Here is a 115,343-nt window from a genome sequence, read left to right as displayed (position 1 = left end):
ATAAAGTGAGTGAAGGCCGCCCTGACATTCAGGATTCCATCCGAAATAGACAGGTACAAATGGTAATCAACACGACATCTGGTGCCAAAGCGATTTCACACTCAAAATCTTTGAGACTTGCAACTCTGACTAATAAAATTCCTTATTTTACGACAATGGCAGGCGCAGCTTCTGCTGCTGATGCGATCGAAGCTTTAAATGCAGGAAACCTTGAAGTTAGACCTCTTCAAGACTATTTCAGTTAGAGTGAGTGGCTTCCATACATTCATAAAACAGCAATGATTTGCTAAAATTCGGGTTTATTGTATAGAATTCGATGTCGTCTCAGTTGAGAATCAATAATGTTATTTATGACTGACGTAAATTTACGCAGTCCAAGTTAGTTAGGGGCAATACCATGGTCGAAAAAGTACCCATGACCCAAGAAGGATATACCACTCTTCAGGAAGAGCTTCGCATGCGAACTCAAACTGAACGTGGGCGCATTATTGATGCTATTTCAGAAGCTCGTGCCCATGGTGATCTTTCCGAAAACGCCGAATATCACGCGGCAAAAGAAGCTCAAAGCCATAATGAAGGTCGCATCATGGAGCTTGAAGACTTAACCTCGCGCGCTGAAGTTATTGATCTGAGCAACATGTCTGGTGACACTGTTAAATTTGGTGCTGTTGTAAAATTGGTTGACGAAGATACTGATGAAGAAAAAACTTATCAGATTGTCGGCGATCAGGAAGCAGATGTTAAACTTGGTAAAATTTCTATTTCCTCACCAATAGCCCGTGCTTTGATTGGTAAGACTGTTGGCGATTCCATAGAGTTTAATGCGCCCGGTGGCTCTAGAGGCTATGAGATTCTTGCTGTAAGCTGGGGCAACTAGCAACAGAATTACTTTATTTTTGTCGGTAAGCTCTAATGACCAATTACATTAATTTAGACGATGTTGAGGTCATTGCACCCAATTTCAAAAAACGCTTGTCTGGTGTTACGTCTACAATTATTCAACTGGTACCACGACAGCGAAAACTTGGCTTAAATATTGCGGTCTGCGGCGCTGGTTTGCCTGCTGAACTACCTCATGTCAGAATACGAGACTTTTGGAAATTGTGGTTCACGACAAAAAGCGGTGACCATCGTATCTGGCATGCACGTCGTAATATCGAGATGCTGCCAGCGATCATCATGCGCGATTTACTACGAATGAAATTAAAAATCGTATTCACTTCGGCATCACAGCGCCAACATAAAAAATATACAAAATGGCTCATTTCCAAAATGGATTCGGTCATCGCAACCAGTCATAAAACGGCAAAATATCTTGAAGTACCCAACACCGTGATTATGCATGGAATTGATTTAGAGAGGTTTAGCCCGGCCAAAAACAAGCAAGATACCAAGCGACAACTTGGGCTGGATCCTACAAAAAAAATTGCCGGTTGCTTTGGCAGAATTCGCAAACAAAAAGGCACCGATATTTTCGTAGATACAATGATTGAGGTTTTACCCCAACACGAAAATTGGATTGCAATAATCGCAGGCCGCACAACAGCAGAACATATCGACTTCGAAAGGGGCCTTAAATCCAAAATCGACAATGCAAATTTGGCAGATCGCATACTATTTGTCGGTGAACATACCAATATTGAAAACTGGTATCAGGCGCTTGACCTGTTCATCGCACCGCAAAGATGGGAAGGCTTTGGCCTTACTCCGCTAGAAGCCGGCGCTTGCGGGGTTCCAACAATTGCTGCAGATGTTGGCGCCTTTTCTGAGATCATTATTGAAAACAAAACAGGTGCAATGACCCCAATCAATGATCCTGAACGCATGATCGAGCTTACTAAGTTCTACATCGAAGATGAAGCTCTTCTGAGCAAACACGGGAAACATGTCAGACATCATATGGAGACAGAATTCTCATTACAGAAAGAAGCCACGGCAATAAATAACACCTATCAAGAAACCTCGGATTCTTTCAAAGGTTAAAAATGAAAGCGCTCGTAATAAATCTCAAAACGGCTCCAGAACGCAGAAAGTTCCAGCTATACCAACTTAAAGAGTTAGGCATTGAATTTGAGTTTTTGGATGCGGAGACAGCAAGTAAAGCACCAACACTTCGATCCGAAGAATATTGGATGACAGGCGTTCGACCACTCAAAGATACAGAGAAAGCATGCCTTATCAGCCATTGGAACTGTTGGAATAAGATAGTAAAAGCCAATGAACCAATGTTAGTCTTGGAGGATGATGCGTTTTTATCAATCAAAACGCCTCAACTCTTAAGCGCTATCAAAAACCTTACCGGAATAGATATACTTAATCTTGAAACCAGACATAGACGAGTGTTATTGAAAAAGAGCCCTGAACAATTATCGGGTTTGTACCAACTACTTTTGAATAGAGATGGTGCTGCTGCATACATTTTGTGGCCGAGCGGGGCACAGAAAATGATTGAAAAAGCGAATAGGAAGGCCGGCATCGCTGATGCGATGCTCTGGACAAGCTTTGAACTTCATGCTTACCAGATGAACCCGGCGTTAGCATTACAATCGGACAAATGTAAGAATTATGGAATTTCAAACCCATTGGAAACACGATCATCCATTGCGACCGATGAAATTCACCCGCGCGACAAGCCAAGCGGCCGCTCTGAATACTTCAAGTTCCGTTTCCGGCGTTTCCTAGAACAATTGCATTTAGCACAGCCCATGGTCTTCAACTATTTCAGCTCTGAGAAGAAATATCTTGAAATTGTCAAAGATGATTTTGACTATCTTGCAAAATATAAAGGCTAATCACCACCAACTTGTTCGATCGCGATGGTGAGCCTCCCGCAACCGCTTAAACGCGGTATCTTCGTCCTGTAATCTTAAAAAGATCTCTTCCAAGATTCGGCCTACTATTGGCGTTTTAAACATTTTATTTAACCGCCAGCGCAAATTTCGCAAAGTATCATCGGTACCAACAGCAAAACACGACATACCTCCAAATAACGGCATCAAATTATCGTGCAATTGAGAAATCTTCGCCTCATCATACACCAGGTTTTTCGCATTACTAAGCGTACGTTCGGTCTCATAAACCTTTACAATATTGGCAAGCAATGAACCTTGTATAGCTACAGCCTGTACCGTCGAATCTTCATCATGATCTGCAAATGTTTCGCAAGCCGATACAAGCCATCGCAAATTTAGCTCATTAATCAAAAAAGCACCTTCCTGCTGCCAAAGCTCTACATAAGATGCGTATGTCTTCTGGATTTGAAATTCACGCCTTAGAAGCACAATTAATTTGGCATGGTAGAATAAAAGTTCTGACTGCCCGGAAAACTCGAGACGAAGGTTCTTTAAATGCGCTTCCAAGGATTTATCCGAACCATATGTTTGTTCTGGTTCACCCTCGTCAATAACTTGCTTCTTTAACATCATTAGATCGACATTGTCGGATGTACTTCTTACTGCGCCCAAGCGTTTCCTATGCTGATTAATTGAAAAAAATTTTTCAAATCGCGTCTTTTGTCGACGTGCCATATCTTTGGACCCTCATAGATGGGAAGTCTAAACATTCAAACCACAGAAAACTTTGTAAATCACGATCACCGTAAATGCACTTAAAATATGCGCAACACATCATTCTCTCGATAGTTTGATCGTCAAAACCATGATGAACTGTGAGTAAGCAAGATCACCCCCTTGAAACAAAGACCCGGCAGTCACTAAGTATCACAAGCATAAATCATTCTTATTTTCGAAGGAAACCCAATGTCTGACCGTCACGTCCCTGTGTTAATTATTGGATCAGGCCCTGCAGGCTACACAGCTGCAATTTACGCAGCGCGCGCCATGTTAAAGCCTGTCATGATCACAGGCCTTGAACAAGGTGGTCAATTGATGATTACCTCCGAGGTCGAGAACTATCCCGGCTATGCAGATGCCGTACAAGGCCCTTGGATGATGGACCAGATGTTGCAACAAGCCAAAAATGTTGGCTCAGAGATCATAATTGACACAGTTACAGACGTAGACGTCAGTGAAAGACCTTTCAAAGTTTCAACAGATTCGGGCAATAATTTCACCGCAGATGCCCTTATCATTGCGACAGGTGCGCAAGCTAAATGGCTGGGGCTTCCATCAGAGCAAACCTTTATGGGTGGCGGTGTATCTGCTTGCGCGACCTGTGATGGCTTTTTCTATCGCAATAAACATGTCGCCGTTGTTGGCGGGGGAAATACGGCTGTTGAAGAAGCGCTTTACCTCTCCAACCTTGCCAATAAAGTTACAGTTATTCACCGCAGAGATGAGTTTCGCGCCGAAAAGATATTGCAAGAACGTCTATTTGCAAAAGACAATGTTGAAATCATTTGGGATACTGAAGTTTCTGAAATCACAGGCGATACATCCAAAGCGCCTTTGCCTCCATCAGTAACTGGTGTGAATTTGCACAACAGAAAAACAAATGAAGATAGCTCTATAGAAATAGATGGAATTTTCATTGCCATTGGGCATGCCCCTGCGGTTTCTCTATTTGAAGGCAAGTTAAAGCAAAAGCCAAACAAATATCTCTGGACTGCACCAGATTCAACCGCAACGGATGTTGAAGGTGTATTTGCTGCCGGCGATGTGACGGACGATATCTATCGACAAGCAGTTACAGCTGCTGGCATGGGATGTATGGCAGCATTAGAAGCAGAACGTTTCTTGGGTTAAGTAAACTCTCCTCCTTGTTTACATTGATGTTTTTAATTCCTTGTTTATGCTAGCAGAAGATATTGAATTCGTCGGAATCGGGAGGAGCTAACGGACATGTCGTTAGATTGGGATAAATTGCGGATTTTTCATGCCGCAGCAGAAGCTGGTTCATTTACCCATGCCGCAGATAAACTTCATTTATCTCAATCCGCAATTAGTCGTCAGGTGAGCGCCCTCGAATATGAGGTAGGTTCTAAACTTTTTCATAGGCATGCCCGTGGATTGATTCTGACCGAACAAGGAGAGTTATTATTTCGAACTGCCGATGATGTGCTGCATCAACTTGAAACAGCACGGATGCGCCTTAAAGAAACCAACGACAGACCAAGCGGCAGTCTGCGTGTCACTACAACAGTGGGTTTAGGACAAGGCTGGCTAACAGGGAACATTCATGAATTCCTATCTGTTTATGAAGATATCCAACTGCAATTATTGCTCGATAATGATGAGATAAATGTAGGCATGCGCAAGGCTGACTGCGCCATTAGACTTCGCCAGCCTCAAGAATCCGACCTTATCCAGCGCAAACTCTTTACCGTGCATTTTCACATCTACGCCTCTCCTCATTACCTCAATAAATATGGCGAGTTAAAATCACTGGAAGATTTAGACAACCATAGAATTATTACGTTTGGTGAACCCGCACCACATTACTTGCTTGAAATGAATTGGCTGGAATCAATTGGGCGCAGCGCTGATAATCCGAGAATTCCCCAACTTCAAATCAATAGCCTGCCAGCTGTCCGCAGAGCCTGCATGCATGGGATAGGATTATCTCTTTTACCCGACTATATGGTTAGCAAATCAGATGGTTTGGTACAGCTTCAAATCAATGCCGATATTCCATCCTTTGATACCTATTTTTGCTATGCAGAAGAGATGAAAAATGTAGCAAAACTCCAAGTCTTCCGTGATTTTCTGGTTGCCAAGGCAAGAAAATGGGAATTCTAAGCATGGTTTTGTGGAAAAAAATCGTACACAAGGTGATATAAATCACTCAAAAGATTAGATTTTATGCAAGTTACTGCACAGTTATGCGTCAGATGCATGACAGATATGCAATTCTACTTGTTGATATTTTGTTAAGAAAGCCTCATATCACAGTCAGCGAATGCATAAAGATGGTTTCCTCCCAATCCATCGCATGAGCTGTTCCCTCCGAAGGTTCAAACCTTCAATTTTATAAGCCGTGGCGCATGCTACGGCTTTTTTTTGCCTAGAGATAAGGCGTCAGCTTCTTTAAACGGCGATCAATGGCATTAATTTAGGCAACAAAAACGCGCAACACATTGAATGCGCCGCGCGTTATTTGAAATTTAGATATTGCTACTAAGTCAAAGAACCGCAAAAACGTTGAATACGTTTACAGGCTTCTTCCAGCAGTTCATCTGATGTTGCATATGAAATTCTAAAGTTTGGACCAAGGCCGAATGCAGAACCATGAACAACGGCTACACCTTCAGCTTCCAACAATTCAGTCACAAAATCTTCGTCAGTTTCAATAATCTTTCCACTTGGTGTTTTCTTGCCAATCAATTCCGCGCATGAAGGATAAACATAAAATGCACCCTCAGGGCTCGGACAATTAATTCCATTTGCTTGATTAAGCATCGATACAACAAGATCTCGGCGACCTTTGAAGATAGCTTTATTCTTCTCAATGAAATCCTGAGGGCCATTTAATGCTTCAACAGCAGCCCATTGCGCGATAGAACACGCACCTGATGTCTGTTGACCCTGGATCATATCCATCGCTTTCACCAACTCAAGCGGACCACCTGCATAACCGATGCGCCAGCCCGTCATAGCATAGGCTTTTGATACACCGTTCATGGTCAGTGTTCGTTCATATAGCGAAGGCTCAACTTGCGCAGGCGTTACAAATTCGAAATCATCATAAACAAGATGTTCATACATATCATCCGTCAGGATCCAGACCTGCGGATGACGAACAAGAACATCCGTCAACGCCTTCAACTCATCATGTGAATAAGCACCACCTGATGGGTTACTTGGTGAGTTAAAAATCAGCCACTTAGTTTTAGGTGTAATCGCCGCTTCCAGCGCATCAGCTGTTAACTTAAATTGATTTTCTATTTTTGTTTCAATGGGAACGGGTGTACCACCACAAATCGCCACCATTTCAGGATAGCTAACCCAATAGGGTGCAGGAATAACAACCTCATCGCCCTCATTTAAAGTCGCCATAAATGCGTTAAACAATATCTGCTTACCGCCCGTGCCAACGATAACTTGATTAGGCTCATAGTTGAGACCATTTTCTCGCTTGAATTTCTCGGAAATCGCCTTGCGAAGTTCAGGTATACCGGAGACTGGCGTATATTTCGTCTCGCCTCGGTCGATTGCATCTTTAGCCGCATTCTTAATATTTTCAGGCGTATCGAAATCAGGTTCACCAGCGCCAAGACCGATAACATCGCGTCCAGCAGCTTTTAGTTCGCGTGCTTTTTGCGCCACAGCTATGGTCGCAGAAGGTTTTACTCTAGAGAGGGCATCAGCAAGAAAGGCCATTTTTAGCTCCATATTAAAGTTACGAAGGAGGTATGTCGCACCGTGAAAATTCATGCAAGTTCAAAATCCAATTTGCCGTGAAAATTATTGGAAAATGGCCATTGATTATCCCACGCCACGAAAAGACCACCAAACAACACGCAAAAACCACATTTACGTCGAATTGCTGTCTTTGTTTTGCAAGAAAAGGAAGGTGAAATAAGGAATGGAATAATGGATCAGTTTGTTAAATCTAGTCGCCGGACACAACCTAAACATCAAGCTCGAAAAACAATCGCTTTATCGGCATTTTTTCTTATCGCCATGGCTCTCCTTATGAGCATTGGGAAAACAGATTATCAGGGCGTGAACGAGATTAGTTACCCTAATAATTTTGCACAGGCATCATCAGACATTGGTTTGAGCTGATCTGGACGATTAATCCCTACGACACAAATCGCTTTGCCAGATTTGGCAAACCAACCAGCAAACCAAAGCCATAATATTGGTAAGAGCTGGCAAAACTGACCGATAATATTGGGTTCAAAATGAGTCATTTAAGCTCACTTCTCCTGTCCTTGCCCCTATAATCCAGTTCATCACTTTACATTATTTATCGAATATTCTCTGGTAGCCAATTGCTTCTTGCATTTTGGTTTAGTAGAGCAAGGACTAGTTTATGCGTCAAACTTTGCAAGTGAAGCATCTACCTAGAAAAAATTAAAGAGAAGAATATTTCGACTGGATTATTCTTGCGAACTAACATCTCATTTTTGGAAAGCCTTCTCAATGACACGTCGTAATGCAAACCTCCTTCTCTTGCTTGCAGGTGCCGTATGGGGCATGGGCTTTATTGCGCAATCCACCGCAATGGATGATATCGGACCATACACATTCGTTGGTGCGCGATTTGTAATTGCAAGTATCGTATTACTTCCGCTCGCAATTTATGAAAGTAAACGCGCGACACGAAAACTTCCTGTAATAGCCTACCTGCAATTCATTGTAATCGGTGCAGTGCTTTTTGCAGCTATGGCATTGCAACAGGTTGGACTTTTAACCACCACTGTTACCAATTCAGGGGTTCTGACCGGTCTTTATGTGGTTATTGTTCCAATTCTAGCATTACTCATCTTTAGAGAGATTCCCCACTATATTATATGGCCCAGTGTTGTTTTAACATTCTCCGGTATTTTCCTGCTCTCCGGAGGGCATTTATCCGCACTCACAAAAGGAGATATACTCACAATCATGTGCGCTGTTGGAAATGCATTGCAGGTAATATTGATTACAAGATACGTAATCAAATATGCCCGTCCACTGACCTTCAGCTTTATGCAATTTGCAACAATTGCCATACTGGGAAGCATCTCTGGGCTTGGGTTTGAAACCACCGAAATGACATCCCTGCTCCCAGCTTTGCCCGAAATTCTCTATGCAGGGATTTTTTCAAGTGCCCTGGCCTTTACAATTCAGGCAGTTGCGCAGAGATATACAACCGCCCCTCAAACAGCCATATTCATGTCATCAGAGGTCTTGTTTGCAGCATTATTTGGCGCGATACTTCTTGGTGAACGCATTCCGGCAATCGGATATTTAGGTGGGCTGTTGATTTTCACAGCCATGATATTAACGGAAACTATTCCACACATAAAACGCAAAGTATTGACCAGCTAAATTCGTTCATCTTTCATTCAGGTTGGATTTTGTAATGTGACACCATGTTTAAAAATAAGATGCAGCAATGCATTAACTAAGGTGTCAATCATGAAGAAACTTATCAATTCATTTGTTATCGCAGCCAGTATTGCAGCCATCAGCGTTACATCGGTTTCAACTGCACAAGCACACGATATATATGTGCAACATCATCATCATAAACATGTTCAAAGAAATAATAATTCTGATGATGCCATTGTTTGGGGTATTCTTGGGCTTGCTGCCGGCGCCATTATTGCAGGCTCTGTGAACAACCAGCAGTCACATCGCCGTGTAGTTACGCCTCAGCGCCATTATCCTGGTGCAAATCATTATCCTCAGGCCCCGCGCCATTCTTATAGACAAAAGCGTAGGTATCAACATAGCCGACACACAGGAGGATATGAGCCTTGGACAAAAGGATGGTACAATTATTGCGACAATAGATATCGCTCATTTAACCCACGTACAGGTACTTTCCGCGGTTATGATGGTCGTGATCACTTCTGTGTGGCAAGATAAACTGAATTACAGACCGGTTAGGAATGGATTACTCTTCCGTTCCTGACCAATTTGACCGCCAGGTCCATGGCCACATATAAAACCAACGCCATCGCCAAGAGGAAACAATTTTTCCTTTATTGATTTTAAAAGTTGCTCATGATTTCCACCAGGCAGATCTGTCCTGCCAATGGATCCAGCAAATAATACATCACCAACATGCGCAAATTGCTGCGCTCTATTAAAGAAAATCACATGCCCAGGCGCATGGCCAGGGCAATGATAAACTTCAAACTCATGCCCTGCAAAAGAAACTCTATCACCTTCATTGAGCCATTGGTTCCGCGTTACATTTCTAACAGCCATGTCGACGCCAAACATTTTAGCTTGCTCTTCTAATCCTGATAACAAAGGTACATCATCTTTATGTGGCCCAATAATCTCTACATCGAGAATATCTTTGAGCTCCTCCGCTCCCCCAGCATGATCGATGTGACCATGTGTTAACCAGATCTCGGTTATAGACAGTCCTTTGTTTTCAATAGCTTCGATAATGGCCGACACATCTCCACCAGGGTCAATCACAACGCCTTTCTTCTGATCTTCATCAAATAAGATAGTACAATTCTGCTGAAAAGGAGTAACGGGAACAATGATGGCTTGGAGACTTGTCATGATTTCTTTCAATCTTACGAGATGGATGCTTCATTGCCTGAAGCAAATACGTCTTTGCCTTACTTACTATTCATGTACAATATGAACAAGCAATAGGGATTAATACATAGGGGAAAAATATGGAATCATTATTACCTATCATTATACAATTTGTAACAGGTGTAATCGCCGGAAATTCGGTAAGCTCGATCCTAAAACAAACTGCACTTGGCCCTATTGGTCGAACTTTAGCAGGAGCAATCGGCGGTGTTGGCGGCACGTTTATTCTCGGCTTGCTTGGAGGCGGAGATCTTACAAGTGCTATGGGTGCTTTGGCGGGCAGTGCCGTCAGCGGTGCAGCAGGTGGCGCGATTATGTCCGGTGGTCTAGGCGCGATACTTGGAATGCTCAAAAAATAAAAAAGGCAGCTAATGCCGCCTTTTCGATTGAATAGCAATCTTCCACTACTTAGCTAGGTGTGACTTCTTTCGTGTAGTCTTCCATCAAAGTTTTGATGATGTCACCAACAACAAATTTATAAGGCCCAATCTCAGATACTGGTGTCACTTCCGCAGCGGTTCCTGTTAGGAAACAACCTTCGAATCCCTCCATTTCTTCTGGAAGAATGGCGCGTTCGGTAACCTTGATGCCACGCTTTTTTGCCAAATCAATAATCGTTTGGCGTGTAATACCGTTTAAGAAACAATCAGGATCAGGTGTTATGATCTCTCCATCTTTGATGAAGAAGACATTTGCACCTGTTGCTTCCGCAACACGTCCACGCCAATCAAGCATCAATGCATCAGTATAACCTTCCGATTCTGCCTTATGTTTTGACAATGTGCAGATCATATAAAGGCCCGCAGCTTTCGCAAAACTTGGTATCGTTCTCGGGTCAGGACGACAATATTCGGCCATTCCGAGACGCAAACCCTTTAATCGTTCTTCCGGGTCAAAATAACTCGGCCATGCCCAAACAGCGATCGCCAAATTAATTTTGTTAGATTGGGCTGAAATACCCATCATTTCAGAGCCACGCCATGCAATTGGGCGGATATATGCATCAGTTAAACCCTGGCGTTTCAATGTCGCAATGCAAGCCTCATCGATCTCGTCAGCCGTGTAAGGGATTTCAAAACCAAGATACTCAGCTGATTTAATCAAACGGTCCGTATGTTGGCGAAGTTTAAAAATCTCACCACCATATGCGCGCTCACCTTCAAAGACGGAACTCGCATAGTGAAGACCATGTGTCAGCACATGCACTTTCGCATCCCGCCAATCAACAAATTCACCATTATACCAAATTTCGCCATCAAGTTGATCAAACGATTTGGAAGCCATGACATTCTCTCCGGCACGTAGCCATAATATAAATCCGATCCAAATTGGACCGGATAATTTCATTTCCTAAGACATATTCTGAGATTTAGCACAAAAAACAGTCTCAATTGCTGAGTTGAGATTAACAATCATGCAAAATTGTGTCAATAAGGCTGACATATTTAAACGCATCCGGAGTCCGCTGATGTCTGATATGCCCGATCAGGACCTTAAAATAGATTATGAAGTAATTGAAGGTTTGTTTTTTGCCTATCAAAGTTTTGTCTCTGATCCTGATATACTTCTAAAACAATTCAAATTTGGCCGTGCTCATCATAGGGTCATCCATTTTGTACATCGCAAACCCGGACTAACCGTTGCCGAACTGCTTGAAATTCTGCAAATAACCAAGCAAAGCCTCGCTAAAGTTTTAAAGCAGTTGATCGAAACGGGTTATATCAGCCAAGAAACCAATTCTGATGATCGCAGGCAACGGCACCTGTATGTAACACAAAATGGACAAAAACTTGCTCTAACCCTCTCGCAGCAACAATCAAAACGAATCTCACTTGCTTTGAAAGATATGAAACCAGAAGATAGACAGGCAGTCCTGAAATTTCTGAACGGCATGATCGATAAGTAAATGGGAGTTACCGAGGTGGCGACAATGGATGCAGAGCTCATAGAAGACAGCGCAAAACATATTCTGGTAGTGGATGATGACACAAGAATTCGCGACCTACTACGCCGTTATCTCAGCACGAGTGGCTTTCGTGTAACAACGGCCTCAGATGCCGAACAAGCGCGTGGCAAGTTACGCGGAATGGATTTTGATCTTCTTGTCGTGGACATCATGATGCCCGGAGAAAGTGGATTATCTCTTACTAAATCTCTCAACCATATCAAAGATGTACCCATCTTAATGCTCACAGCACTTTCAGAAGTTGAATCAAGAATTGAAGGACTTGAGGCAGGCGCAGACGATTATTTGGGCAAGCCATTTGATCCAAAAGAGCTCGTCTTACGCATCAACTCGATACTGAAAAGACAGACATCTACAAATGAACCGGCAATTCAACAAATCATGTTTGGTCCATATACATTTGTTATTGAAACACGTGAGTTGAAAAAGGAAGGTGATCCTATACACCTTACAGATCGCGAAAAAGAATTGATGACAATATTCTCCAAAAAACCAGGAGAAACCGTCGAGAGAACAGATCTTTCCGGCGACGGGGAGACAATTGGCGATAGGACAATTGATGTTCAAATCAATCGTCTTAGACGGCGAATTGAAACCAATCCTGCAGAACCGGTCTGGTTACAAACAGTGCGCGGCGTGGGTTATCGATTGTGCGTTGAATAGAATAGCCTGTTTTCCTCACGCCAAAGTCAGGTTATAGCTATCTTGGTCTATAATTTTGGCGAGAGATAAATGGCAAGTGTTGAGTCCATAAGGCGTGAATATGAAAGATATCCCCCAACAGGTATCCGAAAATATACCCGCTGGTTCCGTAAACGCGTACCAACAGGCCTTTACGCCAGATCACTGCTCATCATCATTGTTCCTATGGTTCTGCTTCAATCGGTGATAGCTTTTGTTTTTATGGAACGCCACTGGCAAACCGTAACCCAACGTCTCTCGACTGCTGTTACACGTGATATTGCTGGCATTGTAGATATTCTGGAAACCTACCCACAAGATGAAGGTTATGAGAGCATCATTCGGATCGCGCGTGATCGCCTGGATCTAAATATATCCATTGAAACAGGAGGTACCCTTCCTCCACCACGTCCAAAACCTTTTTTCTCCATTCTCGACGAGATTTTAAGTGAAGAAATAACCAAGCAAGTCCAACTTCCCTTTTGGATAGATACGGTTGGAAATTCAAATCTAGTGGAGATCAGAGTTCAACTCGACGGGAAAGTGCTTCAAATTTTTGCACGGCGCAGTCAGGCCTATGCGTCAAATACGCATATCTTCTTATTATGGATGGTCGGTACATCGCTGGTGATGTTATTGATATCCATTCTGTTCCTGCGGGGGCAAATACGCCCCATCTTAAGGCTTGCCGATGCAGCGGAAAGATTTGGTAAAGGCCAACCAACGCCCGAAGGTTTTAAACCACGAGGTGCGGACGAGGTTCGGCGCGCGGGCCTTGCATTCATTCGTATGCGCGAGCGTATCGAACGCCAGATCGAACAAAGAACAGCAATGCTTTCAGGTGTCAGCCATGACTTGCGAACTATTCTAACAAGATTTCGCCTCCAACTCGCACTATTGGGTGATGATCCCGAGGTTAAGAACCTAGATCAAGACGTCAATGATATGCAGTCTATGCTTGAGGGTTATCTTGCTTTTGCCAAAGGTGAGGCTGAAGAGGATGTTGGCGAAATTGATCTAAATGAATTACTCGAAAAACTAAAACACGATGGCCAACTATTAAGCAGAGATGTGAAAATTAATCTCTCTGGAGTTAAGAAGGCGGAAATGCGACCCAACGCATTTGGTCGTGTAATCAACAACCTCTTCTCAAATGCCTGTCGTTACGGAAAACATATCGAAGTTTCAATTCACTGTGATGACAATTGGCTAGTCGCCACGTTTGATGATGATGGTCCCGGTATTCCGGAGGAAGCGCGTGAAGATGTATTCCGCCCCTTTTTCAGGTTAGATGAGGCACGAAACCAGGATGAGCAAGGCACTGGTCTTGGTCTATCGATTGCGCGAGACATTGCACGGGGACATGGCGGTGATATATTATTAGCAAACAGCCAATTAGGCGGCTTAAAAGCAACACTACGATTGCCTGTCTAGCTGACTATAATAACCGCTCGCCATTTGGAACAGGTTTATCCGTATTGGCTAGCACAATGGCACCGCTATCATCGGCAAAACCAAGTGTCAGTACTTCTGACATGAAGGGCCCAATCTGACGTGGCGGAAAGTTCACCACACCCAACACCTGCCGACCAACAAGTTGCTCTGGACTATAATGAACGGTGATTTGTGCAGATGTTTTCTTTATGCCGATTTCATCGCCAAAATCGATTTTCATCTTGATGGCAGGTTTGCGCGCTTCGGGAAATGGCGTGGCTTCAATCACCGTCCCGATACGAATATCTACTTTTTCAAAATCAGACCATGAAATTTCGTTACTCATTGTTTAGCAAGTTCCTCAGATCTTAATTTCGCAGCTGCAATCGCAGCATCAAACAACTTCTGCATACCTTCATCTGCCATCAATACAGATAATGCGGCTGCCGTTGTTCCGCCAGGTGAGGTCACATTTTCGCGCAAAACATTTGCGGCATCTTCTGATTGACGCATCAACTCACCAGCGCCAGACACGGTCTCACGCGCCAATCGCATTGCAATTTCACGATCCAAACCAGCCTTACAACCAGCTTCTGCCATACATTCTGCGAGCAAAAAGACGTATGCAGGACCGCTACCTGATACTGCCGTCACCGCATCAATTTGCTCTTCATTGTCTAGCCAGGCAACCGGGCCACAAACTTCAAGTAACTTTGTAATTTCTTCACGTGAATTCGTAGAAACACCATCTTCCGCTGCAATTCCCGTGATGCCGCGCCCAACCATTGCCGGTGTATTTGGCATTGCCCTGACGATTTTTCCGGATGGCAGAAATGATTTCATTTTGGAAATAGTCGTACCTGCGGCAATACTTACGATCAACGTATCATCATCCACACCGGAAACAAAGTTTGGAAGCACATTCTCCATCATCTGGGGTTTTATAGCGACCATCAAAATAGAAGCGATCATATCGTCAGGCATTGCAGCACCGTGTCGGATAGAATGCTTATCGAGATATTGCTGAAGCTCTGACGACAATCCTGGGTCGGACACATAGATAGTGGCAGGATCTATATCGCTCTTAATCCATCCTCGCAAAATAGCGCCACCCATATTACCTGCGCCAACAAGAACAAGTGGTCTATCTGGCAACATTAGGCTTGCCCTTGCGTCTCAAACATCACGAGATCCAAAGCTTGTCTCGGCGCCATCCCAGACCACACAACGAACTGAAATGCTTGAAAATAAGATTCACACGCTTCCACAGCACCCGAAAGCAAAACTTCAACTTGCTGGTTCGTAGGTTCGGCACCACCCGAAAGTAGAAGCGACTGACGAAAAATTACAACGCCATCTTTTGCCCAAATATCAAAGTGGCCCATTAGAATTTGCCCATTGATTAGAGATAGCAACTTTAGCAACTCATCTGAACGATGTTCGGGGACATTAAAGTCAAATGCGCAAGCCAAATGAACAGCTTCCAGGTCTTCCATCCAAGAGAATGAAACCTGATAATTCGCCCAGTCACCTTCGACAATCATGGCTATTTCATCATCGCCTGAACGTTCAAACGACCAATCATTATTGGCAGCTACAAATTCGATCATGTCGACCGGATTTGAATGACGTTCGATATCTATTTCGACCAGCTCCATGCCAATGCCCCGTACTTTCTAAAGCCCTTCAAAACCTGCAAGGACTATAAATTCAACTAATTCTCATCATGTTCATTTGAATTCTGAACCAGTAAACATTTGTGAAGCTTACCGAACAGCATTCCGAATCATCCATATGAATCAGTGTATAAGAGCGGATTCACGATGCCATCCCCTTACATTGATTTTTCTGGTGATAGAATTTTTGAGGGTTGTGAATTAGATTCCACAAGGGCTGATAACCGACTCTGGAATAAGGGTTTTTTGCCGGTATGATTCCACTCACAGTCTGTGGAAAAAAATTATGTATAAATTAGAAATGATATCTGCTTGACGATTAGTCAGCAGTTTTAGATGCCTTAGCAGAAGATCGTGTTGTTGTTTTTTTGGCCAGTTGCTTTTCCAAAATCTCAATACGCGAGTTCAAAGCATCATTTTCATCTCGAGCTTTAATTGCCATTTCGCGAACAACTTCAAACTCTTCGCGTTTGACTAGATCAGCACTGTTAATAAAACGTTCGAACTGACTTTGAAAAGCAGTTTCCATTTCTCGCCGAACGCCTTGTGCGGCACCAGCAGCATCCGTCATAAGTTTAGCAAACTCATCAAATACTCGATTAGGACCTTGTGTCATGTTCAATACCTCACAGATGATTGGATCTAACTTACCATTAACTCATGTAAATTAAGTAGGCTTTAGCCTGCTTTTTTTCAAGTCCCACCCAATGGACAAATAGGCGCAAGCAATACAGTCTTCACCTTCACCGCGCCACAATGTATAGACATTATCCAAGCACGCAGATAATGCGGCATTTTATTACAACAACCATCCCAAGGTAACTTAATTTGGACCAGTACTTGCAGCTATTTTCGATCCTTACATTCCCGGATATAGATCCGATCATTTTTTCCATCGGCCCATTTGATGTACGTTGGTATGGGCTTGCTTATGTTTGCGGAATTTTGCTTGGCTGGATCTATGCAAAGGCACTGGCGTCCAAAGCTGACCTATGGCCAAACAATAAAGCACCGATGACAATTATAGATTTGGATGATTTTATTCTGTGGGCAGCCATAGGCATCGTCGCGGGCGGCCGCATCGGCTACATTTTATTCTATGATCTATCGGCTGTCATGCAATCACCTACCAGAGCCTTTCAGGTCTGGAATGGCGGGATGTCTTTTCATGGCGGGTTACTGGGAACACTGGCAGCTATGATTTTGTTCGCAAAGTTGCGAAAAATAAACATGTGGCACCTGTTTGATGTCGTATGTGCGGCAGCACCGATAGGAATTTTCTTCGGGCGTATATCAAATTTTATCAATGGTGAATTATGGGGCAGATTGTCTGGCGCACCTTGGGCATTTGTATTTCCTGATGGTGGTCCCTTCGCACGCCACCCCTCCCAACTTTATGAAGCGATTTTAGAAGGCATCATATTGTTTGTGGTATTGGCCATACTAGCATGGAATATGAAAATGCTCCGCAAACCTGGATTTATTGCTGGGACATTTTTAGCCCTTTATGCTTGCTCCCGCATATTTGTAGAATTTTTCAGAGAACCCGATGCGCATATCGGTTTTTTACTGGGCCAATGGCTGACCATGGGAATGCTTCTTTCGCTGCCATTACTTGCAGTTGGTATGTGGAGTATGATAACTGCCAGCAAACGTGCAAAATTTATTGAATAACGGGAAACTGAATGCCTGCACCTTTGGAAAAGAAAATTCGAGATCTAATTACCCAAACAGGCCCTATCAGCGTTGCTGATTATTTCGCAATATGTTTGGCAGACCCTGAATTCGGTTATTATATGACCAAAGATCCTTTTGGCGTTGCAGGCGACTTCACAACAGCCCCTGAAATCAGTCAATTATTTGGCGAAATGATTGGCGTATATCTCGTTCAATCTTGGCAAACTCAAGCGCCAGTGGGTCCTATTCGAATTATTGAAATTGGGCCTGGTCGTGGCACACTGATGGCCGATGCTCTTCGAGTTATCGCAAAGCTTGCGCCTTCTTTGCTGGAACAGGCAACTGTTCATATGGTAGAAACAAGCCCTAAACTGCGTAAAATCCAGAAAGAAACCTTAGCTAATTATGAAGATAAGCTTTCATGGCACAACTCATTTGAAGACGTACCAGGTGGATTCTTTCTGCTCTTAGCGAATGAATTGTTCGATGCTATTCCGTTAAGGCAATTTATCAAAACGGATGTAGGCTTTAGAGAACGAACAGTCACGGTTAATGCGTCAGATGAGTTGGCCTTTTCTGTAGGCGTTGCAGGAATTGATAGTGACCTTTTGCCGTCCAATCACAAAGACCAACCTGCGGGTACGGTGTTCGAAATAGCCCCTGCCCGTGTAAATGTTATGACCGCCATCGCAACCCGCCTTGTAAAAGAAGGTGGCAGTGCTTTGGTCATAGATTACGGTTATTTGGCAACAGGGTTTGGAGATACGCTACAAGCAATCCACAAACATGAATTCGACCCACCTCTTGCGAACCCGGGTCAGGCCGACCTTACAAGCCATGTCGACTTTGAAATGCTTATGCGCACAGCTCATGCCGCAGGCGCCCATATTCATGGCGTGATGTATCAAGGTGATTTTCTTGTAGGTCTGGGATTGCTCCAGCGAGCAGGAATGCTTGGTCAGGATAAAGATCATGAAACACAGCAGGAAATACGGAGCGCCGTTGAGCGGCTTGTTGGTGAAGGTAGCGGCAACATGGGCGAATTGTTCAAAGTCTTGGCAATGAGCGGGCAAGAGGTAAAGCTCGCACCATTTGTTGCTCAAATGGATGATCCGGAATCAGCGAATAATCTTAACTAGAATTCTTGATAGAAAAGCAAATCAATGAGCCAGAGTTCGCCTCAATTTATTACCAGCAAACTTATTACAGAACAGGGTATCAAGCACGGTTTTTTTACCCGCAGAGGCGGTCATTCAGACGGAATATTCAGTTCCTTAAACGCTGGCCTAGGATCTGGAGATGATCGGGATTGCGTTGAGCAAAACCGCAAAGATATCTGTTCGACGTTAGATATCAATATTCAAAACCTTGCAACATTGCACCAGATTCACTCAAATCGTGTTCACACAGCAAACAGCGGAATATCTTCAGATCGTCCGCAAGCAGATGGCATAGTTAGTAACACAAGCGGAGTTGCCATTGGTGTTGTAACCGCTGATTGTGGGCCTGTTTTATTTTCTGATCACAAAAACGCAGTTATTGGTGCCGCCCACGCCGGTTGGCGTGGCGCACTTGATGGCGTTCTTGAAAATACAATCATAGAGATGGAAAAACTTGGAGCCGAGCGCAGCTCTATTACAGCCTGTCTTGGCCCTACAATTTCACAACAAAATTATGAAGTCGGACCGGAATTTTACTCCCGCTTCATTGAAAAGAACAAACAGTTGTCTGTATATTTCAAACAAGCAGATAAACCAGGTCATTTTTTATACGACCTACACGCCTTTATTGTGAACTGTTTGGAGCAATCAAACGTACATGCTGAAGATCTAGGTATCTGCACTTATGAAGAAGACGAAAACTATTTTTCATATCGCCGGACCACGCATAGAAACGAAAAAGACTATGGGCGACAGCTATCTTTGATAAAACTTGATTAGATTTTGATACTAAACGCTGGCTAATCGATTTAAATATCAGTTGATTACGCCTTACTCGCATTCTTTTGTAAAAAACTTATCGAATCTGCAATTAGGTTCTTGAAATCGTCACAAAGGCCGTTACAAGCACCCTATCAGTTGTCGGCGTCCGTCGCTTCCATCTGATAAACCGCAGCAAACGATAATGTTTGCTGTCAAACCCAATTTTTCTGGCGATATGGGTACATAAGATGAAGATTTTTGCAGGCAATTCCAACCAGCAACTTGCAGAAGACATCTGCAGCTACTTAAACCTTCATCTGGGTAAGTCCAGTGTTCGGCGATTCGCTGATGAAGAGATTTTCGTAGAAATTCAAGAAAACGTTCGCGGCGAAGATATTTTTGTTGTCCAATCAACATCCTACCCAGCAAATGACAATTTGATGGAACTCCTGATAATGATCGACGCATTCCGTCGGTCATCTGCTCGACGCATCACAGCAGTAATACCATATTTTGGCTATGCGCGACAGGATAGAAAAGTTGGTTCTCGTGCTCCAATTTCTGCAAAATTAGTTGCAAACCTTATAACGGAAGCTGGGGCGGACCGCGTTTTAACCATGGATCTCCATGCTGGTCAAATTCAAGGTTTCTTCGACATTCCGACAGATAACCTTTTCTCAATTCCAGTTTTCTCTCGTGATATCAAAGAGCGCTATGAGAAAGGCAGTCTTATGATTGTCTCACCCGATGTTGGCGGTGTTGTGCGGGCTCGTGCTCTGGCCAAACGCCATGATGCACTTCTTGCCATTGTTGATAAACGTCGTGATCGTCCTGGCGAGTCAGAAGTCATGAACATTATCGGCGATGTTAGTGGTAAGGACTGTCTATTGACGGATGATATTGTGGATTCTGGCGGTACATTATGCAACGCTGCAGAAGCTCTTCTAGAAAACGGAGCTAAATCCGTTACAGCTTATATCACACACGGCGTATTATCTGGCGGCGCGATTGCTCGGATTAAAGCATCCAAGCTAAAAGAACTGGTGATCACAGATTCTATTCAAGCAACACCCGAAGTACATAGCGCAAACAATATTCGTGTTATTGAAACATCATCACTTATCGGCGAAGCCATTAACAGAACAGCATCCGAGAAATCGGTTTCCAGTCTGTTTGACTAGCCCGGTTTGTTCGATTAGCAATGAATATATTTCAGCAACATAGTAGAAAACTGTTGCTGGCATTTCTTTTAATGCTGCTAACTCTGGGTTTGTTACAGCAGACTAGTTATGCGAAAACCTCTTTCTCCAAGTCATATAAATATTATGAAATTGGCGGAACAACCATTGAAGACTTTTGGAGAAATGTCGCCTTATATGGACCCAGAGCAAATCGGAAATTTGGAGTTGTTGGCCTTACAACATTCAAACTGGACATACCGTATCGATATTCTAACAAAAACGGCAAGTGTCAGCTCACATCAGTCGAGATAAAACTTAGAAGCACAATTAGCCTTCCAAAGTGGGTGGATAAGTCTCGATCTGACAAAGATATGCGGATTTTCTGGAAAGCTTTATCTGGCGATGTCAAACGCCACGAAGAAAAGCACGTGTCGATAGCGGAGAGCTCATTTAAAGCGTTAGAAATGGCAATTTTAAATATTAAGCCTCAACGCAATTGTAAGGCACTGAAAAAGAAGATTAATGCTCTATCAAAGCAAAGCGAAAGAGCACGAAATCGAGCACAGAATAATTTCGAACGAGATGAAATTCGTGGACAGAAGAAACGGTTAAGTGGGCTAATCGAATTATTACGGTCCAACTAGGCATTAAATAGGCTCTAAACAGCACATAGACTTGCAACAATCATCACAATGGTTTAATAGCGCGCTATCCATGTAGACACCCTTGGAGGCACCATGGATTCAGGCGTCAAATACCTGATGTTGAAATATTCGTTTAACGAGCATTTCTTCAACTCCATTTTATGCAAAGGACATGCTATGAGCAATTCAGAAAATCTCAAAGCTGTTGCGCGCGAACGGGTTGGTAAGGGGTCCGCCCGGGCACTTCGTCGTAATGGTCAAATTCCAGCAAGTATCTATGGTGATAAACAGTCCCCTGTTTCTATCGCTATCGAAAGAAAAGAAGCAACCAAGCGTATTCACTCAGGTGGCTTTATGACAAACCTTATCACAATTGACGTTGATGGCGACAAAATCACTGTTCTGCCAAAAGACTATCAATTGGACCCTGTGCGCGACTTCGTCATGCATGTGGACTTCCTTCGTGTTTCTAAAAACACACAAGTTGTCGTGGAAGTTCCTGTTCAGTTTGAAAACGAAGACACATGCGTCGGTATTAAACGCGGCGGCGTATTGAACGTTGTTCGTCACACTGTTGAAGTGAATTGCCCTGCAAACTCAATTCCTGAGGCCTTTACTGCTGATCTGGCTGAATTGGACATGGGTGATGGTATCCATATTTCCAACATCACACTTCCTGAAGGTGTGACGCCAACGATTACTGATCGTGACTTTACAATTGCAACAATCGCCTCACCGGGCGGCAAGCAAGATGAAGCTGATGATGCGGCTGAAGCAGAAGCTGCAGCAGACGCAGCACCTAGCGAAGAAGCTGAAGAATAGTACTATTGAGGTTTAGGACCCATGTTGCTCATTGTAGGACTTGGAAACCCTGGACCAAAGTATGAAAAAAACCGACATAATGTCGGGTTTATGGCGGTCGATAGAATTATCGATCGCCATAATTTTACAAAAAGCCAAAAAAAATTCAAAGCAAATGTATTTGAAGGCAAACTAGCTGGCGAAAAAACACTTATCCTAAAACCCGACACTTTTATGAACCTGTCTGGCGAATCCGTCGGCGAGGCTATGCGGTTTTATAAGCTTGGCCCTGAAGATATCTTTGTCATCCACGACGAACTAGATTTGGCAGCTGGAAAAGTACGCATCAAACAAGGCGGCAGCCCGGGTGGCCACAATGGACTAAAATCCATTGATGCACATTGTGGTAAAGAATATTACAGATTTCGTCTTGGTATCGGTCATCCGGGAAATAAGGCCCGTGTCAATTCTCATGTATTGGGCGATTTCGCAAAATCCGACGCTGACTGGCTTTTGCCGCTACTGACTGCGTTGGCCGAAAATGCTGAATTAATTGCCAAACGTGACAATGCCGGATTGATGAATAAAATTTCACTGGCCATTAAACCGCAACAAAAGCAAATACCTGAACCTAAGAAAGATCAGAGTAAAAAAGCAAAATCTCATATCCACCAGGCACAACCGAAGACAAAGAAACCTGAACCAAGTGGCCCGATGGCCGAAATGCTTAAAAAATTGCTTGGTAAAGAAGAAGACTGAATTTCTAACTTTTTAGTGACTTAAGTTACTACGCCTACTGCAAGCGAACTTGCACATCTACAGATATTATTTCCTGAATATGCATTTTTTTATTTTATTTTGAAACTAATAGCGTCTTAGTCTCGTTATCTCCCACATAGCTAAACTTAATTGTGGAGATACAAATGAAATTATTGATAAAAAAAACTCTTGCAGCCTCTCTTATCGCCTTATCAGCAACTGCCGCAAACGCTGCGTCTATTGTCGATATAGCAGCAAATGACGATCGTTTCACAACACTCGTTGCTGCTGTTAAAGCCGCAGGCCTTGCAGAGACGCTCGCAGGCAAAGGTCATTTCACGGTCTTCGCTCCCGTAAATGCCGCGTTTGATGCACTGCCAGCAGGCACCGTAGCAACATTGCTTAAACCAGAGAACAAGGGAAAATTGACAGACATTCTTCTCTATCATGTAGATGATCGAAAATTAACATCAGGTATGCTTCCGCACGCATCAATTTACATTAAACCAATTTTAGCAAGCAATCGGCTTTGCATAACCAAGGACAAATCAGGCGTTACAATCGGTGACAGCACCGGAGATCTAGCAAACGTCGTTATTGCTGACATCAAAGCTGATAATGGCGTCATCCATGTAGTTGATAAAGTTCTTCTACCCGGCAGCCGTCCTTCTTGTCACTAATCGATAGAACCAGCGGTGGGGGTAAAGCACCCCTACCTCCTGGAGAATAGGTTTTCTGACTTTTGATTATCTGGTTTTTGCCCAAATTAACTTGACCCAACAGATAGATTACCGCATACGCATTTGAATAAGTTTCCTTCTACAGAAAGTGCATCAAATGGGTTTTAAATGCGGAATTGTCGGTCTACCAAATGTGGGCAAATCTACACTCTTCAATGCTTTAACCCGCACGGCAGCAGCGCAAGCTGCCAATTACCCGTTTTGCACGATTGAACCAAACACTGGTGAAGTACCTGTTCCTGATAAACGCCTTGATCAACTGGCAAACATTGCTGGTTCGAAAGAAATCATACCCACTCGCATTTCATTTGTTGATATTGCAGGCCTCGTCAGAGGCGCCTCCAAAGGCGAAGGACTTGGTAATCAGTTCTTGGCAAACATCCGAGAAGTCGACGCAATCGTCCATGTACTACGCTGTTTTGAAGATGAGGACATCACGCATGTCGAAGGCAAAATCGATCCGGTAGCCGATGCAGAGACAATCGAAACAGAATTAATGTTGTCTGATCTTGAAAGCCTTGAACGCCGTACAGAACAAATGCGCAAACGAGCGTCGAGTAAAGATAAAGAAGCCCTAACACTATTGCCTGTCATGGATCAGGCCCTTGCGCTACTTAATGATGGCAAGCCCGTCCGGCATATGCTTGACGGTATTGATGCTGAAGATCATCGCATCCTAATGGGTCTTAATCTTTTGACATCAAAACCAGTACTATATGTTTGCAATGTTGCTGAAAGCGATGCTGGTACTGGAAATGACTACTCAAATGCTGTGAAGGCAATGGCGGAAACACAAGGTGCGCATAGTGTAGTTATCTCTGCCGCCATTGAGGCCGAAGTTGCCCAGTTGGAAGATGAGGAAGCAGCTATGTTCCTTGAGGAACTTGGGCTTGATGAAGCTGGTCTCGATCGCCTGATACGTTCAGGCTATGACTTGCTTAACTTGATAACGTTCTTCACCGTCGGACCGAAAGAAGCGCGTGCGTGGACGGTCAAGCAGGGTACGAAAGCACCTGCATCCGCTGGCGTTATCCATACAGACTTTGAGCGAGGCTTCATCCGTGCGCAAACAATTGCCTTTGATGATTATATTTCTCTCGGTGGAGAAGTGCCTGCAAAAGAAGCAGGTAAAGCGCGTGATGAAGGCAAAGAATATGTCACACAGGATGGCGATGTGATGTTATTTAAATTCAACACATAGAAACACGTAAGTTACAGCGACATGAAGTTCAACCAAGATGATACAGAGGCTCTATTGCAGTTATTATCTTGGCGTCGGGATGTAAGGCACTTTGAACAGACTCCCCTGACGGCACAGCAGATTGCAAAATTGTTGGACGCTATTGATCTGGCACCTTCTGTTGGAAACAGTCGGCCATGGAAGTTCGTTAGAGTTCAAAGTGATACATTACGTGACAGAATTTACCAAAATTTCTTGAAGTCAAACTCTGACGCTGCAGGTGCATACTCTGGCGAAGATGCCGAAAAATATGACAAACTGAAGCTTGCAGGACTAAAGGAAGCACCGCTTCAATTAGCTGTTTTCACTGATACCGAGCCAAGCGCAGGTAAAGGCCTTGGACGCCAAACCATGCCGGAAACACTAACTTACTCCACAGTTATTGCTATCCATAATCTTTGGTTAGTAGCACGCACCATGAATATTGGCGTCGGATGGGTATCAATTCTTGAGCAAAGTAAGCTCAACAAAATACTTGATGTACCGGAAGAATGGCAGTTCACAGCCTATCTATGTATCGGGCATCCTTCTTTTAACTCAAAGACGCCAGAATTACATGAAAAGGACTGGCAACTAAACGCCAAGACAGAGTGGATCGAGCGATAAAGAGCTTTTGTACCACATAGTGGCCTAGGGTTTACTCGCCGTCAAACTCCACCAGTGTACGTACTTCGACACCAAGCTCTTCAATCTTTTTTCGCCCACCCAAATCGGGTAAATCAATGACAAAGCAGGCTGCTACGATTTCGGCACCTTGGTCCTGTAGAAGTTTGATTGCAGCCTCTGCGGTGCCGCCTGTTGCCAACAAGTCATCTACGAGAATAATCTTTTCACCCTTTTGAACAGCATCAGCGTGTATCTCTAGCTCTGCTTCTCCATATTCAAGATTGTACGTGATGGAGTATGTCTCAAATGGCAGTTTACCTTTCTTGCGTAGTGCAAGAAATCCCGCAGACAACTGATGAGCCATCGCCCCACCAAAAATAAATCCTCGGGCATCAATACCAGCAACTTGCGAAATCCCCATTCCCACATAGGGATGCACCAACTCGTCAACCGCGCGGCGGTAGGCTTTGGGGTCTGAAAGTAATGTCGTAATGTCACGAAACATAATTCCCTCATGAGGATAATCAGGAATTGTGCGAATCGAAGCTTTTAGTTGGCGTTGTAGATCGTTCATGAAAGTTCCCAGCTCATTTTATTACCAGCGACAAACAAAAACGCCGACTAGATCCAAAAATCAAGTCGGCGTTTCAAAATTACATAGAATAAAGCTTAGTGCTTAATACGAGAGTAAACTGACTTCTTAGTCAAATACACCAATATTGTAAGAAGAAGCATGAAACTGATGACCATGAAGCCAATGCGTTTACGCTCGCCTAAATGAGGTTCAGCAGCCCACATCAAGAATGCAGATACATCCTTAGAATATTGATCAAGCGTTTCAGGCGAGCCATCATCATATGACACTTGCTCATCTGAAATTGGCGCCGCCATCGCTAAAGATGATCCACTCATGAAGTATGGATTGTAGTGAGTTCCCTCAGCAACCCCTACATCAGCAGGCGCATCTTCATAACCTGTTAGCAATGAATAGATGTAGTTCGGTCCCGCTTCATTATAGCCAGTGAAAATATCAAAGACGAACTGCGGAAAGCCTCGTTCAACATAACGAGCTTTCGCGATCAATGAGAAGTCCGGCGGAGCTGCACCATTGTTGGCAGCAGCTGCTTGCTCGACATTCTCATAAGGAGAACCGAAGAAATCTGTCGGTTTAGCAGGACGGTCTTCAACATCACCATCAGCATTCGGCTCACCTGGAACTTCTTTATACTCAGCAGCAAAAGACTTAACTTGCTCCTTTGAATAACCAAGATCTTCAAGAGAGCGGAAAGCAACGAGATCCATGGAGTGGCATGCTGCACAAACCTCAACATACACCTTCAATCCACGCTGCAATTGACCTTGATCATAATGGCCAAATGGGCCTGCAAACGACCAATCAAGTTCTTTAGGATGCTCAATCGGGAATTCACTTGCTGCAGAAGCTGCACCAACACCAACCATACCGACCAAAGTCAACGGCAGAAGGATGCTTGAAAGTATTTTTTTCATATCTAATTTCCTTTCTGTCGCCAGTTAGCCGCGGCTCTCAGGTGAAGCAGCTGCATCTGCAGGCTTTCCTGAACCGTTTTTATCAAGCACAGCTTCAGTGATCGAATTTGGCAATCTCTTTGGTGTTTCAATCAAGCCCAGAACTGGCAAGATAACCAAGAAGAATGCAAAGTAGAAGAGTGTTCCAGCTTGCGCCATTGCGGTGTAAACACCTTCGGCAGGCTTTGCACCCAACCAACCAAGCAAGACACAATCGATAACAAATAGCCAGAAAAACAGCTTGTACCAAGGACGGTAAACAGCGGAGCGAACTTTGGATGTATCAAGCCATGGTAGGAAGAAGAGCAAGATGATTGAACCAAACATCACCAAAACGCCACCTAGTTTTGAATCGATAAACCAAACATCAAAAGTAATCGCACGAAGCATCGCATAAAATGGTAGGTAATACCATTCAGGAACAATATGCGCTGGCGTTTTCAATGAGTCTGCAGGAATATAGTTATCTGCATGGCCCAAGAAGTTTGGCATATAAAACACGAAATATGCAAAAATCAGAAGGAATACCACCATGCCAAGTGCATCTTTAATTGTTGCATATGGCGTGAATGGAAGCGTATCTGATTTGCTCTTCACTTCAACGCCTGTTGGGTTTGTTTGCCCAGTAACGTGCAATGCCCAAACGTGAAGAATAACAACACCTGCAATCATAAACGGAAGCAGATAATGAAGAGAGAAGAAACGATTAAGAGTTGGATTATCAACCGCAAAGCCACCTAAAAGCAGCTGTTGAATTGGCTCACCAATTATTGGAAATGCTGTAAAGAACCCTGTGATAACCGTCGCACCCCAGAAAGACATTTGCCCCCAAGGAAGAACATAACCCATAAAGCCTGTCGCCATCATCAAGAGATAGATAACAACACCCAAAATCCAAAGAATCTCACGTGGGGCTTTATATGAGCCGTAATACAAGCCACGGCCAATATGCAGATAAACAGCAATGAAGAAGAATGATGCCCCATTGGCATGCATATAACGCAAAAGCCAACCAAAGTTCACATCACGCATGATATGCTCAACAGAATTAAACGCCAACGATGTTGAGGCTGTATAATGCATTGCCAGAATGATGCCTGTAATAATCTGCAAAACCAACATAATGGAAAGAATTCCACCAAATGTATATGCATAGTTCAGATTACGCGGAACCGGATATGATACAAAACTATCATGAACCAAACGGGGAAGCGGCAAGCGCTGATCTACCCATTTTCCCAAGCCCGAAGAAGGCTCATATGTTGAATGATCTCCACTCATAAAATATCCCCTTATGCTTGGTCTGTGCCGATAACAAGTGTTGTTTCACTTGCAAATACGAATGGTGGTTTAGGAAGGTTAATCGGTGCAGGCCCGCGAATAATCCGACCAGTCGTATCAAAGACTGAACCATGACATGGGCAGAACCAACCTTCAGGTTTTGAATCAACAACTTTTGGAACACAACCAAGGTGCGTACAGTTCGCAGACACAATGACCCATTTACTATCGGCATCTGCAGGACCACCAATGCGATCTACAAGTGGCGTGTAATCCTTCAAATCATCATCTGTGAGAACATCTGCTGTATCGATCTCATCCTGTGTCAGATGACGAATAAAATATGGTTTACCGCGCCATTTAGCGATAATTGCAGCACCTGGCTCAATTGACGAAACATCAATTTCAACAGGTTCACCGGCAGCAAGAGTTGCCGCATCAGGGTTCATTTGATGAACAAGCGGAACTGCGACACCTACGGCACCAACAGCAGCAGCTATCCCTGTACTTAAGTAAAGAAAATCGCGGCGAGTCGGCTCGCTTTGACCTTTATTTTCGTTGTCTTGTTCGCTCACGGCTCAACGTCTCCTTATAAGCTCCCCAATGACCACGTTAAAATGGTCAAGACATGAATCAGCACAACTTAGAAGCTGGGCTACCAATTGTGCGGGTTCTAAGCCCGTTGAGACAATAAGTCTAGTCCCAACTCCCAAAGGATGGCACATTGTCGCGGTAAAACAACATCAAGCTTATGCAAGACTGCCCTAAGCAGTGGAAAACTTATTTTTGCTGGCAAAACAGATGAAAATTGAGCAACTCAATCAAGATCAATGGAATCACAAAAACAAATACTAAAGTGTTTCTGAAGCTAAAAAGCCGCCTGATTGGCGTTCCCAAAGACGCGTATAAAGCCCTTTATTCAAAAGCAGCTCATCATGTGAGCCCTGCTCGACAATACACCCACCATCCAAGACGACCAATCGGTCGAGTTTTGCGATCGTTGAAAGACGGTGAGCAATCGCTATCACTGTCTTTCCGGACATCAGTTTTTCCAAGTGAGTTTGAATAATTGCCTCCACTTCAGAATCAAGCGCAGAAGTTGCCTCATCCAAGATCAATATAGGCGCATTTTTTAGCACAACTCGGGCAATCGCGATTCTTTGACGTTGACCACCGGACAACTTTACCCCGCGCTCTCCAGCAAACGCATCCAAACCTTTTCGTCCCTTGAAATCTTCTAATTCCGAAATAAATTCGCTCGCCTGAGAGCGCTCAATCGCGTGCTGAAGCTCATCAGGTGATGCGTTTGTATTACCAAACAATATATTATCACGAATAGACCGATGAAGCAGAGCCGTATCCTGTGTCACGACACCTATCTGCGAACGCAAGGAGCTTTGTGTAACATCTCTTAAATCTTGCCCATCAATTTTGATTGTGCCGCTGTCGACATCATAAAAACGAAGAAGTAGATTGACCAAAGTCGATTTACCAGCGCCAGATGGACCGACTAAACCAACTTTTTCACCTGGTTTTATATCTAACGAAAGATCATGAATAACAGACTTGCTCTTCTGATAATTGAAGCAAACATCTTCAAAATTGATGTGAGCATCTGTTATGCTTAACTCACTTGCATCATCTTTATCCGCGAGGCCAATTGGCCTTGATATCAGTTCAGCGCTATTTTGTATTGTTCCATAATTTCGCATCAATGCATTTAGTTGTGTCATCAATCGGCCTAACAGAAGACTTAAGCGCAACACGAGAGCCAGGCTGAACGCGACTTCTCCTATTGTAATTGAGCCGGAAAGCCAAAGATCAATTGACATTGCTCCTATCATTGAAATCATAATTCCGGAGAGGAGTGAAAGTGAAAATCTGACTGCCGTGATATTTCGAGTAAACTTAATAAGACTGGCAATGAACGTTTTTATCCCATCTTTTAGAAAATGGTCATTTTGTTCATCAGTCGCAAAAAGCTTAAGCGTTTGAATATTTGCATAACTATCGGTGAAACGGCCATTAAGCATGGAACCCATCTCTGCCATTTCCCGCGCAGATCTTCGAACTCTGGGAACAAAATATCGGGCAAGACAGCCAAACACAACAATCCATAAACCCACAAGTGCCGATAATTGCCAATCCAAGCTCGCCACCATGGACATTGTTGTGATGGCATAAATTACAATAAACAAGACAACTTGTAGCGCGGTGATCATGAGATCTCCCGTCGCCTGCCCCGATTGCATTACTTTGGTCGCTATTCGCCCTGCAAAATCATCTTGAAAAAACGGTAAATTCTGGCGAGAAATGTGCCTGTGCGCCTGCCAGCGTACGCGATTAAAAAACCCGGGAATAATAATTTGCTCTTCTAGGATCGCCCCGCCAGTTGTCACAACAACTCTGAGAAAAAGAGTTACGAACAACATTAAAGACAATTCAAACCCATGTGCTTCGATCAATCCCCGCCAACCAGCCGAAGGTTCAAGACCGCTCAACAGATCAACGATAAGGCCAATGAAGTAAAATGTAGCAGCCTCTAGAAGGGCGACCAGTCCGCCAAAAACGACCATCCCTGCAAACACCCATTTAGCCTGGCGCACATAATGCCAAACAAAAGCGGAAGCGTTAGAAGGCGGCAAACCATTATCCACATTTTTAAATGGCTCAATAATCGCTTCAAACTTTTGGAAAATGTATTTTGGAATCATAAAATCATACTATCGTAGATATCGCCTCACAGAAACGATTTACGCCTATAAAAGAAAAATTAACCATAAAATGAAATAACACTTGCAATTGAATTTTATTTGTATGGTGTTTTTATGCGTAGTGTTGTCGTCCTGAGTTTATTGAGTGTTATCTTATTGGCGGGATGTGCCAGCAAGAGAGTTAAAGAAGACCAGAACATTAGGGGTCTCACAAGTTATGCACCGATCAAGCAATCTCCTCATGTTGTTCGTCGAGACAAATCAAAGATTGAATTTCCCGAAACACCTAAATCATCACCATTGGCCAGAGGTAAACTCGTTGTTCCAACTGGTAATCTAGCTGGCCGCACTATCCACGCAAAATCTATCTCAGATATACGCCTGCGTCCTGGTGAGGTTGTACTGACATTCGATGACGGTCCAGTTCCAGGCAAAACCAAAGCAATTTTAAATACCTTAGATAACTTTGGTGTCAAAGCGACCTTCCTGATGGTTGGAAGCATGGTCAATTCCTACCCGAAAGAAGTCAAAGCCGTCGTAAATCGTGGACATTCTATTGGCTCCCATACTGTTGACCATGCGAACCTTGCAAAAGTGTCATTTGAATCTGCACGGGCAAAAATCAGAGCCGGAGAGAAGACTATTAAAAGTAAAACTGGCTTTTCTTCGGTTCCTTTCTTCCGTTTTCCCTACTTAGCAAGCACACCAAAACTGAGAAATTGGCTTGAACAGCGTGGCGTCGTTGTTCTTGATGTCGACATTGATTCAAAAGACTATTTTAAAGACTCTCCGACCACAGTCGCAAATCGCACGATCGACCGCGTCAAACGTAACGGCAGTGGCATTATCTTATTTCATGACATTCATGCACGCACTGTTGCAGCTCTTCCAGGCTTCCTGCAAGACTTAAAGGCAGCTGGCTTCAAGGTCGTCCATCTTAAAGGCGACACGAATAAAGGCGAGCGCCAGCTTTTGGTCAGTAACAGCAGCTAAAAATTAGCCGCATTATGAAGTTTTCAAGAGGCAGGGAATTACTCCCCTGCCTCCTTCTGTTCATTGTCGACATTGATGAAGCCACCTGATTGCCTTGACCAAAGCTTGGCATAGATACCACCTTTAGCAACAAGCTGATCATGAGTGCCCTCCTCAGAAATAGAACCAGCATCAAGAACAATCAGTCGATCCATTGCTGAAATTGTCGATAGTCTATGCGCAATTGCGATCACTGTTTTCCCTTGCATTAGGTCAAACAAGTTATCCTGAATAGCTGCTTCCACTTCGGAGTCCAATGCGGACGTCGCTTCATCTAAAACGAGAATTGGCGCATCTTTTAAGAACACTCTGGCAATAGCGATACGCTGACGCTGGCCGCCAGAGAGCTTCACACCGCGCTCCCCAACATGGGCATCCAGCCCCTTTCGTCCGCTTAAATCCTCAAGATCGTGAATGAACTCAAGTACATTGGCTCGTTCAGCTGCCTTTAAGATTTCTTCATCCGAGGCATCTGGCTTGCCGTAAGCTATATTCTCACGAACAGAACGGTGGAGCAGAGAGGTGTCTTGCGACACCACACCAACCTGCGATCTTAGCGAATCCTGAGTAACTTGCGATATATCAACGCCATCTACGACAACACGTCCCTTCTCAAGATCATAGTAACGAAGAAGCAGATTAATCAACGTCGTTTTGCCAGCACCCGAGCGTCCAACGAGGCCAATTTTCTCACCAGCATTAATATGGAGCGAAAGATCATCAATTACGCCAGCATCTTTGCCGTAATGGAAGCGGATATTTTCAAAACTAATCGCGCCTTTGTCGGCAGAAAGTGCGACAGCTTTATCTACATCTTCAATATCGATAGGCTTCGTCAGCATATTAATACCATCCTGAACAACGCCTATTTGCTCAAAGAAGCCTGCCAATTCCCACATAACCCAGTGGGACAGACCATTCATGCGAACTGCCATAGCAAATCCAACCGCAATCGCCCCTATGCTCAACGTACCTTGTGACCAAAGCCAGATAGACAGAGAACCAACGGCAAAAACCAAGAGGTTATTATTATATGTAACCCCAAGATCAAGTTTCGTAACCAAACGCATTTGCTTGAAAACAGTTACCAGAAACGGGTCCATGCTTTCTCGTGCATAAGACTCTTCCCGTTGAGCATGTGAGAACAACTTCACCGTGCCAATATTTGTATAACTATCAACAATTCGTCCCGTCATAATCGAACGTGCATCGGCTTGCGCCTGTGAAACAACACGTAACTTCGGAACAAAACTCTTTAAAAGCCATACATAAATAACCAGCCAAACAGCAAAGAGAATGGCAATCCGCCAATCAATTGCGACAAGCAAGACCATCATAGATAAAAGTTGCACGACAACATACACAAATGTATCAAGCATCTTCATCACAGATTCACGAACAGCGAGCGATGTTTGCATGACCTTTGTCGCAACACGACCAGCAAACTCATCTGCAAAAAAGCTCATAGAATGTTGTAATATCCGGCGGTGCATCAACCATCTAATCGACATTGGATAATTACCGAGCAATGTTTGATGCGTTACAAGTGAATGTACCGTGGAAATTATAGGTAGAATAAGAATCACAACCACGGCCATAAACCATAGATAGTTCGCATTTTCCTCAAAGAAGTTCTGAGGATCTGTGCCTGTCATGAGGTCAACAACCTGGCCCATAAAGCCAAACAAAACCACTTCACCTATTGCTATAAACGCAACAAGGATAGTTCCGACAAGTAGCCACGGCGAAGCATGCCGCGAATAATGCCAGCAAAACGCGAACAGACCTTCCGGCGGCAGAACAGGCTCCCGCGAAGGATACGGATCAAGGCGTGTTTCAAACCAAGAAAACATTTTCATATTACCTTTAGAAATGCATTACGGCCTCCATTGGAAACGGAGCACGCATAACGCTTATAAAAATATTCGCATACAAGATGCGAAAAGATTATTTTAAAGAAGACGACTGTAATAAACGAAATTCAGCCGTTGGCGCCTAAAGCGCAGAAGACTTACCCAACCAATGCCGGTCGCGATGTGCCAAATAGTGAGCGAACAATTGGAGAGCTGGTCATCATAATGTAGTCCATTTTAGTTTCTCCTTTTGTTGTCTAGAATCATACTTCGTGTTTACAAAGCTAACATATAAAATTCTGCTGGCCAGTAATTGTTGTAAAATCCTTGACCATAATCAAACCAACTGTTGCGCAATTGCATCAATCGACATATGTCCAGATCATGATCGAAATTGCACTTTACCAACCAGACATTCCTGGCAATACCGGCACCATCATGCGCATGGCCGCATGCCTTGGTGTTCGTTTTAACATTATTGAGCCTGCAGGGTTTGATTTATCAGCGAAATCACTAAGACGAGCAGGTATGGATTATCTTGAAACCGCTAATCTCACGCGCCACTTGTCTTGGGATGCATTTGAAAAATGGCGAGAACAAAATGGTAAACGCTTGGTTCTTGCCTCCACTAAAGCCGCCTCCCCATATACTCAGTTCGAGTTCGGCCAGAATGATATACTTTTATTTGGACGAGAAAGTTCTGGCGTTCCAGATCATGTACACGAAAAATCTGATGAGCGCATTATCATCGAAATGCAGCCAGAGATGAGATCTCTCAATTTGGCTATGTCTGTTGCAATGATAACCGGTGAGGCTTTGCGACAAATCAAACTGGACATCTAACAAACAAATATGGCGTTGCGTCTACTATCCTGATATCTTCGCGCCAAATAAATATGGACATGAACATGCGACAACGCCCAGAATTACCAAAAGAACTCCCGCACGACATCGAGGCAAAAAAAGATCAAGCACGTCTTTGGTTTGAAAACTTGCGGGATGTAATATGTGCTTCATTTGAAGCGCTTGAAGAATCTGTTCAAAATCCACAAAATGATGGCAAAGCCGGTAAATTCAAACAAACCCCTTGGCAACGCGACGAAGGCAATGGCGGCGGTGGCCTCATGTCAGTTATGAAGGGTCGGGTATTTGAGAAAGTCGGCGTACATACCTCCACTGTTCACGGTGAATTTTCAGAAGAGTTTCGCAAACAAATCCCAGGTGCAGAAGAAGACCCTCGCTTCTGGGCATCTGGCATTTCACTAATCTGCCATCCCAAAAACCCTAACATTCCAGCCGTACATATGAACACGCGAATGGTGGTAACGACAAGTCAGTGGTTTGGCGGCGGCGCTGATCTTACGCCTGTTCTTGATAATCGCAGAACACAAGAAGATCCCGACACACAGCTCTTCCACAAAGCTATGGAAATTGCCTGCAATCGACATAAAGTAGCGGATTACGAGAATTACAAAGCATGGTGTGATGAATACTTCTACCTCCCCCACCGCAAAGAAGCTCGTGGCGTTGGTGGCATTTTCTATGACTGGCTTCATTCCAGCGAAGACAATGGTGGATGGAATGCAGACTTTGAATTCACACAAGATGTAGGCCGCGCATTCTCAGTTGTTTATCCAAAAGTGGTCAATGCAAATGCAGAAAAAAGCTGGAGCGAAGAACAACGCAAAGAACAAATGGTTCGACGCGGGCGTTATGTGGAGTTCAATTTGCTTTACGATAGAGGCACGATTTTTGGTTTGAAAACCGGAGGCAATGTTGAATCGATACTTTCATCGCTTCCACCAATTGTTGAATTTCCATAACCTAAAGCATTAAATTTGTTTGAGTAAATCTTCTCGTTCAATCAGAAAATTACTCTCAATCCATTTATCTTCCAGCTCACGCAACTTACCGCCAAGTTGTGTGCCCGCCTCATATCCTTTTTCCATAAGGTCTTTTCCTGAGATAGGAAAATTCGGCTTCTTCCAGACATCCAGCCTTTTTAACAACTTGGAATATCCGGCCGCCTCCAGCATAGCATCGTCATTTACTCCAGCCTTAGAACGAGCTGTTATCAACGACAACTGGAGAACATCTTTATACCCCTGTACCGACCCGCGATAAAGAGCTCGATCCAACGCTGTTTCAGCCAGATCATGCGCAACCTTCGGAGTTTTAGTCCAATCTAAAAGCCGACCGGCCTCAGCACGAGACATTCTCAACCGTTTGGTTAATTCAGCGACACGATCTCCATCAGGGGGAATCATTCCTTCCAAGAGAAGCATTGGATCACTCTCCCAGCCCAACGCCTCACGAGTTTCCACAAATGGACCAACAAGATCGATACCCCATTTTTCCGTCTCAGGAAAAATCTCAGTTAATACACCTGTAGTTCGCATCCATAAAAGCGCTCGTGACGGATCCTTCGCCTCGAGTAAGCGGCGCATTTCTTTCCAAACCCGTTCAGCTGATAAAGAGGATAAATGATCACGAGCTTTGGCACAAGCTTTCAAACCTTCTGCATCTGGCCTGCCTTCTCCATAGAAAGCGAAGAAACGAAAGAACCGTAGAACACGCAAATAATCCTCTTCAATCCGTGTCTGCGCATCTCCAATAAAGCGAATGACTTTACTTTCAATGTCAGTAACGCCACCGACAAGATCGATAACATCCCCTTCGGAATTCACATACATCCCGTTAACTGTTAGATCGCGACGTTCAGCATCCTTTTGCCAGTCTTTGCCAAATTTCACCTCTGCATGTCGTCCATTGGTAGAAATATCCTCACGCAATGTCGTAATTTCAAAAACACCACCGTCTTTAACAAGCGTCAATGTTCCATGTTCGATACCAGTCGGAACAACTTTAAAGCCCGCACCTTCGGCAAGTCGTTTTACATCTTCAGGCAGCCATGTTGTTGCAAGGTCGATATCGCCAATATCTAAATTCATCAAAGCATCACGTACAGCGCCGCCAGCAATCCGTACTTCTTCACCGTCATGGTTCAAGATTTTGAACAGCTCATGCAAACCATCATCTTTAAACCATGATTGATCTTTTACGGACAGACGTAAACTCATACATATAGCCTTTCATAAAGCGTGCGAATTATGCCCGCCGTCACACCCCAAATTCTGTGCGTATCATGTTTGATCGTATAGTAGTATCTGGTTTTTTCTTGCCAGATTAAACTGTCCTGAACATGGTTCTGTGGATTCATAAGTTCAGACAATTTAACGGAAAAGATCTCACTAACTTCATGAGGGTTCGCTTGAAGAGAGTACCCATCTTTTACAACAGCAAGAATGGGCGTTACTGAAAATCCCGTTAGGGTATGATAAATTGGTAATCGACCAACTGTTTCAATGTAATGCTCTTCAAGACCTATTTCTTCGTGGGCTTCGCGCATTGCTGCGGCTTCGGCAGATACATCAGTTTCATCTATGCCACCACCTGCAAAGGCCACTTGTCCGGAATGCTTACGTAAAGCCTCTGTTCGCTTGGTAAGAATAACGTCGGACCCATCTTCTGTCACTGCAATCAATACAGCAGCTGCGCGTGCATCAGATAATTTGAATTCGTGAACCAGGTCTGGGTTGAGCCTATGATCCCCATAAGCCATCGCCAGTTGATCTTGATCATGCGATTGTAGGTCAAGCAAATCTTGCTTCGCAAGTTGAGCGAATTCTTTTGAGCTAAAATTAAAACCTACATTATCCATCATATCTGTGCATTCAACTCAGCTACAGACATTATTGGGAAAATTGATCCACCAGATTTAACAGCAAACATGAGCGTACCGTCAATTTCGATCTCTTCACCCAGCTCAATCAATTCATACATTGTAGCGCGATTAACGAGAGCTTCTAAACGCCCTCTTACATGAAAATAGGGTTTCAATTCATCATGCTCACCGGCGACTTCAAACCATAATGTATGCTCTTCGCCAACCTCAACAGTTTCGCCAACATTAGTCTGAAAACTCAAAACCTGTTGTCCATCCCTTTCAGATACGATTAAATCGATACCTAGGAAGTGCGCATCAATGACCCTGATTCTAACCTTCTCAACTGGTGTAACCAAGTATGTATGACCATCCTCATCCTTTCGAAGAACCGAGGAAAATAAATTAACAAGCGTCTGACGCCCTATTGGGGTTCCCAAGTAAAACCAGGTTCCATCAGCTCTGATCTCCATGTCCAAATCACCGCAAAACGGTGGATTCCACAGATGTACAGGCGGCAAACCGCGCTTCTTACCGCCCTCATCGCCTGCTGCCTTGCGTATAAGATCTTCAAGACCACTTGTATCTTTTATTTCGCTTATTTGTCGAGATGTCACGTTTCTGTCCATAAGTTGGTGATAACGAAATAGTGCATTCTCTACCACTTGTCAGCAGTGGAGAAGAGAATAAGCTATAAATAGGAAATTCAGCGCGACATCCAAGGCCTGATTGAGGAGTTTAACAAATGGGAAAAACCGAGAAACCATCATCAGAGTTGAATGACAAGCAAATTATTGAGCGCGCAGATAAAGCACTTGTCAAACTCGCGCAAGCCCGTCGCGAGGTTGGCGAAGTCATTTTTGGTCAGGAATCTGTGGTTGAGCGAACCATTGTTTCTGTTCTTTCGGGAGGCCACGTTCTGCTTGTTGGCGCGCCTGGCCTAGCTAAAACCAAGTTGGTTGAAACTCTTGGCACAGTCTTAGGCCTTTCGTCGAACCGAATTCAGTTTACACCTGATCTCATGCCAGCAGATATTCTGGGATCCGAAGTTATGGACTCTGATAAAGATGGAAAGCGCAAATTTCGCTTTATATCTGGTCCGATTTTCACCCAACTCTTAATGGCGGATGAAATCAACCGTGCCTCCCCACGTACACAATCCGCGCTCTTGCAAGCTATGCAAGAGCACCATGTTACAATCGCGGGGCAACGACATGACATGCCAAAGCCGTTTCATGTTTTAGCAACACAAAACCCCTTAGAGCAAGAAGGCACCTATCCTCTGCCTGAAGCCCAGCTCGACCGCTTTTTGATGCAAGTTGATGTACCTTACCCTTCCGTTGAAGCCGAGCAACGCATCCTTATGGAAACGACAGGTGGTAACGAAAAAGAACCTAAGACTATTTTATCAACTCAATCATTGTCTGAAATTCAAGAACTTGTCCGCGCAATGCCTATCAGCGAAAATGTCGTCAAAGCGATATTGGAACTGGTCAGATCAGCACGCCCCGGGCATGGCGACAAAAAAATAGATAATGCCGTTTCCTGGGGTCCAGGGCCACGTGCTGGGCAGGCATTGATGTTATGTGCCCGTGCTCGGGCACTATATGATGGCAGGTTAGCGCCATCCATTGATGATATTGCTGAACTGGCGCACCCTGTTCTTCAACACCGCATGGCCTTGAGCTTTACAGCCCGCGCTGAAGGCACTCATATCGATGATATCATCACGTCATTAGTTGAACGGATCAGGTAATGTAATGCCAGCAATCGGTCATCTCACGAAACCTGCTTTGGCAAACGACACACTTGCGCGCGGGCGGCTGCGAGCGGCATTGATACCCGATTGTCTGATTGAAGCACAACGTGTTGCAAATATCGTGACTGCCGGCTGGCATGGTAGGCGTAAACGCGGCATAGGTGACAATTTCTGGCAGTTGCGTCAATTTACCGAAGGTGAAAGCGTATCTCAAATTGACTGGCGCAGATCCGCCCGAGACGACAATCTTTATATACGAGATAACGAATGGGAAACATCGCACACCGTTTGGCTTTGGGCTGATCTATCGCCTTCGATGTTCTTCCAGTCAGATATGAGCGATGTATCGAAGGATAGCCGAGCTTTGGTAATTTTGTTCGCACTAGCCGAGATATTATCACGATCCGGCGAACGCATAGCCATGCCCGGCGTAATGGAACCAACGCTAGCAAGAAACGGTGCTGAAAGATTGGCGCAAGCGCTCATGGCACGTAAGCTAGTTAAGGCTGATAATGAATTACCAGACCTCTCAAAAATTACGAATATTGCGGATATTATTCTCATCAGTGATTTTTTAGGTGATGCCGAAAAGCTCTTCGAGCGTATTGCTCCAGCAACAAAGCATCATATTCGTGGTCATCTGGTTGAAATTAATGACCCTGCTGAAGAGGTCTTTCCCTATTCCGGACGGGTGGAATTTTCAGAACCAGAAACCAATTCTCGCATCGTTGCAGGTAAAGCCGGCATGCTAGCAGATGATTATAAACAGGCATTTGCAAACAGACGAGCTGCGCTGCGCGAACAAATCAGGAGAATTGGCTGGAGCTATAACACGCACCGCACCGACCGCCCCGCATCGGAGATATTAGTTACAGTTCATCGCTTCTTAGCTGGTCAAATCGAAGCCAAGAACAAATTACACTTTGAGACTGGCACAATATGAGCTTATTCTCTATCACATTCGCTTCGCCATTGATATTAGCAGCGCTTGCTCTACTTCCTGTCATATGGTGGCTCAATCGTTTAACGCCACCTAAACCTACACGAGAACCATTCCCGCCATTTGCGGTTCTGTTAAGCGTTCTAAAAAAGGAAGATACACCCGCAAAAAGCCCGTGGTGGCTCACCCTCATCCGCGTCTTACTTTGTGCTGTAATCATTTTAGCATTAGCTGAACCAATCTATAATCCTGATCAACAAAGACAACTTGCTTCTGGCCCTCTCGTCATAGTTATTGATGATGGTTGGTCGACCGCACCTGATTGGCAAAAACGGGTCAATTCTGCAAGCATACTCATAGATCAAGCTGAACAGCAAAACCTGCCTGTTCTTATAGCAAAATCAAGTACACTCGCTGCTGATCTTACACTCGGCTCAGCGGTTGAATCTCGAAAATTACTAGCTGCCCTAGCACCGCTTCCATCAAAAAATGTTCAACTAGAACTAAGCTCCTTTATTCGAACAGCAATTGGTGAACAAGACATTGGCACTTTAGCCGTTATCCTTTCACCTTCTGCATCAGATAATAAGTCGACCTCATTAGAATCATTAACCAAACTCGATGCCAAAGACATTCGATTTGTTCAATCATCTCCAACACAACTGGCAGCGATAAATTCAGCAACAAACAATTCCAACTATTTATCTGCGAACATTATAAGGCTTCCATCGGAACAGACGGCGAAATTTGAGATAACTGGGTATGATTTACAATCACGACCGCTTGTTTCAAATAATATAACATTTGAAGGCAATCAAAATAACGCAGAAGTTCGATTGGAAGCTCCATTTGAACTCCTCAATGAAGTCGTCCGAATTTCAATTGAAGGACAAAATACTGCGGGCGCCACCTACTTGTTAGATGATAGTTTTAGACGCCGTCGTGTGGCACTTTTTACGGGTAACGTAAATGACGTTGTTAATCCATTGCTTACCCCATCGCACTTTATTACGCGCGCAATTTCACCGTTCGCAGATTTCATCGACCTGACTAATATCAATCTAACATCAGGGTTTGAAACTCTGCTTTTGCGTAAGCCATCGGCGATTATTATGTCAGACATAGGAAAATTCGAAGGTGCGGTTGCTCAAGATCTTCAAAAATGGGTAGAAGGCGGTGGTCTGCTCATCCAATTTGCAGGACCAAAAATTGCAAGTGCAAGCGAACATTCTCTTCTGCCAGTCAAGCTCAGAGCTGGAGAACGGCAACTTGGCGGCGCATTATCTTGGAGCGAGCCCCAGCCTTTAGCATCATTTCCGAAAAACTCACCTTATTCAGATATAAAAATCTCAGATGAAATAAAAATTCAACGGCAGGTACTTGCAGAGCCAAGTCTGGATTTATCCGATAGAACATGGGCCAGCCTAACTGACGGTACACCTATTGTAACAACCCAGACATTGGGTGCTGGCCGTATCGTATTTTTCCACACAAGTGCAGAAACAAGTTGGTCAAATCTACCTCTATCAGGCCAGTTTTCAGAAATGTTGAGACGCACAATAAATCTTGCACGGTCTAGTACCGGAGCAATCACAACTGACTCTACGCTCAAAACAAAAACAAGCTTTCTGCCGCCTTACAAATTACTTACATCTAACGGAAAACTCACGAATGCTTCGGGCGACGCTAACCCTATGGAAATTGCAAACAATGGTGAAGTGTTAAAGCAAAACACCATCACTCCCGGGTTTTATGGCACAGAAGATGGATGGCAAGCTATCAATCTTTTTAACCAACGCGATAAACTTTCCCACCCTGAAATTCCAATTACCAGCGATAATATTACTGTCACACAGCTTGAGAATTCAGATATTTTTAAGTTCAAACCGTGGCTTCTGCTAGCGGGACTTTGTATACTATTTGTTGATGCGGTGATCATATTATGGATGTCGGGTGCTTTTTCAAAACGGCGGCTCATAAACGTCGCCAACAACGGTGCAATACAGGTTTTGCTGATTGCAGCAACTGTGAGCGTCCTAACTCCACCGCCTGTGAAAGCGCAGGACACCAAGCCAAATGATGCCTTCATCATCGAACAACTTGAAAGCACGACACTCGCCTACGCAATTACAGGCGATCAACAAGTGGATCGAATAAGTCGGTTAGGACTAAATGGTCTTGGCTTCTACTTAAGAACGCGGACCGCACTAGAACCTAGCGAGCCTGTCGGTGTCGATGTTGAAAGTGATGATCTTTCATTCTATCCGCTCATTTACTGGCCAATAAGTGATAGCGCAATTGCCCCATCAAAAAAGGCTGTCGAAAATATCGATAAGTTCATGAAACAAGGCGGCACAATCTTGTTTGACACACGAGATCAAAATTCAAATTTCGGAGCTTCGTCCAGCAGCTCCAGCCGCACGCTTAAGCTCCGCGAAATATTATTTGATCTTGACATACCCCCGTTAGAACCGGTTCCTCTAGATCACGTACTAACCAAATCTTTCTATTTGCTTGATCAATTCCCTGGACGGTTTTCAGGCAGCCCCCTATGGGTAGAGGCTCTTTCACCCGATAGGGATAATGGCGACCGGCCCGTTCACTCAGGAGACGGTGTTTCCCCTATCCTCATCACAAGCAATGATTTTGCTGGCGCTTGGGCATTAAATGAAAACAGGCAATCTGTATTGCCAATTATACCGCAAAATGAACGACAGCGAACCTTAGCATTTCGCACAGGCATCAACATCATGATGTATATGCTGACGGGAAATTATAAAGCTGATCAGGTTCATATCCCTGCCCTTTTAGAAAGATTGGGGCAATAAATGAGCATTACTTTTGCACCTCTTTTCCCAATTTATGTGCTCGCAACTGCGTTCGCGCTTACATCATTGTTAGTCATATATAGTGCAATTTCGTCGCAACGAGGGTGGGGATTGCGTGCGACGGCATTTTCACTTTTGCTGCTATCTCTCACCAATCCGATTTGGACAGATGAGGAGCGAGAACCAGTTAAGAACATCGTCTCTGTGCTTGTTGATAAGAGCCAAAGTCAATTGTTACAAGACAGAGAAAACCAAACTGATTCCACTTTATCAAAACTAGAAGACCAATTGGAAAAGTTTGATAATATTGAAGTTAAGGTACGCGAATTTAAGAATGAAAAAGCAGGTTCGCCTTCAAGTGACCTGTTCTCTTTACTCAACGATGAAATCTCAGATATTCCATCAAACCGGCTTGCCGGAACCATTGTGATCACAGACGGTCAAGTTCATGATATTCCACAAGACATTCAGACCCTGGGATTAAAATCACCCCTACATGCTCTCGTTACAGGTAACGAGAATGAATTTGATATCAGAATTGAAATCAAGCAAGCACCCCGATTTGCAATCGTCGATGAAACCCAAGAACTAACATATCAAATCTACGTTGACGGAAAACCAATTTCGGAAGTTGAACGGGAGTTTGAGGTCGAGATGAAACTTAACGGCGAATTCGTTTCCACTGAATTTGCCAATGCTGATCAATCAGCAAGTGCCTTTATTGATATTCCACGCCGTGGAAAAAACCTTGTTGAATTATCAGTCAAACCAATTGAGGGCGAAGTTAGCACGACCAATAATATCGCATTTGCAGACATTGAGGGCATTCGCCAAAACCTGAAAGTTCTACTTGTCTCCGGTGCCCCTCATTCGGGGGAACGCGCTTGGCGAAATCTACTCAAATCGGATACATCCATAGATCTGGTTCACTTTACGATTTTACGTCCACCGGACAGAAATGACGGCACACCAATTGACGAATTATCGCTGATTGCTTTTCCGACACGGGAATTATTTATAGAGAAAATTGATGAGTTTGATCTCATCATTTTCGACCGCTATCAACGCTTGGGTGTTCTGTCAATTCTCTATTACGATAATATCGCACGTTACGTGGAAGAAGGTGGCGCTCTGCTCGTGGCAGCAGGTCCAGAGTTTGCCGGCATTCAGTCAATAGCAACAACTCCATTGGCTCCAGTGCTTCCTGCGTTTCCGACGGGGAATGTGGAGCAAGTTGGTTTCTACCCACGAATTTCTGAAACTGGACAACGACATCCTGTTAGTCGTGATCTACAAGGGGGCAATGTGGAGCCACCTGCATGGGGGCGCTGGTTCAGGTCAATCGAAGTTTCAGATGTTCGAGGCAACAATGTCTTAAACGGGCCTAACGGGAATCCACTGTTACTACTAAACCGTGAAGGCGAAGGCCGCGTAGCTATGTTGCTATCTGATCATGGTTGGCTTTGGTCGAGAGGTTTTGAGGGTGGCGGGCCGCATGTTTCGCTCTACAGACGCATTGCTCACTGGCTCATGAAGGAACCTTTACTGGAAGAAGAAGCCCTCTTTGCCGAAACAAATGGCAATGAAATCCAGATAACCCGCCAAACGATGGAAGAAAACACCCCAACGGTTACAATTGTTTCTCCTTCCGGCAAGCAAGAAATCCTTGAAATGGTACCATCGCAAACAGGCCGTTTTGAACTTAATCGGGAATTTGCAGAAAATGGTCTCTATCAGATTTCTGATGGAGATTTTACAGCACTCGCGCATGTCGGAGCACTCAATGCACCAGAGTTTAAAGCAAGTGTCTCGACAACTGATCTACTGTTGCCAACAGTCGAAGAAACCAAAGGAATTGTTGCACGCGTTATGAAAAATAGTGCCGTTGTACTGCCGCAAATTGTACCGGTGCGCCAACTACCAAATCGAACCAGCGAACGGATGTATCTGCGTACTTCAAACGAGACGGTCTTGAAAGGAATTACACAAATTCCACTTCTTAGCGGCTTGCTTGGATTAGCCGCAATATTGTTTGCTCTTTCGTCAACCTGGTATCGAGAGGGTCGCTAGACTGTACAAAAAACGTACTTTACCAGTCAATTCCATAGGCTTTATCTCAGTAAATGGAAGAAATAGAAGACGGTCACGATCAACCGGTCCAGGCAGCTGCACATCATTCCCCGCTCGCGAAAATCCAGAGGGTGCATAATAGGCTTCATCACCCACAAGCAGCACACCAGCGGTATTGGTCGCCTTTGCCGCATGAATAGCGTGCTTAAGAAGCTCTCTCCCAATTCCTTTACGTTTAAAACTGCGATCGACAGCGAGAGGTCCTAACAAGTAAGCATTAACTTCCCCAATAGCAATCGATGTCATGCGGACAGAACCGATTAGTTCAACACCGTCTAAACACACGAACGATAGTGCTTTATCATGCGGACCCTGCTCTCGAACACGCGCAGCGGCTCTCGCATGACGTCCAGGACCAAAAGTCTCCGCATTGAGCTTTTCAATAGCATCATGATGGCATGGGTCTTCATTAAGGTAGGTGAACTGGGAAACGAGCATGTTAATATCCTAAATTACAAAATAGATAAATCGACCTGCCAAGCAGATCGTTAGTTACCTATCGTCGTCGTAATTTTAGAATACTCATCAAAATAAATCCCTTTATCAAAATTCAATTAGCAGCAAAAAAAACATACGTCCAACGAATAATTTGCCAACCGTAGAAAATTCACAGGATGTGAAATATCATGATCATTGCAAATTCCGATACAATCTGGTCCGGATTATGTGGCTTGTTAGCTTATCCATCTATCCCATATACCTAAACAAGATTATAGGAGATAAGACGATGGGTAAATTAGTCGACGGAAAATGGCATGATGTTTGGTATGATACCAAAGAAACTGACGGCCATTTTAAGCGTAAGGACGCAAGCTTCCGTAACTGGATAACCAAGGATGGCAGCGCAGGCCCCACAGGTGTAGGCGGGTTTAAGGCTGAAAAGGATCGTTATCATCTTTACGTTTCATATGCATGCCCCTGGGCACACCGCACTTTGATATTCCGACAACTAAAAGGCCTTGAAGATGTAATTAGCCTATCCGTTGTTGATCATTTTATGGGAACAAACGGCTGGGAATTCCATGATCGTGATGGTGGAACCGTTGATCATGTTCACGGTGCGAATTTCATGCATGAAATCTATACCAAGGCAATGCCAGATTATACAGGGCGTGTGACAGTCCCGGTGCTTTGGGATAAGAAAACAAACACGATTGTTTCAAATGAATCTTCTGAAATCATCCGTATGATGAACTCGGAATTTTCAGAATATAGCAATTCTGACTACGATTATTACCCCCAAGAACTTCAATCAGAAATCGATAAAGTCAATGAACTCGTTTACAGCAATGTAAATAACGGGGTTTACAAATGCGGCTTTGCAACCACACAAGAAGCCTATGAAACAAATTTTGCAAACCTATTCGAAAAACTCGACCTGCTTGATGAACGTTTAGGAACATCCCGATATCTCGTTGGCAATCAGATTACAGAAGCTGATTGGAGATTGTTTACAACGCTTGTCCGTTTTGATGCGGTTTATGTTAGTCATTTTAAGTGCAACAAAAAACGGATCGATGATTACAAAAATCTGTCAGGCTATCTTCGCGAACTCTACCAATATTCAGGCGTTGCAGAAACAGTGAATATGTTTCACATCAAGCAACATTATTATGCGAGCCACGAGACAATAAATCCAACTCGGATTGTGCCTAACGGGCCGGAGCTTAACTTAGATGCACCGCACGGCCGCGAACAAATAGGTTAACTCCAAATTTCGGAAATCGGTTGCTCGCCTTTCAACTCTGCCAGGCGAGCAAGCACTGGCTTGGTTGTACTTTCAGGCAACTTATCAACGTTAAAGAAGCCACTCTCAGCTATTTCGGCGTCAGGCAATCTAATTTGAATTTGCTCTACCTGACAAGAGTAAAACGCCACATGATCTCGGTTTGAATATCTTTTATTATGAAACATACCGATAATTTTGGGATCAGAAATACAGACGAGATTACCTTCTTCACGAAGTTCATTTCGCATTGCCTGGAGCATCGTCTGATTTCGCTCGACCCCACCACCTGGGAAATGCCATCCATCGACGTAGGTGTGCCTGACTAGAAAGACCTCGTCTTGATCATTAAACGCTGCAATACGCACACCCAATGTCATAGGTCGTTTAATTTTATGCCATACCTGGAAAAGACGAGCGATGTATAAAGAGGGAATATTCAAGCGTCTGAGAACTTGCCCAAAGCGGTAACCCACTATATCAAGCCTGTTATGTTTCGTCTTGCTCATATATCTGATCTCCACATAGGCCCTATGCCTAGCATGCGGTGGCATGAATTATTATCAAAGCGCATTACAGGCTATATCAATTGGCACAGGCATAGGAAAGCATTTCACCATGTAGCTGTTCTTGAAACGGTTATGAATGAGCTTAAAGGCTTTGAACCTGACCACTTAGCCATAACGGGCGACCTTGTAAACATAGCCACGCAAAGTGAAATTTCCCGAGCTCGCTTATGGCTTGAGAATAATTGCGACAAAAGTCATACAAGCCTCGTCCCGGGGAATCATGACGCGTATGTTCCCGGTGCATTTAAAAGTGCAACTAATTCCTGGAGGCCTTGGATATCAGGTAATAATGCTCGCTCGAACAACCAATTCCCCTATATAAAAATCAGGGGTTCCATTGCGATCATAGGGTTTTCAACCTCGAATGCGACTCTACCTTTTTACGCCACTGGAAATTTTCCGAAGATGCAGGCGGTTCTGGGAAGACAGTTATTAAATCAAGCAAAAGCGGATGGTCTTTTCCGAGTTATTCTTATCCACCATCCTCCCTATCACAATGCTACACACCCAATGAAAAGAATGATCGGCATAAATCGGTTTCAAGAAATGATATCGGAAACGGGTGTTGAATTAATTTTGCACGGTCATACTCATTTAAATACGGTTCATAATATTGAACTGCCTAAGGGATCAGCGTGTACGGTGGGCATATCCTCGGCAAGTCAGGCCTCTGGAGATAAGAAACCCGTTGCTGGATTTAATTTATTTGATATAGAAAAACAAACCAATGGCTGGAAATGCCTGCATAGAAGATATGCGGTTGAATCCACTACAAACTCAGCTAACCTAATAGAGAAAAATCAGTTATTTTAATCTCTAAACAGATTGAATAAAGGCGATAATCTCGTCGTAATAATTGACCGTCAAAGCAAGACCTAAAACACCACCAATAAGAAACCAGATGATCGCAATAACCATGCTTGCTGAACCAGACTGACTGCGTTTTTCATCGATTAAGACTTCTGTATCATCGGTCTCTTCTTGATCTATATTACGACCAAGACTCTCATTCGTCATACGAGAATAATAATCTTTGAAATCTTCGAGATCACCCTCGATAATTTTCTCTCGTTCAATCACACGATCCGCGACGTAGTTACCAATTTGGCCCGCTATCGTCTTCAAATCGCTATCTTCAGCCAAAACGACTCGTCCAAGTCGACTATCACGCACGAAACGAAAAGTTCTCCTGTCACGCCCCATGTGCACGTGCGTTACGCTATCAATCCAAAACCGTGGTTGTTCGCCAGAAGATATTGAAAAATCAAACCTATCGTCCTCCTGATCAACATCATTGATGAGAGGCTCCAACTCCTCCATCAAAAGTTCAAGACGAGCCTTATCGGCCTCTTTCATATCGATGACGACATCTTCACGTTCCGCAGCAACTATCCTGCGCTCACGAACGACATCAGAAAGCCGACGATCATTTGTTATGTTATCTTTGTTCTTTGACATGGTTTTTGTCCAAAAATTATGGTTAACAGAAGCTTAACACAAAACATGAACATAGGCGAGCGCGATAATTGCGCTCACCTCATTTCAGCGGAAATATACCTAGTTTTCCAAGATTCGATTAGCAGCAGAAACAATTGCCGATAACGATGAAGACACGATGTTTGTGTGTATACCAGCACCGTGTATCTTTTTACCTGCCGTCTCAACTTCCATGTAACAAATAGCGGATGCATTAGAGCCATGTTGAAGCGAATGTTCAGAATAGTTGGCTACCGTCATTTCAACACCAAGATATTTGGACAAAGCGTTGATAAAACCATCAATTGGACCAGTGCCTACACCTTTAATTTCGTGTTCAACACCACCATCAGAAATTCGAGCAATGATCTCTCTTAAACTCTCGTTTTCCGGATGAGTATGCGTTGTATGATCTATAAATTTAAGGCGACTACCTTCTTGATGTACATAGATGCCCATGAAATGTTCGTAAATCCGTTCCGCTGGCAATTCAACACCTTCGTCATCTGTAACTTTTTGTACTTCCTTACTAAATTCAATTTGAAGTGCACGCGGTAAACTAATCCCGTAATCTTCATTCAGAATATAAGCAATACCGCCCTTACCTGATTGAGAGTTAATACGAATTATAGCTTCATATGTACGACCAACATCCTGCGGATCAATCGGTAAATAAGGCACTTCCCAAAGTGGCTTATTCGCTTGTTTGATAGATTTCATACCTTTGTTGATAGCATCTTGGTGTGATCCGGAAAACGCAGTGTAAACCAATTCACCCACATACGGATGGCGTTGAGGAACCTTCATTTGGTTGGAATATTCATACACGTCTTTGATACGTTCGATATCCGTACAATCAAGTTTGGGATCAACCCCTTGAGTAAACATATTCAATGCCAATGTCACAACATCAACATTACCGGTTCGCTCACCATTCCCAAATAACGTTCCTTCAACACGGTCGGCACCAGCCATAAGTGCAAGCTCTGTTGCTGCAATTCCGGTACCTCTGTCATTATGCGGGTGTAGAGAAATAGTAACGCTGTCCCTGCGGTCCACATTTCGGCAGAACCATTCGATCTGATCAGCATGAATATTTGGTGTCGACATTTCAACGGTTGCGGGCAAATTTAATATCAACTTATTTTCTGGCGTTGGCTGTATTTCAGCAACAACCGCATTGCAGATATCAAGCGATACTTCCAACTCTGTACCCGTAAAACTCTCAGGCGAATACTGAAAACGATAACCGCCACCTGCTTCTTCAGCCATATCGATAATCATTTTGGCTGCGTCAACAGCGATTTGCTTTATGCCATTCACATCCTTACCAAACACCACGCGGCGCTGTAATTCTGAAGTTGAATTATAGAAATGAACAATAGGCTTATTGGCACCCTTTAACGCCTCAAAAGTACGTGTGATCAACTCGGGTCTGCACTGCACCAATACTTGAAGGGACACATCATCCGGCACCCCACCCTCTTCAATACACCAACGCGCAAAGTCAAAATCTGTTTGCGATGCAGATGGAAACCCGATCTCGATTTCCTTGAAACCCATATCAAGCAAAAGCTTGAACATTCTTGCTTTTCTGTCGTGTCCCATTGGATCAACCAAGGCCTGATTTCCATCTCTAAGATCAACAGAACACCAAGTCGGTGCCTCTGTTATAGCCTTGTTTGGCCATGTTCGATCCGTTAGCGGTACTGGCGCATATGGTTGATATTTGCCCGATGCAAAGGGCATACCCTTGTTACTTGAAGATGATGGGTTCGCATTTTTAGTCATGGTTCTTCTCTCGTAATAACCACCCGTTCAGGCACATTTTGCCATAGAACACAGGGTGTCCTCATATGGAATATTCAATTTAATATGTAAAGACTTAAGGAGCAGCTTGGTCATCGACCGCCGGACGCCCCGTTAATGAGCCCGACGACCGCCAATAAGCAGAAGAACAGATTGAATACCAGCATTGGAAGCAGCGCTTCTAATGTTCAAAAGAAAATGAATTTTTAATACTGGCAAGATCATAATGGTTGATAATTAAACTTGGCTCACCAAAATAGCAAGAGAAATTGATCTAATGTTCAAATTAGCTCAGATAGTATTTGAACTCTTCGCACCATCAGTAAAATTTCCTGTCATCAACTCTTCGACAAAAAAGCTAATAAGTTGAGGACGTCCAGACACATTCGCTTTTTTATAAATGGCGTTCAACTGGGCCTTAATTGTACCTTCTTTGGTTTCTCGCATAACAGAAATCTCACTTATCCCGAGACCTTTAACGGCCAATAAAGCAACGTCACTTTCAGAACTGGTAAGGCCCCATTCTTGAAATGATTGATGCAGCACCGCATTGAATTCGCCGGACGCTGCCCGCAACTTCTCTTTTAATTGACCAGATTCAGCGCGAAGATTTACTAACTGCCGACCAGTTGCAATCATGCTGATAACCATAACGATGACGATGACAAACTCGAAAACCTCAAAATTGATGAAGCCAATCTTCTCTGGAACGTTAGTAAATTCCCGAATTGCATCGCCAATGAAGAATAGAACACATAGGGTCTGGGCGATAAAAAGTGCCCTAATACCTTTACGATTATCAAGAAAGTCAAAATAATTCATCACACGTCTCCCATGCAGGAGTAGATACTATCCTGTTCGGAACCGCGCAAGAAGCCACGCAATAATGTTTCGGATACCTATACCCGATCTAATTTCAAACTCCTCATAATGAAATCGGCGTGACGACAACCCTTCCCGCTTAAGTCCGTGCAACATGGCTTTTCGCAAACTTTCTGGTCCGCAATAATAAACATCTGCATTTTTAATCAAAAAATCGACATTTGAAGCAATCATGCTACCCGAGAGCCTCTGCCCTTTTGAGGAAACAACGAGATGCAGATGAAAACCCTCTAACTTCGTTTTGGACTTCAATTCCTCAAGATGGATCGCATCATTCTCCTCTCGCACACAGTAAAACAGGTGAATGGGATTATCCGTTTTCTCCAATTCGCTTAGCCATGCCAAAAATGGCGTAATGCCAATACCACCAGCAATCCAAATTTCTGGATTTTTACCGCGTCGTTTAAAATGGCCAAATGCGCCCGACACTTTTGCTTTCGTTCCCACTTTAATCGCTTGGCCAATTCGGCCGGTATAATCGCCCAGTCGCTTAATTGTGAAGCGCAGCGTCTCATCTTGCTTTGGAGCTTGTGAGATTGTGAATGGGTGAACTTCTTCAAACCCAGGCAGGCTGAATTTCAGAAATGCAAACTGACCTGCACGATGAGAGATACCTCGTTTTTCAGGCTTCAAAGTAACAGATAACGCCGAACCCAAATCTCTGATATCTTCTACGACGAAGGATTTACCTCCTCTGAAAGGCAGTAAGGTGTAAATATAGCAGATAATTCCAAGAGCGCAGAATACCAGCATGTAAATACCGATCGGCAGGACTGGTGCGAGTGGCTTCATCAATAGAATATAATGGATGGCACCAAAGACGAAAAAAGCACCCATCAACTTGTGGGTCCATCGCCACAAATTATAAGGAATGAATGTTACAATAGTAATCACGACCAAGGCCAGCAAACCATAAAGACTTAATTCACCGAGTGTTTCACCAAGGTCGGTTAGAAATGTTTCTTGCCCTTTAAGTTCTGCATCTACTGTATCGTGGATCAACAGTGATGTAATCGCCAAAATGCCCAGCCATTTATGAATGATATAAATGCGATCCAAACCACCAAAAATGAATTCAAGCCATCGCATTCGAGTAGCAAGCAGCTGAGTTATCGCCATCGCAATGATGGCAACAGAGGCAATATACTGGCTGAACATCGCCGTCCCATCACGACCAATAATCCACTCTGCGTACCAATATAGAGGAGTTAGAATAGCAGCAAGTATAAGTAAAATTCCAAAAGGACGCATCCGAAACCCAATCATGATCAAAACGATAATCGCCAACTATAAGCGTTTTGTCGAATGGTCAACTTTAGTTTATGGGAATTTGTGCCCATATAAACTAAAGTTTGACGAAAATTAAACGCCAAAGATCATATCAAGTGCTAATCAGCAAAAATTATCTTTTTGCTATGTGCGCCACCACATTTTCAATCATCTTAATACCAGCATCTTGCCCCAAACTCATGATTGATTCTGGGTGAAACTGGACTGCAGCAAGGCCATTATCCAAATCTTCAATTCCCATAGGAACACCATCACTCGTCTGGGCAGTTATTTCTATACTATCGGGCAAGCTCTTAGGGTCTACAAAAAGAGAATGGTATCGCCCTACGGCAACTTCATCTTCTAATCCTGAAAAAACAGCACTTTGGGTATTAACAGAAATGCGAGACGGCTTTCCATGCATCGGGATATCCAGCTGACCAAGTTTGCCGCCGCAAAATTCGGCGATTGCTTGCATACCTAAGCACACCCCAAAAATCGGAACACCGTGGCTTTGTGCAAGCCTGATTGTGCGATTACAATCAAAATCAGATGGGTTCCCTGGACCAGGTGAGAGTACCACTAAGTTTGGTTTGTACTTTTCAAAAACTTCATCAGCAACAGGTGACCTAACAGTAGTCACCTCGGCTCCTGTTTGGCGGAAGTAATTGGCAAGCGTATGCACAAATGAATCTTCATGATCCACGAGGAGTATGGATACACCGTTACCAACAGCGTTTCCTCTTGCCGACGTACTTGCACTATTGCTTGCCAAATCTCCCCTAACCGCTGCCAACATAGCCGATGCTTTCAACTCAGTTTCCGCCTCTTCATCTTCGGGTACAGAATCATTAAGCAAGGTTGCGCCTGCCCGCACTTCGGCAATGCCATCTTTAATACGAATTGTACGAAGCGTAAGACCGGTATTCATATCACCATTGAAATTAATCATGCCAATAGCGCCACCATACCAACATCTGGCGCTTTTTTCATGCTCTTCGATAAATCGCATAGCCCATAATTTCGGCGCACCAGTAACCGTCACCGCCCATGCGTGAGACATGAACCCATCAAAAGCATCCATTCCCTTGCGCAGGCGCCCTTCAATATGGTCCACCGTATGAATAAGCCGTGAATACATCTCAATTTGACGACGTCCAATCATGCGAACCGAACCTGGTTCGCAAACACGACTTTTGTCATTGCGATCAACATCCGAGCACATGGTGAGTTCAGATTCTTCCTTCTTAGAATTTAAGAGTGCCAGAATTTGCTCAGAATCTTCTATCGCGTCTTTACCCCGTTTGATTGTTCCCGAAATCGGACATGTTTCAATCCGGCGACCATTCACACGAACAAACATCTCCGGCGAAGCACCAACCAAATATTCCCCTTCACCTAGATTGATGAAAAACGAATAGGGAGACGGATTTATTTCTTTCAATCTACGCGCAATATCAGAGGGCTTATCCTGACATTTTTCAAAGAACATTTGCCCCGGAACAACTTCAAAAAGATCACCGCACCTAAAACTCTCTTTTGCTTTCTCAACGAGTTTTGCATATTCACCTGGGTTGTGATCACCGCGAGGTGGTGTTTTTTCGGCCGGCAAAAATGGAGTTTCTTCAATACTGGCATCTTTACCTTCAGTAGTCAGCTTGTCGGTAGAGAATTCATAACTTTCCACCCATGCTTCCGTTGAATGATGGTCAACTACCAAAATCTCGTCGGGTAAAAACAGCACAAGATCCCGCTGAGTATCGGAGCGCTCGATTTTGTATTCGATAGGATCGAATTGGAATGTCAAATCATAACCAAATGATCCGAACAGACCTAAATTGCCATCCTGATCTGAGTGAAAGAGATCCACAATAATGCGCAGAACTGTAAACACAGTTGGCATTTTTGATCGCTCTTCTTCCGTAAACTGGCGGTGAGGTTCCGCAACAACTACTTCTGCATGAGTTTCTTTCGTTTCAAGAATCTGCACGTCAGCCTTTCCATCTAGTGCCGCCAAGATCATCGACAATAAAACCGTCCCACGTTGGTTATAAGCGTCAATCGAGATATTGCGACCAATCGCAGAAATCCCCAATGGCGGATCGACAATGGCCGTATCCCACCGGGTATATCTACCGGGATATTCATAATTGGATGAGAATGCTGCACCTCGACGTGAATCAAGCGCGTTGATATATGTGGAAGTCGCATCACTATAGGATCGCGGTTTGCGTGTCCTTGCAATTGTCACTCCACCTTTTGTGACGTAAGTCTCAGCTTCAGCACTCATAATTTTATAATCCATCTTAATTCAGCGCACAAAAAAAGCCGCGTATTTTTCAAAACGCGACCTCAAACAAAAAGCAAATATATGCAACGGCCGCTTTTAGCGAGCCCACCACCACATACCATTTTGCATTTGTATATTCATGACACATTGGATAGCTCAGCTAAGATCAACATGCAAGTGTCTACATGCAAACAATTCTATAATCGCAATTCGCAGGACTGCAATTGCGGTGTTAGCGATCAAGAATTGAACGGATTTCTATCAGGTTTGATCTAAATCTAAGAATATAAAAACCCATTGTCGCCAAGTGAGTTGGCATAATCCAACCACTCTCATTACCGTTTGAGATAACAGCAGGTTGAATACGCAACGCCGCGACGAGCTGCTCTTCCATTTCATCCCACGGACGATCAAGATTACGTTGACTGATAACCTCTACAAAATCGGCATGGGCGGCCTGCAAAATACCATGGTAGGCATAAAGCTGACCAAAAGCGAACCAGAAGCGATCATCAGCACGCGTATCAAACCAACCGGCATTACTTGTTTCTGAGCGTGTACGAAGAATTGCAGATGTGGAGCCTATATCAGATGCAATACGATCTAAAAACCGAATGAGATTATCAGCTCGCGCATCAAACACAGCATCGCACTTAACCAATCGTTGGTTATAGCCATTCAAATGCCCCAACCCACTTCGGTAATAACTCTGAGAGGGCGTTGTGAAACCAAATGGGTTTGTACTAAAATACCAACGTTCCTCATCGGTTTGCATAACTCCACGCGCTTCTTGTAAGTCATTATCAACTTGTGAGGTGCCACGAACACGACCTAGCGTATCAACCAACTCCGCAGTTGTTCGTCGGATCGCCTGATTAACACCTCTTTGAAACGAGGCTTTATTATCAAAGAACGGTGTGTGGTCCCAGTCGATACCGAAAAAGCCTGCTTTATAAAGCAGGCTTGAAGAAACCCATGCATTGTGATTAACATTAAAATCAATAAGATCGCCAGTTACTGTCACAATGCCAGATGGCGCACAAAGATCATTTCCAACCACAGTGCCAGGAATAGCTGCTTCAGAAAATTCATACTTGTCAGTATATTGCGGATCAAAACCATGCCACACTTGCGTATTGTAGGTGAAATAACCATACCCGCCGAAAATAAAGAAAACGACGAAGCCGATAACAATCCGTAAAATCCAACCGCTTGCTTTATACCAAGCAATCAGCGCGACAAATGGGGCTAAGATAAACGCTATAACAGCCAAGAAACCGCGTTTGATAGCTGAGAATATTTTTCCGAAAAATTCTATAACAGGATCAAGCATAACCTGATGTCCCCTCTGTTTGATAATAGCGCTGGCGCCAAGCTGCCTTATCTTTGAGATAGGAATTCTTGAGCACGTCTACAACCACTTGCTTAAACTCATCATTATAGTTCTGATAAGCTTCATAGAACCCTTGCTTATCAAAAACAAACCGCGAAACAAAATCATACGGATTAAGACGCGATAATAAACGATTCACAAGCCACGTCTCATCATGCATTGGGTTGCCCCGCGAAACACGAAGCCAGCTTTCCGCATTCAGTTCATGCGTGGCTAGCTTCCCAACATCATCAATTCGTTCGGCAGCGTCTTGATAAATATCAAATCGGCCATCTTTGCGAACCAATTTTCTATTGTCCCGTAACCATGATTTTATTGCAGGGTCCGCAAGTGAGTTAAAGGATGGATAAGCTTGTTTTTCCGCAAGAATGTCTCGAACAGCCATCTCGGCTCGGTGATCAAAAAAACCTGATTTCAAAGCCCACTTATCATTTGGCCTTTGCAACCGATCTGAGGACGTCAGGAACTGAAAAATGTTTTTGTAGTCATCAATATCTATATAACTGACTTGCCACGGTCTAGATCGGCGAAACCCAGGTGCTTTTGAATCGCAAATGACTGTTGTTGTTCGCTCGTCTTTGAAAATAAAAATTCCACCGAAATGGTTTGCCCAAAATGAACCTTGATCAAAAACCAAATGATCCGGAACAAGTTTATTATGGCGAATATCTCCGGTTTTTGCTGCTAGTTCGACCATGCGATCAATCAGAGCGTCATCCCGCCACGCATGTTCGTTAACCTCTAAACGATCAGCAAGAGTGCGAAGTTCATTGGCTTTATCAAGCAATTCATCGGCAGATTTCACATCAAACTGAACTTCTTCGATGGATAAAATATCTTCAATATCTTCAACACGCGCAATCGGATCATCAATCTCGCCATAAAGAGCGTCTTTAATTGTAACAGCCCTCAGTGCTCGTTCATTTGCCCGAAAGAACCGATGCATCAGCTCGCCTGTATTCGAGAACTGGGTATGGACAACAGGCAAATGCTCCTGCTCTGGAGAAACAATAACAAATCGTCGATTTACACCAAGTGGATCAAGGTAATTCTGATCATCCATCTCGTTCGCAATTTCGGGTGAAAAACCAGTCATATCAACATGAAATTGATCTAATGCAGTTGGTTTTAGTCCAAAACCAATCATTGCTTTTCTATAGCGTTCGACAAGATAATCTTGTGAGACATCCAACAAGCGCCCATAAATCAGATCGTTTTCATAAAGTAGCTTCATTCAGCCCACCTGCCATCTGCACGCATGGCTTCAATTTCACCGATAGCACGTTCACGCTGGCGTTCACGTCGAATAATCTCTTCCACAGCCGCCGCATCACTTTTATCGGTGTATCTAAATTCTGAATCCGCGTATCGATTGATTTCCTGCAAAACCATTTCCATTGTAAATGGCTGGCGAAGTTCTGAAATCATATCTGATTTTTCGTCATAAGACTTATGCATAAATGCTTCCGGTGTTTCAAACCATTCATCAGGAAGTTCTACATCCATAGACCGCATTTTTATTGCGTCAGTAATATTTTTAATTGCACGACCGGTAAAGCGTGATTCCGCCTGTTTGATAGCATGTAGATAACCACCCACATCTGCCATGCTTTTAATCGCACCGTTTTCTTGTTCAAAACGATCCCAAACTTTCAGTAGCCCCTCTTCCTTTGGGCGGCTGTGACCTTCATAACTCTGCGCGACAGCTTTCTTGATTTGCTGCCCCTCAAAAAGATCATGATCGCCCAAGTCGATTGAATGATTTTTACCAGCCAATAAAACAAAGATATCGACATAATCATCTTCTGATTGGGGGCCATCAACGAGCCATCTCGCGCTTGCTCTTTGACGCAATGCATCATCCACATTCTCCGGATAGTTAGAGAACATGCCAAATGCGCAGTTTCCGCGAATAACCGTTGACGCGCCTGCAAAACTTTCCATCAAAACAGCGGTGACTTCTTGCTGTCCGGCAGATGCCTTATCGTCAGATCGTTTTGCCGCAACCTGATCAATATCATCCACCGTACCCAAAGAAATAGCCCGAGGATCAATCACATTATTGACAAATTCTTTGCAGTTTTGACCAGATTTACCCTGATAAGATGAGATTTGATCTACGCCGAAATTTTCATAATGGAACGGATAACCCGCGACCTGACAATAATCATTGATCATACCTGCAAGCATTTGAATAAGGATTGTTTTACCCGTACCCGGCATACCGTCCCCAATAAAGGTAAACACAAAACCGCCCTGCTCCACAAAGGGATTCATCTGGCGATCAAAATCATACGCCATCAACATTTTAGCAAGTTTTAGCGCCTGATACTTGGCAATATGGTTTCCGATAATTTCATTTGGTTTTTTGAAATTCATCACCAGTTGCTTGCGCGCTTTACCTGGTGGCGTTTCAAATCCATCAATTGTGAAATCATCTTGCTCGATACGAATGTGGCTATTTGCAAAGCCTTGCAGGGCAACAAATCTTTTACGTCTTGAAATCAAAGCTTGAAGGGTTTGTTCAATATAAGTTCTACATCGAGAAACAAGCGTATCATCAGATGATACGCCATCAGCAACATCCTCTAGACCAGATATGATTGATTTAAGTACATCTTGCGGAGTATCGAAATTAAAGTCCGGAGCCTCAACATCATTCACCGCATCCGTATCCACTGGTAAATGGCGCATGAGATAACAAGTTACGGTAAACGCTGTTACATAAGCCGATGCAGCCAGAAGATTTTTATAATTTTTGGCATCTTCACCCGATAAAGGAGACGTAGCGTTCTGTGATTTCAGATCTTCTAGAGAAGTCGATTTCGCAAAATTATCCGCAATCGCAAGAGCCACAGCCGCCCCGCGTCGTGTGCGAAATAGCAAATTATGTTGAGCTACAGATAATAAATCATCTTCAGGGCTGATCCCCTTTAACATTTTCGCCAATTCGACTTCATTAGTTTTTCGTGTCCCGCGACTGGAAACGGTTGATACAAATCTTCGCCTTGTCCCTGCGAGCGGGGTCGATGAACGTGCATCGCTCTGCTCAAGCGTGATAAATCTTGTAATAAGCATCTGAGCCGTTGAAAGATGAGATTTAATCTCATCTTCATGGATTGTTGTCAGGCCACTACTTTGTTCCATTGATTAGACCCCTATCACTTGATTGCCAGAAATTACATGCACGGTGAAGCCATTAAACAACTCGGATGCCTGACCATCAGCATAAAGCGCCTGATAAGCTTCGTGCGGCACCAATGCATGTTTTTCATAATGACTCACACCCTGCCGCGTTGCTTCCAGATCATCGGTATTGATATGAAACTCATCACGAGCGGGGCTAGACGACCATAATCCACGTTTTGCAGGACGCTCAGCTTTTGAGAACACTTCCTGCATTGTCCATGTTAGCACCCACGCATTTTGAGGTTTTCTAACTTTCGATAATATTTGCGATACCCTGTCACTATTTGCAGTAAATCCTGCTCCATAAAACGGGCCTAAGACAAAACGGCGCAATTGCTTTAGGTGGAGATATTCAAAATCCTCATCTAAGTTCTGTGCAATTGTTATTGGCTTCAAAGAATATGAACTATTCTTTCCAGTAAATTCATCAAATTGAACAGCAAACTCAGGATTAAGAAGGCCGCCCACAGGCAATGGAATATTCAAATTTGGCTTCAACTTACCATTCTTGCCAACCAGCATTTCTGAAATCTTCTGGCTCGAGTCTTCAATCGTTGCCATATAAACAATCGGAAGCGTCGCAGAGCCGTCAAATGCACCCCAGTGAAGCACGTAAAATGGTCGACCGTTTCGTGGGTTCACAGACACTTTTATAGTTTCTGGCAAGATATGTGAATTAAATATCTCGCCCTTCTGAATCTGGCTTAAATAATGATATTCTGCAATCTCGGATTGCTGCTCTTTAGGAAACCCTTTACGGCGAAAGATGTGGTCAATCATCTCCTTCTTAATAAGAGCTGGATCACGCAGCTTGGCAAGCTCACGATCTGCATCTTTACGATCAGCCTCCAGTTCCAAAAGATTTTGGAATACGGGAAAACCACTTTCCGCCTGATCAATCCGAAATTTTGACTTAAGCGCTAATCGATGCTCCCAACAAGAAAACGTCGTTGTGAGTTTTGATAAGTATGGCTCGATGGTTTTACCAACAAGCTCATGGCCATAAAGTGGAGAACTACTATCTGAGAGAAATACTCGCAGACCATCCAAAGCGAAATTCATAGATTGAAAATATCGCTGAACCGTACTTTGTCCGGCTTGTGCGTTCAATATCTTACCCTCGGATCGGCTCTACGGCTTCACGTAATCTGCAGCATTATGCTTATCCATAACCGCTTGAAAACGGCGCGAAAATGCTTCGTCAGCAAGTTTTTTCCGGCGCTGAATATCATCCGTTGAAAGCATATTTTTCTCATGCATTTCAAGCAGGTCGCCTATGTGGCGTTGAGCTGCGGCACCAATTCCAGCCATTGTTTCTTCCGCCGCTGTATCAACGGCACTACCGAGTGTATTGATCTTGTGAGCAACGTCCTGCTGCGCAGCCGTTTTCAAAGAATCTTCCAGAGCCTTGTAAAGGACAATTCGCTGTTCTGTATCGATCGTGAGCTTGTTAATCAACGTGTTCTGTGCAGCAATCTGGTTATTCAATGAATCAACGAAAGTCTCAAACATGGACGTATAGCGTTCCAATGTTTGGCTCTCAGCCAGCAGTTCCTGTTCTTTGGCTTGTGCTTCATTATACTCAGTTGCAACTTTCGCTCGCTCAGCCTCAAGACTTGTGCGCTCTTTTTGATCCGTAGAGGCAGCAATTTTATTTTCAATATCTAGCAATATCGGGTTTAACTCATCAATGCGGGATTGCGTTGCTTCAAGCGAACTCATCGCTGTTTTACGACGTTCAATAACTTCAGTCAGGCTTTTCTCCGATGTCTTATAGCGAAGCTCAAGCACATCCTTCTGGTCCGTCAAAATCCCTACAATTGAATCAGATTTCGTTAAAAGCTCTTGCAAATTGCCGGCCAGTGACATGTTACGCACGCGATCTGAGCGCATGCGCTGCATTTTTTGCTTTGAAAACAAACCAATGAACTTTTCATACCCAGTGTAGCTTTTCATGCTTTCAAATTCAGAACCGAAAACATTTGTTGCATCTTCCAGGCCAATGATCAGGTCAGCAATATTGCTCTCCATAATCTTTTGTTGCTTGAGCACATCATCAATACGCGCATTTTCGATATCAAATTCAGCATCACCGATCTTTGTGTCTGCCTTTGCTAACTCATCAAGTACACGGCCGGATGCATCTATCTTATCTCGCATCTCCTTGACCTGATCGCGTGTTTGCTCAATTTCTTTATCCATTGAAACAAGTGATGCCATAAAATTTCCCCGACCTTTATTTGAACCTAATGCCAAAATTAATAATAAGTGCCTCTAATCTAGGATTAGAAACGAAAAAATCAATCTGAATACCCAATATTTCAATCAATCATTGGTATTTTTATACCCTATCGCCTCTTTCCAATGCTGTCGACAATAGGAAACGTAACTCTCATTACCGCCAACCACGATTTGCGCGCCATCTTTAACAACATTTCCATCTCCATCTTGGCGCACAACCATCGTTGCTTTGCGTCCACAGTCACAAATAGTTCGCACTTCTCGTATTTCATCTGCAATCGACAGTAAGATCTTCGATCCCGGAAATAACTTTCCCTGGAAGTCTGTTCTCAGACCATAGGCCATGACCGGAATATTCAAATCATCAACAACATCTGACAACTGCCAAGCCTGCTCCGCTGACATAAAATTTGCCTCGTCAACAAACACGCATGCAATGTTACCATCGGCAAGTTTAGCCTTAACAATCTCATATAAATTGTCATCTTCTTCGAATGCAGTCGACTCACTCTCAAGCCCGATACGGGAGCCAATTTTGCCTGCACTACCTGCACGATTATCGAGCGATGCATTGAGCAAGACCGTCCTCATGCCACGTTCCTGATAATTATATGATGCTTGCAACAGCAGCGTAGACTTTCCAGCATTCATCGACGCATAGCTAAAATAGAGTTTTGCCACTTTACATCTCCCATATTAGTATTCAAACACATGCGTACCATCACGTTTAATTGCTAGCCAAAATTATAACTATCAACAGGTATCCGAATAAAATGCAGAAACAAGTGAACCCAATTAACGAAACCAACAACGATGCTCGTGTTCTCGCTCGCCAACTGATTAGAACGGCACGGTTCGGAGCAATTGGTGTTTTGCAAGATGATGGCTCTCCGCTTGTAAGTCGGGTTCTGGTCGGAACAGATGCAACAGGAAATCCTGTCATTTTAATTTCAGAACTATCTGACCACACAAAGGCAATCAAAAAAAACAATCAGGTATCATTGCTGTTGGGTGAACCTAAGAAGGGTGACCCGGTCGCCCATCCACGAATTTCATTGCAGGGGAATGCCCGACTAATTCCGAAAGAAAGCGACCAATATTCAAATATTCGAGCACGCTTTATTGCTCGTCACCCGAAGTCTGAACTTTACATCGGGTTTGCTGATTTTCAGATCTTCCAAATTGATGCGAAATCGGCAAATTTAAATGGTGGTTTCGGTAAGGCATTTCATCTCAAGCCGAATGATTTTCTATCGATTGAAACGAAATTATCAATGATGGAAAGCGAGATTATCAATATTATCAATAATCAGCATAAAGATTTCCTGTCAAATCATGCAAAAAACAATGAAAGTGGCTGGCGATTAATAGGCATAGATTGCGATGGGTTTGATGTAGCAAACGGCGATATCATCGACAGACGAGAGTTCAAAGTACCAATGAGTGAAGCCATCAGTCCAGCTGATGCTATCGCGTTTCTAACAAATAGTGACAACCTAAAATAAGCAAGGGCGCGCTTGACTAAAGCGCGCCCTCTGTGCCACCACGGGATAGGGCCCGAAGTGCCGCCGGTCGAGGACAATTTGACATATGAAACTTGCCTCTATCTTGCGATCTAAGTGGCTGTTTTCTATACTTAATTCACGATTTTCCGTGATTTTTTAAACTCTTACAAGGTAACAAAGTGCATAAAATCATAATTGATACTGATCCTGGGATCGATGATTCGCTAGCTATCGCATATGCTATAGCACATCCAGAAATCGACCTTATTGGCCTCACAACTATTTTTGGCAATGTCACGATTGATCAGGCAACAACAAATGCTTTACAAGTTCTACCTGCCTTCGGCGGTACAGCAGATGTGGCGCGTGGCGCGGCCAATCCAATCAGTATCGAGGGCAATACACCAAGCCATCATGTACACGGTGCTAACGGTTTCGGCGGATATGACTTCCCAGAATCTGATCAAAAAGAAGTCGCACTTTCAGCCGCCGAATATCTGGTTGAAAAAACCAAACAGCATCCGGGGGAAATCACGATCTGTGCTGTTGGTCCTTTAACGAACTTAGCACTTGCGCTTAAGCTCGACCCAACAATCACATCACGAGTGAAAGAGGTTGTGATTATGGGTGGTGCTGTTTTCTATCCGGGCAATGTAACACCTGTCGCCGAAGCCAATTTTTGGAATGATCCACACGCGGCAGATCAGGCACTTGCCGCTAACTGGCCCATGACATTAGCTCCGATGGATTGCACAATGCCGGTAATCTTCAATGAGCATGACATGGACATGATCGCACGTGACAATGAAAAAATGGGCATACCGCTTAAAGAAATGTCCCAGTTTTACATCAACTTCTACCGCAATGTCGCAGGTCTTGATGGTTTGGTTCCTCACGATGTCATGGCACTGATGTGGGTAACAGCACCAGGTGCATTTACCGTTAGACGTTGTGCCGTAAGTGTAGTGACCGAAGGACCGGCGATTGGGCAATCAATAGGTTTGCCAGCGGGTAAAATGACATTATCAGACGCATTTAAAGACCGCCCGGATCTCAATGTATTGGTCGACACAGACATCAATATGTTCCGCGCTGACTATTTCAGCACGCTCAAAGCCGTTGGTTAAATCGTCCAAAATTATGCTAGGCGGCGGGAACGTCGTCCAGCAATTCATCCAGACCTAGAAGTGCATTAATATCTGGGCGAGCTTTTACCAAATCATCGATAGAATACTTAGATAAAACATCAAAAAATGCGTTCAACGCCTCACGCAAAGCAGTATTCAATGCACAACTATTCACAAGTGGACATTCTGCTGCATCATTTTCAAAACACTCTGCCATTGCAAAGTTATCTTCGGTCACCCGAACAACATCGAGCAATGAAATGTCTTTAGCGGGACGAGCCAGCCGTACACCACCATTTCGGCCTCGTATTGTCTGAACAAGTCCACCCTTTGCCAAAGGTTGCAAAATTTTAAACAAGAATAATTCTGATACAGAGTAGGATTTTGCAATTTCTGCAATGCGACTTAAATCTTCATCATTTGCAGCACAGTACATCAGCATCCGCATTGCATAATTTGTTTGTCGTGTTAATCGCATGAAATCATCCCAACTTTATGTTCTTTCTAATTTAGAACAATTCTAAGAAAAGTGAACCCCTTTTCTCATATTTAAAACATGACGTGGCAATTTTTGTCAAATATCAGGGAATCGGAATAATGCCAGATGATTATTCGCCTTAAGTCTGGCATTATTCATTTAACCGACTTTTACTGATTGTCTATGAATCCTCGTCGACATCCTGCATCTGTGTGCCAAGTCCGTCGATTGATAAGGACATTACATCTCCCTTTTTCAAATAAATAGGAGGTTTCATACCCATTCCAACACCAGGAGGCGTACCCGTTGAAATCACATCACCGGGGTGCAAGGTCATCATCTGAGAAAGATGTGAGATGATCTGCGCGACAGTAAAAATCATCGTGGATGTATTCCCGGTTTGCATTCTAGACCCGTTTACATCCAACCACATATTGAGCCCCTGAGGATTAGGTATTTCGTCTTTTGTGACCAACCACGGACCAAGTGGCCCAAATGTGTCGCAAGACTTTCCCTTTGTCCATTGGCCTGTTAATTCGGTTTGAAAGTGACGCTCAGAGACATCATTACAAACACAATAACCCGCCACATAATCCAGCGCATCAGCTTCACTTACATATTTGCACGCTTTTCCAATAACAACGCCAAGCTCAACTTCCCAATCTGATTTTTTAGAATCTTTTGGAATTGATACGGTATCATTCGGCCCCACGATAGCCGAGGTTGCTTTCATGAATAGGATTGGATGTTCAGGTATCGGAAGGTTAGATTCTTTAGCATGGTCAGAATAATTCAAGCCAATACACATTAACTTGCCAACAGATCCAACACAGGCACCCAAACGGCGAGTACCATCAACTTTTGGCAATGAACTTTCATCCAAATCTTGAAGTTTGCTCAAGGAAGATGGCGAAAGCATTGAACCATCAATATCAGCAACATGATCTGAAAGATCACGGAGCTGGCCTTCCTTATCAATTAAGCCCGGTTTTTCACTTCCCACTTTACCATAACGAACAAGTTTCATTTATAAACTCCCAGAGTAATTGTTTAAAACGGATAACTAATGATTATCGCGAGGTAAGTTTTTCTTCGCAATAGATTGATAATTCGGTGCGTCACGCAAGACCATACCCTCAGAAAAAGGCTCTACCATCTCACGAAAATATTGCTGCCAAGGTGATTGACTTGCAGGATGAGGAAAACCGCCTCCAGCAGTAAGTGCCTGTCTGCGTGTCTCCAATTCCTCATCACTGATCAAGATATCAGCAGAACATGCATTCAGGTCAATCTTGACCATATCGCCAGTTTGCACAAGTGCTAATCCGCCGCCTGCTGCGGCCTCCGGTGAGGCATTTAAAATTGATGGTGAACCCGATGTACCAGATTGCCGACCATCACCAATACATGGCAGAGCCTCAACACCCTTCTTCAAGAGATAATCTGGCGCACGCATATTCACAACTTCAGCACCGCCAGGATAACCAATCGGTCCTGCGCCACGCATGATTAGAATACAATTTGCGTCGATATTTAACTTGGGATCATCAATGGTTGCATGGAACTGTTCCGGACCATCAAATACAATAGCGCGCCCTTCAAATGCATTGGGCATATCTGGGTCAGACAAATAGGTTTCTCTAAAAGCCTCTGATATCGCACTTGTTTTCATAATGGCAGAATCAAATAAATTACCAGATAGATTGATAAAACCTGCATCTTGCTTCATAGGCTCCGGAATTTTCTTGATGACATCAGGATTCTCGATCTGCACATCTGCACAATTTTCAGCCATGGTTTTACCATTGGCTGTAATAGCGTCCGGATAAGGCAGAAGGTCATGTGCGAGCAATTGAGATACGACAGCAGGAACACCCCCTGCTCTATGATAATCCTCGCCAAGATATTCACCAACAGGCTGCAGATTCACAATCATCGGAATTTTATGCCCTATATTTTGCCAGTCCTGATTATCAAGAGAAACACCCAGATGGCGAGCGATACCGTTTAGATGAATAGGTGCATTTGTAGACCCACCAATAGCAGAATTTACAACAATCGCATTTTCAAAGGCTTCGCGCGTCATGATTTTAGTTGGAACAAGATCTTCCCAAACCATATCAACAATACGCTTACCGGTCTCATACGCCATCTGGCCACGTTCTCTGTATGGCGCTGGAATCGCCGCAGAGCCTGGAAGTTGCATACCCAGCGCTTCGGCCAACGAATTCATCGTTGTCGCTGTCCCCATTGTGTTGCAATAACCAACTGATGGCGCAGAGGATGCAACAAGTTCAATCATACCTGCGTCATCGATCTCACCCTTGGCGCGGAGTTCACGCGCTTTCCACATTATCGTACCAGAACCAGTTCGCTCACCTTTGTACCATCCATTGAGCATCGGTCCGACAGATAAGGCGATCGCTGGAATGTTAACTGTTGCAGCAGCCATCAACAAGGCCGGCGTGGTCTTATCGCATCCAACTGTAAGGACAACACCATCTATTGGATAACCGTACAGCGTTTCGACCAATGAGAGGTATGCGAGATTTCGATCAAGCATCGCAGTTGGGCGTTTGCCTGTTTCTTGAATAGGGTGAACGGGAATTTCAATCACCGTACCACCCATTGCAATCACTCCATCACGAACACGCTTCGCAAGCTCAATATGATGCCTGTTGCAAGGTGAAAGATCAGAGCCTGTTTGCGCAATAGCAATGATTGGTTTGCCAGACTGCAGCTCATCGCGTGTGAGGCCATAGTTTAAATAGCGCTCTAAATAGAGTGCTGTCATCTCAGGATCATCAGGGTTATTAAACCAATTACGTGATCTCAAGTCTTCGGGTTTAATGACACGCTTTGTCATTTACGTCTCCAATAATTATCCTGCCCAACCGCCATCAATTAACATTGCTTGACCGGTGGTAAATGCACTATCTTCGGATGCTAGGTAGACTGCTAATGCAGCAATTTCTTCTGGTGTTCCAATTCGCCCCATAGGTTGACGAGCGATAAAGGCTTTGCGCGCCTCTTCATAATCCCCCATTGCATGAAGGCGGTCTTCAAGCGACGGACTTTGCACGGTCCCCGGGCAAATTGCATTGCAACGAATACCCATTTTAATGTGGTCAACCGCGACTGATTTTGTCATCCCAATGACCGCTGCTTTAGTTGCACCATAGACAAATCTATTTGGTGCACCAATGATTGAGGACGCTGCCGATGCCATATTAATGATTGATCCATTCCCCTGTTCAATCATGCTTGGCAAAAATGCCTTGATCATTCTAAACGCAGACTTAACGTTCAGATCAAACGCAAAGTCCCACTCATCATCCGTACACTCCAAAACGGTGCCAGAATGGACAAAGCCAGTGCAATTAAACAATACATTAGGTGAATAATCCTTCGCTGCCTGCTCCACGGCAGCATCTGAGCGAACATCAAGAACTGTGATCGTAATATTTCCATTCGTTTCGGCAGAAAGATTATTCAACGCGTCTTCATTTATGTCAGAGGCAATAACTTGCGCGCCTTCATTTGCCATGGCAATTGCGGTTGCTCTACCAATTCCCTGACCTGCAGCTGTTAATAGAGCTGTTTTACCCTTTAATCGTTCACCCATATCCTGCTCCTTATACATTTTTTACGCGAAAGACGGTTTTACTCAACCATATTTATGTAAATGGTTGGCAATTTTCTCTCGACATACACTCACATCTCGCTCTATCGCCGCTTCAATAATTGCACGATGCTCAGCAATATTATCCTGCCTGAAACCAGTACCACCCGAGAGACCAATCATATGTATCCGATGTAAATCGTATATGTCTCGGTGCTGTTCACGCAAAAGAGTCGATCCACATCCTGACACAAGTGTCTCATGAAACTCCCATTCGCATTTACACCAGATATCAAATAAGTCTCGGTCATTCTGTGCATCGCTAAACTTGCCTTCAACATGCGCAAGCTTATGGTGAGCAGCTGTTAATTTCGCCTCCCATTCAAGGCCACCTTTGGCGATGGAAAGACTGGCACCCTCACACTCGATCATAATGCGAATTTCAATCGCTTCATTGCACATTTGTTCCGATGCTTGCGGGACCCTAAATCCCTTATGCTCTTCAAAATCTATAAGTTTGTCGCATGAAAGTCTAAATAGCACTTCCCGAACGGTACTCGCTGCACATCCATATGCCAGACGAAGCTCTTCAGGTTTCAATTTAGAACCTGGAACATAGTGTGCAAAAATCAAACGCTGCCGAATATCCCAATAGATATCAGACGAACTTGCAACCTTATCAATAATGAGAGCTGTCACTAAATTTCCATTTCATTTGACTAACGCCAGTGTGGTTCACGAGTATCGTTAAACCAAGTTGCATATTTTCACGATTAATTCTAGTATTTTCGTGAAAATAGAGTATTTTCAATAAAACACGTTCCAGAACCACATTTTATAGAAGGAAGTCAACATGGCAGACCAAACAATAGGATTTATCGGCTTAGGCCTTATGGGTGCAGCTATGGTTGATCGTCTTCTTTCTAAAAATCATAAAGTTATCGTGTTGGGCAACAAGTCCCGCAAAGGCATAGAAGCAGCTTTAGCCAAGGGCGCAACAGAAGCAAATTCTGCAAAGGAACTTGCCTCTGCCAGCGATATAGTCATGCTATGTATGGGTACATCTGATCATGTTGAGTCTCGCATGTTAGGTGACAACGGCGTGATTGCAGGCTTAAAGCCAAACACCGTCGTCGTTGACTTCGGCACATCGCTGCCCAGTTCCACCAAGATGCTTGGCGAAAAGGTAGCGGCCGTCGGCTCTCAATATCTGGATGGCCCGCTTGGCCGTACCCCTTCTCATGCTATGGAAGGGAAATTAAATATTATGGCCGCCGGCGATAAAACCGCTTATGATAGAATTGAACCAATATTAAATGATCTGGGTGAAAATGTTTTTCACCTTGGTGAACTTGGAACAGGTCACACAATCAAACTCTTCAATAACTTCCTTGCCATGACAACAGCGTCCGCTATGTCAGAAATCTTCGCGATGGCTGCAAAATCCGGCGTTGACCCTCAAAAAGTTTATGACGTCATGTCGGCTGGGCCTCTTCATTCCATGATGATGGATTTTATCAAAGCATATGCGATAGATGGCAATCCTGAAAATCTAGCGTTCAGCATCAAAAACGGTTCAAAAGATATTGGTTACTACGGTCAGATGGCAGAAGATCTGGGTGTGGACAGCATCATGTCAAAGGCAGCCAAAAATGCGATGAGCGCAGCTATCGAAGATGGTTATGCAGATAATCTTGTTCCCGAAATGGTCACGTTCTTTAAACAGAAATATAGCGTGACTGATAGTTAAGGGTATTTACACTTAACTTAATCATCCTGATCAAGAGAATAACCAAAACCCCTGATCGTGCGTACTGGATCAGATTTTCCATTTTGTTTAAGCGCTTTACGCAAGCGTCCGACATGAACGTCCACTGTGCGCAAATCGATATCGCTGTTTATACCCCAAACACGGTCCAACAGTTGCTCACGACTCCAAACACGACCAGGCTTTTCTAGTAGGAACACCAATAATCGAAACTCGGTCGGCCCCAATTTAACGGTGTCATCACCATAATTGACACGATGGCGTTCCAAATCGACATTAATTTCCTTGTATGAAAGTACTTGTGTTGATGTGCTCGGACGACTACGCCGTAACAACGCGCGAACCCGTGCCATTAGCTCAGATACGGAGTATGGTTTTACCATGTAGTCATCAGCGCCTGTGTCTAGACCGCGGATGCGATCAGATTCTTCACCGCGCGCAGTCAACATAATCACAGGCGTATCAGATGTGTCTTTTCGTCGTTTCAACTGTCTGCAAACTTCAATACCCGAAACATTAGGAAGCATCCAATCAAGCACGATGAGATCAGGACTAGATTCTTCAGCCGCCAACAGGCCTTCATCGCCATCCATTGCGCGAACAACAGAAAAACCTTCTTTTTCAATATTATAAGCCAAAAGCTCCATTTGCGCTGGCTCATCTTCGACAACCAAAATTTTGGCAGTACCGAAATCAGACATGACTTTTCCTATCTAGATTAACCGTCTAACTCGACTGTAATTGACGATGTCACATCACTCTTGGGGCGATCGTCATCCGGCAATTCACCGCTAACCATATAATGAACTTGTTCAGCGATGTTCGTCGTATGATCACCCATTCGTTCAAAGTTCTTGGCAATAAACAATAAGTGCATGCAAGATGTAATATTACGCGGATTTTCCATCATGTAGGTCAATAATTCACGGAAGAGCGTATTGTGCATGAGGTCAACTTCCTCATCTTTAGCACGCCATAGATTTGCCATCTCAATATCCCGAGACACGTATGCATCGACCACGCCGCGAACCATTTCCTGTACAATTGCGCTCATACGCGAGATTGTTTCTGACGACGATCCTAATGAGATAACTTCATTGACCACCGAAGCGCGTTTGGCAACATTCTTTGCATAGTCACCAATACGTTCAAGATTGCTGACCATTTTCAACGCCACAACAACGGCACGCAGGTCCTGAGCCATTGGCTGCCGCTGCACTAGCACTCTGATCGCCATATCGCTAATCTCAATCTCAAGAGCATCAACCCTTTTATCAGAAGCGCGAATACTTGAAACAAGCTCAATGTCGTGTTTTAGAAGACACGTTACGCAATCGTTGACCTGTGCTTCAACCAATCCCGCCATTTCAAGCACGAGGCTCTCAATCGCCTTTAAATCTGCGTCAAACGATGTGACAATATGTGGATCATTCACCATAATTTTCTCCACTAACCAATACGGCCAGTAATATAATTTTCTGTACGTTCATCTTTAGGGTTTGTGAATATCTGGTCTGTATCACCATGTTCAACGAGGTTACCCAAATGAAAGAATGCGGTTTTCTGTGATACTCGAGCTGCTTGCTGCATTGAATGAGTCACAATAATAATTGTAAAGCGCTCACTCAACTCGTCAATGAGCTCTTCAACTATGGCTGTTGCAATGGGATCAAGCGCAGAACACGGCTCGTCCATTAAAAGTACTTTAGGTTCAATCGCTATCGTTCGTGCAATACATAGCCGTTGCTGCTGACCACCTGAAAGACCGTTGCCAGGCTGGTCTAAACGGTCACTGACCTCATTCCACAAACCCGCACGTTTCAAACTTGTTTCAACGATATGATCAAGCTCATCTTTGGATTGCGATGTTCCATGGATACGGGGACCATAGGCAACATTATCATAAATAGATTTGGGAAACGGGTTGGGTTTTTGAAACACCATTCCAACGTGAGCACGCAAGGCAACAACATCAACATCTTTGGCATAGATATCATGATTTTCAATCAGAATTTCACCTTCGACCCGCGCAATGTCAACAAGATCATTCATACGGTTGATACAGCGCAAAAATGTGGATTTACCGCAACCGGACGGGCCGATAAGTGAGGTAACCTGATTTTTTGCAAAATCTATACTTACATCTTGCAAAGCTTGTTTTTCACCATAAAAAACCCGTACATCTTTGGCTTTGATAATCGGCCCATTCCCCATGAGCGCGTTTTCGACTTCCGCCATTTTTTTCTCACTCTCGACAGTATTATTTAACATTGTCCGCTCCAATCAACCTAGAACCTACGCTCAAATTTCCGGCGCACAATCACGGCAAGTATATTCATTAAAACAAGGAAAACCAAAAGAACGATAATAGCAGCAGAGGTTTTTTCCATGAACCCCCGTTGCGGCGCATCAGCCCAAAGGAAAATCTGTACGGGTAAAGCCGTTGCAGAATCCATTATGCCTTTTGGTACATCCGCGATAAAGGCCACCATACCGATCATAAGCAATGGTGCCGTTTCACCCAAAGCTCTTGCCATACCCACAATTGCACCAGTTAACATACCAGGTAAAGCCAATGGTGCTACATGATGGAATGTTGTTTGTATATTGCTGGCACCCAACCCAAGAGCGGCTTCCCGGATGGATGGCGGAACCGCGCGAAGAGCAGCACGGGACGCAATAATAATTGTTGGCAGCGTCATCAAGGCAAGCACCATGCCACCGACGAGCGGTGATGAACGAGGCAGCCCAAAAAAGTTTAGAAAAATTGCGAGTCCTAGAAGTCCAAATACAATTGACGGAACTGCCGCAAGATTATTGATGTTTACTTCAATAAATTCGCTTACTCGATCCTTTTTCGCAAATTCTTCAAGATATATTGCAGCCCCCACGCCCACAGGGAAGGAAATTGCAAAACAAATCAGAAGCGTAAATGCCGATCCCATTAAAGAACTTAATATACCGGCAAGTTCCGGCTCTCTTGAATCTCCATTTAAGAAGAAACGTGTATTAAATTGACGAACGATCTGGTTGTTTTCTGAAAGTGAATCGACCAAACCAATTTCCAAGTCACTAAATTTGCGACGATTTTCAGCTAAAGACGTATCCACACTGCCTTTGAAAAACAAATCAACGTCATCAGAAGCCAGAAGCCAAACATCTGTAACTCCGCCTACAACTTGCGGATTTTGTAATACAAATTGTTTTAATTCTAAACTCGCATCAGGGCTCAAAATTCCATATAATTTCCGGCGGTCTTTGCGCTTCTTAATATCTGGAAAACGGTCTTTTAAGGCGTCTTTCACAATAGTCGAGTATTTTGCTTTCGCCAGATTTTCTGGATCCACATTGTCAGGACCAAGATCAACACTTATCTGAATAACGCTTTCGCGCAATGCACCAGAACCGGTCCAGGCAATTGACCCAACCATGACGATAAGAAAGCCAATTGCAAATACAATTGCAGCTAACCCACTAAATTTGAACCTAGCCTCAGATGCACGACGACGCTTAAGTTCAGGCGCTTGGGAAGAGAATAAATTAGTCATACTGCTCTCGGAAATGATTGACTATCTTAAGTGCAATAACATTCAGCACCAGCGTGATAACGAAGAGGAAAAGGCCCAGCGCGAAAGCGGACAGGGTTTTAGCGCTGTCAAATTCTTGATCCCCTGTAAGCAATGTCACAATCTGCACTGTAACTGTTGTAACAGCTTCAAATGGGTTTAGAGTAAGGTTTGCCGCAAGACCCGCCGCCATAACAACAATCATCGTTTCGCCAATAGCGCTTGATGTGGCCAAAAGCAAACTACCTGCAATACCGGGGATCGCAGCTGGTAACACAACATTGCGAACCGTTTCAGCGTGCGTTGCGCCCATACCTAATGAGGCATCACGCAATGATTGAGGAACGGAGTTAATCACATCATCAGATAAAGACGACACCAATGGAACGACCATAATGCCCATAGCAATACCAGCGGCCAATGCACTTTCAGATGATATTTGAAACCCAACTGCTGCGCCACTATCGCGAATAAAAGGCGCGATCGTCAATGCAGCAAAAAATCCATAAACCACAGATGGAATGCCCGCCAGCATCTCTAGGAGAGGCTTGGCTATCGCACGTGTTCGCTTGCTAGCAAACTCTGCAAGATAGACAGCGGAGGCAAGGCCAAGTGGGGTGGCGATAAGCATCGCAATAAAACTAATAAGCAACGTACCTGTAATGAGCGGAACAGCACCAAACGCGCCACTTGACCCGACAACTTCTGCCGTAATGGCTGTTTGAGGGCTCCAATGAAGCCCGAAAAGAAAATCGGTAATAGGTACTTGCTTGAAGAAACGAATAGTCTCAAAAATAAGAGACATAACAATTCCGATTGTAACCAAAATCGCGACTGAAGAACAGGCGACCAACAAAGTTAAAATGGCTGCATTACCAAAACCGGAACGTTTCTTAACAAAAGGATTTGCGCCTATTTGAAATTTGGATTGGACATCGCTCATGGGTCAAACATTCATGCCAGAATTGAAATAAAAATTGAAAAATCAGGAAGGAAAACTGCGGGGTTGATATCTCAAACCCCGCAATCAGGTATTTATCAACTACATTGACATTGGAGCTAGATCAGCAACTGTTTTTGCAACAGTAGCACGCTCTTCATCACCCATTGGGATGAGACCTTTTTCGGTCAGGTAACCTTCGTCACCCCAAGCTTCGTCATTAGCGAATGCAGCAAGGAATTCTTCCATACCAGGAATTACGCCAACGTGTGCTTTTTTCACGTAGAAGAAAAGCGAACGAGAAACCGGGTAGTCGCCAGCGGCAATTTTTTCAAACTCAGGAGCAACACCATCGACAAGAGCACCTTGAAGAACATCTGAGTTTTGATCAAGGAAACTAAAGCCAAAGATGCCGAACTGAGTTGGTGCAGCCTGTAGCTTTTGTACGATCAAGTTATCATTTTCACCAGCTTCGATGAAAGCGCCATCTTCACGGATTGTGTGGCAAAGTTGCTTGTAAGCTGATTTGTCAGCTTTCTTAAGGTCTTTGATCCATGAGAAAGACTTACATCCGCCTTCCATAGCAATTTCAACAAACGCAGCACGCGTACCTGATGTTGGTGGAGGTCCAAGAACTTCAATTTTTGTTTTTGGAAGCTCAGGGCGAATGTCAGACCACATCATGTATGGGTTAGCCTGAGTTTTTCCGTCTTCACCAGCTGGAACATCTTTAGCAAGTGCCAAGAAAACATCCTGAAGTGTTAGTTCAAGAGCATCGCTTTCGCGTGAATTTGCAATAACAATGCCATCATAACCAATTTTAACTTCAACGATGTCTTTGATACCATTTGCGGCACAATCATCAATTTGTGATTGTTTAATGCGCGCAGAAGCATTTGTGATGTCAGGGTGAGCTTCACCAACACCAGCACAGAAAAGTTTCAAACCGCCACCAGTACCAGTTGATTCGATAACAGGTGTTGGGAAATCTGTTTCTTTGCCGAAGCGCTCAGCAACAGTTGTTGAAAACGGGAATACGGTTGATGAACCAACGATACGGATTTCGTCGCGCGCAGAAGCTGCTGCTGTGCTGATTGCAAGTGCACATGCGCCAGCTGCGAATGCAGCAACAAGCTTATTCAATTTTGACATTTATCTCTCCTGTCAGAAAATTTATGCCGCATCTTAAGTGCGGTGGGTACTCTCTATAGCTCCTGTTTAACCGTTATATGACATTCACATGACAGTTATGTGACAATGGACAAATATGGAAGTTGTGGAGCTATTTTTCACCGATAGGTAAGAATATGGTAAACGTCGAACCGGCCCCTACTTCGCTTTCAATCTGGAGACGCCCTCGGTGTCTGTTTAGAATATGCTTAACAATTGCAAGACCAAGACCCGTTCCACCTTTGATTCGAGATCGGCTCTTATCTACCCGGTAGAACCGCTCCGTAAGGCGAGGTATATCTTCAGCAGCAATTCCCGCCCCCTTATCTGAGACAGAGGCAGCCAACACCCTTCCATCAAGCCCGGCAACATGATCCAAGTCCGAAATTTCAATCGAGACTTCTGTATCAAGTGCTCCATACTTAATCGCGTTTTCGATTATATTATGAAAAATCTGTATCAACTCGTCTTCATCACCAAGGATCGTCGTGATTTTACTATTATTCTTAAAGTCGATGCTTTTCTGTTCTTGTTCACTAATCGGTGTAAGCGTTGCAATGACTCGCTGCACCAACAGGTGAACATCGACATGACCTGATGGGCGAATGCGCTCCTTACCTTGTAACTTTGAGAGTGATAGAAGATCATCAATCAAACGCTTCATCCGGGCGGCCTCTTTATCCATAAGACCTAAGAACCGTTCCCGCGCGCCAGCATCATCTTTTGCCGGCCCGCTCAGAGTTTCAATAAAACCGGCTAAAGCCGTGAGCGGTGACCTTAACTCATGGCTAACATTAGCTACAAACTCGCTACGCATGAGTTGCGCATCCCTTATTTGCGATACATCCTCAAACGTAAGTGCCACGCGGGTCTCATTTGAAGCCCCCTGCCCCACAGAATTAATATTGATCTCAAACGTCGCAGAAGGCGAGGCTCCTATCGTAATTTCAACCCGCCGTTCACCTTCACCATTCATCACCGCATCAATAGCCGCAAGGCAATCTGGTTGACGAACAATACGAACAAATGATTCTCCAACAACAGAATCACCAAATTTTTTCTTCGCGGCTTTATTTGCAAACTTAATTCGGCGATTAGCATCAATAATAATTACCAATGCGTTCAAACCATCTAATATTTGGTCAAAACGGCTATTTTCCAAGTTTCATCTCACTTTTAGATAATTCGATATTCGACACAAATAATTTTGAATACGGGAGTATTCAAGCGTCACTTACAGACTGACTTATAACAACATGCGACTGTTTCCAAGCAAACTATGTCTTAGAAAATATCATTTTTGGTACTGGCTCGAATCTACAGACTCACTTAGTGTCACCAAATGTCCGAAAATTCCTTTACATTCAATGCGGCCATTCGTGTGCTCATACTGTGGTTTGCTGGCATCACCGCTGCGGCTCAATTTGCGAAACTGAGCCTAACATTCTCACATCTGCAATTGGAATACCCAAATACAGATACAAGCTTGGGATTACTTGTATCGCTTATTGGATTTATAGGTGTTTTCTTTGGAATGTTTGCAGGCGTCATGGCTTCGCAAGTGGGTTATAAGAAAACCCTGATCTGGGGATTAATAATCGGCGCTATCGTGTCTATTATTCAATCAAACTTATTGCCATTGGAAGTAATGATTGCTTTACGTATCATTGAAGGCGCAGCTCATCTAGCAATCGTCGTAGCAACCCCAACTCTCATGGTTCAAACAAGCAGGCAGGAACATGCCAAAGCCCTCATGACTTTATGGAGCACATTCTTCGGCGTATCATTTGTTATAACGTCCTATTTAGGCTTACCACTGATTGAAAATTTTGGACTTAGAAGCATATTTCTTGCCCATGCGGGATGCATGATTATTGCTGCAATTTTTATTTGGAAACTAATTCCAGACACCAAAACAAATATTGCTTCAAAATTCAATTTATCTATCGAAAACCTAATCCGAGAACATGTAGAAGCCTATCGTTCACCATCGATATCAGCGCCGGCTTTTGGCTGGTTGTTTTATACCCTTACCTTCGTAGCCATACTCACAGCACTTCCTCTTCTGCTGCCCTCTAACGAAGTAAAATTAGCCGCTGGTGTCCTACCACTGATCGCCATATTCTCTTCATTCATCTGTGGTGCAATATTGATCAGACACTTTTCGACAATTCAGATCCTGATCTTTGCCTTTCTGGGGTCAAGCCTTGCAATTTTATCACTAACTGTTCAAGATCAAGTACTTATCACCCTGCTGTTTTTATTCTTTCTCCTTGGATTGCTGCAAAGTGCGGGCTTTGCAGCAATCCCAGAACTGAACGATAAAATTACTGATCAAGCAAAATCCAATGGTGGTATTGCGCAAATGGGGAACATTGGCACCACCTTAGGAACACCTATATTGCTGGCCGCTTACTCCGGCTTTGGTATAAATGGAGTTGTCGTCTTTCTCGCAAGTTCCTATGCATTAGGCGCGGCCTTGCATATTCTGCTTCATTATAGACGACAATCTCCACCACAACTTGAGTTATAATGTTAGTTCGAAGCAGACAAACATCCGCTAAATGATGAAGCTACATTATGCATTAGCTTATTATAAAGACCCGCTCCATCATCCAGACCAGCGCCCAAAGGATCAATCAATCCAACATTTACATTTAGCCCATCTGCTAGATTGTCAATGATTTTTGAATTGAACTGAGGTTCGGTGAAAATACAGCCGACGTCAGATTTTTCCAACAGTTCTCGCACTCTCTGAACATTTTTAGCTCCTGGTGCAACATCTGCGGATATCCGAAGCGCAGCGGTTGCCGCCAGACCGTATCTTGTTTCAAAATAATTATAAGCATCATGAAAAACAACAAACTTCATGTTCTTGACTGGATCAGTTAGCGCAACAAGCTGTTCGTCAAGCGCTGAAATTTGTTTTAATGCAGCTTCTGTATTCTTGGCATAGATTGCCGCATTGTCAGCATCAAGACGTGAAAGCTCATCTCTAATTTTTACAAGAATAATTTTAGCATTTTCTGGATCCAACCAGATGTGTGGATCGACGCCACCCGCGTGATCATGCGCGTGATCATGACCATGTCCAGCTTCTTCGTGCTTGGCATGATCATCATGATCTTCGTGCTTGGCGTGATCATCATGATCTTCGTGCTTGGCATGATCATCATGGTCTTCGTGCTCTGCATGATCATCGTGATCTTCGTGCTTGGCGTGATCATCGTGATCTTCGTGCTTGGCGTGATCATCGTGATCTTCATGTTTGGCGTGATCATCGTGATCTTCGTGCTTGGCGTGATCATCGTGATCTTCATGTTTGGCATGATCATCATGGTCTTCGTGCTTGGCATGATCATCGTGATCTTCGTGCTCTGCATGATCATCATGATCGTCATGTGCATCTACTACACCAAATTTGTCCAACTCTCTGAACTTAATAAGTCGAATACCATCTGCATCAATTAGCGAAATAGGACGCCCATTACCAGTCAGAGTTTCAAGCGGTTTTTCTAGAAAAGTCTCAAGCTCGTGACCTACCCAAAAAATTAGATCAGCTTCCTGAAGTAGTTTTCCTTGAGAAGGCTTTAATGAAAAACTATGCGGAGACGATGCACCACCAACCAAAAGTGCTGGCTTGCCAACTTCACCCATCACAGACGCAGCAAGCGAATGGATAGGCTTTATACTAGTAACCACTTTGGGAGCGGAAAAAGAAGCGGTAGTCGCATGAAGAAGGAAAAGTGAAGCTATTGAGAATGATTTTATTGAAAACACGAATGAAAACCTCTACATTGAAATTGGTAATGTTATTTTATAACAAATTTGTAATGATATAACATGCCAGCTTGGTAACCGCAACCTGATTCTAATGACGAGTAACATGAGACATATGAAATATGATGATCCACTTATAAAGCTTGATCGCGCAAGTGTGGAAAGTGATGGTCGATGGCTTGTCCGTGGCGTTGACCTTATTCTCAAACAAGGTGAAATAGTTACTCTGATTGGGCCCAACGGATCGGGCAAATCCACCACAGCAAAATTGGCACTAGGGCTTCATAAACCTAGCGAAGGAACTGCAACACGTCATAGAAATCTTAAGGTTGGATATGTACCGCAAAAACTGCACATTGATTGGACAATGCCTCTTGATGTTAGCCGTTTCATGCGCCTGACAGGCTCGATCTCAAAAAAAGACTGCCTACATGCACTTGAAGCCACGCAAACCTCCCATCTCCTTCATTCCGAACTCAGAAATCTTTCTGGTGGTGAATTTCAGCGTGTATTGTTATCACGTGCTATCGCCAGAAAACCTAATCTTCTGGTATTGGATGAACCAGTTCAAGGTGTCGATTTTGCAGGCGAAATCGCTCTATATAAGTTGATTACCAAGATCAGAGATGAATTGAACTGTGGCGTACTTCTTATCTCACACGATTTACATGTGGTTATGGCCTCAACCGATCGCGTAATATGCCTTAATGGGCATGTTTGCTGCTCAGGAACACCCAGTTCTGTAGCCTCCAACCCTGGATATAAAGCACTATTTGGCAATAGGAATGACGAGGCATTGGCAATTTATGAGCATGACCATGATCACACCCATCTACCGGATGGCACAGTACGTCACGCTGATGGATCAATAACTCAACATTGCCATCCCGATGATGGGCATCACCAACACGACAAGCATAAACATAAAGGGCACGGTCATGCTTGATGATTTCTTTGTACGTGCGCTTGTAGCTGGCATTGGTGTAGCGTTGATTGCTGGTCCTCTTGGATGTTTCATTGTATGGCGGCGGATGGCCTATTTCGGCGATACACTTTCACACGCCGCACTATTGGGCGTAGCTCTTGCCTTCTTGTTTGAGGTCAACATCACGCTTGCTGTTTTTGCAGTATCAACATGTATTTCGTTAGCGCTTGTCGTCTTGCAAAGAAAAGCATCATTATCAGCAGATGCAATTCTTGGCCTTCTGTCGCACACAGCTTTAGCTCTTGGTCTCGTGGCACTGGCATTTATGACATGGATCCGGTTTGATCTTTTAGGTCTCTTGTTTGGTGATATTTTGGCTGTATCACATACTGACATCATCACTATCTGGGTTGGCGCTCTCATCATCTTGGCTATTCTGGCCTATATTTGGCGGCCATTATTTGCGAGCACCGTTAGCCCTGAAATCGCTAAAGCCGAAGGCATAAACCCAATGCAGGTCAATATTGCATTTATGCTGCTCTTATCGGCAACAATCGCAATTGCCATGAAAATCGTTGGTGTGCTTCTCATCACAGCGCTGCTCATTATACCTGCGGCGACAGCACGACGAGTTGCAACGACACCAGAACGAATGGCAATTATCGCCGCATTTATTGGAATGTTCGCTGTCTTTGGCGGACTTTACGGATCATTATCATGGGATACACCCGCAGGGCCATCCATTGTCGTTGCTGCATTCGCATTTTTCATGATCTCTTTATCGCCAATTGCGAATCTTGTGAAAGTTTCACATAATACGAACCGAGAGGAGGAATAGATGCATCAACATAGTCTGGATGGTTTAACCAAAAACCAAAGCCTTGTGATGTCGACACTGCAAGATTCAGAGGGGCCTCTAACAGCTTACACTATTCTTGATAATTTGAGAGATGATGGGTTTCGTGCCCCTTTACAAGTCTATAGAGCATTGGAAAAGCTGATAGAAATTGGTGTCGTTCACCGCCTTGAAAGTCTCAATGCATTTGTTGCTTGCCAGCATCCAAATTGTGATATGCACACGACCATTGCTTTTACAATTTGCAATAATTGCGGAAACGTTGCTGAGCTTTCAGATGATACTTTATCAGACGAACTAAAAAACATAGCTCAAAGGCAACATTTTACATTGCAAAAATCAGCCATCGAATTACGCGGCATTTGTGGCAACTGCCAGTAATGTTACTGCCAGTAATGTTACTTAATGAGAGTCATAAGAGCATAGACAATCTGTGCTGCTGTAAAGTTCCAACCATCCATGTCTTTAATGGGTGCTAGTTCTACGACATCCAGCCCTACAAGATTACGCCCCTTAAGTGCGCTTTTAACAATGTGGATTGATTGAAAGTAAGATAACCCGCCTGGCACCGGAGTTCCGGTCGCAGGCATTTCAGATGGGTCTAAACCATCCACATCATATGAAACGTAGATATTTTCGGGAAAGTCGTCTGGTAAATTGATCTCATAAATTGACTTGCTGACAAGCTCTTCTGCATCGATATGAAAAACATGCTTCTCGAGCCTACGATCAACCTCTTCCCGACAAAGTGCACGTACACCGAATTGTGCCAGGCGAACATCTTCATCCGCCAGCAATTGCATTACTGATGCATGAGAATATTTCTCATCTTGATAGGCTTTCCGCAAATCTGCGTGCGCATCAATTTGTACAACACCAACAGGGGCATCTAAAGCTTGCTGAACACCAACAACTGCTCCATAAGATAAGCTATGCTCACCACCCAATGTGACTGGTATTCGGCCTTCGCTTACAGCAAGCTTTGTACGTTCACTCAAACGTCGCATCACATCTGCTAAAGCACCATCACAACTTATTGACGGTTCAGTGAAAATACCTTCCTCACATATTTCTCGATTAAAACACAGGCGCTCTAATTGATCACTTGCTTCCAAAATCGCATCAGGACCAAACCGTGTACCGCTACCGTAAGAGACGGTTCTCTCAAGTGGCATTGGAATAATGACAAACTTTGCATCCTCTCGCTGGCGCTCTTGATCGGATAGCTCGCTATCTAAAAATACTTTGCTCATTGGTGTAACCGCATACGGAAATCCTCATAACCAAATTCACAAATCATTTTAAGATCATCCGTTTCCGAATTCCAAAGCGCAATAGCTGGAAGTGGTACACCATTAAACGTATTTGTCTTCACAAATGAATAATGTGCCTGATCCAGAAATGCGATCCGATCACCAACATCTGGTGAGCCTTCAAACTTATAATCACCGATGACATCACCAGCCAAACATGAGGGCCCGCCTAAACGATGAAGAGGTCCGGATTTAGCTTCACCCAGCATGTCCGGACGATATGGAGCTTCAATAACATCAGGCATATGACAGGTTGCAGAAATATCAGTAATTACTATTGGCATGCCGTTTTCAACCACATCAAGCACTTCACCAACTAAAATGCCGGCATCCAGCGCAACAGCTTCACCCGGTTCGAGATAAATATCCAGCCCAGTTTTAGATCTGATCTCCTGAATGAGTTGAACCAATCCATCCCGATTATAATCCGCGCGCGTGATATGGTGTCCACCTCCAAAGTTCAACCATTCTAGCTGAGGCAAAAACGTCTGTATCTGAGGTTCGATCGCTGCCCAAGTCCGCTCAAGCGGCTCAAACTCCTGCTCGCATAATGTATGGAAATGTAATCCCACAACACCTTCAAGCATATCAGCACTCAAAGATGATATAGGAGTTCCAAGCCGGGAAAACGCCGCGCATGGATCATATTTTTCAACAAGCCCCTCGGAGTGTTCAGGATTTATTCGCAACCCAATTTCAACATCCGAGCAAAGCCCTTGGATTAAAGGCATAAAACGTTTCAACTGCTGAGACGAATTAAAAATAAGATGGTCAGATATCTCAATGATTTCCGGTAGGTCTGTTTCTTTATATCCAGCACAAAACGTTGTGATCTCCCCAGAGTAAAATTGCTTCGCGAGTTTTGCTTCAAACAAGCCAGATGTACATGTGCCGGAGAGATATTTGCTTACTAAAGGCGCAAGTGCGGGAAAGGAAAATGCCTTAAGGGCAGACAAAACTTTAGCACCTGACCGGTCTGCAATATCAGCAAGCACACTAAGATTTTGCTCCACCTTTGCTTCATCAATAACAAAACAAGGAGACTGGACACGAGATAAATCAAAATCCGCAAACGGGCCTGCGCCGCCCGACTGTGTTTCCATCATCTTTGGTGGCTTGCTCAACGGATCACCTAAAAGTCGACAGGCTTATCAAGTTCATGAACCTGCCACGGCAACCCGTGCTGATTAAGCATTTCCATATAATCATCAGGATCGAGTTGTTCGGTATTCCAAACACCGGCTTCAGCCCAGTTACCTTTAAGAACTTGTGCTGCACCAATCATAGCCGGAACGCCAGTTGTATAGGCAACGGCTTGGCTACCTACTTCCGCATAGCATTCTTCATGATCACAAATGTTATAGATATAATAAGTCTTTTCAGCACCATCCTTCATACCAGTTGCAATATCACCAATACAGGTTTTACCCTTGGTCAACTCACCAAGTTCACCTGGGTCAGGTAGAACGGTTTTTAAAAACTGTAGTGGTATAATTTCAACACCCTCATGATTGACAGGTTCTATGCTCGTCATACCTATATTTTGCAGTACAGTAACATGGTTGATATAGGCATCACCAAACGTCATCCAAAAACGTGCGCGTTCCACCTCAGGGAAGTGCGTTTTTATGCTCTCAAGCTCCTCATGATACATGAGGTACATGTTTTTCTCGCCAACACTTGGAAAATCAAATGCAACCTTAGTCGACATAGCTGCAGATTCTATCCAAGCCCCATTTTCCCAATGACGAACCGGCGCTGTTACTTCGCGAATATTAATCTCAGGATTAAAGTTTGTGGCAAAGGCTTTGCCATTATCTCCCCCATTACAATCCAAAATATCGATCTGGCGGATCGTCTCAAGCTTATGCTTACGGAGCCAAGTTGCAAACACACTTGTCACACCAGGGTCGAAACCAGAACCAAGAATTGCCGTCAAGCCTGCTTTTTTAAAACGATCTTGATATGCCCATTGCCAGGAATATTCAAATTTAGCTTCCTCTGGCGGTTCATAATTTGCGGTATCAAGATAATTAATGCCAGCTTCCAGACAAGCATCCATCAAAACCAAATCCTGATACGGCAGTGCTAAATTTACAAGAAGTTCAGCTCCCGTTTCTTTAATCAAAGCAACCGTAGCCGATACATCCATGGCATCAAGTTCCGCCGTGTGAATGGTAACGCCAACGCGTTCCATAACAGCTGTAGCAATCTCGTCACACTTAAATTTGCGGCGACTTGCCAAAGTGATTTCTGAGAATATTTCTGAATTCATTGCCATCTTGTGGACAGCAACTGAACCAACGCCACCTGCGCCAACAACGAGTACTTTTGACATGACTAACCTTCCCAATATACGGAGTTAAAGCGTATCTGCGCTTTCAAAATATGTGTAACCGTTCATCAAATTCTTGTAAATCAACATAATGCTTTTGCGCTCTTTAACGCTGATTTTACCTGCATCAACAGCTTGCTCCAACGTTTCTTTGAATGCATCTATACAATCCTTTGGATCATATTCAACATAAGACAAGACATCAGAGATGCTATCACCTTCCACCTCATTAAGTAGATTAAAACCACCCTTGCCATCAAAATCAATTGTGACGACATTAGTATCGCCGAACAGGTTATGCAGATCACCTAAAGTCTCTTGGTAAGCACCGATAAAAAATACACCCAAATAATAAGCTTCATCATCATCTATGGCGTGTAGTGGCAAAGCACTGACATCTCCAGATTCCATTATGAAATTATCAATTTTCCCATCTGAATCGCAAGTGATGTCGGACAAAATGGCCTTCCGGGTTGGTGGCTCATTTAAGCGCTGTAGTGGTACGATTGGATGAAGTTGGTCAATTGCCCAAACATCTGGCAGAGATTGAAACAAAGAAAAGTTACAATGATAAATATCTACAAGCTGACCAAATTTCTCCTCCATCTCATCAGATGTAACATCCTCTTTATCTGCCAAAGCTTTAATGAGTGAAGCGACATGCAAGAAGATCTTTTCTGCCCGCGCCATTTCTCGAATTGAAATATTGCCATAACTGAACAATGTGCGCAGCTCATCCCGATAATATCGAGCATCATTAAAACACTCTTGCAACCTGTCAACTGAAAGATAGCCTTTAATAGCGGTGAGATCCGATAAAAAGTGGTGATCATCAGACTGAAGTTCCGGCATATCACTATGTTGATAATCTGTCGTTTCAAGCACACTGAACGCCAAAAAAGATGAATGAGCAACAACAGCCCTGCCGCTCTCTGTTACCAATGTCGGGTGAGCCAATCCCGCTTCATCCATAGCATAGCCGACAGCTTCCACCACATTGGTGCAATATTCGGCCATTGTATAGTTTGTTGAATTAACAGTACTCGTTTTCTGACCAGTGTAATCAATACCCAAGCCACCGCCGAGATCAAGAAAAGAGAGCGGAACCCCCTCCCCAGAAAGGCTTATGAAAACGCGACAGGCTTCAGTTACCGCCCGCCGAACATCATTCACGTTAGGTATCTGAGATCCAAGGTGAGAATGTTGCAAGACCAAACAATGCAGCAGCTTTTCTTTCTTAAGGCGATCAATAACGTCTACAAGCTGACTGATAGACAAACCGAAAGTTGAGCGGTCGCCGGAGCTTTCCGCCCAATTACCACCTACTTGATGGGTTAGCTTAATTCGAACACCAAGCTGTGGCTCCTGATCGAGTTCTTTGGCAACTTCGATAACAAGATTTAACTCTGTCATACTTTCGAGAACAAGAACGACATTAAATCCCAACTGCCGCGCCCGAATAGCAAGTTCGATAAATTCCTTATCTTTAACGCCGTTACAGATGATCAATGCATCCGGTGCAAATTTCTGACTGAGCGCTATGACCAATTCAGGCTTTGAGCCTGCCTCAAGCCCAAAATTATAAGGTCTGCCATATTCCGTAATTCGGTCGATCACCTGCGCTTGCTGATTAACCTTAATTGGGAACACGCCACGATAAACGCCCTTATATTTGTAATTTTTGATAGCATTTGCAAAACAGTCATTCAGGCTGTTGAGTGAATGTTTCAAATAAGATGCAACGCGAATAAGAACGGGCGTCTGAATGCCACGAGCTTCCAAGTTCGCTATAATTGAGGGAAGACTGATCGGAGGTTGATCAGGCGATAAGGGGTTCAGAAGGCCAAGCTCACCGTTACCCAACTTGGTTACATACCCATCACCCCAGCGATCAACACCGTAAATATCTGAATCATCAATTTCGCTCATAAATGCGATTTCCCTGTCAATTCTTTAGTTGCACTTTTCGCACTTGTCGGAATATAGATCGTTTGGCAAGTAAAATGTTCTTTTCAATACAAAAATTCTCGATATGTTACCTATAAATCGAGATGACAATCAATTTTGGGTAAGAAGAAATTAAATGAAATTCTGTGCAGGCATAGACTTAGGCGGAACAAAGATCGAAGCGAGACTGTTTGATCAAAGTTTCAATGAACAAAACCGAAGGCGGATTGAAACACCTGTTACCAGCTATGCTCTGCTGCTGGAGGGTATCTTGGAGCAATTAAACTGGATTGAAAAACAGGCACCTAGCGGCCCAATTGGTTTGGCAAGCGCGGGAATAATCAACCCAACCACTCGCCAGATATTTGCGTCAAACCTTCCCTTTGATCAACAGCACCTTGAATCTGACATTGAGCAGAAATTTGGCCGTTTCGTTCCTCTTTTGAATGATAGCAATGCATTTGCGCAGTCAGAGGCAAACTTCAAAGATACACAACAATTTAACAATATTGTTGGACTTATAATTGGAACAGGCGTTGCCGCCGGTCAGGTATTTTCACAAGAAATTGTAATAGAAGGCGCCAACGGCCAGTGGGGGGAAATCGGCCACATTCCGTTTCCCGCATCAACTGCCTATAAGTACGACCTTCCCATCATAGACTGCGGTTGCGGACAACCCGGATGTTTTGAAACGCTTCTAGCTGGACCGGGTTTGGTTAAACTTGTCAAACATAAAACTGGTACTGAAACCACAACATACGAGATATTTTCCGATCAAAAATACGCACCATTGCTAGATATCTGGTTTGAGATACTAAGCGATCTCCTCGCCATTATTGCAAAAACAAATGATCCGGAAGTTATCGTGTTTGGCGGCGGACTGGGAGCATTACCCATCGTGACCGAAAAAGTTGGGAGCCTGCTAAAACCTAAATTACTCCCGGGAGCAACCGTACCGAAGCTCGTCACGGCTCAAGGCGGAGATGCCAGCGGTGCGCGCGGTGCGGCAATTTATGCTCTTAATCGAGAGCGCAGGAATTCCTAGATAGAATCTGCAAATTAATTTGCACATATGCAAAATATCTAAGAAGCTCTGTTTATGAAAATAACCCTTATCGCACTCGCCGCAATCGTAACCGTAATTCTATTCATCTATATATTTGTCGGATTGGAGAGGGTCTGGGAGTTCACATCGGGAAACCCAGACTTGGGAGCCATTAATATTGAGACTTTAGAAAAAGCACCAGAACCAAACCAATATCTCCTTTGCCCGGAAGACTATTGTGCGGAAACGCCAGATACTATTGCAAGTACCTATGACATCCCCGCTTCAGAGTTGTTCGCAGAAATTCTTTTACTCTTGGAAGCAAATCCAAAATCAGAGTTACTCTCTTCTGATGAACGCGAGCTAACGCTACGTTTTCTAACACGTTCTCCGGCATTGAGATTTCCCGACACTACAAACATTGAAGTGATTGAAATTTCTAATACCCAATCAACCTTGGCAATCTACGCACAAGCAAAAATGGGTGTATCAGACTTAGGTGCGAATAAAAAACGCATCGACGCGATGGTAGAAGAACTCGAGACGCGCATTTCGCAACGCAACTAAATTGAGGTTTTAACACCAAAAAACAGGCGGCATCACTGTCGCAATGCCGCCTGTTTAGAGCTTATAGTTCGCTACAATTGAACGAGGATTAAAACCCTCTAATCAATCTTTGTTAGAAGCGAATCTAAGCTAGCCTTCGCATCACCATAGAACATGCGAGTATTTTCTTTGTAAAAGAGTGGGTTTTCAATACCAGAATAGCCAGTGCCTTGCCCACGTTTTGATACAAACACTTGTTTTGCTTTCCAACATTCAAGCACAGGCATACCTGCAATCGGGCTGTTTGGATCTTCCTGTGCAGCTGGGTTTACGATGTCATTTGAACCGATAACAATTGCCACATCAGTTTCAGGGAAATCGTCGTTGATTTCATCCATTTCCATAACAATATCATATGGTACTTTTGCTTCAGCCAGTAGAACATTCATATGACCGGGTAAACGACCTGCAACCGGATGAATGGCGAAACGCACATTCTTACCTTTTGCACGAAGTCGTTTTGTCAATTCAGACACAGACTGCTGAGCTTGCGCAACTGCCATTCCATAGCCTGGAATGATGATAATGCTATCAGCATCTTGCAGAGCTGATGCAACACCATCTGCATCGATAGCAATCTGTTCGCCATCAACTTCCATCGCAGGACCGGCTTGACCGCCACCGAAGCCACCAAGAATAACACTAATGAACGAACGGTTCATAGCCTTACACATGATGTAACTCAAAATTGCACCAGATGAACCTACAAGCGCACCAACAACAATCAGCAAATCATTGCCAAGCGTAAAGCCGATGGCTGCAGCGGCCCAACCGGAGTAAGAATTCAACATGGATACAACAACAGGCATATCCGCACCACCAATGCCCATGATCAAATGGTACCCGATAAAGAATGCAAAGAGTGTCATAAGGACGAGTGTCCACATGCCAGCACCATTGAAATACATAATAAGCAAGATAAGCGACGCAATGGCAGCAGCAGCATTAAGCATATGGCCACCTGGCAATTTATTTGCCTTGCCGTCAACCTTGCCTGCAAGCTTACCAAAGGCCACTACCGAACCTGTGAATGTCACAGCACCGATAAATACACCCAAGAAAACTTCGACTTTCAAGATGGATATTTCTGTCGCTGTTTTCTTAGCAAGTTTTTCGGCAAACCCAGCAAGACCGGACTCCTTAAAGAATGCCAGCTTCTCCGCAGATGACATATCAGGCGACATAGCAGACTTAAGCGCCAAAACATCTTGCAGCTCGATCTCAGCATTAAAGCCAATAAACACCGCAGCTAGGCCAACAAAGGAATGAAGCGCTGCCACAAGTTGCGGCATCTCGGTCATTTCGACTTTCTTGGCAACAACCATACCTAGGTATGATCCAACAGCGATCATCGCAATAATGATGATGTAATTTGCCATCCCGGGGCCAAAGAATGTCGCAGCTACCGCAACGCCCATACCAACGATGCCATACCAAACGGCGCGTTTTGCACTTTCCTGTCCAGACAAACCGCCCAGAGACAGGATGAAGAGAACAGATGCAGCAATATAAGCTGCAGATACAATACCAATACTCATGTCATCTCTCCCCTTAAGACTTCTGGAACATTGCCAACATACGGCGCGTGACCATGAAGCCACCAACAATGTTGATCGATGCGATTAAGATTGAAATTGCCGATAATGCCAGAACAAGCCAATTGCTTGACCCGACCTGCAAAAGCGCTCCCAAAATAACGATCCCGGAGATCGCATTGGTGACAGCCATTAAAGGCGTATGTAGTGAATGTGATACATTCCAAATAACTTGAAAACCAACAAAGCATGCGAGAGCAAACACAATAAAGTGCTGCATGAAGCTCGCTGGCGCATACATACCAATAATTGCCATCAATACCGCACCTGCCCCAAGCAATGTGAACTGTTGTTTGCTTGCTTGTCTAAAAGCGGCAACTTCCGCCGCAGCTTTTTCCTCAGAAGTAAGCTCAGGCTTCACTTCTTTTGGCTTGGCGGCAATAGCCTGTACTTTCGGCGGCGGCGGCGGGAATGTTACTTTACCCTTGAAAGTCACCGTTGAACCACGGATCACATCATCTTCCATATCATGTTTGATCTTACCATCTTTTTCTGGCGTAAGATCTGTCATCATATGGCGGATATTTGTTGCATAAAGCGTCGAACTTTGCGTTGCCATGCGGCTTGGAAAATCCGTATAACCAACAATTGTCACGCCATTTTTTGTAACAATTTTCTCATCCATAACCGTAAGTTTACAGTTACCGCCCTTTTCCGCAGCAAGATCGATGATAACCGAACCGGGCTTCATCGCCTTGACCATATCTTCCGTCCAAAGCTCAGGGGCTTCCCGGTTTGGAATAAGTGCCGTTGTAATTACGATATCAACTTCGGGCGCGAGTTCACGGAATTTGGCAAGCTGCGCTTCTCTAAATTCTGGAGATGAAACCGATGCATATCCGCCACTGGCAGCACCATCTTTCTGCTCTTCTTCAAAATCGAGATAAACAAATTCCGCACCCATACTTTCAACTTGTTCAGCAACTTCGGGCCGAACATCAAAGGCATACGTGATAGCGCCAAGCGATGTAGATGTACCAATGGCTGCAAGGCCGGCAACACCTGCACCAACAACTAAAACTTTTGCCGGTGGAACTTTACCCGCAGCTGTAATTTGACCCGTAAAGAAACGGCCAAAATTGTTACCAGCTTCGATGACGGCACGATAACCAGCGATATTTGCCATGGATGATAGAGCATCCATTTTCTGCGCACGTGAAATACGTGGCACCATTTCCATCGCAATGACATTGACGCCCTGCTTTTCAGCAAGCTTCATACCATCTTCATTACCAGCGGGATTGAAGAAGGAAATCAAAGTTTGACCTTTAGAAAGGCGCTTCAACTCAGCCGCACTTGGCTGACGAACTTTCGCAATAATATCGCTGTCTTTCCAAAGAGCTGATGCAGTTTTTACAACTTCTACGCCAACGGCTTTATAATCTTTATCTGCAAATCCAGCGGCTTTACCGGCGCCAGTTTGTATTGCACACTCAAAGCCAAGTTTTTGTAGCTGAACAGCAGATTCGGGGGTCATCGCAACACGATTTTCGCCCGAAACCGTTTCAGCAGGGGTGCCCAGTTTCATATCAAACTCCTACATCTGCTCGACTATTAAAGTGCCAAGCACATCGTTATATTCCCAAAAATATCAGTAGATGACTACTTCCAGAGGCAACATCATAACCCAACATTGCCCTGTCTTACGCATGGTTTTCGTCTAACTCATTAATAAACTCAAGGGGTTAATATTCATTTTTTCGGCATATAACAACAACTCGCCAGAACTTAATGTCTCTAAATATTTTGTTTAATCGATTTAACTTATTGTTTTAATTCAAAAAAATAAAATACACGATCTGTGAATAAAATGTGTTATCGATATCATCGATGCATCGGCGTTTATCAATATGCCGAAATAGATTCGCTAAAATGTGTATGTTTGGTATGAACAGATCACAAAAAACGGCCATTAAACGAGAACATTCACGTTAAACAGCCGTTCCTTATTCATAGATCTTCGTGACAACTAGCACAAAGAAAGCTCTACCATTACTCTTTCATTGCGCCTGGTCCCGGTATCGCAGCAGGAGGGCATTTACCCAAAATGATCATACCAAGTACTTCATCCTTGGTTACATCTTCTGTTCTGGCATAACCAACCACTTGCCCGTTCTTCATCACAGCCACACGATCTGCCAGATCAAACACATCATGAATATCATGGCTGATAAGGAATATCCCGATGCCATCTTTTTTAAGTTGATGGATCAGCTCGCCAACCTGCTCAGTTTCCTGAGGTCCAAGGGCAGCCGTCGGTTCATCCATAATCAAGATTCGAGCATTGAAAAGAATAGCTCTAGCAATGGCAACTGATTGCCTTTGACCACCGGATAATTTACTTACCGGCTCCTTAAAGCGTTGAAAGTTTGGATTAAGACGACCCATAACTCGCCTCGCCTCTGCTTCCATTGCAGTATCATCCAAAGTTCCAAAATTCGTCAAAATTTCTCGACCCAGATAAAGGTTAGCAGCAGCGTCTACATTGTCGGCCACGGCTAGGGTTTGGTAAATCGTTTCAATTCCATATTTCTTTGCATCTCGTGGATTTTTTATGTCGGCTAACTCGCCATTTACATAAATATCTCCCGTGTCACGCTTATAAGCACCTGACAGCATTTTGATCAAAGTAGACTTGCCCGCACCATTGTGGCCTAAAACAGCAACCACCTCACCCGGGAATAAATCTATATCAACGTGATCAACGGCCTTAATGCCTCCAAAAGCAATGGAGATATCTGTCATTTTTATCAGCGGAACCGCATTATTTGTTTCTTTAGACATCATAATCTCCTTACTTCGCTCTTTTGCGGTAAACTGTATCGACCCAAACGGCGACAACGAGGACCGAACCAACAACCATGCGCTGAATGGATGAATCAAACCCAATCAGAACCATGCCTGAGAGTAGACTTTGCATAACCAAGGCACCCAAAATGGCACCATAAATAGTCCCCATTCCACCAGCTAGCGAAGTTCCACCGATTACCGCAGCTGCAATCACGTAAAGCTCATCTAAAGTGCCTAGAGCATTGGTTGCGGAATTCAAACGAGCCGAAGCAATTACGGCTGCTATTCCCGTTAACATTCCCATCAAAGCAAATATTTTTAAAGTCATCCACTTTGTGTTGATACCAGCCAAAGCGGCTGCCTCAGGATTACCACCAATGGCATAAACATATCGCCCGAACCTGGTTCTAATCATCAAGAATGTCATACAAATACCAACTGCAACCAAGATTAAAACTGGGATAGCAAAGCCATGACTGATAAACGCGCCCTCAAGGTTCTGACCTGTTTCGCGGCCTATCTTTCTCAAGATACCTTTTGGCAAAGGATAAGCATTCACCAGCATCACAGATGCAACAATGGCAATACAGCCAACTGTTGCCAGAAAGCCCTCAGCCCACATTGGTCGCAATTTAAACTGGTGCCTTTTACGCGACTGGCGCGCAGAATAGAGCATATAGATCACACCGACACAGGCTAGCAAACCGACAATCCAACTCGCAGTGGCGCCAATGGAACCGTATGGCCCGCCGCCTAATAATGCGAAGGTTGGATCAACAGGTGAAATCGTCCGTCCATCAGCCGCCTGGAACGCCATACCCCGCCAAAACATCAATCCACCTAGAGTGACAATGAATGCAGGAATATCGCGATAAGCAATCAACCATCCGTGAAATGCACCAATTGCTGCACCCAGGATCAGACCAGAAAACACTGCTATTATCCAAATGGACCAATGCCCCAAACCCAAATACTGCGGAAGAATTTCAACCTGTAGCAGGCCCATTGCCATGCCGATCACTCCGATCATGGACCCAACTGAAAGGTCAATGTTACGTGTGATAATAACCAAAACCATTCCTGTCGCCATCACACCGATCGAGGCTGTTTGAACGGATAGATTCCATAGGTTACGTGGGGTTAAAAATCGCCCCCCATCATTGAATGCTTCACCATAAAGGTGAAATCCCACCCATATAATGATAAGGGCACCAAGCATGCCAATTAGCCGAACATCAAGTTCGGTTGCTTGTAAAAATCGAGAAAAAACGCTGGGGTTATCTATCTCTTCAGCGCCATGTTTTTTAACTGGTTCGCTCACCGGACATATCCTGTAACTTGAATTTCATAAAAAACTCCGCGCTAGCGGACGCTAGCGCGGAGAATTTACCTGGATTAATTAACAGCCATCAACACCATCTTGAGCGCCAGCACATGCCTGCTCTTTGGAGATATGACCGCCATCAATTGCGATACTCAAGTTATCTTTTGTCAAAGGAGTTGGCTCAAGAAGAATTGCGTTAATCGCAATACCTTTCTCACCACCGGTAAATTTAACAGCGCCTTCAATACTATCCATAGATGCACCTTCAGCTAAAGCTGATGCAATCTCGCCTGCTGCTTTACCCAAGTTACGTGCATCTTTCCAAACTGAAACAGTTTGAGTACCACGTGCCACGCGGTTAATCGCAGCCAAATCGCCATCTTGGCCACCCACTGGGATTACCAAACCTTGAGCACTCAATGCAGCAACAACACCTCCGGCCATGCCATCATTCTCGGATAGTACAGCATCAACATTGTTATCATTTGCAGTTAGAATTTGCTCCATATTCTTTTGAGCGTTTTCCGGCTTCCAACTATCTGAGAATGCTTCACCAACAATTTTGATTTTGCCAGCATCAACATCCGCACCGATAACTTCCATCATACCTTGCAGCAAGAATGCCGCATTTGGATCACCCGGATCACCTTTGATGATCGCATAGTTTCCTGTCGGTTGAACAGCTTGAACTGATTTAGCGATAATACGACCAACGCCAATATTATCAAATGTAAGATAGAATGCACGGACATCTTCGATCAAACGATCATAACCGATAACTGGGATGCCTTCGTTGGCAGCAGCTTCAATTGCAGGAGCAATTGCATCTTTGTCCCATGCATTAATGATCAAAACATCGACACCTTGCGCAATCAGCGCTTCGATATCAGTCAATTGCTTTGCAGATGATGATTCAGCATCAGCAGAAACATATTCGTTTCCTTCTGCGCTGATTGCAGCAACAATAGCCGCCTCATCTGTTTTCCAGCGCTCCTCTTGGAAACTTGCCCAAGATACACCAATTTTTTTGTCTTTAGCGACAGCACCACCAAGTAGAGCTGCAGATAGGGCAGCACTAGCAAGCAACATAGTTGCGAATTTTTTCATTTGAATCCCTCCCAAATGACTATTTTGTAAAGAGCGCATGATGCACAATTTTACATTTACCTTAAAAAATCGACCGAAGAAGTTATTTTTCTCGACAGCCAAGAAAATAATTGCCAGAGTTTTAATTGGGAGTCAACAGCATTTATTTCGAGTATCGAGAAAATTGACATTATGGAAAAGTTGGATATAGTTTCGAAAAAAATTTAGCAGGCAAAAACGTCGTATGTTAATGAAAGCAAGTACCGAATCTTTAAGAATGCAAAACCGCGGTATTGTCTTATCGGCCCTGCGTCGTTTGGGTGCGGTTTCTCACACTGAAATCTCTGAATGGTCAGGCCTTAGCTCCGCAACAATCTCAGCCATAACCACAGAGCTGGAGAAGGAAAACGTTCTCCAACGCGTTGAACAGGCTCCTGCATCAGGACGCGGAAGACCTCGTGTTAAACTACGTCAAAACCCTGAAGCTGCCTATATTGCTACAGTTAGAATCACTTCGGAGACACTCCAATATTCCCTGATAGACTATTCAGGCGTAATGAAGGATCGATTTGAGGAGAAGCGTCCTCCCGAAGAAACAGGTGTCGATGAATTCTGCGCCCGTTTTAAGGCTGGCCTTAAAAGATTAGCAGAACGGGCCAAACTTAATCATGATCGAATCTTAACAATATCTATTGCGACCAAAGGTTTGGTAACGCGCGGCAAACCAGAGTTAAACTGGTCGCCCGTTTTTGAAGATCAAACGATCGACTTTGAAGCCTTACTTTCAAAGGATTGGTCAGGTCAGATCCGCTTAACCAACGACACCCAATTTGCGGCACAAGCGGTAATGCGCAAAATCGCAGCAGACCCATCTGCTCAAGAAAGAAAACAAATTGCTGTTCTGTCACTCAATCATTCCATTGGTCTTGGCATAGCGACACAAGAACCGGATGGCCGGATAACGGCATTTGCTCCCCCTTTTGGGCATATGATGCATATAAGCAATGGTCCAGTTTGCCGTTGCGGCTCACACGGATGTATCGAAGCCTATGCGGGGTATTACGGAATATTGCGAACAGCATTTGAGGTCGACAAGAACACCATTCCGGCAAAATTCATACCGTCAGCTGAAATCGAAAAAATTGCAGTCCGTGCTCGTCAAGGTGACCGCATGAGCGAATACGCATTTCGAATGGCAGGAGAAGCTATAGGGCTTGGCATAGGTCGACTTCTCACGCTTTTAGGTCCCATGCCAATAGCTATTACTGGCGCTGGAATTTCCTTTTACGACCTTATGCAAGAAGCCATCTTAAACGGCATTAAAAACAACTTACAAATTCGGCGTGAAAAAATGCCCGAAATTTCGCTTCATCCCGATGAAAGTGAATTAATTTTCTATGGCAATGCCCAGAGCTGCCTGAGTGACCTTGATAATAATACTATCTCAGATCGAACTGCAATCTATTGGAAACAAACGTAATGCGTCATATTGTTCTTCTCAGCTGCGCCGCCATTTTATCAGCTCAACCCACCTTTGCGGAAAACGCCACCCCGTGGGAAGAGCGCACCGAAGCAATTGGCAGCATTAAAAAAATGCCACGCGGATTTCTTGGACGTGCGGAGTTGGATAAACTTGTCAAAACTGGTGAGGATCTCTTTGCGGCGAAGTTTACCACACAAGATGGCGTTGGGCGACCCAAAGCAACAGCGGCAATACTTCCCACCAAAGCGCGGCGAATCTCACAAAATTTATTCGCCAGAACATCAGGATCGGATTCTGGATCATGTGCTGCTTGCCACAATGAACCATTCATGGGCGGTGCCGGAGATTTCGTAACCAACGTTTTTGTCTCCGAGGGTTTTACTAATTCTGACTTTGATTCAACCAACCCGCAATTCTCAAATGAGCGAGGAACAAATCACTTATTCGGCGCGGGCCTCATTGAATTATTAGCAAGAGAGATGAGTTCAGAACTCATCGAAATACGCGCGCAAGCCCTTCGCAAGGCAAAAAATCAAAATGAGTCCATCCGCCAAAAACTCACATCAAAAGGCATATCTTTCGGCTTCATAACAGCTCATTCAGATGGCTTGATAGACTTGACGGAACTAGACGGCATCGACAGCGATCTTGTTATCAGACCATTTAGTCAAAAAGGCGTCATGACATCCCTTCGCCAGTTTACAGTCAATGCAGCAAATCACCACCACGGCATGCAAGCTACAGAACGCTTTGGAACACGCTGGACAGGTGAACTTGATTTTGATGAGGATGGATATAAACTCGAACTTAGTCATGCAGATATCTCGGCCTTAGTAGCATGGCAAGCAACGTTGCGACCTCCTGTTAAGGTCGAACCTGAAAATACTCTTTGGAAAGAAGCTGCACTCAAAGGTGAGACAAAGTTTGATGACTTGGGCTGCACCTCTTGCCATGTGCCTGCTTTACCACTCACCTCATTGCAATTCGATGACCCCGGTATATTTGACGTAGCAGGTACACTACAGTCTTTTCAGGTTGAAGCTCCGGCGACCTATGATCTGGCTATGCTTGAGTGGGCACAAAGCCTACCTCGAAACGAAAAAGGTCAGGTTCTTGTTCCTCTATTTGGTGATCTAAAGCGTCATGTTATGACGGATAACCAAGTAGACGGGTTTGGCAACGAACTTATGTCACAACGATTTGTAGATCGTAATATTTTCATAACTGCAGAACTTTGGGGGCTTGGATCTACGGCACCCTATGGCCATCGTAACGATTTTGCCGATCTACATAGTGTCATTGATGCCCACGGCGGTTCAGCGCGCAAATCTCGAGATGCTTATCTTGCCGCATCCGAAAGTGAAAAAAGCCAGCTGATTGCATTTTTACGAACATTGGAGATCAAGTAATGCGTAAATACATCATCTCCTTCACAGCCGCCCTCCTACTTACCTCGTCCCCTACGTTTGCAGAAACAGATTTTCCATTTGATGTTCCATCGATGAATGAACAATCTGCTATCGCAGGCATTAAACATCAATATGATGGTCCTTGGGAATATTTTGTTGGCGGCGGCGCTGCTAGCTTTGACTGCAACGGCGATCGAATGCCTGACCTGTTTCTTGCTGGCGGCACCAATGACGCTCAACTATTTATCAATCGATCGAAGCCAGAAGGTAATTTGAATTTTGAGAAGCAAGCACTCGATCTCGGCAAAAGCCTTATTAAAGTAGTAGGAGCATACCCATTAAACATTGATAATGATGAACATATGGATGTCGTCATTCTGCGCGTTGGATCGAACCAAATACTACAAGGTGGTCCTGATTGCAGCTTCACAAAATACAACAATCGACTTTCATTTAATGGTGGACGCGAATGGAGCACAGGCTTTGCTGCTATTTGGGAAGGCAAAAACGACTTTCCCACCCTCGCCTTTGGCAACTATGTCGACCGCAATGCTCCCGGTTCACCTTGGGGAACATGTTCTCCAAACATACTTCTACGTCCTGATGGCACGGGCAAGTACGGTGAACAAATATCTCTCGAACCAGGTTTTTGTTCTTTATCAATGATTTTTACCGATTGGAATAAGTCAAACAAGCCCGATTTGCGTATTACAAACGACAGGCAATATTACCGTGGCGGCGAAGAACAACTTTGGAACATATCCGATGGACAGATGCCAAAAATCTATGGGCGTTCGGATGGATGGGAAACACTAAAAATCTGGGGAATGGGGATTGCCGAAGCAGACCTTGATGGTGATGGTTTCCCTGAATATGCGTTAACATCGATGGGCGATACGAAAATCCAATCCTTAGATCAGGAAGCGGATGAAGAAAGCCCTATCTATCGAGATATAGCGTATGATCTGGGTGCAACAGCTCATCGTCCTTATATTGGTGATGATTTAAAACCTTCGACGGGTTGGCATTCTCAGTTTGCTGATTTCAATAATGATGCTCGCAGCGATTTGTTCATCGCTAAAGGCAACGTTGAAGCAATGCCAGACTTTGCAAAATACGATCCCGACAATATGCTTCTTGGCGGCCTAAATGGTGTCTTCAGCGAGAAAGGTGGTGAAGCGGGCATTGCATTAGATACCGTTGGGCGCGGTGCTATTATTGAAGATTTCAATGCAGATGGTATGCTTGATTTAGTTGTTGTTAATCGCAAATCAAACATCAGTCTTTTCCTGAACGAAGGTGCGAAAACTGAATGGGGACACCGCCCGATGGGTAATTGGGTTAAGATTGAGCTTGATAACGGCGACATCAACCCTAGCGCGGTGGGCGCAAAAATCAGCGTTAAAACCGGCAATCTAAACCAAAGCAAAACAATCCAAATTGGTGGCGGTCATGCCTCCGGTCAAACTGGTTTTTCACATTTTGGTCTTGGTGTTGCAGAGCGCGCCACCATTCGAGTTCAATGGCCAAACGGCGACTGGAGCCATCCATACAAAGTCTTTGCAAATAACCATGTTGTTATCAAACGTGGAAATGATGCTGCAAATTACTGGTATCCTGTCACTTCTGAATAAATGATAATACCAAACATTATTGGATCGCCTTTAATCCGGAATAGGCAAGACGGAAGTTTTGATAGGCTTCATCAAACTGTGGTTGAAGGGTTGATACCGGATCAATTGTTTGGCTAATTTCAGGCGCGACAATAACATCTTCTGGCGCTATCGATTTCGCAGCGACTTGACCAAGCCTTGCGGCTCCTAGAGCAGCTCCAAACTCGTGTCCTTTTGGCAGATGCAGCGGCAGGCCAAGAATTGTTGCAAGTAACTGCAACCAATAGTGAGATGCGCTCCCGCCTCCAATTGCTGTTAATCCATCAAGCTTGGCACCTGTAGATTGTAACGCTGCCAACGAGTCTCGCAATCCAAATGAAACACCTTCAATGACCGCTTGGGTCATATCGTGGTGGTTTGTTGATGTTGCGAGACCGGTGAACCCACCACGTATTTCAGCATCATTATGCGGCGTGCGTTCGCCAGAAAGATAAGGTAAAAATCTAACAGAACTCGGGGGTAAAACTTTATCGCCCAACGCACTGGTTAGCTCCGATGGCTTCGTGCCAGTAATACCAGCCAACCAGTTCAAGCTGTCTGTCGCAGATAACATCACACCCATTTGATACCACCGGTCAGGTACGGCATGACAAAATGTATGTACCGCCGTGGCAGGGTCTGGGACATAAGCGTTACGCGCAGCAAGTATAACGCCAGACGTTCCAAGCGATACAAAGCCCTGCCCTTCGTCTAATGCACCAATACCGCATGCCGCCGCCGCATTATCACCTGCGCCACCAGCTATAATAACTGTGTTCGAAAGCCCCCATTTTTGCTGAAGCTCTGGTTTTAATTCGCCGGAAACTTCACACCCTTCGACGAGTGAGGGCATTTGATCACGACGCATATGCCCCGCCTTGAGCAACTCATCAGACCAAACTCTTGCACTGCAATCTAGCCAGGATGTCCCTGCGCTGTCGGACATATCAGCAACATATGAACCAGTTAGATAAAAGTTCAAATAAGCTGCTGGCAATAGAACTTTCGCAACTTTAGCGTAAATATCAGGTTCATTATTTTTAACCCACTCAAGTTTTGGTGCGGTAAAACCGGGGAAAACTATGTTTCCAGATAGTTCCCTGACATTGGGTAACGCGTCCAGAATAACCGCCTCTTTGTAGGATCTGGTATCATTCCATAAGATACATGGGCGCAATACAGCGCCATCGGCACTTAATAAAGTCGCACCATGCATATGCCCTGCAACGCCAATGCCCTTCAATTCGGAAAATTCTGAATGTTGTTTTTTTAACTCGCCTATTGCACCATCGAGTGCGTCGATCCAGTGTTGTGGATTTTGTTCTGACCAACCAGCTTGAGGGTTTGAAACATTGTAGTGTTTTTCCGCAGAGCCAATAGATTTGCCATCTTCGCCAATCAACAAGGCCCTTAGACCAGATGTCCCAAGATCAATTCCCAAATAGCTCATTTTACAATCCTCAATATTTACAGGAGCAAGAGGATGTTATTCTACAGATTATTATTTATTTCAACCGTTAAAAAAATATACAGAGTATAGAAATGTCCAACATTACCTATTTTTGATCAAATAAGGAGTATCAAAAAAATACTCTTCTAAATTATTCCCTTCGCCAATACGATCAACAATAACGAAGTCACCCTGTTCATCAAGCGGCGTCAAAACAGCATGCCAAGTGTTGCGATGGTAGTTCACGCCCTGACCTTCCTCTGCCATAAAAGCGATTGGGGCATCCGGTGCACCATCTTTGTCAGCAGCTACAATCAAAAGAAATGGTTTTTTATCCAGGGGAATAAACGCCTGGCTACCTAGCGGATGCCGCTCCATCATGTTTAACTCTAAAGGCAAAGTATATGGCCTACCGCGACCTAAACTTATTCCGAGCTTCGCATCGTCACCTAAAATAGAGACTTGAGCTAGATCATGAAAACGATCGCACTTGCCATTGTTAATCGCAAAATCTGGCTTACGATTGAAATCAATCACATCACCATAGGGTGCAAAGGACTTTTCATCTAACGGCTTTATCTTAATGACTTGCATGCTGTACCCAACCAAGCTTCATATGGCGATTTACATCTTTATATAGAAGGTAACGAAAATTACTCGGCCCGCCCGCATAGCACGCCTGTGGGCAAAAAGCGCGCAACCACATGAAATCACCAGCTTCTACTTCGACCCAATCTTGGTTGAGCCGATAAACGGCCTTGCCTTCAAGCACGTACAAACCGTGCTCCATCACGTGTGTCTCAGCAAATGGTATAACGGCACCCGGCGCCAAAGTAACGATAGTAACATGCATATCATGGCGCATATCGTCAGGATCAACAAAGCGCGTTGTTGCCCATTTCCCGTCCGTATCAGGCATAGGGGTCGGCGGCACATCTTTTTCGTTCGTTACAAAAGCGTCAGGCGCATCTATCCCTTCTACTGCCTCATATGATTTACGAACCCAATGAAAACGGACATGCTCATGACCATTGTTCAGAACAGCCCATTTGCAAGCTGGAGGGATAAATGCGTAACCTCCTGATTTCAATTGATGTTGTTCGCCATCAAGCGTAAGCGCCATCTCACCCTCAACGACAAAAAGTACAGCTTCAGCATTCTGATCAAGTTCAGGCTTTTCACTGCCCCCGCCAGGCGCGACTTCAACAATATATTGCGAGAAGGTCTCAGCGAACCCGGACATCGGTCGCGCGATAATCCATGCCCTCGTCTTATCCCAAAACGGCAACTTACTGGTCACAATATCCTGCATGACACCCTTAGGGATAACAGCATAGGCGTCGGTAAAAACAGCACGACCAGTCAACATATCCGTTTGTTTGGAAAGTCCACCTTTAGGGGCGTAGTATGTAGGATTGTTCATCAATTTTCTCAATTATTTGGATCTAACAAATCAGTAATTCGTAAAAGTGCAATGCGCTCCACCTGCCGACACGCCGTCTTAAACTCATCATCGCGTGAGTTATCGATCCGCTTTTTAAAGGCATCCATAATCTGTGATTTCGTAAGGCCCTTGACCGCTATGATGAATGGAAATCCGAATTTTGTTTTGTACGTTTCATTCAACTCGGTGAATATTCGCCGCTCATTATCTGTCAGCGCATCTAAACCGGCACTTGCCTGCTCTAAAGTGGATTCTTTGGTCAAACGTTTCGCAGCAGCAAGCTTTCCAGCCAAATCCGGGTGAGCGGTTAATACACCAAATTTTTCCTCATCACTTGCTGAACGAAATTGAATAGCCATTGCCGCATGGATACCAGTAACAGAATCATGTGCAGGATTTAACTCACTCTCATAGGTACGCTCGGCAACCCACGCAGAATGTTCAAAAACACCACCGAAGTGATCCAAAAACTCCTTCTTATCAATCTTAGATGGATAGATTTTTTGATCAAGCGGCGGATGCTCGACCTTCCAATGTCGGGCGATGTCAATTCTGCGAGCAAACCAGACCTTGTCGTGACTTTTAGCATATTCAAGAAATCTTTCCAACGCAGCAGCACGCCCAGGTCTACCTATCAACCGGCAATGTAAGCCGATGTTCATCATTTTCGGCGCACCCGACTTACCTTCCGCATACAAGGTATCAAATGTATCCTTTAAGTACGTGTAGAACTGATCACCTGAGTTAAATCCTTGCGGGGTGGCAAAACGCATATCATTACAATCTAATGTGTACGGGATGACAAGTTGATCCCGTCCTTCATGAGAATACCAGTATGGCAGATCATCAGCATAGCTATCGGATACATATTCAAAACCGCCCTCTTCAGCGACCAGATCTACTGTATTGACCGAACAGCGCCCCGTATACCAACCTCTTGGTCGTTCGCCCGTTGCGGCTTCGTGCATACGGATAGCTTCATCCATATGAGAATGTTCATCTTCCTTGGCGTAATCTTTATACTCGATCCACTTCAAGCCATGCGAAGCAATTTCCCAATCAGCGTCAAGCATCGATTTAACCTGTTCGGGTGAACGTTGCAGGGCTGTTGCCACACCATAAATCGTTACGGGTACATTATGTGATGTAAACATACGGTGCAGGCGCCAAAAACCAGCTCTTGCCCCATATTCATAAATCGATTCCATATTCCAATGGCGTTGCCCTTCCCAGGCCGCAGCGCCGACTATCTCGGATAGGAAGGCTTCAGATGAAGCATCTCCATGCAGAATATTATTCTCACCACCCTCCTCGTAATTGATCACAAATTGAACGGCAACATGTGCTCCGTCTGGCCAATTCGCCTTTGGTACTTCGCATCCATACCCTTGCATATCACGCGGATATCTTTTCAAGATAAAACCTCCAGAATTTGACCCAATTTAACGTAAATTTTCATTCTAACTATCTTTATATTTTTGAAGAAGATTACAGGATTTCAAACTACCTGATCTGCTTCTTACATTCTTGCGCGATGAAGTTTATAAATAGACGAATTTTCGGATCTTGAAGCTTCTTGTGCGGATAAACGCAAGAGAATGGCAGGCTCGTTGGCGGGTTATTTTTCAAAACCTCGACAAGTTCACCACGGTCAAGATATTCCTGCACTTCGAAAATTGGCTTGTTTACAATCCCACAACCCGCCATCGCCCATGATGTTAAAACATCGCTATCATCACTTTCCAGCGGGCTTTCAAACTCAAATCTACGAACTTCATCCTTAACCTGCAAACTCCAGTAAAACTCCTTCAACCCGGGATAGCGCAAAAGAAGGCATTTATGCTCATGCAAAAACAATTCATTCACACCATCCGGCATACCATGCCTTTTTATGTAATCAGGTGATGCACACAAAATTCGGTCAAAATCGAAAATAGGCAACACACGAAGCTCTGAATCAATGAGATTCCCGAGCACAAAAGCTGCATCAAGACCTTCGTTTGTAATATCAACCTTTCGATCTGATAGGCGCAAACGTACATTTACATCTGGATATTGCTCCTGAAATAAAGGCACCAATGGTGCAATCAACTTCTTTCCCAAACCAAGAGGAGCAGAAATGAAGATCGTCCCTTTTGGCTGCGATGTGATTTCGCTAATACTGCCCTCAACTTCGTTGATGGTATCAAGTATTTTGACTGCCCCTTTATAAAACAACTCCCCTTGTTGGGTGGGCGTCAGGTTTCGCGTTGTTCGATTAAACAAACGTGTACCAAGGTGTTTCTCCAGTTCCGAGATCCGGCTACTTGATACGGCAGGGGAAATACGTAAGTCGCGCCCGGCAGCAGACATGCTACCCAATTCATAGGCACGAACAAATGTTTTGAGATTATTTACATAAGACATATGGTAGAACTAGCATTATCTGTTATTATTTGAAAGTCCTTGTATTTTCTTGTTATTCAATCTGATAACAAAGCCTGCGAAAATGAGGAAAAGAGGAGAGCTTAGTTTGTATGAATTCGCAATTGCACTGGATTGGCTAACATTTGCCGCCAGATGGCTTCATGTTATCACCGCTATCGCTTGGATTGGCTCTTCATTTTACTTTATCGCTTTGGATTTAGGTCTTTTCAAACACGACAACCTGCCTGCTGGAGCCGCTGGCGATGAATGGCAAGTTCATGGCGGCGGCTTTTATCATATCCAGAAATACATGGTCGCGCCTGCAACCATGCCTGAACACCTGACATGGTTTAAATGGGAAGCGTACACCACTTGGCTCTCCGGCTTTGTTCTTATGTGTCTGGTTTATTATACTGGTGCAGAGTTGTTTTTAATTGATCGCGCTGTTCTTGATGTTTCAACACCTGTAGCCATCTTGATTTCAATGGCATCAATCGCCGTTGGTTGGATCATCTACGATCTGCTATGTAAATCACCACTGGGCAATGACAGCACTCGGTTGATGATCCTATTGTACTTTGTACTTGTCGCTATGGCTTGGGGATATACTCAACTCTTCACAGGTCGTGCTGCGCTTCTGCATCTTGGCGCATTTACTGCAACAATCATGTCTGCAAATGTGTTTTTCATCATTATCCCTAATCAGAAAATTGTTGTTGCGGATTTAATAGCAGGCAAAAAGCCCGACCCAGCCCTTGGCCTTCAGGCAAAGCAGCGTTCTACGCATAATAACTATCTCACGCTTCCTGTTATATTTCTCATGCTATCCAATCATGCACCGCTCGCTTTCGCGACAGAATATAACTGGATAATAGCTTCGTTGGTATTCCTAATGGGTGTCACCATCCGTCATTACTTCAACACAAAGCACGCTCGCAAAGGCAACCCGAGCTGGACTTGGCTTGCCACCGCTGTCATTTTCATTATCATCATGTGGCTTTCAACGGTTCCGAAAGTTTTATCTGGTGATGAAGCTACGCTGGGAATAACTGACCATGAAAAGCAGTTTGCAAATGTTGTTGAATTTGAACAAGCGCGAGATACCGTGCTAACGAGATGCTCGATGTGTCATGCGCAAGAACCCGTTTGGGAGGGCATTTTGAACGCACCTAAAGGCGTTTTGCTCGAAACAGACGCCCAAATAGCTAGGCATGCAAAAAGCATATACCTGCAAGCTGCTAGAAGTCATGCGATGCCGCCGGCAAATATCACTGCAATGGAAGACCATGAACGCAAACTTCTCACAGAATGGTACATTGCAGCAATGGGCAATAAATCCTGATCGGTTCAAAATTTGGAGATGATAATATGAGCGCTGAACAAAATACTGGTCGATTAACAACGCATGTACTCGACACAGCCTCCGGCAATCCTGCGGCATCATTGGTGATTAAGCTTAGCAAAATTGATGGCACAGATCGCACAGAAATCAAAACCGTGACAACCAACAGCGATGGACGCTGCAATGCACCCCTTCTTGAGGGAGGAGCTATGCAAACCGGAGTTTATGAGTTGGAATTCGACGTAGGTGGTTATTTTGGCAGCACTCAATCAAATGCATTTTTGACGACTGTGCCCGTACGTTTTGGAATTTCAGACGTAAATTCACACTATCATGTACCCTTGCTGGTTTCTCCATTTGGTTATTCGACTTATAAAGGAAGCTAACACTTGCCCAAAACACGCAATCACATCAATTTTCTGCTCAACGACAAATCAGTTCGATTAACTGACATTCCAGCATCTGCAACCTTGCTCGATTATTTACGGTTGGAACAGCGCCTTCGAGGCACAAAAGAAGGATGCGCAGAAGGTGATTGTGGGGCATGTACAGTTTTAGTTGGCCGAATTTCAAACGACAGACTTATTTATGAAACAGTAAACTCTTGTATCCGTTTTTTGGGCTCACTTGATGGATGCCATATTGTTACGATCGAACATCTGAAAAAGTCAGATGGGTCATTACATCCGGTACAACAGGCGATGGTTGATCATCACGGAAGTCAATGTGGTTTCTGCACACCTGGCATTGTTATGTCGCTTTACGCTCTGTGGATGGAGAATCCCACCCCTAGAAATCAAGATATAGAAATTGCTCTGCAGGGGAATTTATGTCGCTGCACAGGATATGAGCCAATCATTCACGCTGCGCAAGCTATTTCATCCATAGACACCCCGGAAAATGACCCGCTTAAAACAGAACGAGATGAAATTAAAAACCAACTGAAATCATTCAATGATAGTGCACGAGTAGACATCAAATTCGAAGAAGAACATTTTATTGTACCTGCTTCACTTGATGACTTTGCAGACGCGCGGGTAAAATATCCCAACTCGACCATAGTTGCTGGCTCCACCGATGTTGGTCTTTGGGTTACGAAAAATATGCGACCTATAACACCAGCCATATTCATATCCAATCTCGATGAATTGCAGGAGATCAACGTCTCCGCGAGCCAAATTTCCATCGGCGCCGGCGTCACCTACAATGACATGCAGGATGTAGTTGAAAAACACATTCCCCAACTCAAAGGATTCTGGAACCGCATTGGCGGAATGCAAGTACGCAATATGGGTACTGTTGGCGGCAACATTGCAAATGGTTCGCCTATTGGCGATACACCTCCAGCACTCATTGCATTAGGAGCAGAACTGCGGCTGCGATGCGGAGGAAAACAAAGAAGTCTACCAATCGAAAGTTTCTTCATCGACTATGGAAAACAAGACCGCAAAACAGGCGATTTTCTGGAACAAATAAATATCCCGATTCCTGACCCAAGTGATTTTTTCGCTGTTTACAAAATCTCAAAACGTCGAGATGAGGATATTTCAGCTCTCTGCGGCGCGTTCAAAGTGCGAATTTCCAATGGCATGATAAGCGATGCAAAGATTGCATTCGGAGGGATGGCCGCGACACCAAAACGCGCAACAAATGTGGAAAAAAAACTCATAGGAAAATCTTGGTCTATGGATACAATATCCACTTCCATGGCATTTTTTGAAGAAGATTATGCCCCACTATCCGATTGGCGCGCATCATCTGACTACCGGATGCTTGTGGCTAAAAATCTACTACTGCGCTTCTTTAAAGAAATGACATCAGAAGGCGAACAACACCAACTTACTCGTGAAGCAGTTCTGGAGGGTTTGGTATGAAAAAATCAAACCACGATTCAGCCCATAAACATGTAACAGGTGAAGCAATATACATTGATGATATGGTTGAACCAACTGGACTGGTGCATGCATATCTCGGACTATCTGAAATTGCCCACGGTAAGATTATAGAGATGGACTTGTCTGCGGTAGAATCCGCAACTGGCGTTATTGGAGTGCTAACAAAAGACAGTGTACCGGGCTCTAACGATATAAGCCCAACAGGCAAAAATGATGATCCAATCTTTGCTCAAGATATCAATTTTTATGGTCAACCGATATTTGCCGTCGTAGCTAAAACACGTGCTCAGGCAAGATATGCAGCAACTTTGGCGAAGATTGAATATGAACAACTCCCTCATCTAACCGATGTTTTGGAAGCGCGAAAGCAAAGTTACCCGCATGTGACAGAACCACTTACACTTAAACGAGGCGATGCTCCAACAACCCTTGAACAGGCACCCAAGCGTATTCAGGGGTCCATGCGTATTGGAGGGCAAGATCATTTCTACCTCGAAAGCCATATTGCCATGGCAATCCCCGGTGAAGATGATGATGTTTTAGTGTACTCTTCAACCCAGCATCCGAGCGAAGTCCAGCACATGGTCTCGCACGCATTAAATGTTCCTTCCAATGCCGTGAACGTAAAAATACGCCGTATGGGTGGCGGTTTTGGTGGCAAAGAAACGCAATCGAACCTTTTTGCAGCAGTCGCAGCAATCGCTGCCAAAAAATTTAATAAGGCTGTGAAAATCCGCCCCGATAGGGATGATGATATGGTTGCAACGGGCAAACGGCACGATTTTGTCATTGATTATGATGTTGGCTTTGATGAAGATGGGAAGATAGAAGCCGTACATGCAAATTATGCAGCTCGATGCGGCAATTCCGCAGATCTTTCTGGCCCCGTGACTGATCGAGCATTATTTCATGCAGACAACTGCTATTACTTTCCTAACGTACTTCTTCAATCTGAACCTTTAAAAACCAATACCGTATCAAACACCGCCTTTAGAGGTTTTGGCGGTCCGCAAGGCATGGTCGGTGGCGAACGCATAATCGAGGAGATTGCCTACGCACTTGGGCGTGATCCGCTTGAAATTCGCAAAGCAAATTTTTACGGTACCATTGATCGAAATATCACGCCTTATCATCAGACAGTCGATGATAACATTATCGCCAAACTGGTCGATCAGCTAGAACAATCCAGCAACTACCAAAACCGTCGAGATGCAGTTTTGGAATTTAATAATAAGAAGGGCATAATCCGAAAAGGGATTGCTCTCACGCCCGTTAAATTTGGCATATCCTTCACCGCCACTTGGTACAACCAAGCAGGTGCGCTAGTACATATCTACACCGATGGTTCGATCCACCTCAATCATGGTGGAACAGAAATGGGCCAAGGATTAAATACCAAAGTTGCACAGGTACTGGCAGATGAATTCCAAGTAGATCTTGATCAAATCAAAATTACAGCAACGGACACAGAAAAAGTTCCAAATACGTCGGCAACAGCAGCATCTTCAGGCTCCGACCTCAATGGAATGGCCGCAGCAAATGCAGCTGAACAAATCAAAGAACGATTGGTCACGTTTGCCTGCAAGGAACACAAAGTAGAAAAAGACGATGTATCCTTCGCACTAAATACCGTCAATATAGGTGATAAAAGCTTCACTTTTAAAGAATTCATACATCAAGCATATATGGCGCGCGTTCAACTTTCAGCTGCCGGGTTTTATAAAACGCCAGACATTCACTGGGATAGAGCATCAGGTAAAGGTCGACCGTTCTATTACTATGCTTATGGCGCGTCGGTATCAGAAGTCAGCATCGACACATTAACGGGCGAGTATCAGGTGGACCGAACCGACATTCTTCATGATGTCGGCAACTCATTAAATTCGGAAATTGACAAGGGACAAATTGAAGGTGGGTTTGTGCAGGGGCAAGGCTGGCTGACAACAGAAGAATTATGGTGGGATAAAGAAGGTCGACTTCGTACACATGCACCCTCGACCTACAAAATCCCCCTCGCCTCTGATCGCCCTCGTATATTCAACGTAGAACTCGCTGACTGGTCCGAAAATCGGGAAATGACAATCAAAAAATCAAAAGCGGTTGGTGAACCACCTTTCATGCTTGCAATATCAGTGCTGGAGGCACTCTCTTTGGCGATTGCTTCCGAGAATGATTACAAAAACTGTCCTCGGTTGGATGCACCCGCAACGCCTGAACGTGTACTCATGACACTGGAGCGTTTGAGGGGCGAGCGCAATGCGTAAGACACGACCAGCATTTCAAAATTTTATTGAAAATCACACCAACATTGCGATGATCACAGTTGATCAGATTCACGGTTCAACGCCACGTGATCAAGGCACATGGATGCTTGTTAGCGATACACAAATTTATGGCACGATCGGTGGCGGGCAACTGGAAAACATAGCGATCAATCACGCGAGAGATATGCTCTCCGGCGCTAACGATGCTAAAACAGACATGCAGATCCCGTTGGGGCCACACATTGGACAATGCTGCGGCGGTGTGGTGAACCTCAAATTCGAAATTCTTGATGAGGCTGGGCGCCTGAATTGCGAACAAATTTTTATCAAGGAAATCGCTGCACAGCCGAATATCTATATTTTTGGAGCTGGCCACGTTGGTAAAGCCCTAGCAGAATCTGTATCTCTTCTACCATTTAATACAATGCTCATTGACAGTAGAAATGAGGAGTTAGATCAGGTTTCTGAATATATTCAAACTCACCTAACTGCTCTGCCTGAATCCATTGTTCGCGAAGCTAAAGCAAACAGCGTTTTCATTATAATGACGCATGATCATTCTTTAGACTTCCTTATTACTAAAGAAGCCCTCGAACGTGATGATGCAGCATATGTTGGTATGATTGGATCCAAAACAAAACGTGCCACATTCAAAAACTGGCTTAAACGTGAGAGCGGGAGTGAACTTAATCATGACCGATTGGTTTGCCCTATTGGGAATGTAAATGTGTATGACAAGCGGCCAGAAATAATCGCGGCTTTCGTCACCACGCAGGTTCTTGAACAACTGCATAAAATTGATAGAACTCAGGTGCAAAACGAATTGGGAGCCTTGCATACTCAGTTCTAGCTCAGCCTAAACACCGGAAAAATCTGTATATATTCCGACTTTACAAAACTTTACATTCCCAACAAACCACAGAAACATAGCTTTGGTATTTATTTGTCATCGCAAGATTAAGAGACTTACAAAAAACCTCTCTTAGAAAACTTGCTCAACTGCTAACTATCATTAGGAGCACATTATGACAAAGAACAACGAAACGAAAAAATTCAAACTTTCCCGCAATCAAACTATTGCAGCTATTGTTGGTGGTGTTGCAGTAATCGGCTCCGCAGTTGCAGTTCCTGCAATAGCCGAGAGCAACATGGCTCAGCATGCCAAGTTAGCGATGTCTGATGATGGCGACTTCCGTGTTTATAAGGCTGGCTGGGGTGGCCATCGTAAAGGTTCTCACTTTGCTGACATGAGTGAAGCTGAAATTGAAAAGCGCGTGACAAAAATGGTCAAGCATCTATCAATTGAGATCGATGCAAATGAAGACCAAGAAAAATTGATTGTCGCGATCACCACAGCGACTGCAAAAGATCTACAGCCACTCCGCGCTGAATTTAGAGCAGCAGGTGAAGAACTAGCAAATCTTTTAACAGCCGAGACAATTGACCGTCAGGCTATTGAAAACCTTCGCGCTGAACGTTTAGCTGCGACCGATGTCGTTAGCAAAAAGGTTGTTGATGCAGTGGCACAAATCTCCGAAGTTCTAACACCAAAACAGCGCGAAGGCCTTTCAATGCGTCTCGACCAATTCCGTGCAATGCGCGACGACTGATTTCATTCTCCAGTTGAAATCAGATAGTCTCCCAAGACACCTCCAGTGAAGCTCCAAATATTGGGTTTCGTTGGAGGGATATTAATTGTAATACTAACCAAATCAAACGAATGCGCAGTTTAAAATCATGCCTCAGTCTATTCTCATTATTGAAGACGATAATCGCCTAGCAGAAATGGTGCATGATTACCTTGAAAGTAATGGCTATGCTGTGGAAATCGCGCCAAATGGTGTGACTGGTATTTCCAAGCAAAACGATCAGAAATTCGATGCCATTATCTTAGATCTCATGTTGCCAGACATTGATGGACTTGAAATTTGCCGCATTATAAAAAGCAGCTCAGATGTTCCTATTATTATGCTAACCGCGAAAGGTGAGCCAATGGATCGAGTTGTCGGACTGGAACTGGGTGCAGATGATTATATGGGCAAACCGTTTGAACCAAGAGAACTACTTGCCCGATTGAGAGCCATTACACGTCGCGGACGTGCAGCAGCAGAACAGCAGGTTTTATATTTTGGCCGTTTAGAAATCGACCCCAACAGCATGGTTGCAAGGCTAAATGAGAAAGACCTCAATTTAACATCACATCAATTCCAACTTCTCCATATCCTCGCTAAATCGGCAGGTCGAATACTAAGCCGAGACACATTGATGGACCAATTGAAGGGAGAGGATTTCGATATCTTCGACCGTTCTATTGATGTGCATATTTCCCGAATTCGCACGCAAATCGAAGACGATCCCAAGGACCCAAGACGCATTGTCACGGTTCGCGGTGCCGGCTATGTTTTTGCAAACAAGCAGGATTAAAATATGATCCGCAAACGCTTACATCATCAAATATATGCAACAGTCATATCAAGCCTTGTGCTTGTGGTAATTATTTCCGCGATGACGTTCTGGATAGTCGACAAAGACGAATCCGAGCCAGAGCTTCGAAAAACCATCGGCACATTTGTCATGAATGCATTGCCTGACGCATCGAGCTCTGACGATCAACAACAAACTGCATTGCTTGAACTTCTCGATGAGATAGCAATCGACGCAAGTCTTTATAACCAAAATGGCAGGCTAATCGCTTCAAAAGGAAAAATGTTGAAGCTTCCTGAAAACGTGAATGAGTTGGAAGGTTGGAAACGGTTTCGCATTGATAACGGATGGCTCATTGAATTCCGTGACGGACGTTGGCTGATTGTCGGCGAAAAATCAAATCATGGTCCAATGGATGCTATATTATGGCTGCTTCTCCTGCTCAGCTCAGTCGCACTCGGTATTGGCATCGCATCATACCCTTTCGTACGCAAATTAACCCGCAGACTGGAAATACTTCAATCCGGCGTCGAGAAAGTTGGCCTAGGCGACCTGACAGTGAGAGTGGATGTTAAAGGAAGAGATGAAATCGCAAGTCTTGCGCATAGCTTCAATAATTCAACCGAACAAATTGAACGTTTGGTGACATCACACAAAACACTGCTTGCGAACGCCTCTCACGAGTTGCGCACTCCTCTCTCTCGCATACGCTTGGGTTTGGAGATGTACCAAGACACCCATGATGAGAAAAGACTAAAAGCCTTAAAGAGCGACATACTCGAGCTGGATTCACTGATTGAAGAAATCATGCTAATGAGCCGTTTGGATAACAATTCAACAGGTATGACAATAGAAGAAGTCGACCTGAGTGCAATCATCACTGAGGAAGCTGCACACCATTCAGACGTCACTGTCAATGGTACAACGGAAAAGGTACATGGCAACGGGCGTCTACTTCGCCGTGTTATTCAAAACCTTATCGCCAATGCGTTCAAACATGGTGCGCCTCCCGTAGAAATCAAACTGGATCAAAGTGAGGACTTTGTAAGCTTTACAGTTACAGATAGCGGAAACGGAATTTCTCCAGAAGAACACACAAAAATATTTGAACGTTTCTATAGAGGTTCTGATCGTCAAAATGTGGAAGGTTACGGGCTTGGATTACCCTTGGTGAAGCAAATAGTTGATGCACACAATGGGGAAGTTGAAATTATGAATAGCAAGGGCTTTTCAATACAAGTTCGCTTGCCAATTCGGGATACAAACTTCAAAAATCAGTAGTATAATAGGGGTGGAAAATGAGCAAGTTGAAAGTCAGTTCTGCGGAACTGGTCGCTCAAGCGAGAGCACGGATAACTGAAATCGAAACTCAAGATGCAATTGAGATGACATGTGACCCTGATGTCGTGATTATAGACATACGGGATATACGTGAACGAAAACGAGTTGGTTATATCCCAAATAGCATACATTGCCCCAGAGGTATGATCGAATTTTGGGTCGACCCCGAAAGCCCTTACTTCAAGGAAATCTTCGCAGAAGACAAAGAATTTGTTTTCCATTGCGCATCCGGCTGGCGCTCAGCACTAACAGTGGCAACACTGAGGGATATGGGATTTGAAGCATCTCATATCAAAGATGGCTTTT

109 protein-coding genes and 1 pseudogene (2 of these 110 running past the window's edge) are annotated in these 115,343 nt (G+C 44.1%); 52 read left to right on the top strand and 58 right to left on the bottom strand.

Annotation, left to right across the window (positions count from 1 at the left end; translation table 11 throughout):
• The 4 genes from carB to AB2J24_RS01310 all read left to right on the top strand — a co-directional run.
• On the top strand, positions 1-245 hold the final stretch of the coding sequence (carB, locus tag AB2J24_RS01325; RefSeq protein ID WP_367384154.1) for a carbamoyl-phosphate synthase large subunit. It extends 3,241 nt beyond the left edge of the window; 245 of the gene's 3,486 nt are visible here — the last part of the coding sequence; its start codon lies off the left edge, out of view; it ends in the stop codon at positions 243-245.
• A 152-nt stretch (positions 246-397) separates the two neighbouring features.
• Positions 398-877, top strand: coding sequence for a transcription elongation factor GreA (greA, locus tag AB2J24_RS01320; RefSeq protein WP_162652669.1), 480 nt, complete (start codon positions 398-400; stop codon positions 875-877).
• 35 nt (positions 878-912) lie between these two features.
• Positions 913-1,983 carry a glycosyltransferase family 4 protein gene (locus AB2J24_RS01315; RefSeq protein ID WP_367384153.1) on the top strand — a complete coding sequence of 357 codons (1,071 nt, stop codon included), beginning with the start codon at positions 913-915 and terminating at the stop codon, positions 1,981-1,983.
• 2 nt (positions 1,984-1,985) lie between these two features.
• Positions 1,986-2,792 (top strand): glycosyltransferase family 25 protein, encoded by an 807-nt coding sequence (locus tag AB2J24_RS01310; protein WP_367384152.1) that lies wholly within the window; start codon positions 1,986-1,988, stop codon positions 2,790-2,792.
• Here the strand turns inward: AB2J24_RS01310 and AB2J24_RS01305 are convergent, their stop codons facing one another.
• Positions 2,793-3,527 (bottom strand): hypothetical protein, encoded by a 735-nt coding sequence (locus tag AB2J24_RS01305; RefSeq protein ID WP_367384151.1) that lies wholly within the window; start codon positions 3,525-3,527, stop codon positions 2,793-2,795.
• A gap of 231 nt (positions 3,528-3,758) precedes the next feature.
• Between AB2J24_RS01305 and trxB the strand changes: the two genes are divergently transcribed.
• Both trxB and AB2J24_RS01295 read left to right on the top strand, forming a co-directional pair.
• The gene (gene trxB, locus AB2J24_RS01300) at positions 3,759-4,703 is read left to right on the top strand and encodes a thioredoxin-disulfide reductase (protein ID WP_367384150.1); all 945 of its coding nucleotides are present in this window, start codon (positions 3,759-3,761) and stop codon (positions 4,701-4,703) included.
• Positions 4,704-4,799: 96 nt separating this feature from the next.
• The gene (locus AB2J24_RS01295; protein WP_162652673.1) at positions 4,800-5,696 is read left to right on the top strand and encodes a LysR family transcriptional regulator; all 897 of its coding nucleotides are present in this window, start codon (positions 4,800-4,802) and stop codon (positions 5,694-5,696) included.
• A gap of 378 nt (positions 5,697-6,074) precedes the next feature.
• Here the strand turns inward: AB2J24_RS01295 and AB2J24_RS01290 are convergent, their stop codons facing one another.
• Both AB2J24_RS01290 and AB2J24_RS01285 read right to left on the bottom strand, forming a co-directional pair.
• Positions 6,075-7,277, bottom strand: a complete 1,203-nt coding sequence (locus AB2J24_RS01290; RefSeq protein WP_162652674.1) for a pyridoxal phosphate-dependent aminotransferase — start codon at positions 7,275-7,277, stop codon at positions 6,075-6,077.
• Between the two features lie 359 nt (positions 7,278-7,636).
• A complete protein-coding gene (locus AB2J24_RS01285) occupies positions 7,637-7,813 on the bottom strand; it encodes a hypothetical protein (protein WP_367384149.1) in 177 nt (58 codons plus the stop codon).
• A gap of 232 nt (positions 7,814-8,045) precedes the next feature.
• Here AB2J24_RS01285 and AB2J24_RS01280 point away from each other — a divergent pair, with 232 nt between their 5' ends.
• Both AB2J24_RS01280 and AB2J24_RS01275 read left to right on the top strand, forming a co-directional pair.
• Positions 8,046-8,933, top strand: a complete 888-nt coding sequence (locus tag AB2J24_RS01280; protein WP_367384148.1) for a DMT family transporter — start codon at positions 8,046-8,048, stop codon at positions 8,931-8,933.
• 90 nt (positions 8,934-9,023) lie between these two features.
• Positions 9,024-9,476 carry a BA14K family protein gene (locus AB2J24_RS01275; RefSeq protein WP_367384147.1) on the top strand — a complete coding sequence of 151 codons (453 nt, stop codon included), beginning with the start codon at positions 9,024-9,026 and terminating at the stop codon, positions 9,474-9,476.
• 6 nt (positions 9,477-9,482) lie between these two features.
• Here the strand turns inward: AB2J24_RS01275 and AB2J24_RS01270 are convergent, their stop codons facing one another.
• Entirely contained in the window at positions 9,483-10,130 is a 648-nt protein-coding gene (locus tag AB2J24_RS01270; protein ID WP_367384146.1) for an MBL fold metallo-hydrolase, read from the bottom strand.
• 119 nt (positions 10,131-10,249) lie between these two features.
• Here AB2J24_RS01270 and AB2J24_RS01265 point away from each other — a divergent pair, with 119 nt between their 5' ends.
• Positions 10,250-10,528 (top strand): hypothetical protein, encoded by a 279-nt coding sequence (locus AB2J24_RS01265; RefSeq protein WP_162652679.1) that lies wholly within the window; start codon positions 10,250-10,252, stop codon positions 10,526-10,528.
• A 49-nt stretch (positions 10,529-10,577) separates the two neighbouring features.
• On the opposite strand, the gene AB2J24_RS01260 is transcribed toward AB2J24_RS01265, so the two are convergent.
• Complete coding sequence (locus AB2J24_RS01260) at positions 10,578-11,453, bottom strand: branched-chain amino acid aminotransferase (RefSeq protein ID WP_367384145.1); 876 nt, start codon at positions 11,451-11,453, stop codon at positions 10,578-10,580.
• 193 nt (positions 11,454-11,646) lie between these two features.
• Here AB2J24_RS01260 and AB2J24_RS01255 point away from each other — a divergent pair, with 193 nt between their 5' ends.
• The 3 genes from AB2J24_RS01255 (at position 11,647) to AB2J24_RS01245 (ending at position 14,250) form a co-directional block, all read left to right on the top strand.
• On the top strand, positions 11,647-12,075 hold the full coding sequence (locus tag AB2J24_RS01255) for a MarR family winged helix-turn-helix transcriptional regulator (protein WP_162653628.1): 429 nt from the start codon (positions 11,647-11,649) through the stop codon (positions 12,073-12,075).
• Positions 12,076-12,798: a response regulator gene (locus tag AB2J24_RS01250; RefSeq protein WP_420883601.1), complete on the top strand. Its 723-nt coding sequence runs from the start codon at positions 12,076-12,078 to the stop codon at positions 12,796-12,798.
• A 69-nt stretch (positions 12,799-12,867) separates the two neighbouring features.
• Positions 12,868-14,250: an ATP-binding protein gene (locus AB2J24_RS01245; RefSeq protein WP_367384144.1), complete on the top strand. Its 1,383-nt coding sequence runs from the start codon at positions 12,868-12,870 to the stop codon at positions 14,248-14,250.
• Between the two features lie 4 nt (positions 14,251-14,254).
• Here the strand turns inward: AB2J24_RS01245 and AB2J24_RS01240 are convergent, their stop codons facing one another.
• The 4 genes from AB2J24_RS01240 to AB2J24_RS01225 form a co-directional block, all read right to left on the bottom strand.
• Positions 14,255-14,596 carry a tRNA-binding protein gene (locus AB2J24_RS01240; RefSeq protein ID WP_162652683.1) on the bottom strand — a complete coding sequence of 114 codons (342 nt, stop codon included), beginning with the start codon at positions 14,594-14,596 and terminating at the stop codon, positions 14,255-14,257.
• The gene (gene proC / locus AB2J24_RS01235) at positions 14,593-15,408 is read right to left on the bottom strand and encodes a pyrroline-5-carboxylate reductase (RefSeq protein WP_367384143.1); all 816 of its coding nucleotides are present in this window, start codon (positions 15,406-15,408) and stop codon (positions 14,593-14,595) included. Before proC ends, AB2J24_RS01240 begins: the two co-directional genes overlap by 4 nt.
• The gene (locus AB2J24_RS01230) at positions 15,408-15,908 is read right to left on the bottom strand and encodes a YbjN domain-containing protein (RefSeq protein ID WP_162652685.1); all 501 of its coding nucleotides are present in this window, start codon (positions 15,906-15,908) and stop codon (positions 15,408-15,410) included. The genes proC and AB2J24_RS01230 overlap by 1 nt, the downstream gene beginning before the upstream one ends.
• A gap of 337 nt (positions 15,909-16,245) precedes the next feature.
• Positions 16,246-16,542 (bottom strand): accessory factor UbiK family protein, encoded by a 297-nt coding sequence (locus tag AB2J24_RS01225; protein ID WP_162652686.1) that lies wholly within the window; start codon positions 16,540-16,542, stop codon positions 16,246-16,248.
• A 212-nt stretch (positions 16,543-16,754) separates the two neighbouring features.
• On the opposite strand from AB2J24_RS01225, the gene lgt reads away from it, so the two are divergent.
• The 10 genes from lgt (at position 16,755) to bluB (ending at position 25,496) form a co-directional block, all read left to right on the top strand.
• On the top strand, positions 16,755-17,600 hold the full coding sequence (gene lgt, locus AB2J24_RS01220) for a prolipoprotein diacylglyceryl transferase (protein WP_367384142.1): 846 nt from the start codon (positions 16,755-16,757) through the stop codon (positions 17,598-17,600).
• A gap of 11 nt (positions 17,601-17,611) precedes the next feature.
• Positions 17,612-18,742, top strand: a complete 1,131-nt coding sequence (locus tag AB2J24_RS01215; protein ID WP_367384141.1) for a class I SAM-dependent methyltransferase — start codon at positions 17,612-17,614, stop codon at positions 18,740-18,742.
• 24 nt (positions 18,743-18,766) lie between these two features.
• Positions 18,767-19,543 (top strand): peptidoglycan editing factor PgeF, encoded by a 777-nt coding sequence (gene pgeF / locus AB2J24_RS01210; RefSeq protein ID WP_162652689.1) that lies wholly within the window; start codon positions 18,767-18,769, stop codon positions 19,541-19,543.
• A 230-nt stretch (positions 19,544-19,773) separates the two neighbouring features.
• On the top strand, positions 19,774-20,706 hold the full coding sequence (locus tag AB2J24_RS01205; RefSeq protein ID WP_162652690.1) for a ribose-phosphate pyrophosphokinase: 933 nt from the start codon (positions 19,774-19,776) through the stop codon (positions 20,704-20,706).
• Between the two features lie 20 nt (positions 20,707-20,726).
• Positions 20,727-21,350 (top strand): DUF922 domain-containing protein, encoded by a 624-nt coding sequence (locus AB2J24_RS01200; protein ID WP_367384140.1) that lies wholly within the window; start codon positions 20,727-20,729, stop codon positions 21,348-21,350.
• Between the two features lie 177 nt (positions 21,351-21,527).
• Positions 21,528-22,172 carry a 50S ribosomal protein L25/general stress protein Ctc gene (locus tag AB2J24_RS01195; protein ID WP_367384139.1) on the top strand — a complete coding sequence of 215 codons (645 nt, stop codon included), beginning with the start codon at positions 21,528-21,530 and terminating at the stop codon, positions 22,170-22,172.
• Between the two features lie 21 nt (positions 22,173-22,193).
• Positions 22,194-22,910 (top strand): aminoacyl-tRNA hydrolase, encoded by a 717-nt coding sequence (gene pth, locus AB2J24_RS01190; RefSeq protein WP_367384138.1) that lies wholly within the window; start codon positions 22,194-22,196, stop codon positions 22,908-22,910.
• Positions 22,911-23,074: 164 nt separating this feature from the next.
• Entirely contained in the window at positions 23,075-23,590 is a 516-nt protein-coding gene (locus AB2J24_RS01185; protein WP_367384137.1) for a fasciclin domain-containing protein, read from the top strand.
• Positions 23,591-23,747: 157 nt separating this feature from the next.
• Entirely contained in the window at positions 23,748-24,851 is a 1,104-nt protein-coding gene (gene ychF / locus AB2J24_RS01180; RefSeq protein WP_367384136.1) for a redox-regulated ATPase YchF, read from the top strand.
• Between the two features lie 21 nt (positions 24,852-24,872).
• Positions 24,873-25,496 carry a 5,6-dimethylbenzimidazole synthase gene (bluB, locus tag AB2J24_RS01175; RefSeq protein WP_367384135.1) on the top strand — a complete coding sequence of 208 codons (624 nt, stop codon included), beginning with the start codon at positions 24,873-24,875 and terminating at the stop codon, positions 25,494-25,496.
• Between the two features lie 31 nt (positions 25,497-25,527).
• Here the strand turns inward: bluB and AB2J24_RS01170 are convergent, their stop codons facing one another.
• The 5 genes from AB2J24_RS01170 to AB2J24_RS01150 form a co-directional block, all read right to left on the bottom strand.
• Positions 25,528-26,070: an adenine phosphoribosyltransferase gene (locus tag AB2J24_RS01170; protein ID WP_367384134.1), complete on the bottom strand. Its 543-nt coding sequence runs from the start codon at positions 26,068-26,070 to the stop codon at positions 25,528-25,530.
• Between the two features lie 95 nt (positions 26,071-26,165).
• The gene (locus AB2J24_RS01165; protein ID WP_367384133.1) at positions 26,166-27,005 is read right to left on the bottom strand and encodes a cytochrome c1; all 840 of its coding nucleotides are present in this window, start codon (positions 27,003-27,005) and stop codon (positions 26,166-26,168) included.
• A 24-nt stretch (positions 27,006-27,029) separates the two neighbouring features.
• The gene (locus AB2J24_RS01160; protein WP_162652699.1) at positions 27,030-28,325 is read right to left on the bottom strand and encodes a cytochrome b; all 1,296 of its coding nucleotides are present in this window, start codon (positions 28,323-28,325) and stop codon (positions 27,030-27,032) included.
• A gap of 11 nt (positions 28,326-28,336) precedes the next feature.
• Positions 28,337-28,900, bottom strand: a complete 564-nt coding sequence (gene petA, locus AB2J24_RS01155) for a ubiquinol-cytochrome c reductase iron-sulfur subunit (protein WP_162652700.1) — start codon at positions 28,898-28,900, stop codon at positions 28,337-28,339.
• A 276-nt stretch (positions 28,901-29,176) separates the two neighbouring features.
• Positions 29,177-31,039: an ABC transporter ATP-binding protein gene (locus tag AB2J24_RS01150; protein WP_367384132.1), complete on the bottom strand. Its 1,863-nt coding sequence runs from the start codon at positions 31,037-31,039 to the stop codon at positions 29,177-29,179.
• Positions 31,040-31,153: 114 nt separating this feature from the next.
• On the opposite strand from AB2J24_RS01150, the gene AB2J24_RS01145 reads away from it, so the two are divergent.
• Positions 31,154-32,032, top strand: coding sequence for a polysaccharide deacetylase family protein (locus tag AB2J24_RS01145; protein ID WP_162652702.1), 879 nt, complete (start codon positions 31,154-31,156; stop codon positions 32,030-32,032).
• A gap of 38 nt (positions 32,033-32,070) precedes the next feature.
• Here the strand turns inward: AB2J24_RS01145 and AB2J24_RS01140 are convergent, their stop codons facing one another.
• A complete protein-coding gene (locus AB2J24_RS01140; protein WP_162653629.1) occupies positions 32,071-33,924 on the bottom strand; it encodes an ABC transporter ATP-binding protein in 1,854 nt (617 codons plus the stop codon).
• Positions 33,925-34,308: 384 nt separating this feature from the next.
• Between AB2J24_RS01140 and AB2J24_RS01135 the strand changes: the two genes are divergently transcribed.
• Both AB2J24_RS01135 and hemF read left to right on the top strand, forming a co-directional pair.
• Entirely contained in the window at positions 34,309-34,767 is a 459-nt protein-coding gene (locus AB2J24_RS01135) for a tRNA (cytidine(34)-2'-O)-methyltransferase (RefSeq protein ID WP_162653630.1), read from the top strand.
• Between the two features lie 65 nt (positions 34,768-34,832).
• Positions 34,833-35,747 (top strand): oxygen-dependent coproporphyrinogen oxidase, encoded by a 915-nt coding sequence (gene hemF / locus AB2J24_RS01130; RefSeq protein ID WP_162652703.1) that lies wholly within the window; start codon positions 34,833-34,835, stop codon positions 35,745-35,747.
• Between the two features lie 9 nt (positions 35,748-35,756).
• Here hemF and AB2J24_RS01125 read toward each other — a convergent pair whose 3' ends face one another.
• From AB2J24_RS01125 to AB2J24_RS01115, 3 genes are read right to left on the bottom strand one after another with little or no spacing between them, the layout of a single operon-like run.
• Positions 35,757-37,004 (bottom strand): CCA tRNA nucleotidyltransferase, encoded by a 1,248-nt coding sequence (locus AB2J24_RS01125; protein ID WP_367384131.1) that lies wholly within the window; start codon positions 37,002-37,004, stop codon positions 35,757-35,759.
• Positions 37,001-37,648 carry a CoA pyrophosphatase gene (locus tag AB2J24_RS01120; protein ID WP_367384130.1) on the bottom strand — a complete coding sequence of 216 codons (648 nt, stop codon included), beginning with the start codon at positions 37,646-37,648 and terminating at the stop codon, positions 37,001-37,003. Before AB2J24_RS01120 ends, AB2J24_RS01125 begins: the two co-directional genes overlap by 4 nt.
• Entirely contained in the window at positions 37,645-38,265 is a 621-nt protein-coding gene (locus AB2J24_RS01115) for a DUF1285 domain-containing protein (protein ID WP_367384129.1), read from the bottom strand. The genes AB2J24_RS01120 and AB2J24_RS01115 overlap by 4 nt, the downstream gene beginning before the upstream one ends.
• A gap of 128 nt (positions 38,266-38,393) precedes the next feature.
• Here AB2J24_RS01115 and AB2J24_RS01110 point away from each other — a divergent pair, with 128 nt between their 5' ends.
• The 4 genes from AB2J24_RS01110 to AB2J24_RS01095 are packed head-to-tail and all read left to right on the top strand — an operon-like array spanning position 38,394 to position 45,245.
• Positions 38,394-39,404: an AAA family ATPase gene (locus tag AB2J24_RS01110; protein ID WP_162652706.1), complete on the top strand. Its 1,011-nt coding sequence runs from the start codon at positions 38,394-38,396 to the stop codon at positions 39,402-39,404.
• Between the two features lie 4 nt (positions 39,405-39,408).
• Complete coding sequence (locus tag AB2J24_RS01105) at positions 39,409-40,350, top strand: DUF58 domain-containing protein (protein ID WP_162652707.1); 942 nt, start codon at positions 39,409-39,411, stop codon at positions 40,348-40,350.
• A complete protein-coding gene (locus AB2J24_RS01100; RefSeq protein WP_367384128.1) occupies positions 40,347-43,175 on the top strand; it encodes a DUF4159 domain-containing protein in 2,829 nt (942 codons plus the stop codon). Before AB2J24_RS01105 ends, AB2J24_RS01100 begins: the two co-directional genes overlap by 4 nt.
• On the top strand, positions 43,176-45,245 hold the full coding sequence (locus AB2J24_RS01095; RefSeq protein WP_367384127.1) for a hypothetical protein: 2,070 nt from the start codon (positions 43,176-43,178) through the stop codon (positions 45,243-45,245).
• Here AB2J24_RS01095 and AB2J24_RS01090 read toward each other — a convergent pair.
• On the bottom strand, positions 45,219-45,743 hold the full coding sequence (locus AB2J24_RS01090; protein WP_367384126.1) for a GNAT family N-acetyltransferase: 525 nt from the start codon (positions 45,741-45,743) through the stop codon (positions 45,219-45,221). The two genes, AB2J24_RS01095 and AB2J24_RS01090, sit on opposite strands and share 27 nt — an antisense overlap.
• A gap of 289 nt (positions 45,744-46,032) precedes the next feature.
• Here AB2J24_RS01090 and AB2J24_RS01085 point away from each other — a divergent pair, with 289 nt between their 5' ends.
• Positions 46,033-47,013 carry a glutathione S-transferase family protein gene (locus AB2J24_RS01085; RefSeq protein ID WP_367384125.1) on the top strand — a complete coding sequence of 327 codons (981 nt, stop codon included), beginning with the start codon at positions 46,033-46,035 and terminating at the stop codon, positions 47,011-47,013.
• On the opposite strand, the gene AB2J24_RS01080 is transcribed toward AB2J24_RS01085, so the two are convergent.
• Positions 47,010-47,540: an NUDIX domain-containing protein gene (locus AB2J24_RS01080; RefSeq protein ID WP_367384124.1), complete on the bottom strand. Its 531-nt coding sequence runs from the start codon at positions 47,538-47,540 to the stop codon at positions 47,010-47,012. The genes AB2J24_RS01085 and AB2J24_RS01080 overlap by 4 nt on opposite strands.
• Between AB2J24_RS01080 and AB2J24_RS01075 the strand changes: the two genes are divergently transcribed.
• Positions 47,523-48,413, top strand: a complete 891-nt coding sequence (locus tag AB2J24_RS01075) for a metallophosphoesterase family protein (protein WP_367384123.1) — start codon at positions 47,523-47,525, stop codon at positions 48,411-48,413. The genes AB2J24_RS01080 and AB2J24_RS01075 overlap by 18 nt on opposite strands.
• Positions 48,414-48,416: 3 nt before the next feature.
• On the opposite strand, the gene AB2J24_RS01070 is transcribed toward AB2J24_RS01075, so the two are convergent.
• From AB2J24_RS01070 to AB2J24_RS01020, 11 genes are all read right to left on the bottom strand, one after another.
• Complete coding sequence (locus AB2J24_RS01070) at positions 48,417-49,058, bottom strand: hypothetical protein (RefSeq protein ID WP_162652713.1); 642 nt, start codon at positions 49,056-49,058, stop codon at positions 48,417-48,419.
• A gap of 99 nt (positions 49,059-49,157) precedes the next feature.
• Positions 49,158-50,867 carry a 2-isopropylmalate synthase gene (gene leuA, locus AB2J24_RS01065; RefSeq protein ID WP_367384122.1) on the bottom strand — a complete coding sequence of 570 codons (1,710 nt, stop codon included), beginning with the start codon at positions 50,865-50,867 and terminating at the stop codon, positions 49,158-49,160.
• 309 nt (positions 50,868-51,176) lie between these two features.
• Complete coding sequence (locus AB2J24_RS01060) at positions 51,177-51,707, bottom strand: helix-turn-helix transcriptional regulator (protein WP_367384121.1); 531 nt, start codon at positions 51,705-51,707, stop codon at positions 51,177-51,179.
• 27 nt (positions 51,708-51,734) lie between these two features.
• Positions 51,735-53,018, bottom strand: coding sequence for a ferric reductase-like transmembrane domain-containing protein (locus AB2J24_RS01055; protein ID WP_367384120.1), 1,284 nt, complete (start codon positions 53,016-53,018; stop codon positions 51,735-51,737).
• Between the two features lie 151 nt (positions 53,019-53,169).
• A complete protein-coding gene (locus AB2J24_RS01050; RefSeq protein ID WP_367384119.1) occupies positions 53,170-55,341 on the bottom strand; it encodes an anthranilate synthase component I in 2,172 nt (723 codons plus the stop codon).
• A 217-nt stretch (positions 55,342-55,558) separates the two neighbouring features.
• Positions 55,559-56,659: a DUF2333 family protein gene (locus AB2J24_RS01045; RefSeq protein WP_367384118.1), complete on the bottom strand. Its 1,101-nt coding sequence runs from the start codon at positions 56,657-56,659 to the stop codon at positions 55,559-55,561.
• Positions 56,652-57,953: a DUF6638 family protein gene (locus AB2J24_RS01040; RefSeq protein ID WP_367384117.1), complete on the bottom strand. Its 1,302-nt coding sequence runs from the start codon at positions 57,951-57,953 to the stop codon at positions 56,652-56,654. Before AB2J24_RS01040 ends, AB2J24_RS01045 begins: the two co-directional genes overlap by 8 nt.
• Positions 57,950-59,866 (bottom strand): AAA family ATPase, encoded by a 1,917-nt coding sequence (locus AB2J24_RS01035; RefSeq protein WP_367384116.1) that lies wholly within the window; start codon positions 59,864-59,866, stop codon positions 57,950-57,952. The genes AB2J24_RS01040 and AB2J24_RS01035 overlap by 4 nt, the downstream gene beginning before the upstream one ends.
• Positions 59,867-59,869: 3 nt before the next feature.
• A complete protein-coding gene (locus AB2J24_RS01030) occupies positions 59,870-60,970 on the bottom strand; it encodes a hypothetical protein (RefSeq protein WP_367384497.1) in 1,101 nt (366 codons plus the stop codon).
• Positions 60,971-61,039: 69 nt separating this feature from the next.
• The gene (locus AB2J24_RS01025) at positions 61,040-62,128 is read right to left on the bottom strand and encodes a hypothetical protein (protein WP_367384115.1); all 1,089 of its coding nucleotides are present in this window, start codon (positions 62,126-62,128) and stop codon (positions 61,040-61,042) included.
• A gap of 105 nt (positions 62,129-62,233) precedes the next feature.
• On the bottom strand, positions 62,234-62,830 hold the full coding sequence (locus tag AB2J24_RS01020) for a thymidine kinase (RefSeq protein ID WP_162652722.1): 597 nt from the start codon (positions 62,828-62,830) through the stop codon (positions 62,234-62,236).
• Positions 62,831-62,922: 92 nt separating this feature from the next.
• On the opposite strand from AB2J24_RS01020, the gene AB2J24_RS01015 reads away from it, so the two are divergent.
• Positions 62,923-63,654 carry a HugZ family protein gene (locus tag AB2J24_RS01015; RefSeq protein ID WP_367384114.1) on the top strand — a complete coding sequence of 244 codons (732 nt, stop codon included), beginning with the start codon at positions 62,923-62,925 and terminating at the stop codon, positions 63,652-63,654.
• A gap of 179 nt (positions 63,655-63,833) precedes the next feature.
• Positions 63,834-64,781 (top strand): nucleoside hydrolase, encoded by a 948-nt coding sequence (locus AB2J24_RS01010; protein WP_367384113.1) that lies wholly within the window; start codon positions 63,834-63,836, stop codon positions 64,779-64,781.
• A gap of 16 nt (positions 64,782-64,797) precedes the next feature.
• Here AB2J24_RS01010 and rirA read toward each other — a convergent pair whose 3' ends face one another.
• The 5 genes from rirA to AB2J24_RS00985 form a co-directional block, all read right to left on the bottom strand.
• The gene (rirA, locus tag AB2J24_RS01005) at positions 64,798-65,259 is read right to left on the bottom strand and encodes an iron-responsive transcriptional regulator RirA (RefSeq protein WP_367384112.1); all 462 of its coding nucleotides are present in this window, start codon (positions 65,257-65,259) and stop codon (positions 64,798-64,800) included.
• Between the two features lie 181 nt (positions 65,260-65,440).
• Positions 65,441-66,286, bottom strand: a complete 846-nt coding sequence (locus AB2J24_RS01000; RefSeq protein WP_367384111.1) for a fumarylacetoacetate hydrolase family protein — start codon at positions 66,284-66,286, stop codon at positions 65,441-65,443.
• A gap of 36 nt (positions 66,287-66,322) precedes the next feature.
• Positions 66,323-68,125 carry an IlvD/Edd family dehydratase gene (locus AB2J24_RS00995; protein ID WP_367384110.1) on the bottom strand — a complete coding sequence of 601 codons (1,803 nt, stop codon included), beginning with the start codon at positions 68,123-68,125 and terminating at the stop codon, positions 66,323-66,325.
• A 15-nt stretch (positions 68,126-68,140) separates the two neighbouring features.
• Positions 68,141-68,884, bottom strand: a complete 744-nt coding sequence (locus AB2J24_RS00990; protein WP_367384109.1) for an SDR family oxidoreductase — start codon at positions 68,882-68,884, stop codon at positions 68,141-68,143.
• A 42-nt stretch (positions 68,885-68,926) separates the two neighbouring features.
• Positions 68,927-69,580: a GntR family transcriptional regulator gene (locus tag AB2J24_RS00985; RefSeq protein WP_162652729.1), complete on the bottom strand. Its 654-nt coding sequence runs from the start codon at positions 69,578-69,580 to the stop codon at positions 68,927-68,929.
• 154 nt (positions 69,581-69,734) lie between these two features.
• Here AB2J24_RS00985 and AB2J24_RS00980 point away from each other — a divergent pair, with 154 nt between their 5' ends.
• Positions 69,735-70,631, top strand: a complete 897-nt coding sequence (locus tag AB2J24_RS00980; RefSeq protein ID WP_367384108.1) for an NAD(P)-dependent oxidoreductase — start codon at positions 69,735-69,737, stop codon at positions 70,629-70,631.
• A 17-nt stretch (positions 70,632-70,648) separates the two neighbouring features.
• Here the strand turns inward: AB2J24_RS00980 and phoB are convergent, their stop codons facing one another.
• The 7 genes and pseudogenes from phoB to AB2J24_RS00945 all read right to left on the bottom strand — a co-directional run bounded on the left by phoB (position 70,649) and on the right by AB2J24_RS00945 (position 77,487).
• The gene (gene phoB / locus AB2J24_RS00975; protein ID WP_162652731.1) at positions 70,649-71,350 is read right to left on the bottom strand and encodes a phosphate regulon transcriptional regulator PhoB; all 702 of its coding nucleotides are present in this window, start codon (positions 71,348-71,350) and stop codon (positions 70,649-70,651) included.
• A 17-nt stretch (positions 71,351-71,367) separates the two neighbouring features.
• Positions 71,368-72,087, bottom strand: coding sequence for a phosphate signaling complex protein PhoU (gene phoU, locus AB2J24_RS00970; RefSeq protein WP_162652732.1), 720 nt, complete (start codon positions 72,085-72,087; stop codon positions 71,368-71,370).
• 11 nt (positions 72,088-72,098) lie between these two features.
• The gene (pstB, locus tag AB2J24_RS00965) at positions 72,099-72,887 is read right to left on the bottom strand and encodes a phosphate ABC transporter ATP-binding protein PstB (RefSeq protein ID WP_367384496.1); all 789 of its coding nucleotides are present in this window, start codon (positions 72,885-72,887) and stop codon (positions 72,099-72,101) included.
• A 50-nt stretch (positions 72,888-72,937) separates the two neighbouring features.
• Complete coding sequence (pstA, locus tag AB2J24_RS00960; RefSeq protein WP_162652734.1) at positions 72,938-74,197, bottom strand: phosphate ABC transporter permease PstA; 1,260 nt, start codon at positions 74,195-74,197, stop codon at positions 72,938-72,940.
• Positions 74,190-75,071 (bottom strand): annotated as a pseudogene (gene pstC, locus AB2J24_RS00955) (phosphate ABC transporter permease subunit PstC); the annotation flags it as partial. The pseudogene pstC and the gene pstA, both read right to left, overlap by 8 nt.
• 186 nt (positions 75,072-75,257) lie before the next feature.
• Positions 75,258-76,307 (bottom strand): substrate-binding domain-containing protein, encoded by a 1,050-nt coding sequence (locus AB2J24_RS00950; RefSeq protein WP_367384107.1) that lies wholly within the window; start codon positions 76,305-76,307, stop codon positions 75,258-75,260.
• 130 nt (positions 76,308-76,437) lie between these two features.
• Positions 76,438-77,487 (bottom strand): ATP-binding protein, encoded by a 1,050-nt coding sequence (locus AB2J24_RS00945; protein ID WP_367384106.1) that lies wholly within the window; start codon positions 77,485-77,487, stop codon positions 76,438-76,440.
• Between the two features lie 180 nt (positions 77,488-77,667).
• Between AB2J24_RS00945 and AB2J24_RS00940 the strand changes: the two genes are divergently transcribed.
• Entirely contained in the window at positions 77,668-78,858 is a 1,191-nt protein-coding gene (locus tag AB2J24_RS00940) for an MFS transporter (RefSeq protein WP_162652738.1), read from the top strand.
• A 2-nt stretch (positions 78,859-78,860) separates the two neighbouring features.
• Here AB2J24_RS00940 and AB2J24_RS00935 read toward each other — a convergent pair whose 3' ends face one another.
• A complete protein-coding gene (locus AB2J24_RS00935; RefSeq protein WP_367384105.1) occupies positions 78,861-80,105 on the bottom strand; it encodes a zinc ABC transporter substrate-binding protein in 1,245 nt (414 codons plus the stop codon).
• 106 nt (positions 80,106-80,211) lie between these two features.
• Here AB2J24_RS00935 and znuC point away from each other — a divergent pair, with 106 nt between their 5' ends.
• The 3 genes from znuC to AB2J24_RS00920 are packed head-to-tail and all read left to right on the top strand — an operon-like array spanning position 80,212 to position 82,267.
• Entirely contained in the window at positions 80,212-81,051 is an 840-nt protein-coding gene (gene znuC / locus AB2J24_RS00930) for a zinc ABC transporter ATP-binding protein ZnuC (RefSeq protein ID WP_162652739.1), read from the top strand.
• Positions 81,044-81,868 (top strand): metal ABC transporter permease, encoded by an 825-nt coding sequence (locus AB2J24_RS00925; RefSeq protein ID WP_367384104.1) that lies wholly within the window; start codon positions 81,044-81,046, stop codon positions 81,866-81,868. The genes znuC and AB2J24_RS00925 overlap by 8 nt, the downstream gene beginning before the upstream one ends.
• Positions 81,869-82,267 carry a Fur family transcriptional regulator gene (locus AB2J24_RS00920; RefSeq protein ID WP_162652741.1) on the top strand — a complete coding sequence of 133 codons (399 nt, stop codon included), beginning with the start codon at positions 81,869-81,871 and terminating at the stop codon, positions 82,265-82,267.
• A gap of 17 nt (positions 82,268-82,284) precedes the next feature.
• On the opposite strand, the gene speB is transcribed toward AB2J24_RS00920, so the two are convergent.
• From speB to speA, 4 genes are read right to left on the bottom strand one after another with little or no spacing between them, the layout of a single operon-like run.
• Entirely contained in the window at positions 82,285-83,139 is an 855-nt protein-coding gene (speB, locus tag AB2J24_RS00915) for an agmatinase (protein ID WP_367384103.1), read from the bottom strand.
• Positions 83,136-84,323 carry a carboxynorspermidine decarboxylase gene (locus AB2J24_RS00910; protein ID WP_367384102.1) on the bottom strand — a complete coding sequence of 396 codons (1,188 nt, stop codon included), beginning with the start codon at positions 84,321-84,323 and terminating at the stop codon, positions 83,136-83,138. Before AB2J24_RS00910 ends, speB begins: the two co-directional genes overlap by 4 nt.
• 8 nt (positions 84,324-84,331) lie before the next feature.
• Entirely contained in the window at positions 84,332-85,537 is a 1,206-nt protein-coding gene (locus AB2J24_RS00905; RefSeq protein ID WP_367384101.1) for a saccharopine dehydrogenase family protein, read from the bottom strand.
• 24 nt (positions 85,538-85,561) lie between these two features.
• Positions 85,562-87,463 (bottom strand): biosynthetic arginine decarboxylase, encoded by a 1,902-nt coding sequence (speA, locus tag AB2J24_RS00900; RefSeq protein ID WP_367384100.1) that lies wholly within the window; start codon positions 87,461-87,463, stop codon positions 85,562-85,564.
• A gap of 154 nt (positions 87,464-87,617) precedes the next feature.
• Between speA and AB2J24_RS00895 the strand changes: the two genes are divergently transcribed.
• Positions 87,618-88,526, top strand: coding sequence for an ROK family protein (locus AB2J24_RS00895; RefSeq protein WP_367384099.1), 909 nt, complete (start codon positions 87,618-87,620; stop codon positions 88,524-88,526).
• A gap of 54 nt (positions 88,527-88,580) precedes the next feature.
• Positions 88,581-89,093 carry a DUF1499 domain-containing protein gene (locus AB2J24_RS00890; RefSeq protein WP_367384098.1) on the top strand — a complete coding sequence of 171 codons (513 nt, stop codon included), beginning with the start codon at positions 88,581-88,583 and terminating at the stop codon, positions 89,091-89,093.
• A gap of 98 nt (positions 89,094-89,191) precedes the next feature.
• Here AB2J24_RS00890 and AB2J24_RS00885 read toward each other — a convergent pair whose 3' ends face one another.
• The 5 genes from AB2J24_RS00885 to AB2J24_RS00865 form a co-directional block, all read right to left on the bottom strand.
• Entirely contained in the window at positions 89,192-90,670 is a 1,479-nt protein-coding gene (locus AB2J24_RS00885; RefSeq protein ID WP_367384097.1) for an NAD(P)(+) transhydrogenase (Re/Si-specific) subunit beta, read from the bottom strand.
• Positions 90,671-90,683: 13 nt separating this feature from the next.
• A complete protein-coding gene (locus tag AB2J24_RS00880; protein WP_367384096.1) occupies positions 90,684-92,255 on the bottom strand; it encodes a Re/Si-specific NAD(P)(+) transhydrogenase subunit alpha in 1,572 nt (523 codons plus the stop codon).
• A 464-nt stretch (positions 92,256-92,719) separates the two neighbouring features.
• The gene (locus AB2J24_RS00875; RefSeq protein ID WP_162652749.1) at positions 92,720-93,511 is read right to left on the bottom strand and encodes an ATP-binding cassette domain-containing protein; all 792 of its coding nucleotides are present in this window, start codon (positions 93,509-93,511) and stop codon (positions 92,720-92,722) included.
• A gap of 10 nt (positions 93,512-93,521) precedes the next feature.
• On the bottom strand, positions 93,522-94,838 hold the full coding sequence (locus AB2J24_RS00870; protein WP_367384095.1) for a sugar ABC transporter permease: 1,317 nt from the start codon (positions 94,836-94,838) through the stop codon (positions 93,522-93,524).
• A 78-nt stretch (positions 94,839-94,916) separates the two neighbouring features.
• Positions 94,917-95,948, bottom strand: a complete 1,032-nt coding sequence (locus AB2J24_RS00865; RefSeq protein WP_367384094.1) for a substrate-binding domain-containing protein — start codon at positions 95,946-95,948, stop codon at positions 94,917-94,919.
• Positions 95,949-96,171: 223 nt separating this feature from the next.
• On the opposite strand from AB2J24_RS00865, the gene AB2J24_RS00860 reads away from it, so the two are divergent.
• The 3 genes from AB2J24_RS00860 to AB2J24_RS00850 are packed head-to-tail and all read left to right on the top strand — an operon-like array spanning position 96,172 to position 100,453.
• Positions 96,172-97,407 carry an ROK family protein gene (locus tag AB2J24_RS00860; RefSeq protein ID WP_162652751.1) on the top strand — a complete coding sequence of 412 codons (1,236 nt, stop codon included), beginning with the start codon at positions 96,172-96,174 and terminating at the stop codon, positions 97,405-97,407.
• On the top strand, positions 97,407-98,819 hold the full coding sequence (locus AB2J24_RS00855) for a di-heme oxidoredictase family protein (protein ID WP_367384093.1): 1,413 nt from the start codon (positions 97,407-97,409) through the stop codon (positions 98,817-98,819). The genes AB2J24_RS00860 and AB2J24_RS00855 overlap by 1 nt, the downstream gene beginning before the upstream one ends.
• On the top strand, positions 98,819-100,453 hold the full coding sequence (locus AB2J24_RS00850) for an ASPIC/UnbV domain-containing protein (protein WP_367384092.1): 1,635 nt from the start codon (positions 98,819-98,821) through the stop codon (positions 100,451-100,453). The genes AB2J24_RS00855 and AB2J24_RS00850 overlap by 1 nt, the downstream gene beginning before the upstream one ends.
• Positions 100,454-100,469: 16 nt before the next feature.
• Here AB2J24_RS00850 and xylB read toward each other — a convergent pair whose 3' ends face one another.
• The 5 genes from xylB to AB2J24_RS00825 form a co-directional block, all read right to left on the bottom strand.
• The gene (gene xylB / locus AB2J24_RS00845; RefSeq protein WP_367384091.1) at positions 100,470-101,921 is read right to left on the bottom strand and encodes a xylulokinase; all 1,452 of its coding nucleotides are present in this window, start codon (positions 101,919-101,921) and stop codon (positions 100,470-100,472) included.
• A gap of 102 nt (positions 101,922-102,023) precedes the next feature.
• Positions 102,024-102,515: an ureidoglycolate lyase gene (locus tag AB2J24_RS00840; RefSeq protein ID WP_367384090.1), complete on the bottom strand. Its 492-nt coding sequence runs from the start codon at positions 102,513-102,515 to the stop codon at positions 102,024-102,026.
• Entirely contained in the window at positions 102,502-103,344 is an 843-nt protein-coding gene (locus AB2J24_RS00835; protein ID WP_367384089.1) for a bifunctional allantoicase/(S)-ureidoglycine aminohydrolase, read from the bottom strand. Before AB2J24_RS00835 ends, AB2J24_RS00840 begins: the two co-directional genes overlap by 14 nt.
• An 8-nt stretch (positions 103,345-103,352) precedes the next feature.
• Positions 103,353-104,759, bottom strand: a complete 1,407-nt coding sequence (gene puuE, locus AB2J24_RS00830) for an allantoinase PuuE (protein WP_367384495.1) — start codon at positions 104,757-104,759, stop codon at positions 103,353-103,355.
• A 109-nt stretch (positions 104,760-104,868) separates the two neighbouring features.
• Entirely contained in the window at positions 104,869-105,771 is a 903-nt protein-coding gene (locus tag AB2J24_RS00825) for a LysR family transcriptional regulator (protein WP_162652757.1), read from the bottom strand.
• Positions 105,772-105,877: 106 nt separating this feature from the next.
• Here AB2J24_RS00825 and AB2J24_RS00820 point away from each other — a divergent pair, with 106 nt between their 5' ends.
• The 9 genes from AB2J24_RS00820 to AB2J24_RS00780 form a co-directional block, all read left to right on the top strand.
• Positions 105,878-107,113, top strand: a complete 1,236-nt coding sequence (locus AB2J24_RS00820) for a urate hydroxylase PuuD (RefSeq protein WP_367384088.1) — start codon at positions 105,878-105,880, stop codon at positions 107,111-107,113.
• Between the two features lie 26 nt (positions 107,114-107,139).
• A complete protein-coding gene (uraH, locus tag AB2J24_RS00815; RefSeq protein ID WP_367384087.1) occupies positions 107,140-107,499 on the top strand; it encodes a hydroxyisourate hydrolase in 360 nt (119 codons plus the stop codon).
• 3 nt (positions 107,500-107,502) lie between these two features.
• Positions 107,503-108,987, top strand: coding sequence for a xanthine dehydrogenase small subunit (xdhA, locus tag AB2J24_RS00810; protein ID WP_367384086.1), 1,485 nt, complete (start codon positions 107,503-107,505; stop codon positions 108,985-108,987).
• A complete protein-coding gene (gene xdhB, locus AB2J24_RS00805; RefSeq protein ID WP_367384085.1) occupies positions 108,984-111,272 on the top strand; it encodes a xanthine dehydrogenase molybdopterin binding subunit in 2,289 nt (762 codons plus the stop codon). The genes xdhA and xdhB overlap by 4 nt, the downstream gene beginning before the upstream one ends.
• The gene (xdhC, locus tag AB2J24_RS00800; RefSeq protein WP_367384084.1) at positions 111,265-112,122 is read left to right on the top strand and encodes a xanthine dehydrogenase accessory protein XdhC; all 858 of its coding nucleotides are present in this window, start codon (positions 111,265-111,267) and stop codon (positions 112,120-112,122) included. Before xdhB ends, xdhC begins: the two co-directional genes overlap by 8 nt.
• A gap of 175 nt (positions 112,123-112,297) precedes the next feature.
• Positions 112,298-112,882: a Spy/CpxP family protein refolding chaperone gene (locus tag AB2J24_RS00795; protein ID WP_162652763.1), complete on the top strand. Its 585-nt coding sequence runs from the start codon at positions 112,298-112,300 to the stop codon at positions 112,880-112,882.
• Positions 112,883-113,009: 127 nt separating this feature from the next.
• Positions 113,010-113,696 (top strand): response regulator, encoded by a 687-nt coding sequence (locus AB2J24_RS00790; protein ID WP_162652764.1) that lies wholly within the window; start codon positions 113,010-113,012, stop codon positions 113,694-113,696.
• A gap of 3 nt (positions 113,697-113,699) precedes the next feature.
• Complete coding sequence (locus AB2J24_RS00785; RefSeq protein WP_367384083.1) at positions 113,700-114,977, top strand: sensor histidine kinase; 1,278 nt, start codon at positions 113,700-113,702, stop codon at positions 114,975-114,977.
• Positions 114,978-114,994: 17 nt separating this feature from the next.
• A protein-coding gene (locus AB2J24_RS00780) for a rhodanese-like domain-containing protein (RefSeq protein ID WP_367384082.1) crosses the window boundary here: on the top strand, positions 114,995-115,343 show its 5' portion. The gene runs 65 nt beyond the window's last position; only the first 349 of its 414 coding nucleotides appear in the window; it begins with the start codon at positions 114,995-114,997; its stop codon lies off the right edge, out of view.

This window comes from Lentilitoribacter sp. EG35, assembly GCF_040784015.1.
Taxonomy (GTDB): domain Bacteria; phylum Pseudomonadota; class Alphaproteobacteria; order Rhizobiales; family Rhizobiaceae; genus Lentilitoribacter.
The sequence above is the reverse complement of the archived record's forward strand: the minus strand, read 5'-3'. Positions and strand labels throughout refer to the sequence as shown.

Bases quoted from the DNA above. Each gene is read 5' to 3' on its own strand.
- AB2J24_RS01315 (WP_367384153.1), top strand. From the start codon at position 913: ATGACCAATTACATTAATTTAGACGATGTTGAGGTCATTGCACCCAAT.
- AB2J24_RS00980 (WP_367384108.1), top strand. From the start codon at position 69,735: ATGGCAGACCAAACAATAGGATTTATCGGCTTAGGCCTTATGGGTGCA.
- proC (WP_367384143.1), bottom strand. From the start codon at position 15,408: ATGTTGCCAGATAGACCACTTGTTCTTGTTGGCGCAGGTAATATGGGT.
- AB2J24_RS01025 (WP_367384115.1), bottom strand. From the start codon at position 62,128: ATGGCATCACTTGTTTCAATGGATAAAGAAATTGAGCAAACACGCGAT.
- AB2J24_RS01035 (WP_367384116.1), bottom strand. From the start codon at position 59,866: ATGGAACAAAGTAGTGGCCTGACAACAATCCATGAAGATGAGATTAAA.
- AB2J24_RS01245 (WP_367384144.1), top strand. From the start codon at position 12,868: ATGGCAAGTGTTGAGTCCATAAGGCGTGAATATGAAAGATATCCCCCA.
- AB2J24_RS01205 (WP_162652690.1), top strand. From the start codon at position 19,774: ATGAAGATTTTTGCAGGCAATTCCAACCAGCAACTTGCAGAAGACATC.
- znuC (WP_162652739.1), top strand. From the start codon at position 80,212: ATGAGACATATGAAATATGATGATCCACTTATAAAGCTTGATCGCGCA.
- rirA (WP_367384112.1), bottom strand. From the start codon at position 65,259: ATGCGATTAACACGACAAACAAATTATGCAATGCGGATGCTGATGTAC.
- puuE (WP_367384495.1), bottom strand. From the start codon at position 104,759: ATGCAAGGGTATGGATGCGAAGTACCAAAGGCGAATTGGCCAGACGGA.
- AB2J24_RS01070 (WP_162652713.1), bottom strand. From the start codon at position 49,058: ATGTCAAAGAACAAAGATAACATAACAAATGATCGTCGGCTTTCTGAT.
- AB2J24_RS01170 (WP_367384134.1), bottom strand. From the start codon at position 26,070: ATGAACGATCTACAACGCCAACTAAAAGCTTCGATTCGCACAATTCCT.
- AB2J24_RS01290 (WP_162652674.1), bottom strand. From the start codon at position 7,277: ATGGCCTTTCTTGCTGATGCCCTCTCTAGAGTAAAACCTTCTGCGACC.
- AB2J24_RS01195 (WP_367384139.1), top strand. From the start codon at position 21,528: ATGAGCAATTCAGAAAATCTCAAAGCTGTTGCGCGCGAACGGGTTGGT.
- AB2J24_RS00990 (WP_367384109.1), bottom strand. From the start codon at position 68,884: ATGGGTGAACGATTAAAGGGTAAAACAGCTCTATTAACAGCTGCAGGT.
- AB2J24_RS01255 (WP_162653628.1), top strand. From the start codon at position 11,647: ATGCCCGATCAGGACCTTAAAATAGATTATGAAGTAATTGAAGGTTTG.
- AB2J24_RS00835 (WP_367384089.1), bottom strand. From the start codon at position 103,344: ATGAACAATCCTACATACTACGCCCCTAAAGGTGGACTTTCCAAACAA.
- AB2J24_RS01160 (WP_162652699.1), bottom strand. From the start codon at position 28,325: ATGAGTGGAGATCATTCAACATATGAGCCTTCTTCGGGCTTGGGAAAA.
- AB2J24_RS01265 (WP_162652679.1), top strand. From the start codon at position 10,250: ATGGAATCATTATTACCTATCATTATACAATTTGTAACAGGTGTAATC.
- AB2J24_RS01185 (WP_367384137.1), top strand. From the start codon at position 23,075: ATGAAATTATTGATAAAAAAAACTCTTGCAGCCTCTCTTATCGCCTTA.
- AB2J24_RS00880 (WP_367384096.1), bottom strand. From the start codon at position 92,255: ATGAAACTGGGCACCCCTGCTGAAACGGTTTCGGGCGAAAATCGTGTT.
- AB2J24_RS01015 (WP_367384114.1), top strand. From the start codon at position 62,923: ATGCAGAAACAAGTGAACCCAATTAACGAAACCAACAACGATGCTCGT.
- AB2J24_RS01060 (WP_367384121.1), bottom strand. From the start codon at position 51,707: ATGAATTATTTTGACTTTCTTGATAATCGTAAAGGTATTAGGGCACTT.
- AB2J24_RS01310 (WP_367384152.1), top strand. From the start codon at position 1,986: ATGAAAGCGCTCGTAATAAATCTCAAAACGGCTCCAGAACGCAGAAAG.
- AB2J24_RS01120 (WP_367384130.1), bottom strand. From the start codon at position 37,648: ATGATGGATAATGTAGGTTTTAATTTTAGCTCAAAAGAATTCGCTCAA.
- AB2J24_RS00790 (WP_162652764.1), top strand. From the start codon at position 113,010: ATGCCTCAGTCTATTCTCATTATTGAAGACGATAATCGCCTAGCAGAA.
- pstB (WP_367384496.1), bottom strand. From the start codon at position 72,887: ATGGCGGAAGTCGAAAACGCGCTCATGGGGAATGGGCCGATTATCAAA.
- AB2J24_RS01045 (WP_367384118.1), bottom strand. From the start codon at position 56,659: ATGCTTGATCCTGTTATAGAATTTTTCGGAAAAATATTCTCAGCTATC.
- xdhB (WP_367384085.1), top strand. From the start codon at position 108,984: ATGAAAAAATCAAACCACGATTCAGCCCATAAACATGTAACAGGTGAA.
- AB2J24_RS01040 (WP_367384117.1), bottom strand. From the start codon at position 57,953: ATGAAGCTACTTTATGAAAACGATCTGATTTATGGGCGCTTGTTGGAT.
- AB2J24_RS01150 (WP_367384132.1), bottom strand. From the start codon at position 31,039: ATGATTCCAAAATACATTTTCCAAAAGTTTGAAGCGATTATTGAGCCA.
- AB2J24_RS01110 (WP_162652706.1), top strand. From the start codon at position 38,394: ATGGGAAAAACCGAGAAACCATCATCAGAGTTGAATGACAAGCAAATT.
- uraH (WP_367384087.1), top strand. From the start codon at position 107,140: ATGAGCGCTGAACAAAATACTGGTCGATTAACAACGCATGTACTCGAC.
- trxB (WP_367384150.1), top strand. From the start codon at position 3,759: ATGTCTGACCGTCACGTCCCTGTGTTAATTATTGGATCAGGCCCTGCA.
- AB2J24_RS00785 (WP_367384083.1), top strand. From the start codon at position 113,700: ATGATCCGCAAACGCTTACATCATCAAATATATGCAACAGTCATATCA.
- AB2J24_RS01260 (WP_367384145.1), bottom strand. From the start codon at position 11,453: ATGGCTTCCAAATCGTTTGATCAACTTGATGGCGAAATTTGGTATAAT.
- AB2J24_RS01240 (WP_162652683.1), bottom strand. From the start codon at position 14,596: ATGAGTAACGAAATTTCATGGTCTGATTTTGAAAAAGTAGATATTCGT.
- leuA (WP_367384122.1), bottom strand. From the start codon at position 50,867: ATGACTAAAAATGCGAACCCATCATCTTCAAGTAACAAGGGTATGCCC.
- xdhC (WP_367384084.1), top strand. From the start codon at position 111,265: ATGCGTAAGACACGACCAGCATTTCAAAATTTTATTGAAAATCACACC.
- AB2J24_RS01140 (WP_162653629.1), bottom strand. From the start codon at position 33,924: ATGTTTTCTTGGTTTGAAACACGCCTTGATCCGTATCCTTCGCGGGAG.
- phoB (WP_162652731.1), bottom strand. From the start codon at position 71,350: ATGTCTGATTTCGGTACTGCCAAAATTTTGGTTGTCGAAGATGAGCCA.
- AB2J24_RS01295 (WP_162652673.1), top strand. From the start codon at position 4,800: ATGTCGTTAGATTGGGATAAATTGCGGATTTTTCATGCCGCAGCAGAA.
- bluB (WP_367384135.1), top strand. From the start codon at position 24,873: ATGAAGTTCAACCAAGATGATACAGAGGCTCTATTGCAGTTATTATCT.
- AB2J24_RS01280 (WP_367384148.1), top strand. From the start codon at position 8,046: ATGACACGTCGTAATGCAAACCTCCTTCTCTTGCTTGCAGGTGCCGTA.
- AB2J24_RS00850 (WP_367384092.1), top strand. From the start codon at position 98,819: ATGCGTAAATACATCATCTCCTTCACAGCCGCCCTCCTACTTACCTCG.
- AB2J24_RS00925 (WP_367384104.1), top strand. From the start codon at position 81,044: ATGCTTGATGATTTCTTTGTACGTGCGCTTGTAGCTGGCATTGGTGTA.
- pgeF (WP_162652689.1), top strand. From the start codon at position 18,767: ATGAGCCAGAGTTCGCCTCAATTTATTACCAGCAAACTTATTACAGAA.
- AB2J24_RS00840 (WP_367384090.1), bottom strand. From the start codon at position 102,515: ATGCAAGTCATTAAGATAAAGCCGTTAGATGAAAAGTCCTTTGCACCC.
- ychF (WP_367384136.1), top strand. From the start codon at position 23,748: ATGGGTTTTAAATGCGGAATTGTCGGTCTACCAAATGTGGGCAAATCT.
- AB2J24_RS00940 (WP_162652738.1), top strand. From the start codon at position 77,668: ATGTCCGAAAATTCCTTTACATTCAATGCGGCCATTCGTGTGCTCATA.
- AB2J24_RS00995 (WP_367384110.1), bottom strand. From the start codon at position 68,125: ATGACAAAGCGTGTCATTAAACCCGAAGACTTGAGATCACGTAATTGG.
- AB2J24_RS01030 (WP_367384497.1), bottom strand. From the start codon at position 60,970: ATGAATTTCGCTTTGGATGGTCTGCGAGTATTTCTCTCAGATAGTAGT.
- AB2J24_RS01275 (WP_367384147.1), top strand. From the start codon at position 9,024: ATGAAGAAACTTATCAATTCATTTGTTATCGCAGCCAGTATTGCAGCC.
- AB2J24_RS01165 (WP_367384133.1), bottom strand. From the start codon at position 27,005: ATGAAAAAAATACTTTCAAGCATCCTTCTGCCGTTGACTTTGGTCGGT.
- AB2J24_RS01095 (WP_367384127.1), top strand. From the start codon at position 43,176: ATGAGCATTACTTTTGCACCTCTTTTCCCAATTTATGTGCTCGCAACT.
- AB2J24_RS00855 (WP_367384093.1), top strand. From the start codon at position 97,407: ATGCGTCATATTGTTCTTCTCAGCTGCGCCGCCATTTTATCAGCTCAA.
- AB2J24_RS01000 (WP_367384111.1), bottom strand. From the start codon at position 66,286: ATGAAACTTGTTCGTTATGGTAAAGTGGGAAGTGAAAAACCGGGCTTA.
- speA (WP_367384100.1), bottom strand. From the start codon at position 87,463: ATGAGCGAAATTGATGATTCAGATATTTACGGTGTTGATCGCTGGGGT.
- AB2J24_RS01125 (WP_367384131.1), bottom strand. From the start codon at position 37,004: ATGAGTTTACGTCTGTCCGTAAAAGATCAATCATGGTTTAAAGATGAT.
- AB2J24_RS00825 (WP_162652757.1), bottom strand. From the start codon at position 105,771: ATGTCTTATGTAAATAATCTCAAAACATTTGTTCGTGCCTATGAATTG.
- AB2J24_RS01270 (WP_367384146.1), bottom strand. From the start codon at position 10,130: ATGACAAGTCTCCAAGCCATCATTGTTCCCGTTACTCCTTTTCAGCAG.
- AB2J24_RS01200 (WP_367384140.1), top strand. From the start codon at position 20,727: ATGAATATATTTCAGCAACATAGTAGAAAACTGTTGCTGGCATTTCTT.
- AB2J24_RS01105 (WP_162652707.1), top strand. From the start codon at position 39,409: ATGCCAGCAATCGGTCATCTCACGAAACCTGCTTTGGCAAACGACACA.
- AB2J24_RS01075 (WP_367384123.1), top strand. From the start codon at position 47,523: ATGTTTCGTCTTGCTCATATATCTGATCTCCACATAGGCCCTATGCCT.
- AB2J24_RS01215 (WP_367384141.1), top strand. From the start codon at position 17,612: ATGCCTGCACCTTTGGAAAAGAAAATTCGAGATCTAATTACCCAAACA.
- AB2J24_RS01285 (WP_367384149.1), bottom strand. From the start codon at position 7,813: ATGACTCATTTTGAACCCAATATTATCGGTCAGTTTTGCCAGCTCTTA.
- AB2J24_RS01100 (WP_367384128.1), top strand. From the start codon at position 40,347: ATGAGCTTATTCTCTATCACATTCGCTTCGCCATTGATATTAGCAGCG.
- AB2J24_RS01145 (WP_162652702.1), top strand. From the start codon at position 31,154: ATGCGTAGTGTTGTCGTCCTGAGTTTATTGAGTGTTATCTTATTGGCG.
- AB2J24_RS01050 (WP_367384119.1), bottom strand. From the start codon at position 55,341: ATGGATTATAAAATTATGAGTGCTGAAGCTGAGACTTACGTCACAAAA.
- AB2J24_RS01085 (WP_367384125.1), top strand. From the start codon at position 46,033: ATGGGTAAATTAGTCGACGGAAAATGGCATGATGTTTGGTATGATACC.
- AB2J24_RS01090 (WP_367384126.1), bottom strand. From the start codon at position 45,743: ATGCTCGTTTCCCAGTTCACCTACCTTAATGAAGACCCATGCCATCAT.
- AB2J24_RS00795 (WP_162652763.1), top strand. From the start codon at position 112,298: ATGACAAAGAACAACGAAACGAAAAAATTCAAACTTTCCCGCAATCAA.
- xylB (WP_367384091.1), bottom strand. From the start codon at position 101,921: ATGAGCTATTTGGGAATTGATCTTGGGACATCTGGTCTAAGGGCCTTG.
- pth (WP_367384138.1), top strand. From the start codon at position 22,194: ATGTTGCTCATTGTAGGACTTGGAAACCCTGGACCAAAGTATGAAAAA.
- AB2J24_RS01230 (WP_162652685.1), bottom strand. From the start codon at position 15,908: ATGGAGCTGGTCGAAATAGATATCGAACGTCATTCAAATCCGGTCGAC.
- AB2J24_RS00950 (WP_367384107.1), bottom strand. From the start codon at position 76,307: ATGTCAAAATTGAATAAGCTTGTTGCTGCATTCGCAGCTGGCGCATGT.
- pstA (WP_162652734.1), bottom strand. From the start codon at position 74,197: ATGACTAATTTATTCTCTTCCCAAGCGCCTGAACTTAAGCGTCGTCGT.
- AB2J24_RS00875 (WP_162652749.1), bottom strand. From the start codon at position 93,511: ATGTCTAAAGAAACAAATAATGCGGTTCCGCTGATAAAAATGACAGAT.
- AB2J24_RS01055 (WP_367384120.1), bottom strand. From the start codon at position 53,018: ATGCGTCCTTTTGGAATTTTACTTATACTTGCTGCTATTCTAACTCCT.
- AB2J24_RS01250 (WP_420883601.1), top strand. From the start codon at position 12,076: ATGGGAGTTACCGAGGTGGCGACAATGGATGCAGAGCTCATAGAAGAC.
- hemF (WP_162652703.1), top strand. From the start codon at position 34,833: ATGCGACAACGCCCAGAATTACCAAAAGAACTCCCGCACGACATCGAG.
- AB2J24_RS00860 (WP_162652751.1), top strand. From the start codon at position 96,172: ATGTTAATGAAAGCAAGTACCGAATCTTTAAGAATGCAAAACCGCGGT.
- AB2J24_RS01135 (WP_162653630.1), top strand. From the start codon at position 34,309: ATGATCGAAATTGCACTTTACCAACCAGACATTCCTGGCAATACCGGC.
- AB2J24_RS00920 (WP_162652741.1), top strand. From the start codon at position 81,869: ATGCATCAACATAGTCTGGATGGTTTAACCAAAAACCAAAGCCTTGTG.
- AB2J24_RS01305 (WP_367384151.1), bottom strand. From the start codon at position 3,527: ATGGCACGTCGACAAAAGACGCGATTTGAAAAATTTTTTTCAATTAAT.
- AB2J24_RS00865 (WP_367384094.1), bottom strand. From the start codon at position 95,948: ATGAAAAAATTCGCAACTATGTTGCTTGCTAGTGCTGCCCTATCTGCA.
- phoU (WP_162652732.1), bottom strand. From the start codon at position 72,087: ATGGTGAATGATCCACATATTGTCACATCGTTTGACGCAGATTTAAAG.
- AB2J24_RS00890 (WP_367384098.1), top strand. From the start codon at position 88,581: ATGAAAATAACCCTTATCGCACTCGCCGCAATCGTAACCGTAATTCTA.
- AB2J24_RS00895 (WP_367384099.1), top strand. From the start codon at position 87,618: ATGAAATTCTGTGCAGGCATAGACTTAGGCGGAACAAAGATCGAAGCG.
- AB2J24_RS00885 (WP_367384097.1), bottom strand. From the start codon at position 90,670: ATGAGTATTGGTATTGTATCTGCAGCTTATATTGCTGCATCTGTTCTC.
- AB2J24_RS00905 (WP_367384101.1), bottom strand. From the start codon at position 85,537: ATGTCAAAAGTACTCGTTGTTGGCGCAGGTGGCGTTGGTTCAGTTGCT.
- AB2J24_RS01225 (WP_162652686.1), bottom strand. From the start codon at position 16,542: ATGACACAAGGTCCTAATCGAGTATTTGATGAGTTTGCTAAACTTATG.
- greA (WP_162652669.1), top strand. From the start codon at position 398: ATGGTCGAAAAAGTACCCATGACCCAAGAAGGATATACCACTCTTCAG.
- speB (WP_367384103.1), bottom strand. From the start codon at position 83,139: ATGAGCAAAGTATTTTTAGATAGCGAGCTATCCGATCAAGAGCGCCAG.
- AB2J24_RS01080 (WP_367384124.1), bottom strand. From the start codon at position 47,540: ATGAGCAAGACGAAACATAACAGGCTTGATATAGTGGGTTACCGCTTT.